Origin of the sequence: Kitasatospora sp. NPDC101447 (assembly GCF_044767225.1) — a bacterium.
Lineage (GTDB): Bacteria > Actinomycetota > Actinomycetes > Streptomycetales > Streptomycetaceae > Kitasatospora.
The window spans coordinates 68,804-177,930 of record NZ_JBIWNL010000015.1 but is presented as its reverse complement, the minus strand read 5'-3'; the positions used below and the strand labels follow the sequence as shown (position 1 = coordinate 177,930).

The 109,127-nt window shown below is 75.0% G+C and carries 117 protein-coding genes and 1 pseudogene (1 of these 118 cut by a window edge); 68 read left to right on the top strand and 50 right to left on the bottom strand.

The features are described 5' to 3' along the window. Positions 1-195, top strand: partial view of a hypothetical protein gene (locus ACIRST_RS22810; protein ID WP_402803934.1) — the 3' end only. The gene continues 516 nt to the left of window position 1, outside the view; only the last 195 of its 711 coding nucleotides appear in the window; the start codon falls outside the window, past its left edge; it ends in the stop codon at positions 193-195. Between the two features lie 115 nt (positions 196-310). Here ACIRST_RS22810 and ACIRST_RS22805 read toward each other — a convergent pair whose 3' ends face one another. Beyond that, a complete protein-coding gene (locus ACIRST_RS22805; RefSeq protein WP_402803932.1) occupies positions 311-757 on the bottom strand; it encodes an anthrone oxygenase family protein in 447 nt (148 codons plus the stop codon). A 90-nt stretch (positions 758-847) separates the two neighbouring features. Here ACIRST_RS22805 and ACIRST_RS22800 point away from each other — a divergent pair, with 90 nt between their 5' ends. The 3 genes from ACIRST_RS22800 (at position 848) to ACIRST_RS22790 (ending at position 4,301) form a co-directional block, all read left to right on the top strand. After that, a complete protein-coding gene (locus ACIRST_RS22800; protein WP_350519449.1) occupies positions 848-1,426 on the top strand; it encodes a TetR/AcrR family transcriptional regulator in 579 nt (192 codons plus the stop codon). 1,545 nt (positions 1,427-2,971) lie between these two features. Beyond that, positions 2,972-3,097 carry a hypothetical protein gene (locus ACIRST_RS22795; RefSeq protein WP_350519450.1) on the top strand — a complete coding sequence of 42 codons (126 nt, stop codon included), beginning with the start codon at positions 2,972-2,974 and terminating at the stop codon, positions 3,095-3,097. Positions 3,098-3,674: 577 nt separating this feature from the next. Then, positions 3,675-4,301, top strand: a complete 627-nt coding sequence (locus ACIRST_RS22790; protein WP_402803930.1) for a hypothetical protein — start codon at positions 3,675-3,677, stop codon at positions 4,299-4,301. 262 nt (positions 4,302-4,563) lie between these two features. Here ACIRST_RS22790 and ACIRST_RS22785 read toward each other — a convergent pair whose 3' ends face one another. Together ACIRST_RS22785 and ACIRST_RS22780 are read right to left on the bottom strand one after the other, a co-directional pair. Further along, positions 4,564-5,229: a flavin reductase family protein gene (locus ACIRST_RS22785; RefSeq protein ID WP_402803928.1), complete on the bottom strand. Its 666-nt coding sequence runs from the start codon at positions 5,227-5,229 to the stop codon at positions 4,564-4,566. A gap of 153 nt (positions 5,230-5,382) precedes the next feature. Further along, complete coding sequence (locus ACIRST_RS22780; RefSeq protein WP_350519602.1) at positions 5,383-6,003, bottom strand: carbonic anhydrase; 621 nt, start codon at positions 6,001-6,003, stop codon at positions 5,383-5,385. A 376-nt stretch (positions 6,004-6,379) separates the two neighbouring features. Between ACIRST_RS22780 and ACIRST_RS22775 the strand changes: the two genes are divergently transcribed. Then, complete coding sequence (locus tag ACIRST_RS22775) at positions 6,380-7,876, top strand: bifunctional phosphatase PAP2/diacylglycerol kinase family protein (RefSeq protein WP_402803927.1); 1,497 nt, start codon at positions 6,380-6,382, stop codon at positions 7,874-7,876. 125 nt (positions 7,877-8,001) lie between these two features. Next, positions 8,002-9,318, top strand: coding sequence for a deoxyribodipyrimidine photo-lyase (locus ACIRST_RS22770; RefSeq protein ID WP_350519454.1), 1,317 nt, complete (start codon positions 8,002-8,004; stop codon positions 9,316-9,318). 217 nt (positions 9,319-9,535) lie between these two features. Here the strand turns inward: ACIRST_RS22770 and ACIRST_RS22765 are convergent, their stop codons facing one another. Beyond that, positions 9,536-10,276 (bottom strand): SDR family NAD(P)-dependent oxidoreductase, encoded by a 741-nt coding sequence (locus ACIRST_RS22765; protein ID WP_402803969.1) that lies wholly within the window; start codon positions 10,274-10,276, stop codon positions 9,536-9,538. 137 nt (positions 10,277-10,413) lie between these two features. Next, the gene (locus ACIRST_RS22760) at positions 10,414-11,589 is read right to left on the bottom strand and encodes a PP2C family protein-serine/threonine phosphatase (protein ID WP_402803925.1); all 1,176 of its coding nucleotides are present in this window, start codon (positions 11,587-11,589) and stop codon (positions 10,414-10,416) included. Positions 11,590-11,897: 308 nt separating this feature from the next. Between ACIRST_RS22760 and ACIRST_RS22755 the strand changes: the two genes are divergently transcribed. Both ACIRST_RS22755 and ACIRST_RS22750 read left to right on the top strand, forming a co-directional pair. Further along, a complete protein-coding gene (locus ACIRST_RS22755; RefSeq protein WP_350519604.1) occupies positions 11,898-12,278 on the top strand; it encodes a helix-turn-helix transcriptional regulator in 381 nt (126 codons plus the stop codon). Between the two features lie 4 nt (positions 12,279-12,282). Next, the gene (locus ACIRST_RS22750; protein ID WP_402803923.1) at positions 12,283-12,699 is read left to right on the top strand and encodes a VOC family protein; all 417 of its coding nucleotides are present in this window, start codon (positions 12,283-12,285) and stop codon (positions 12,697-12,699) included. Positions 12,700-13,283: 584 nt separating this feature from the next. Here ACIRST_RS22750 and ACIRST_RS22745 read toward each other — a convergent pair. The 3 genes from ACIRST_RS22745 to ACIRST_RS22735 form a co-directional block, all read right to left on the bottom strand. Then, complete coding sequence (locus ACIRST_RS22745) at positions 13,284-13,520, bottom strand: hypothetical protein (RefSeq protein WP_402803922.1); 237 nt, start codon at positions 13,518-13,520, stop codon at positions 13,284-13,286. Continuing rightward, the gene (locus ACIRST_RS22740) at positions 13,520-14,293 is read right to left on the bottom strand and encodes a MerR family transcriptional regulator (protein WP_402803920.1); all 774 of its coding nucleotides are present in this window, start codon (positions 14,291-14,293) and stop codon (positions 13,520-13,522) included. The genes ACIRST_RS22745 and ACIRST_RS22740 overlap by 1 nt, the downstream gene beginning before the upstream one ends. Before the next feature lie 89 nt (positions 14,294-14,382). Next, positions 14,383-15,645 carry an FAD-dependent monooxygenase gene (locus ACIRST_RS22735; RefSeq protein WP_402803918.1) on the bottom strand — a complete coding sequence of 421 codons (1,263 nt, stop codon included), beginning with the start codon at positions 15,643-15,645 and terminating at the stop codon, positions 14,383-14,385. Between the two features lie 231 nt (positions 15,646-15,876). On the opposite strand from ACIRST_RS22735, the gene ACIRST_RS22730 reads away from it, so the two are divergent. Then, positions 15,877-16,269: a RidA family protein gene (locus ACIRST_RS22730; protein ID WP_350519460.1), complete on the top strand. Its 393-nt coding sequence runs from the start codon at positions 15,877-15,879 to the stop codon at positions 16,267-16,269. A 118-nt stretch (positions 16,270-16,387) separates the two neighbouring features. Here ACIRST_RS22730 and ACIRST_RS22725 read toward each other — a convergent pair whose 3' ends face one another. Next, complete coding sequence (locus ACIRST_RS22725; RefSeq protein WP_402803916.1) at positions 16,388-17,173, bottom strand: NAD(P)-dependent oxidoreductase; 786 nt, start codon at positions 17,171-17,173, stop codon at positions 16,388-16,390. 65 nt (positions 17,174-17,238) lie between these two features. On the opposite strand from ACIRST_RS22725, the gene ACIRST_RS22720 reads away from it, so the two are divergent. After that, on the top strand, positions 17,239-18,129 hold the full coding sequence (locus tag ACIRST_RS22720) for a LysR family transcriptional regulator (protein WP_402803914.1): 891 nt from the start codon (positions 17,239-17,241) through the stop codon (positions 18,127-18,129). 82 nt (positions 18,130-18,211) lie between these two features. On the opposite strand, the gene ACIRST_RS22715 is transcribed toward ACIRST_RS22720, so the two are convergent. Beyond that, a complete protein-coding gene (locus tag ACIRST_RS22715) occupies positions 18,212-18,385 on the bottom strand; it encodes a hypothetical protein (protein ID WP_402803912.1) in 174 nt (57 codons plus the stop codon). A gap of 80 nt (positions 18,386-18,465) precedes the next feature. Between ACIRST_RS22715 and ACIRST_RS22710 the strand changes: the two genes are divergently transcribed. After that, positions 18,466-19,692: a helix-turn-helix domain-containing protein gene (locus tag ACIRST_RS22710; RefSeq protein WP_402803910.1), complete on the top strand. Its 1,227-nt coding sequence runs from the start codon at positions 18,466-18,468 to the stop codon at positions 19,690-19,692. Here ACIRST_RS22710 and ACIRST_RS22705 read toward each other — a convergent pair. Further along, a complete protein-coding gene (locus ACIRST_RS22705; protein WP_402803908.1) occupies positions 19,647-21,185 on the bottom strand; it encodes an alpha/beta hydrolase in 1,539 nt (512 codons plus the stop codon). The genes ACIRST_RS22710 and ACIRST_RS22705 overlap by 46 nt on opposite strands. Positions 21,186-21,397: 212 nt before the next feature. Between ACIRST_RS22705 and ACIRST_RS22700 the strand changes: the two genes are divergently transcribed. Together ACIRST_RS22700 and ACIRST_RS22695 are read left to right on the top strand one after the other, a co-directional pair. Next, positions 21,398-22,324 (top strand): hypothetical protein, encoded by a 927-nt coding sequence (locus ACIRST_RS22700; RefSeq protein WP_402803906.1) that lies wholly within the window; start codon positions 21,398-21,400, stop codon positions 22,322-22,324. A 102-nt stretch (positions 22,325-22,426) separates the two neighbouring features. Continuing rightward, positions 22,427-22,744, top strand: coding sequence for an Imm51 family immunity protein (locus ACIRST_RS22695; protein WP_402803904.1), 318 nt, complete (start codon positions 22,427-22,429; stop codon positions 22,742-22,744). 69 nt (positions 22,745-22,813) lie between these two features. Here ACIRST_RS22695 and ACIRST_RS22690 read toward each other — a convergent pair whose 3' ends face one another. After that, the gene (locus ACIRST_RS22690) at positions 22,814-23,194 is read right to left on the bottom strand and encodes a VOC family protein (protein ID WP_396552521.1); all 381 of its coding nucleotides are present in this window, start codon (positions 23,192-23,194) and stop codon (positions 22,814-22,816) included. Positions 23,195-23,371: 177 nt separating this feature from the next. On the opposite strand from ACIRST_RS22690, the gene ACIRST_RS22685 reads away from it, so the two are divergent. The 3 genes from ACIRST_RS22685 to ACIRST_RS22675 all read left to right on the top strand — a co-directional run bounded on the left by ACIRST_RS22685 (position 23,372) and on the right by ACIRST_RS22675 (position 24,884). Next, the gene (locus tag ACIRST_RS22685) at positions 23,372-23,833 is read left to right on the top strand and encodes a MarR family transcriptional regulator (protein ID WP_350519467.1); all 462 of its coding nucleotides are present in this window, start codon (positions 23,372-23,374) and stop codon (positions 23,831-23,833) included. A gap of 139 nt (positions 23,834-23,972) precedes the next feature. Beyond that, positions 23,973-24,218, top strand: a complete 246-nt coding sequence (locus tag ACIRST_RS22680) for a hypothetical protein (protein ID WP_350519468.1) — start codon at positions 23,973-23,975, stop codon at positions 24,216-24,218. A gap of 147 nt (positions 24,219-24,365) precedes the next feature. Continuing rightward, positions 24,366-24,884 (top strand): cupin domain-containing protein, encoded by a 519-nt coding sequence (locus ACIRST_RS22675; protein ID WP_350519469.1) that lies wholly within the window; start codon positions 24,366-24,368, stop codon positions 24,882-24,884. A gap of 298 nt (positions 24,885-25,182) precedes the next feature. Here ACIRST_RS22675 and ACIRST_RS22670 read toward each other — a convergent pair whose 3' ends face one another. The 7 genes from ACIRST_RS22670 to ACIRST_RS22640 all read right to left on the bottom strand — a co-directional run bounded on the left by ACIRST_RS22670 (position 25,183) and on the right by ACIRST_RS22640 (position 28,412). Next, positions 25,183-25,932 carry a hypothetical protein gene (locus ACIRST_RS22670; RefSeq protein WP_402803901.1) on the bottom strand — a complete coding sequence of 250 codons (750 nt, stop codon included), beginning with the start codon at positions 25,930-25,932 and terminating at the stop codon, positions 25,183-25,185. Between the two features lie 84 nt (positions 25,933-26,016). Further along, on the bottom strand, positions 26,017-26,469 hold the full coding sequence (locus tag ACIRST_RS22665; protein WP_402803899.1) for a hypothetical protein: 453 nt from the start codon (positions 26,467-26,469) through the stop codon (positions 26,017-26,019). Positions 26,470-26,714: 245 nt separating this feature from the next. Further along, positions 26,715-26,909 (bottom strand): DUF397 domain-containing protein, encoded by a 195-nt coding sequence (locus ACIRST_RS22660; protein WP_402803897.1) that lies wholly within the window; start codon positions 26,907-26,909, stop codon positions 26,715-26,717. 18 nt (positions 26,910-26,927) lie between these two features. Beyond that, positions 26,928-27,119, bottom strand: a complete 192-nt coding sequence (locus tag ACIRST_RS22655) for a DUF397 domain-containing protein (protein WP_350519473.1) — start codon at positions 27,117-27,119, stop codon at positions 26,928-26,930. Positions 27,120-27,138: 19 nt separating this feature from the next. After that, complete coding sequence (locus tag ACIRST_RS22650; protein ID WP_350519474.1) at positions 27,139-27,327, bottom strand: DUF397 domain-containing protein; 189 nt, start codon at positions 27,325-27,327, stop codon at positions 27,139-27,141. Between the two features lie 19 nt (positions 27,328-27,346). Next, complete coding sequence (locus ACIRST_RS22645) at positions 27,347-27,484, bottom strand: DUF397 domain-containing protein (RefSeq protein WP_402803967.1); 138 nt, start codon at positions 27,482-27,484, stop codon at positions 27,347-27,349. Continuing rightward, the gene (locus ACIRST_RS22640; protein ID WP_350519475.1) at positions 27,441-28,412 is read right to left on the bottom strand and encodes a helix-turn-helix transcriptional regulator; all 972 of its coding nucleotides are present in this window, start codon (positions 28,410-28,412) and stop codon (positions 27,441-27,443) included. The genes ACIRST_RS22645 and ACIRST_RS22640 overlap by 44 nt, the downstream gene beginning before the upstream one ends. Before the next feature lie 137 nt (positions 28,413-28,549). Here ACIRST_RS22640 and ACIRST_RS22635 point away from each other — a divergent pair, with 137 nt between their 5' ends. From ACIRST_RS22635 to ACIRST_RS22595, 9 genes are all read left to right on the top strand, one after another. Continuing rightward, on the top strand, positions 28,550-29,008 hold the full coding sequence (locus tag ACIRST_RS22635; RefSeq protein ID WP_402803894.1) for an ATP-binding protein: 459 nt from the start codon (positions 28,550-28,552) through the stop codon (positions 29,006-29,008). A gap of 15 nt (positions 29,009-29,023) precedes the next feature. Further along, positions 29,024-29,593 carry a hypothetical protein gene (locus ACIRST_RS22630; protein WP_402803892.1) on the top strand — a complete coding sequence of 190 codons (570 nt, stop codon included), beginning with the start codon at positions 29,024-29,026 and terminating at the stop codon, positions 29,591-29,593. 84 nt (positions 29,594-29,677) lie between these two features. Beyond that, positions 29,678-30,805, top strand: a complete 1,128-nt coding sequence (locus tag ACIRST_RS22625) for a hypothetical protein (RefSeq protein ID WP_402803890.1) — start codon at positions 29,678-29,680, stop codon at positions 30,803-30,805. 492 nt (positions 30,806-31,297) lie between these two features. Continuing rightward, positions 31,298-31,543 carry a hypothetical protein gene (locus ACIRST_RS22620; protein ID WP_402803888.1) on the top strand — a complete coding sequence of 82 codons (246 nt, stop codon included), beginning with the start codon at positions 31,298-31,300 and terminating at the stop codon, positions 31,541-31,543. Positions 31,544-31,562: 19 nt separating this feature from the next. Further along, positions 31,563-32,348: a helix-turn-helix domain-containing protein gene (locus tag ACIRST_RS22615; RefSeq protein ID WP_402803886.1), complete on the top strand. Its 786-nt coding sequence runs from the start codon at positions 31,563-31,565 to the stop codon at positions 32,346-32,348. A 182-nt stretch (positions 32,349-32,530) separates the two neighbouring features. Then, on the top strand, positions 32,531-32,944 hold the full coding sequence (locus tag ACIRST_RS22610; RefSeq protein ID WP_350519481.1) for a hypothetical protein: 414 nt from the start codon (positions 32,531-32,533) through the stop codon (positions 32,942-32,944). 461 nt (positions 32,945-33,405) lie between these two features. Continuing rightward, positions 33,406-33,849, top strand: coding sequence for a hypothetical protein (locus ACIRST_RS22605; protein WP_402803884.1), 444 nt, complete (start codon positions 33,406-33,408; stop codon positions 33,847-33,849). A gap of 113 nt (positions 33,850-33,962) precedes the next feature. Beyond that, entirely contained in the window at positions 33,963-34,973 is a 1,011-nt protein-coding gene (locus tag ACIRST_RS22600; protein ID WP_402803882.1) for an aldo/keto reductase, read from the top strand. Between the two features lie 169 nt (positions 34,974-35,142). Next, a complete protein-coding gene (locus ACIRST_RS22595; RefSeq protein ID WP_350519484.1) occupies positions 35,143-35,946 on the top strand; it encodes a DUF4253 domain-containing protein in 804 nt (267 codons plus the stop codon). A gap of 55 nt (positions 35,947-36,001) precedes the next feature. Here ACIRST_RS22595 and ACIRST_RS22590 read toward each other — a convergent pair whose 3' ends face one another. Both ACIRST_RS22590 and ACIRST_RS22585 read right to left on the bottom strand, forming a co-directional pair. Next, positions 36,002-37,801: a beta-galactosidase family protein gene (locus ACIRST_RS22590; RefSeq protein WP_402803880.1), complete on the bottom strand. Its 1,800-nt coding sequence runs from the start codon at positions 37,799-37,801 to the stop codon at positions 36,002-36,004. A gap of 143 nt (positions 37,802-37,944) precedes the next feature. Then, positions 37,945-38,544 (bottom strand): hypothetical protein, encoded by a 600-nt coding sequence (locus ACIRST_RS22585; RefSeq protein WP_402803878.1) that lies wholly within the window; start codon positions 38,542-38,544, stop codon positions 37,945-37,947. Between the two features lie 188 nt (positions 38,545-38,732). On the opposite strand from ACIRST_RS22585, the gene ACIRST_RS22580 reads away from it, so the two are divergent. Further along, positions 38,733-39,059 carry a DUF1330 domain-containing protein gene (locus ACIRST_RS22580; protein WP_402803876.1) on the top strand — a complete coding sequence of 109 codons (327 nt, stop codon included), beginning with the start codon at positions 38,733-38,735 and terminating at the stop codon, positions 39,057-39,059. A 7-nt stretch (positions 39,060-39,066) separates the two neighbouring features. On the opposite strand, the gene ACIRST_RS22575 is transcribed toward ACIRST_RS22580, so the two are convergent. Next, positions 39,067-40,035 carry an NAD-dependent epimerase/dehydratase family protein gene (locus ACIRST_RS22575; RefSeq protein WP_402803873.1) on the bottom strand — a complete coding sequence of 323 codons (969 nt, stop codon included), beginning with the start codon at positions 40,033-40,035 and terminating at the stop codon, positions 39,067-39,069. Positions 40,036-40,110: 75 nt separating this feature from the next. Continuing rightward, entirely contained in the window at positions 40,111-40,305 is a 195-nt protein-coding gene (locus ACIRST_RS22570) for a hypothetical protein (RefSeq protein WP_402803965.1), read from the bottom strand. A gap of 164 nt (positions 40,306-40,469) precedes the next feature. Between ACIRST_RS22570 and ACIRST_RS22565 the strand changes: the two genes are divergently transcribed. Continuing rightward, on the top strand, positions 40,470-40,991 hold the full coding sequence (locus tag ACIRST_RS22565) for a peptidylprolyl isomerase (protein WP_350519489.1): 522 nt from the start codon (positions 40,470-40,472) through the stop codon (positions 40,989-40,991). A 46-nt stretch (positions 40,992-41,037) separates the two neighbouring features. Then, positions 41,038-41,448, top strand: a complete 411-nt coding sequence (locus ACIRST_RS22560) for a hypothetical protein (RefSeq protein WP_350519490.1) — start codon at positions 41,038-41,040, stop codon at positions 41,446-41,448. 33 nt (positions 41,449-41,481) lie between these two features. On the opposite strand, the gene ACIRST_RS22555 is transcribed toward ACIRST_RS22560, so the two are convergent. Then, positions 41,482-42,591 (bottom strand): RICIN domain-containing protein, encoded by a 1,110-nt coding sequence (locus tag ACIRST_RS22555; RefSeq protein WP_402803870.1) that lies wholly within the window; start codon positions 42,589-42,591, stop codon positions 41,482-41,484. A 74-nt stretch (positions 42,592-42,665) separates the two neighbouring features. Then, a complete protein-coding gene (locus ACIRST_RS22550; protein WP_402803868.1) occupies positions 42,666-43,838 on the bottom strand; it encodes an alpha/beta hydrolase in 1,173 nt (390 codons plus the stop codon). Positions 43,839-44,088: 250 nt separating this feature from the next. Here ACIRST_RS22550 and ACIRST_RS22545 point away from each other — a divergent pair, with 250 nt between their 5' ends. Then, positions 44,089-45,072, top strand: a complete 984-nt coding sequence (locus ACIRST_RS22545; RefSeq protein WP_350519493.1) for a helix-turn-helix transcriptional regulator — start codon at positions 44,089-44,091, stop codon at positions 45,070-45,072. Positions 45,073-45,133: 61 nt separating this feature from the next. Here ACIRST_RS22545 and ACIRST_RS22540 read toward each other — a convergent pair whose 3' ends face one another. Next, positions 45,134-45,853, bottom strand: a complete 720-nt coding sequence (locus ACIRST_RS22540) for a hypothetical protein (RefSeq protein ID WP_402803866.1) — start codon at positions 45,851-45,853, stop codon at positions 45,134-45,136. A 332-nt stretch (positions 45,854-46,185) separates the two neighbouring features. Here ACIRST_RS22540 and ACIRST_RS22535 point away from each other — a divergent pair, with 332 nt between their 5' ends. The 5 genes from ACIRST_RS22535 to ACIRST_RS22515 all read left to right on the top strand — a co-directional run bounded on the left by ACIRST_RS22535 (position 46,186) and on the right by ACIRST_RS22515 (position 50,827). Then, the gene (locus ACIRST_RS22535) at positions 46,186-47,070 is read left to right on the top strand and encodes a hypothetical protein (RefSeq protein ID WP_402803864.1); all 885 of its coding nucleotides are present in this window, start codon (positions 46,186-46,188) and stop codon (positions 47,068-47,070) included. Between the two features lie 74 nt (positions 47,071-47,144). Continuing rightward, complete coding sequence (locus tag ACIRST_RS22530) at positions 47,145-48,032, top strand: hypothetical protein (protein ID WP_402803862.1); 888 nt, start codon at positions 47,145-47,147, stop codon at positions 48,030-48,032. Continuing rightward, positions 48,029-48,949 carry a hypothetical protein gene (locus ACIRST_RS22525; protein WP_402803860.1) on the top strand — a complete coding sequence of 307 codons (921 nt, stop codon included), beginning with the start codon at positions 48,029-48,031 and terminating at the stop codon, positions 48,947-48,949. The genes ACIRST_RS22530 and ACIRST_RS22525 overlap by 4 nt, the downstream gene beginning before the upstream one ends. After that, the gene (locus ACIRST_RS22520; protein ID WP_402803858.1) at positions 48,946-49,986 is read left to right on the top strand and encodes a hypothetical protein; all 1,041 of its coding nucleotides are present in this window, start codon (positions 48,946-48,948) and stop codon (positions 49,984-49,986) included. The genes ACIRST_RS22525 and ACIRST_RS22520 overlap by 4 nt, the downstream gene beginning before the upstream one ends. Positions 49,987-50,218: 232 nt before the next feature. Further along, positions 50,219-50,827, top strand: a complete 609-nt coding sequence (locus ACIRST_RS22515) for a hypothetical protein (RefSeq protein ID WP_402803856.1) — start codon at positions 50,219-50,221, stop codon at positions 50,825-50,827. Positions 50,828-50,894: 67 nt separating this feature from the next. On the opposite strand, the gene ACIRST_RS22510 is transcribed toward ACIRST_RS22515, so the two are convergent. Beyond that, positions 50,895-51,905 (bottom strand): endonuclease/exonuclease/phosphatase family protein, encoded by a 1,011-nt coding sequence (locus ACIRST_RS22510; RefSeq protein ID WP_402803854.1) that lies wholly within the window; start codon positions 51,903-51,905, stop codon positions 50,895-50,897. Positions 51,906-51,916: 11 nt separating this feature from the next. Then, positions 51,917-52,537, bottom strand: coding sequence for a M15 family metallopeptidase (locus tag ACIRST_RS22505; protein WP_402803853.1), 621 nt, complete (start codon positions 52,535-52,537; stop codon positions 51,917-51,919). A gap of 158 nt (positions 52,538-52,695) precedes the next feature. On the opposite strand from ACIRST_RS22505, the gene ACIRST_RS22500 reads away from it, so the two are divergent. Next, a complete protein-coding gene (locus ACIRST_RS22500) occupies positions 52,696-53,370 on the top strand; it encodes a response regulator transcription factor (RefSeq protein ID WP_350519503.1) in 675 nt (224 codons plus the stop codon). Positions 53,371-53,435: 65 nt separating this feature from the next. Then, a complete protein-coding gene (locus ACIRST_RS22495; protein WP_402803851.1) occupies positions 53,436-54,560 on the top strand; it encodes a sensor histidine kinase in 1,125 nt (374 codons plus the stop codon). 14 nt (positions 54,561-54,574) lie between these two features. On the opposite strand, the gene ACIRST_RS22490 is transcribed toward ACIRST_RS22495, so the two are convergent. From ACIRST_RS22490 to ACIRST_RS22480, 3 genes are all read right to left on the bottom strand, one after another. After that, the gene (locus tag ACIRST_RS22490) at positions 54,575-54,997 is read right to left on the bottom strand and encodes a carboxymuconolactone decarboxylase family protein (RefSeq protein ID WP_350519505.1); all 423 of its coding nucleotides are present in this window, start codon (positions 54,995-54,997) and stop codon (positions 54,575-54,577) included. Between the two features lie 221 nt (positions 54,998-55,218). Continuing rightward, the gene (locus ACIRST_RS22485) at positions 55,219-56,322 is read right to left on the bottom strand and encodes an NADH:flavin oxidoreductase/NADH oxidase (protein ID WP_402803849.1); all 1,104 of its coding nucleotides are present in this window, start codon (positions 56,320-56,322) and stop codon (positions 55,219-55,221) included. Positions 56,323-56,478: 156 nt separating this feature from the next. Continuing rightward, complete coding sequence (locus ACIRST_RS22480; RefSeq protein ID WP_402803848.1) at positions 56,479-59,259, bottom strand: ATP-binding protein; 2,781 nt, start codon at positions 59,257-59,259, stop codon at positions 56,479-56,481. A gap of 212 nt (positions 59,260-59,471) precedes the next feature. On the opposite strand from ACIRST_RS22480, the gene ACIRST_RS22475 reads away from it, so the two are divergent. Then, positions 59,472-60,431 carry a hypothetical protein gene (locus ACIRST_RS22475; RefSeq protein WP_402803846.1) on the top strand — a complete coding sequence of 320 codons (960 nt, stop codon included), beginning with the start codon at positions 59,472-59,474 and terminating at the stop codon, positions 60,429-60,431. Between the two features lie 174 nt (positions 60,432-60,605). Then, positions 60,606-61,109: an allene oxide cyclase barrel-like domain-containing protein gene (locus tag ACIRST_RS22470; RefSeq protein ID WP_350519509.1), complete on the top strand. Its 504-nt coding sequence runs from the start codon at positions 60,606-60,608 to the stop codon at positions 61,107-61,109. 62 nt (positions 61,110-61,171) lie between these two features. On the opposite strand, the gene ACIRST_RS22465 is transcribed toward ACIRST_RS22470, so the two are convergent. The 3 genes from ACIRST_RS22465 to ACIRST_RS22455 form a co-directional block, all read right to left on the bottom strand. Then, complete coding sequence (locus ACIRST_RS22465; protein ID WP_402803844.1) at positions 61,172-62,578, bottom strand: MFS transporter; 1,407 nt, start codon at positions 62,576-62,578, stop codon at positions 61,172-61,174. Between the two features lie 374 nt (positions 62,579-62,952). Beyond that, the gene (locus tag ACIRST_RS22460) at positions 62,953-63,558 is read right to left on the bottom strand and encodes a TetR family transcriptional regulator C-terminal domain-containing protein (RefSeq protein WP_350519511.1); all 606 of its coding nucleotides are present in this window, start codon (positions 63,556-63,558) and stop codon (positions 62,953-62,955) included. Between the two features lie 96 nt (positions 63,559-63,654). Next, the gene (locus ACIRST_RS22455) at positions 63,655-64,617 is read right to left on the bottom strand and encodes a quinone oxidoreductase family protein (RefSeq protein ID WP_402803842.1); all 963 of its coding nucleotides are present in this window, start codon (positions 64,615-64,617) and stop codon (positions 63,655-63,657) included. A 303-nt stretch (positions 64,618-64,920) separates the two neighbouring features. On the opposite strand from ACIRST_RS22455, the gene ACIRST_RS22450 reads away from it, so the two are divergent. Beyond that, positions 64,921-65,334, top strand: a complete 414-nt coding sequence (locus ACIRST_RS22450; protein WP_402803841.1) for a hypothetical protein — start codon at positions 64,921-64,923, stop codon at positions 65,332-65,334. Positions 65,335-65,359: 25 nt separating this feature from the next. Here ACIRST_RS22450 and ACIRST_RS22445 read toward each other — a convergent pair whose 3' ends face one another. After that, positions 65,360-66,184: a MerR family transcriptional regulator gene (locus tag ACIRST_RS22445; RefSeq protein ID WP_402803839.1), complete on the bottom strand. Its 825-nt coding sequence runs from the start codon at positions 66,182-66,184 to the stop codon at positions 65,360-65,362. A gap of 109 nt (positions 66,185-66,293) precedes the next feature. Between ACIRST_RS22445 and ACIRST_RS22440 the strand changes: the two genes are divergently transcribed. Beyond that, positions 66,294-67,502, top strand: a complete 1,209-nt coding sequence (locus tag ACIRST_RS22440) for an erythromycin esterase family protein (RefSeq protein WP_402803837.1) — start codon at positions 66,294-66,296, stop codon at positions 67,500-67,502. A gap of 37 nt (positions 67,503-67,539) precedes the next feature. Here ACIRST_RS22440 and ACIRST_RS22435 read toward each other — a convergent pair whose 3' ends face one another. Next, complete coding sequence (locus tag ACIRST_RS22435; RefSeq protein ID WP_402803835.1) at positions 67,540-68,052, bottom strand: NUDIX domain-containing protein; 513 nt, start codon at positions 68,050-68,052, stop codon at positions 67,540-67,542. Between the two features lie 419 nt (positions 68,053-68,471). Here ACIRST_RS22435 and ACIRST_RS22430 point away from each other — a divergent pair, with 419 nt between their 5' ends. The 10 genes from ACIRST_RS22430 to ACIRST_RS22385 all read left to right on the top strand — a co-directional run bounded on the left by ACIRST_RS22430 (position 68,472) and on the right by ACIRST_RS22385 (position 73,238). Beyond that, complete coding sequence (locus ACIRST_RS22430) at positions 68,472-69,299, top strand: helix-turn-helix domain-containing protein (protein ID WP_402803833.1); 828 nt, start codon at positions 68,472-68,474, stop codon at positions 69,297-69,299. Beyond that, on the top strand, positions 69,296-69,511 hold the full coding sequence (locus ACIRST_RS22425) for a DUF397 domain-containing protein (protein WP_402803831.1): 216 nt from the start codon (positions 69,296-69,298) through the stop codon (positions 69,509-69,511). The genes ACIRST_RS22430 and ACIRST_RS22425 overlap by 4 nt, the downstream gene beginning before the upstream one ends. A 10-nt stretch (positions 69,512-69,521) precedes the next feature. Continuing rightward, positions 69,522-69,734 carry a DUF397 domain-containing protein gene (locus ACIRST_RS22420; RefSeq protein WP_402803829.1) on the top strand — a complete coding sequence of 71 codons (213 nt, stop codon included), beginning with the start codon at positions 69,522-69,524 and terminating at the stop codon, positions 69,732-69,734. Positions 69,735-69,744: 10 nt separating this feature from the next. After that, positions 69,745-69,957, top strand: coding sequence for a DUF397 domain-containing protein (locus ACIRST_RS22415; RefSeq protein ID WP_402803827.1), 213 nt, complete (start codon positions 69,745-69,747; stop codon positions 69,955-69,957). A gap of 10 nt (positions 69,958-69,967) precedes the next feature. Next, positions 69,968-70,180, top strand: a complete 213-nt coding sequence (locus tag ACIRST_RS22410) for a DUF397 domain-containing protein (protein ID WP_402803825.1) — start codon at positions 69,968-69,970, stop codon at positions 70,178-70,180. Positions 70,181-70,328: 148 nt separating this feature from the next. Next, positions 70,329-70,658 carry a WXG100 family type VII secretion target gene (locus ACIRST_RS22405; RefSeq protein ID WP_402803823.1) on the top strand — a complete coding sequence of 110 codons (330 nt, stop codon included), beginning with the start codon at positions 70,329-70,331 and terminating at the stop codon, positions 70,656-70,658. 30 nt (positions 70,659-70,688) lie between these two features. Further along, positions 70,689-72,206, top strand: a complete 1,518-nt coding sequence (locus tag ACIRST_RS22400; protein WP_402803822.1) for a hypothetical protein — start codon at positions 70,689-70,691, stop codon at positions 72,204-72,206. 25 nt (positions 72,207-72,231) lie between these two features. Further along, positions 72,232-72,471: a hypothetical protein gene (locus ACIRST_RS22395; RefSeq protein ID WP_402803820.1), complete on the top strand. Its 240-nt coding sequence runs from the start codon at positions 72,232-72,234 to the stop codon at positions 72,469-72,471. 125 nt (positions 72,472-72,596) lie between these two features. Next, on the top strand, positions 72,597-72,845 hold the full coding sequence (locus ACIRST_RS22390; RefSeq protein ID WP_402803818.1) for a hypothetical protein: 249 nt from the start codon (positions 72,597-72,599) through the stop codon (positions 72,843-72,845). Positions 72,846-72,941: 96 nt separating this feature from the next. Beyond that, complete coding sequence (locus ACIRST_RS22385; RefSeq protein ID WP_402803817.1) at positions 72,942-73,238, top strand: hypothetical protein; 297 nt, start codon at positions 72,942-72,944, stop codon at positions 73,236-73,238. A gap of 63 nt (positions 73,239-73,301) precedes the next feature. On the opposite strand, the gene ACIRST_RS22380 is transcribed toward ACIRST_RS22385, so the two are convergent. Further along, on the bottom strand, positions 73,302-74,024 hold the full coding sequence (locus ACIRST_RS22380) for a heparin lyase I family protein (RefSeq protein ID WP_402803815.1): 723 nt from the start codon (positions 74,022-74,024) through the stop codon (positions 73,302-73,304). Between the two features lie 193 nt (positions 74,025-74,217). Further along, positions 74,218-74,373: a hypothetical protein gene (locus tag ACIRST_RS22375; RefSeq protein WP_402803813.1), complete on the bottom strand. Its 156-nt coding sequence runs from the start codon at positions 74,371-74,373 to the stop codon at positions 74,218-74,220. A 28-nt stretch (positions 74,374-74,401) separates the two neighbouring features. On the opposite strand from ACIRST_RS22375, the gene ACIRST_RS22370 reads away from it, so the two are divergent. Together ACIRST_RS22370 and ACIRST_RS22365 are read left to right on the top strand one after the other, a co-directional pair. Beyond that, complete coding sequence (locus tag ACIRST_RS22370) at positions 74,402-75,613, top strand: RNA-guided endonuclease InsQ/TnpB family protein (protein ID WP_402803811.1); 1,212 nt, start codon at positions 74,402-74,404, stop codon at positions 75,611-75,613. 384 nt (positions 75,614-75,997) lie between these two features. Beyond that, positions 75,998-78,940 (top strand): BTAD domain-containing putative transcriptional regulator, encoded by a 2,943-nt coding sequence (locus tag ACIRST_RS22365; protein WP_402803809.1) that lies wholly within the window; start codon positions 75,998-76,000, stop codon positions 78,938-78,940. Between the two features lie 40 nt (positions 78,941-78,980). Here ACIRST_RS22365 and ACIRST_RS22360 read toward each other — a convergent pair whose 3' ends face one another. From ACIRST_RS22360 to ACIRST_RS22350, 3 genes are all read right to left on the bottom strand, one after another. Beyond that, entirely contained in the window at positions 78,981-79,538 is a 558-nt protein-coding gene (locus tag ACIRST_RS22360) for a TetR/AcrR family transcriptional regulator (protein WP_402803807.1), read from the bottom strand. 158 nt (positions 79,539-79,696) lie between these two features. Next, positions 79,697-81,091, bottom strand: a complete 1,395-nt coding sequence (locus tag ACIRST_RS22355) for an amidase (protein WP_402803803.1) — start codon at positions 81,089-81,091, stop codon at positions 79,697-79,699. Then, on the bottom strand, positions 81,091-81,300 hold the full coding sequence (locus tag ACIRST_RS22350) for a hypothetical protein (protein WP_350519530.1): 210 nt from the start codon (positions 81,298-81,300) through the stop codon (positions 81,091-81,093). Before ACIRST_RS22350 ends, ACIRST_RS22355 begins: the two co-directional genes overlap by 1 nt. 130 nt (positions 81,301-81,430) lie before the next feature. Between ACIRST_RS22350 and ACIRST_RS22345 the strand changes: the two genes are divergently transcribed. The 7 genes from ACIRST_RS22345 (at position 81,431) to ACIRST_RS22315 (ending at position 86,850) form a co-directional block, all read left to right on the top strand. Continuing rightward, complete coding sequence (locus ACIRST_RS22345; RefSeq protein ID WP_402803801.1) at positions 81,431-82,348, top strand: MBL fold metallo-hydrolase; 918 nt, start codon at positions 81,431-81,433, stop codon at positions 82,346-82,348. Between the two features lie 156 nt (positions 82,349-82,504). Then, positions 82,505-82,990 carry a hypothetical protein gene (locus tag ACIRST_RS22340; RefSeq protein ID WP_350519532.1) on the top strand — a complete coding sequence of 162 codons (486 nt, stop codon included), beginning with the start codon at positions 82,505-82,507 and terminating at the stop codon, positions 82,988-82,990. After that, the gene (locus ACIRST_RS22335) at positions 82,987-83,286 is read left to right on the top strand and encodes a hypothetical protein (protein WP_350519533.1); all 300 of its coding nucleotides are present in this window, start codon (positions 82,987-82,989) and stop codon (positions 83,284-83,286) included. The genes ACIRST_RS22340 and ACIRST_RS22335 overlap by 4 nt, the downstream gene beginning before the upstream one ends. Positions 83,287-83,469: 183 nt before the next feature. After that, positions 83,470-84,372, top strand: a complete 903-nt coding sequence (locus tag ACIRST_RS22330) for a SigB/SigF/SigG family RNA polymerase sigma factor (protein ID WP_402803797.1) — start codon at positions 83,470-83,472, stop codon at positions 84,370-84,372. A gap of 110 nt (positions 84,373-84,482) precedes the next feature. Next, positions 84,483-84,878: an STAS domain-containing protein gene (locus ACIRST_RS22325; protein ID WP_402803795.1), complete on the top strand. Its 396-nt coding sequence runs from the start codon at positions 84,483-84,485 to the stop codon at positions 84,876-84,878. Positions 84,879-85,026: 148 nt separating this feature from the next. Beyond that, positions 85,027-85,506 (top strand): ATP-binding protein, encoded by a 480-nt coding sequence (locus tag ACIRST_RS22320; RefSeq protein ID WP_350519536.1) that lies wholly within the window; start codon positions 85,027-85,029, stop codon positions 85,504-85,506. Between the two features lie 195 nt (positions 85,507-85,701). Continuing rightward, complete coding sequence (locus ACIRST_RS22315) at positions 85,702-86,850, top strand: mechanosensitive ion channel family protein (protein WP_402803792.1); 1,149 nt, start codon at positions 85,702-85,704, stop codon at positions 86,848-86,850. Positions 86,851-86,905: 55 nt separating this feature from the next. On the opposite strand, the gene ACIRST_RS22310 is transcribed toward ACIRST_RS22315, so the two are convergent. Together ACIRST_RS22310 and ACIRST_RS22305 are read right to left on the bottom strand one after the other, a co-directional pair. Continuing rightward, entirely contained in the window at positions 86,906-87,688 is a 783-nt protein-coding gene (locus tag ACIRST_RS22310; RefSeq protein WP_350519538.1) for a hypothetical protein, read from the bottom strand. Positions 87,689-87,791: 103 nt separating this feature from the next. Further along, positions 87,792-88,499 (bottom strand): TetR/AcrR family transcriptional regulator, encoded by a 708-nt coding sequence (locus ACIRST_RS22305; protein ID WP_402803790.1) that lies wholly within the window; start codon positions 88,497-88,499, stop codon positions 87,792-87,794. 132 nt (positions 88,500-88,631) lie between these two features. Between ACIRST_RS22305 and ACIRST_RS22300 the strand changes: the two genes are divergently transcribed. Beyond that, complete coding sequence (locus ACIRST_RS22300; protein ID WP_402803788.1) at positions 88,632-90,863, top strand: MMPL family transporter; 2,232 nt, start codon at positions 88,632-88,634, stop codon at positions 90,861-90,863. A gap of 92 nt (positions 90,864-90,955) precedes the next feature. After that, entirely contained in the window at positions 90,956-91,759 is an 804-nt protein-coding gene (locus ACIRST_RS22295; RefSeq protein WP_350519541.1) for a hypothetical protein, read from the top strand. 67 nt (positions 91,760-91,826) lie between these two features. On the opposite strand, the gene ACIRST_RS22290 is transcribed toward ACIRST_RS22295, so the two are convergent. Further along, the gene (locus ACIRST_RS22290) at positions 91,827-92,492 is read right to left on the bottom strand and encodes a hypothetical protein (RefSeq protein WP_350519542.1); all 666 of its coding nucleotides are present in this window, start codon (positions 92,490-92,492) and stop codon (positions 91,827-91,829) included. 109 nt (positions 92,493-92,601) lie between these two features. Between ACIRST_RS22290 and ACIRST_RS22285 the strand changes: the two genes are divergently transcribed. After that, a complete protein-coding gene (locus tag ACIRST_RS22285) occupies positions 92,602-93,957 on the top strand; it encodes a M14 family zinc carboxypeptidase (protein WP_402803786.1) in 1,356 nt (451 codons plus the stop codon). A gap of 11 nt (positions 93,958-93,968) precedes the next feature. On the opposite strand, the gene ACIRST_RS22280 is transcribed toward ACIRST_RS22285, so the two are convergent. Further along, positions 93,969-94,553 carry a TetR/AcrR family transcriptional regulator gene (locus ACIRST_RS22280; protein ID WP_402803785.1) on the bottom strand — a complete coding sequence of 195 codons (585 nt, stop codon included), beginning with the start codon at positions 94,551-94,553 and terminating at the stop codon, positions 93,969-93,971. 96 nt (positions 94,554-94,649) lie between these two features. Here ACIRST_RS22280 and ACIRST_RS22275 point away from each other — a divergent pair, with 96 nt between their 5' ends. Next, positions 94,650-95,543, top strand: coding sequence for a class I SAM-dependent methyltransferase (locus tag ACIRST_RS22275; protein ID WP_402803783.1), 894 nt, complete (start codon positions 94,650-94,652; stop codon positions 95,541-95,543). 74 nt (positions 95,544-95,617) lie between these two features. Here the strand turns inward: ACIRST_RS22275 and ACIRST_RS22270 are convergent, their stop codons facing one another. The 5 genes from ACIRST_RS22270 to ACIRST_RS22250 form a co-directional block, all read right to left on the bottom strand. After that, positions 95,618-97,849 (bottom strand): MMPL family transporter, encoded by a 2,232-nt coding sequence (locus ACIRST_RS22270; RefSeq protein ID WP_350519546.1) that lies wholly within the window; start codon positions 97,847-97,849, stop codon positions 95,618-95,620. A 170-nt stretch (positions 97,850-98,019) separates the two neighbouring features. Continuing rightward, on the bottom strand, positions 98,020-100,026 hold the full coding sequence (locus ACIRST_RS22265) for an NHL repeat-containing protein (RefSeq protein WP_402803781.1): 2,007 nt from the start codon (positions 100,024-100,026) through the stop codon (positions 98,020-98,022). Between the two features lie 161 nt (positions 100,027-100,187). After that, on the bottom strand, positions 100,188-100,610 hold the full coding sequence (locus ACIRST_RS22260; RefSeq protein ID WP_350519548.1) for a heme-binding protein: 423 nt from the start codon (positions 100,608-100,610) through the stop codon (positions 100,188-100,190). An 85-nt stretch (positions 100,611-100,695) separates the two neighbouring features. Continuing rightward, positions 100,696-101,892, bottom strand: a complete 1,197-nt coding sequence (locus tag ACIRST_RS22255; protein WP_350519549.1) for an MFS transporter — start codon at positions 101,890-101,892, stop codon at positions 100,696-100,698. Between the two features lie 241 nt (positions 101,893-102,133). Beyond that, positions 102,134-102,601, bottom strand: coding sequence for a MarR family winged helix-turn-helix transcriptional regulator (locus ACIRST_RS22250; protein WP_396552145.1), 468 nt, complete (start codon positions 102,599-102,601; stop codon positions 102,134-102,136). Between the two features lie 308 nt (positions 102,602-102,909). Between ACIRST_RS22250 and ACIRST_RS22245 the strand changes: the two genes are divergently transcribed. The 5 genes and pseudogenes from ACIRST_RS22245 to ACIRST_RS22225 all read left to right on the top strand — a co-directional run bounded on the left by ACIRST_RS22245 (position 102,910) and on the right by ACIRST_RS22225 (position 109,115). After that, the gene (locus ACIRST_RS22245) at positions 102,910-104,007 is read left to right on the top strand and encodes a chemotaxis protein (protein ID WP_396552146.1); all 1,098 of its coding nucleotides are present in this window, start codon (positions 102,910-102,912) and stop codon (positions 104,005-104,007) included. A gap of 410 nt (positions 104,008-104,417) precedes the next feature. Next, a complete protein-coding gene (locus tag ACIRST_RS22240) occupies positions 104,418-105,680 on the top strand; it encodes an NAD(P)/FAD-dependent oxidoreductase (protein WP_402803963.1) in 1,263 nt (420 codons plus the stop codon). Between the two features lie 198 nt (positions 105,681-105,878). After that, positions 105,879-106,457: pseudogene (gene sigK / locus ACIRST_RS22235) on the top strand (ECF RNA polymerase sigma factor SigK); the annotation flags it as partial. Positions 106,458-106,570: 113 nt separating this feature from the next. Then, positions 106,571-107,569, top strand: a complete 999-nt coding sequence (locus ACIRST_RS22230; RefSeq protein ID WP_402803779.1) for a MerR family transcriptional regulator — start codon at positions 106,571-106,573, stop codon at positions 107,567-107,569. Between the two features lie 52 nt (positions 107,570-107,621). Beyond that, complete coding sequence (locus ACIRST_RS22225) at positions 107,622-109,115, top strand: SDR family oxidoreductase (protein WP_402803778.1); 1,494 nt, start codon at positions 107,622-107,624, stop codon at positions 109,113-109,115. Positions 109,116-109,127 lie beyond the last annotated feature (12 nt).

Genomic DNA, 109,127 nt, shown 5'->3' with positions numbered 1-109,127 from the left:
GACGACAGCCTCCTGCTCCACATCACCTCGACCTTCCCCGGCGACGCGGCGCCGTGGGTCGACGAAACCGCTTTCATCCGGGTGGGCGACGTGATCCTGGTGGTTCAGGAGATCGTCGAGAGCGCGCCGACGTCGGGCACGAGGGACGTCTTCGCGGCCGCCGTGACCACCTACCGCGCCACCGCCGCCGGCTGACGCCCGTACGGCGGCACGGCACGCGTCGGGGCCCTCCAGGTGGAGGGCCCCGATGCGTCCCGGGAACCGACTCGGCACCGGCCGGGTGCCGGCTGCGCGGCCGTGGTCTGCGGAGTCAGGCGAGGGCGGCGGCGAGCAGGGCGAAGGCGGCGATGATGACGGCGACGCGGGCGTAGTGGTAGCGGTCCCAGCGGTTCATCTGCTCCTTCCAGTCCTCGGGCCGGTTCTCCGGGGTCCACGTCTTGCCCCGGTTGTTGATCGGGACGAGCAGCAGGATCGACATGATCACGCTGAGGATCAGCAGTGCGGCGGCGATGACGACGAGGCCGGCGCCGTGCTGGTGCCATCCGGCGACGGCCCAGACCGCGGCGAGGGCGAGCGAGCCGATGTACCAGAACGGCATCACGGCGCCGAGCATCCGGCCCCCGTGGGCGCGGCCGAGCTGGCCGCTGTCGTCGGGGAGTGCGTCGAGGATCCGGTTGATGACGAAGGCGACGGAGAACTCCACCCCCACCATCACTCCGACGACCACGGTGGTGACGACCTTGAGTGCGTCGAGCATGATGACCCCTCCGGGATCTAGCGCTGCTAGGTGACGAGTCAACGCTAGTCCTGCTGCCGCTCACTTGTCTAGCGGTGCTAGGATCGGGTCATGTCGGTACAGGAACGCAAGGAACGCGAACGGGCGGCCCGCGAGCGCCTCATCGTGGCGACGGCCCGCGAACTCGCCGAGAACCAGGGCTGGGACGCGGTCACCACCCGCCGGCTCGCCGAGCGCATCGAATACAGCCAGCCCGTCCTCTACAGCCACTTCCGCGGCAAGCGCGAGATCATCGGCGCCGTCGCCCTGGAGGGTGCCGCCGAGATGGCCGTGGCACTGCGGGCCGCGACCGCCGCCGCGGACGGCCCCCGCTCCCGGGTCACCGCCCTCGCCCGCACCTACCTCGACTTCGCCGAACGCAACCCGGCGGTCTACGACGCCATCTTCCGGCTCGACGGCGGCCTGGCCTTCGCGGTCGAGGACACCCCGGAGCCGCTGAAGGACGCCTTCGCCGCCCTGCTGGAAAGCCTCGGCGAGGTCGCCGGGGACGGAGTCCACCCGGCCCTGTTCACCGAGGTGTTCTGGGCCTCCCTGCACGGGCTGGCCACCCTGACCCGGGCGGGCCGCCTCCCCGCGGCGGAAGCCGACCGGAGAGTGGAACTGCTGGTGGACCGGCTCGCCGTGGTCTGACACACCACCCCGACGAAACCCCGACCTCCACCCGAACGCCGCCGAAGCCGGCCAGGTCGACTTCCTGCGCGCATTGGCTGTTTCTGTGGGCGGTCGGGGCCCGGAAGGTCGTCAGGTCGACTTTCCGCTGTCGTGGTGAGCGGCCGCGCCGGGTGGGGTGCTCGCACAGGAAGTCGGCCAGGTCGACTTCTGGTGCTGTGGCCCGGAATGGCTGCGTGCGTCGGGGTCCCGCTCCCCGGGGATCCGGCCCCCGCTCGGCTCGGCTGTGCTTCGTGGTGACCCGCACGGGAAGTCGGCGGGGTCGACTTTTGGTGCGTGTTGGCTGTTTCTGTGGGTGGCTGGGGTTCTGGGAGGTCGTCAGGTCGACTTTTCGGCGTCGTGAGCGGCCGCGCTGGGTGGGGTGCTCGCACAGGAAGTCGGCCGGGTCGACTTCCGGCGTTGCGGAGTCCGACCTCCACGCGGTCCGGGTAGGGCCTGCTGTGCCCCTGGGGCTGGGGCCTGCCGCTGCGCGCAGTCGCTATGAGGCGTGATCAGCATGATCCCCGGGTGTTCGCGGGGGATGCTCGCGCAGGAAGTCGGCCGGGTCGACTTTTGGTGCTGCGGCCGGGGTGGCTGCGTGCGTCGGGGTCCCGCTCCCCGGGGATCCGGCCCCCGCTCGGCTCGGCCGCGCTTCGCAGTGCCCCGCACAGGAAGTCGGCGGGGTCGACTTTTGGTGCATGTTGGCTGTTTCTGTGGGTGGCTGGGGTCTGGGAGGTCGTCAGGTCGACTTTCCGCTGTCGTGGTGAGCGGCCGCGCCGGGTGGGGTGCTCGCACAGGAAGTCGGTCGGGTCGACTTCTGGAGGGTCACTGCGTGTCAGGCCCTGCGGCCCCCGGGGCCTGACTTCCCGTCGGTCCGGGGGTGCTCCCGCTGCGCCCCTGGGGCTGGGTCCGTCAGCGGGAGCGGCTGCCCTCGCTCGCGCTCGGTGCGGCCTGCGGGTTTTGCAGCAGCCCGCGCAGGAAGTCGGCGGGGTCGACTTTTGGTGCCGTGGCTGGGGTGGCTGTGTGTGTACGGGCTTGCTGCTCCCGGGGGCAGCTGTCTGCGGGTGTTCGACGTGGCTGGCACGGGAAGTCGGGCGGGCCGACTTCTGGTGGCTGCCTGGGGGTGCTTGCGTGGGAAGTCGAGTGGGTCGACTTTCTGTGCAGGCGGTGGTGCTGGTTGATGCCCGGGTGGGGGAGCACCAGAAGTCGGCCTGGTCGACTTCTGTGGGGCGGTCCTCTGGGTGGGGTTTCGCGGGGGAGCGGAGTTGTGCAGGGGCTTTTGGGGTGGCTGGGGCTCGGGTGGGGAGCGCGAGAAGTCGGGCGGGTCGACTTCTGGGGTGGGCGGGGGACCGGGGGCGAGGGTGGGGCGGGCGGATTCGCTCGAGCCGGTATCTGACGAACTATCAGATGATCAAGGAATCGGGGTAGATTGCTGTCGGTCGCCCCCGTGGCGGTGCGCCTCCCCTCCCGCAATCCTGGCCCGGGTCGTCCGGCCCGGGCGACGTGCGGAGGTGAGAGGAGACCGGGATGGAAGGCGACGAGCCGGTCCGAACGCGGACGTCGGAGAAGGTCGGGCGGTGGCTGCGGCGCAATGCCGGGGTCATCGCGGCCTTGGCGGCGGCGGTCGGGACGGTGATCACGGCGGTGAAGTAGGGCCGGTGCCCTGCCGAGGCGCCGGGCGGGGCCCGAAGGGGCGCCGGGTTTCCGGTCCCGGGCCAGTCCCGTCCGAGGTGAAGGCCCCCGACCAGTCGCAGTGGTCGGGGGCCGTTCGCTCTCACGGTAGCGCACCGGGGCGCGTCGCGGAGGCGGGCCGGGCCGCCAAGTACCGTACGGGCCAAGGCGCGTGTGTCGCGCGGCCGCCCCCCGCGGGGTCGCGAGCGCCGCGTCGGCGGGTGGACCCGGGGGCCGGGACCGCCAGCGGCACGATCGGATGAAGGCGGCCCCGGCCCCGGGTACGGTTCCGTACGGGCGGGGCATCGACCGCGGTGCCCGTACGGCTGCGGTCGGGTGCCATTCGACAACTTCAACAGGACTTGAAGTCAAGCGGGGTCCTCGCGCAGCCCGTCCCCGGGCCGCCCGTCCCCGCCGTCCCCGGCCGCCCCCGCAGTCCGTCCCCGGCCCGCCCCCGCGCGGCGGCGCCACCCCGGCGCGGGGTAGCCTCGCTCACGGCGTGGGCCTGCGGACGGGCACGGACGAGGCGGGCACGAACGAGGCAGACAGGGGCGGTCGGATGGCGGAGCAGCAGCGCGGCTACTGGCGGGTGTCGGACGGTGTGGTGGTCGGCGCCACCCAGGCGCACATCGTGTGGACCAGAGCCGCCTACCCGGCCCTGGTGGAGGTGGCAAGCCGCTACCACGCGGTGATCACCTACGCGGAGCTGGCCGAGGCGGTCCAGGAGGCGTCCGGCGTGCGCACCCGGGTCAACCAGCGGCACTGGATCGGCAAGGTGCTGTCGCTGGTGATCCTGGAGGCGCACCGGCGCGGGGATCCGCCGCTGACCTCCCTGGTGGTGAATGCGGCGGACGGCAAGGTCGGCGCCGGCTACCAGGAGGTGCTGGCGGTCGCCGGGCAGCCGCCGCTGGCCGACGAGATGGACCGCGAGCAGCACGCGGCCGCCGCCCGTCTGGCCTGCTACCGGCACTTCGGCGCGGACCTGCCCGCCGACGGCGGCACCCCCGCCCTGGCCCCGCGCCTGCGGGCCTCGGTGCAGCGCAAGGCCACCTCCTCCTCCGCCGCCGCGACCAGCACCACCGCCGCCGCGGCCGCGCCGCGCCCGCCGGCGATCTGTCCGACCTGCTTCCTGGAGCTGCCGGCGACGCGGGTGTGCGACTCCTGCGGGGAGACCATCGCCCCGTGAGGCCGTGAGGCCGTGAGGCCGTGAGCGGTGCGCCCGGCAGCCGGGGCCGGGGCGATCGGGTGTCGGCTGCCTCGGCGGACGTCGTCCCGTGACCGGCCCCGGTGTCGGGAGTCGGCTCCGGGGCCCGAGGGCGTCGCGAGAACGGCGTGACGCTGCCGGAGCCCTGCCGGAGGGGCCGAGGGCGAACCGTTTCCCCTTGGAAGCTGCCCGGACGTCGGCGCGGTCCCGGTGCCCGGCGCGGCAGCACGGGCCCGGGCGGCCGTCACACGGCGGTGGCGGCCGGCGTCCGGCCGGGCAGTCGACCGGGCAGCCGGCCGGGCATCTGCCAGCCCTCGGCGAGGCGGGAGGGCGCCAGCCGCCGACCGTCGCCGAAGAACTCGCAGAACTTCATGATCAGCGGGTCCCAGCCGACCGGGTCGACGTAGTGACCGCTGCCCGGCACGATCAGCTGCTCCTCGACGTGGGCGCGCACCACCTTCACCTCGAAGGCGGTGCACCGCTCGTTGCCCGCCAGCGGCGTCGCCGCCTCCAGCCGGCACTCCAGCTGCACCGGGCACTCGGCGGCGCGCGGCGCCCGGACCAGCTCGCCCGCCAGCTCCGTCATCCCGGCCGCCTCGAACTTGCGCCGCTCGTGGCGGTAGCCCTGCTCCCGCCGCATCTCGGAGATGTTCGGGTTGGCCGTCAGCAGCGCGAGGGCGTCCACGGCGTCGACCTGCGCCGAGGAGGGCAGGTTGAGCACGCACTCGCCCTCGCGCCGCAGGTTGGCGGAGGTCTGGGAGGCGTTGCCCAGGCCCAGCATGCAGGACTGCCCCAGCCACCACGCCGAGGAGATCGGCGCGAGGTTGGCGCTGCCGTCCTCGTTGCGCGAGCCGATCAGCACCACCGGGGTGCCGAAGTACAGAACCTTGAGGTCGATGACCTTGTGCACGGGATTGCCGTCCTCGGGATGGGGAACCGTTGTCGATCACCGACTCTGCCCCCGCCCGTACGGGGGCGCTGGCGGTGATCGGACATCCAGTTCCCGCAGGTCACACCGGCCCTGCCGGTCACACAGGTCCCGAGGACGGCGCTCCGCGGTGCGTCAGGCGACCGGCCCGCGGGCGGCCACCTGACGGGCCTGGCCGTCGTGCAGCCGGTAGGACAGGCCCACCACGGCCACCGAGCCCTCGGCGACCTTGGAGGCGAGCAGCTGGGAACGCTCCACCAGCAGGTCCACGGTCTGGCGGATGTGCTCGTCCACGATCGCGTCCCGGTCCTCGATGCCCGCCGCCTTGGCGGACAGCACGCTCGGGGTCACCCGCTCCACCACGTCCCGCACGAAGCCGCCCGGCAGCTGTCCCTGCTCCAGGGAGTCCAGCGCCGCCGCCACCGCACCGCAGGAGTCGTGCCCCAGCACGACCACCAGCGGGCACTCCAGCACGCTCACGCCGTACTCGATGCTGCCCAGCGCCTCCGCGCCGGTGACGTGCCCGGCGGTGCGCACCACGAACAGGTCGCCCAGGCCCTGGTCGAAGATGATCTCGGCGGCCAGGCGGGAGTCCGAGCAGCCGAACAGCACCGCGAAGGGCCGCTGCGCCGGGGCGAGCGCGGCGCGGCGCCCGGCGTCCTGGTTGGGGTGCTCGGGACTGCCCGCGACGAACCGGGCATTGCCCTCCAGCAGCACCCGCAGGGCCTCGCCGGGGTCGGATATCGGGTCGGACATCGGGTCGGACATCGGTGTGGGGATCATGCCAGCACCCTAGATCGCCGCAGGTGGGCCCCGCAGCCGGGGGTGACGGGTCTCACTGGGGCACGGCGCCCGCCGCCCGGTGCTGCGACACGCCGTCACCCGCCCTGCTGCGCCGGCGCCCGTGCCGTCCTAGGCTCGCCGGACGGAGCAATGGGGGACGAAGCGACCCGGGCCGGAGCGGACAGGGGTGGGGCACATGTGGACGAAGCGCAACGGAGCGTCACAGGTCGGAGCGTTGCGGGTCGGAGCGTCACGGGTCCGAGCGTTACGGGCCGGAGCGTCACGGGTCGGAGCGGCCCGCCCGGCAGCGGATCGACCGGCGGCGGCCCGCCTGGCGGCGGCCCGGTCGGTGGCAGCCCGGCTGGACGCCCTCGACCGCGCCCTGTTCGACCGGATCGCCGCCGCGCCGCTGCCCGGCACCCGCTCCTGGCCGCGCCTCCTGAGCCGGGCCGCCGACCACGGGCTGCTGTGGACGGGCACCGCCGCGCTCCTCGGCGCGGTCGGCGGACGCACCGGGCGGCGTGCCGCGCTGCGCGGCCTCGGCGCGCTCGCCCTCGCCTCCGCCACCGCCAACACCGTCGCCAAGCACGCCACCCGGCGCCCCCGCCCACTGCTGGACTCCGTCCCGCACGCGCGCCGGCTGCTGCGCCAGCCCGTCACCACCTCCTTCCCGTCCGGTCACTCCGCCTCCGCGGCCGCCTTCGCCACCGGTGTGGCGATCGAGTCCCCGCTGCTGGGCGCGGCCGTCGCGCCGCTCGCCGCCGCGGTGGCGTTCTCCCGCGTCCACACCGGCGTGCACTACCCCGGCGACGTGCTGGCGGGCACGGCCCTGGGTGCGGCGGCGGCCGCCGCCACCCTGCACTGGTGGCCTCGCTCCTCCGCCGTGCCGGCACCGGCCGCCCCCGCCCGACGCCCGGCCCCCGCCCTGCCGCGGGGACGGGGACTGTCGGTCGTGGTCAACGCGGGCTCCGGCAACGGCTCCCCGATCGCCCCCGGGCCCGAGGACACGGCCGAGACGCTGCGCACCCTGCTGCCCGAGGCGGACGTGCGGGTGTGCGGGCCCGGGGACGACCTGACCGAACTGCTGACCGGGGCCGCCGACCGAGCCGCCCGGGCCGGCGGCGCGCTCGGGGTGTGCGGCGGCGACGGCAGCGTCAACCTGGCCGCCGCCCTCGCCGTCGAACGCGCCGTGCCGCTGGCGGTCTTCCCCGGCGGCACCCTCAACCACTTCGCCCTCGACCTCGGCACCGCCACCCACCAGGACACCGCCGAGGCCGTCGAGACCGGCAACGCCGTCGGCGTCGACCTCGCCCTGGCCACCGACGGCACCGGACAGCGAGTCTTCGTCAACACCTTCAGCCTCGGCATCTACCCCGAACTCGTCCACCAGCGCGAGAAGTTGGAGAAGCGCCTCGGCAAGTGGCCGGCCCTCGCCGTCGCCCTCGCCACCCTCCTGCCCACGGCCGAACCCGTCACCGTCCACGCCGACGGCCGCACCCACCGGCTGTGGCTGCTGTTCGCCGGCAACGGCGTCTACGAACCGGCCGGCGTCGCCCCCACCCGCCGCGCCGCCCTGGCCGACGGCCGGCTCGACGTCCGGGTCGTCGACGGCGCCGCGCCCCTCGCCCGCACCCGCCTGGTCGCCGCCCTCCTGACCGGCACCCTGCACCGCTCCCGGGTCTACCGCACCGCCCACCTGCGCGCCCTGCACCTGGACTCCCTCGGCGACGCCGACCGCATCGCCGTCGACGGCGAATCCGTCCCCGCCCGCGGAACCCTGCGACTGTCCAAGGCCCACGCCGCGCTCACCGTCTACCGGCCGCAGGGCCCCCAATCCGTTTCCTGAACCGCTCCGAACCACCGGGGAACCGTCCGCCCGACCGCCCCTGCCGCCCTGCCACCGCCTTGCCGCCCCCGCCCCCGCCTGCCGCCCCGCCGCCCGCCCTTCCAGACGCACCGTACGAGGCCCCGATGAGCACCGCCGTCGTCCTGTTCACCCAGGACCTGCGCCTGCACGACAACCCCGCCCTGCACGCCGCCCGCACCGGCGCCGACCGGGTCCTGCCGCTGTTCGTCCTCGACCCCGCCGTCGACAAGGCCGACTTCGCCCCGCCCAACCGGCGCGCCTTCCTCGCCGACTGCCTCGCCGACCTCGACCGGGCCCTGCGCGCGGCCGGCTCCCGCCTGGTCCTGCGCCACGGCGACCCCGCCGAACAGACCGCCCGCGTCGCCGCCGAATGCGACGCTACCGCTGTCCACACCGCCGCCGGCGTCTCCGCCTTCGCCACCCGCCGCGAAGCCGCCCTGCGCCGGGCCCTGGGGGAGCGGCTGCACCTCCACGACGGTCTCACCGTCGTCCCCGCCGGCACCCTCACCCCGGCCGGACGCGACCACTACGCCGTCTTCACCCCCTACCTGCGCGCCTGGCAGCAGGCCCCGCACCGCCCCGTCCTGCCCGCCCCGCGCACCCTCGCCACCCCCGACCAGCCGCACGGCGACCCGCTGCCCACCGCCCCCGCCGGCACCTCCCCGGGCCTGCCGCCCGGCGGCGAACGCGCCGCCCGGCGACGGCTGCGCGCCTGGAACCCGGCCGACTACGACCACCTGCACGACGACCTCGCCGCCGACGCCACCTCCCGCCTCTCGCCCTACCTGCACTTCGGCTGCCTGTCCGCCACCGAACTCGCCCGGCACGCCGCCGCACACGGCGGACCCGGCGCCGACGCCCTGGTCCGCCAACTCGCCTGGCGCGACTTCCACCACCAGGTCCTGGCCGCCCGCCCCGACGCCGCCCACACCGACTACCGCCCCCGCGACACCCGCTGGCACCACGACGAACAGGAACGGCAGGCCTGGCGCGACGGCCGCACCGGCTACCCGATCGTCGACGCCGGCATGCGCCAACTCGCCCACGAAGGCTGGATGCACAACCGCGCCCGCCTGATCACCGCCTCCTTCCTCACCAAGACCCTGCGCCACGACTGGCGCCCCGGCGCCGCCCACTTCCTCCACCTCCTCGTCGACGGCGACCTCGCCAACAACCAGCTCAACTGGCAGTGGATCGCCGGCACCGGCAACGACACCCGCCCCAACCGCGTCCTCAACCCCCTGCGCCAGGCCGAGCGCTACGACCCCGACGGCACCTACGTACGCCGCTGGCTGCCCGAACTCGCCCACCTCCCCGGCCGGGCCGTCCACCAGCCCTGGACCTGGGACGGGCCGCTCGACTACCCCGACCCCCTGGTGCCCCCGGACGCCCTGACGGCCCGCATGCGGGGGACGGGGTGACGGCTGGCCCGGCCGTGCCGTGCGGCGGCCCCGGAGACGGGGCGGTAGGCGGGGCGGGTGCCGGGCCCGGGCGGGGCAGGGGGCGGGGGCCGGGGGCGGGGGCCGGGGCTGGGCTCGGCACGGCAGCCGTACGGGCCGTGCGGCTGCCGTGCCCCGGGTGCCCGCCCGGCCCGGCCGACCGGGCCCTCCCCTGTGGGGTCCGGTCGGCCGGGCGGGTTCAGGCGGTGTAGCCGCCGTCGACGGCGAGGGCGGTGCCGGTGACGTAGCGCCCGCCGGGGCCGGCCAGGAAGGCGACGGCGGCGGCGACGTCCTCGGCCCGGCCGTAGTGGCCCAGGGCGGTGAGGGAGCGCTGGAAGTCGGCGCTGTCGCCGTCGGCCGGGTTCATGTCGGTGTCGATCGGGCCCGGGTCCACGACGGTCGCGGTGATGCCGCGCGGGCCGAGCTCGCGCGCCAGGGCCCTGGTCATCCCGGTCAGGGCGGTCTTGGCCGTGGCCTGCAGGACGAAGTTCGCGCCCGGCACCCGCCCGTTGAAGCACGAACCGATGCTGATGATCCGCCCGCCCTCGCCCATGTGCCGGGCGGCGGCCTGGGCGGCCAGGAACACCGAACGGACGTCCACCGCCAGCACCCGGTCCAGATCCTCGGCCGTGACCTCCTCCAACGGCCCGTAGGCGAGGAAGCCCGCGTTGTTCACCAGGATGTCCAGGCCGCCGAGCTGCGCCACCGTCTGCTCCACCGCCCGCGCCGCCGCGTCCGGCCGGGTCAGGTCCGCCCGGACGACCACGGCCCGCCCGCCGTCCGCCTCGATCCGCTCCGCGACGGCGCGGGCCTCCTGCTGCGCCCGCACGTACGTCAGCGCCACCGCCGCGCCCCGCTCCGCCAGCCGCCTGGCGATCGCCGCGCCGATCCCGCGGCTGCCGCCGGTCACCAGCGCCACCTTGCCGGTCAGCTCGCCCATGGTCTCCTCCTCCGTCGCCGGTGTGTTCGTCACACCGGGACGGTAGGAGCTGACACGGGTGTCAGATTCAAGCCACGTCGTTGCCGCTACGCCGCCGGGCCGCTCCACCGGCCGGCCGCGCCGCTACGCCGTGGCCGCTACGCCGCGGCCGCACCGCGCAGGGCCAGGACCGTGACGTCGTCACGGCTGCGCCCGCCGCTCCAGCGCCGGGCCCGCAGGTCGAGGGCCCCGGGCAGGGCCTCGGCCGGGGTGGCGGCGAGATCGGCCAGACCCTGCTCGACCGGGTAGAACGTGCCGGAGGCGTCCTGCGCCTCGGTGATGCCGTCGGTGAGCAGCACCAGCACCCCGTCGGCGGGCACCACGACCCGCCGGACCGTACGCGGCTGCGCCCCGCCGGTCAGCTCCGCGAGCGAGGCCAGGCCCAGCGGGATCCCGGTCGGCAGCGCGACGGGCTCCACCCGGCCGTCGGCGCGCAGCAGGTAGGGGGCGAGGTGGCCGCAGTTGACGGCCTGCAGCTCGGTGCCGGCTTCCTCACCCGTGTTGGTGCCCATGCCGCCGCCGTCCGGGGCGCCGTCCGGGGCCGCGCCGCCGTCCGGGGCCGTGCTCAGGACGGTCGCGGTGACGAAACGTTCCTGCTCCCCGCTCTGCACCACGTACGCGTTGTGCCGCTCCACCGCCGCCTCCAGGGCGTCGGCGACCGCGGTCAGCTCCGCCTCGCGGAAGGCCGCCTCCCGGAAGGCGCTCAGCACCGCGAAGCCCGTACCGATCGCGGGCAGGCCCTTGCCCTGCACGTCGCCCACCAGCACCCGGGTGCCGTGCGGGGTCTCGGCGATGTCGTACAGGTCGCCGCCCACCATGGCGTCCTCCTCCACCGGCCGGTACAGCCCGTCCAGGCGCACGTCCGCCGTGGTCACCGGCAGCGGACGCAGCAACTGGCGCTGCAGCGCCACCGCGCTCTGGCGCATCCGCGACAGCTCCCGCTCGCGCCGCACCCGCCGCGCGCACAGCCCGATCACGGCGGCCTCCGCGCCGACCACCGCCACCAGGGTGCCCACCCTCGCCTCCAGGTCCGGCGGCGGGAACAGCACCGTGCTCACCCCCACCACCGCGGCCACCCACACCGAGACGGCCACCGTCTGCGCCACCGTGCCCCGGCCCGCCAGGAACGCGGGCAGGAACACCAGCAGCAGCACCAGCCGGGCGCTGCTGCCGCTGGCCGCCTGCCCGAGCAGCACGACGGCGGTGGCGGCCAGCACGCCCAGCACCACCGCCCGGTTGCCGGGCGCGCGCGGGACGGTTCCGTCGCTCTCCACCCCGCCACCCTCTCCGTCGTCCGTCTCGCCCGGCCGTCCCCCCAGGGTGGGCGGCACGGCGGCGCGGGCGCCAACGGGCCGCGCCGGACGGGGGAAGCCGGCGGAACCCGCAGCCGGACCGGGGAAAGCCGGGGAAAGCCGGGGGAGTGTCGGGGAAAGCCGGGGGAGTGTCGGCGGCGGTGGGTACGGTGGCTGGTGTGTCCACCCCCGAACCCCGCGAGCCCGGTACGAGCCGCGCCCCCGCCGCCGGCCGCGCCACCCGCGTACCCCTGGCCGACCTCGTCCGGCTGCGCCAGGCCCGCGACCGGATGGACCGCGACTACGACCAGCCCCTCGACGTGCCCGCGCTCGCCCGCACCGCGCTGATGTCCTCCGGCCACTTCTCGCGCAGCTTCCGCACCGCCTACGGCGAGACCCCGTACAGCTACCTCATGACCCGCCGGATCGAACGGGCCAAGGCACTGCTGCGGCGCGGGGACCTCAGCGTCACCGAGGTGTGCATGGCGGTCGGCTGTACCTCGCTGGGCTCCTTCAGCACCCGCTTCACCGAACTCGTCGGCGAGAGCCCCAGCGCCTACCGCGCCCGCGACCACGGCGACGGCGCCGCGATCCCCGCCTGCGTCGCCAAGATCCGCACCCGCCCGGTCCGGCGTACGGGGACCAAGGACGGGCCCTCTCCCGTAGCGTGACGCCATGAGCATCGAACTCGCCCAGTGCTTCATCGCCGTCGACGACCACGACCGGGCCCTCGCCTTCTACCGCGACGTCCTCGGCTTCGAGGTCCGCAACGACGTCGGCTTCGAGGGCATGCGCTGGGTCACCGTCGGCTCGCCCGACCAGCCCGGCGTCGAGATCGTCCTGGAACCCCCGCTGGCCGACCCGCACGCCTCCGAGGACGACCGCCAGGCCGCCGCCGAACTCCTCGCCAAGGGCCTGCTGCGCGGCGTCATCTTCCGCACCGACGACTGCGACGCCACCTTCGAACGCATCCGCGCCGCCGGCGCCGAAGTCCTCCAGGAACCCATGGACCAGCCCTACGGCGTCCGCGACTGCGCCTTCCGCGACCCCTCGGGCAACATGCTCCGCTTCAACCAGCCGCACGCGAAGTAACCCGGTCGCCGTCGCGGCGAAGTCCTGCGGGGGCGTCACGTGGGGGACGTGGCCCGCGCCCCGGTGGGTGTGCCGCCGGGCGTCCGGCGCCGACGTCCAGGCGGGACCAGGCGGGGGCGTCGTCCTGTTCGTCGAGCCAGGTCTGCGCGTGGCGTACGAAGGTGTCCCGCAGCAGCCGTGTCCTCGTTCTCGCGCAGCAGCTCCAGGGCCTGCGCGGTGGCCCCGGTCACCGGCCGCAGCCGCGCGCCCGCGGCCGGGCCGTCGAGGGTGAGGTCGGCCGGCGGGGGTTCGTGGGGGACGGTCCCCCAGTTCCCGGCCACCTGGACGGGGCCGGGCTGCCGCGTGGTGGTCGTTCCCATGAGCCGTGCACCAGCACCAGCGGCTCGCCCGTACCGGTCTGCTCGTCGCACAGGGGCACCTCGCCGGCGTCGATCAGAGGCACGGCGGCCACCCCTTCCCGCAACAGGCTCCGGGCCGTCCCGCCGGCCTTCCAGAGGCGCCTGCTCCCCGCCCGGGGCGCGGGCGGGGAGCAGACGGGCCCGGTCCGGTCCACCCCCGTGGGGCCGGGCCGGGGCCGCCCGGGGTCACGGGGTGAGCAGGCAGGCCCGGACCACCAGTGCGGCGGTGATGGCGGGCAGGGCCGGCCAGGGCAGGAGGCCGGCCGTGGCGGCGAGGGTGGCCGGGGAGAGGACGGGCAGGGCGGCGGCCAGGTGGAGGCGCAGCTGCACGTGGTGGGGCAGCCGGTCCGGGCCGGCGGGGTCCGTGGGCGTGGGGTCGGCCGGGTCCGCGGGCGTGGGGTCGGCGGGCGGGGTGGCGGTCATCATGAGCTCCGGCGGGCCTGGTCGAGGTAGGTGCGCAGCGGCGCCCAGGCGTCCGCCGGGGCGTCGGGGACGCCGGACATCGCGGCGGGTTCCTCGCGCCAGGCGGTGCGGACGGCGGCCGCGAGGGTGGTGTCGCCGCCGCTGAAGAGGCGGGAGAGTTCGTCGAGGCGCCCGGCGATGCGGCGGACCCGGGGGTCGGTGGGGTCGACCCCGGCGGTGCGCAGGGCCTCGGCGCTGCGGTAGAGCTGGGGCCATTCGACCTCCAGCAGGTAGTGGGCGGCGGGGCCGAGGGCGGCGGCGTGGTCGGCGAGGGCGTGGACCTGGTCGTCGTCGAGGTGGCGGTGCAGGACCTCCTGGGCGGCGGGGCCGGTGGGTCCGGTGGCGCCGACGGCCTGGACCAGGCGCAGCAGGTCGGCGGTGTCGGGGGTGCGTTCGGCGGTGAGTTCGGTGTGCACGTGGGCGAGGCGTTCGCGCAGCGCCTGCAGGGCGGTGAGGGAGGCCTCGGTGGCGGCCAGGTGCTCGCCCACCAGCCGGACGGGGTCGATGCCGGCGTCCAGGCAGGTGGCGATGGTGTCCAGGCCCAGGCCCAGGCGGCGCAGGGCGAGGATCTGGTAGAGGCGGACGACGTCCGGCTCGGTGTAGGCGCGGTGGCCGGAGGAGGTGCGCAGGGAGGGGCTGAGCAGGCCGATGCCGTCCCAGTGGTGCAGGGTGCGTACGGTCAGGCCGCTGGCCTCGGCGAGGGGGCCGACCTTCCACGTCTGTTCGGTGGTCATGGCACGAGCATTCCTCCTGACGTCGCGTGAGGTGCAAGCCCCCCGTGCAAGCCCCCCGTGCAAGCCCCCCGTGCAAGCCCGGTGTCCCTTCAGGCCGCGGCGGTGCGGGCCGGCAGCGGGTAGTCGGGTAGGTCGATGGCGTCGGCCTTGGTGAACTGGGCGGCGAGCAGGTTGCGCAGCGGCCGGCGGCTCATCCAGCGCATGGAGGCGGCGCGCAGGCGGATCATCAGGGCGCTGTCGGGGGCGTAGCCGCTCAGGCCGCCGGGCGGCAGTTCCTGGGCCCGGGCGACGTAGGGGCGCATCAGTTCCTCGTAGCGGGCGAAGGCGGTGCGGAAGTCGCCGTCGGCGGCGGCGAGTTCGCCGGCGAGCAGGTAGGCGCCGACGAGGGCGAGGCTGGTGCCGAGGCCGGTGAGGGGGCTGGGGCTGTAGCCGGCGTCGCCGAGCAGGACGACGCGGCCGCGGCTGTAGTGGTCGAGGCGGATCTGGCCGAAGGAGTCGAAGGCGAAGTCCTCGGCGGTGCGCATCCCGGCGAGCAGCCGGTCCACCTCCCAGCCGGCGCCGGCGAAGCGGTCGGCGAGCAGGCGCTTGAGGGCGGCGCTGTCGCGGCGGTCGTACGTCAGCGGGGCGGAGCGGAAGCCGAGGGAGGCCTTGACCTCGCCGGGCAGCCGGCCCGGGCGGGCGCCGGCGACCAGGCCGCCGGGGGCGTTGTACATCAGGAACCAGCTGTCGAGGTCGCGGGCGAGCGCGGGGTCGTGGACGGTGAACCAGGCGTGGTAGCCGCCGAGCGGGTGGTAGTGGCTGCCGTCGCTGTTGCCGTTGCTGTTGCTGTTGCTGGGGCCGTCGGGGGCTTCGAAGGCGAGGCGGCGTACGGCGGAGTGCAGGCCGTCCGCGCCGACGACCAGGGCGAAGCGGCGGGCGGGGGCGTTCTCGAAGGTGACGGTGACGCCGTCGGCGTCCTCGGCGAGTGCGGTGACGGTGTCGTCCCACAGGTACTCGACGCCGTCGGTGGCCTCCCGGAGCACGTCGGCGAGGTCGCCGCGCAGGATCTCGACCTCGGAGACGATGCCCTCGCCCTCGAACAGCTCGACGGGGATCCGGGCGGTCCGGCGCCCTCGCCGGTCGACCAGGGCGACGCCGCGCTGGTCGACGCACAGCGCGCGGACGCGTTCCGTCAGGCCCATCCGCTCGACGACGGTGCGCGCGGCGCCGCGCAGGTCGACGGCCTGCCCGCCGGGGCGCGGGCCGGGGGCGCGCTCGACGACGGTGGGGTTGAAGCCGTGGCGGCGCAGCCAGTGGGCGAGGGCGGGCCCGGCGATGCCGCCGCCGGAGACGAGGATGTCGGTGTTGTCCATGGAGGGGCTTCCCGTCGGTGCGTGCGTACGGTGGTGTCCGATGCCGACGAATGTACGCCGTACGCATGGGCTCAACAAGCCCTGTACTGCGGGAACTTGGCTTTGGTGTACTAGTGCAGTAGGGCGCCTGGGGCCCGGTGCCGGCGGGCTGCGGCGCCCGGCTCCGGCATCCGCGCAGGCCGGAGGCCGTCAAGGACGGCCGCAGGTGCACTAGTGCGGCACGATGGCGGCATGGAGAACACTCGACAGATGGTCAGTTCCGGCTCCCCCCTCGAACCGCGGATCGGCTTCTCCCGGGCCGTGCGCAAGGGCCCGTACGTCGCGGTCGCGGGCACCGCCCCGCTCGGCGAGAACGGCACCACGGTGGGGCAGGGCGACGTCCACGCCCAGACCGCCCGCTGCCTGGACATCGCCGAAGCCGCCCTCAAGGAGGCCGGCGCCTCGCTCCGGGACGTCGTGCGCACCCGCATCATGCTCACCGACATCACGCGCTGGAAGGAGGCCGCCCGCGCCCACGGCGAACGCTTCGCGACGATCCGCCCGGCCTGCACCTTCGTGGAGGTCTCGCGCTTCCTCGACGAGCAGTGGCTGGTCGAGATCGAGGTCGACGCGGTCATCGGCTGAAGGCGGGGCGGGGCCCGGGGAGGCCAGGGCTCCCGGCCGGGGAGGGCGGGCCGGGCCTCCCGGCCGGTGGCGGGGTGCGGACCCGCCACCGGCCGTACGGCGCCCGGGACTTCGGGCCCTACCCCCGCCGCAGGGCGCCCACCACCGCCGACAGGTCCTCCTCGGCGATCGACGGGTCCGCCAGCAGCACCTCCCGGGCCGCCGCCAGGACCGGGCCGCCGCCCGCCAGGGCCAGGTCCTTCGCGGCCAGGCGCACCGGGAAGTCCGAGTCCGTGCTGTGCGCCCGGGCCACCACCCCCGCGAGCGGCCCGGCCGCCAGCACCTCCCGCGCCACCTCCGGCGGCACGCCCAACTCCCCGGCCACCGCCAGCACTTCGCCGACCACCGTGACCGAGGCCACGATCGCCCCGATCGCCACCACCTTCAGCGCCGCCCCCGCCCCCGGGCCGCCGCAGCGCCGCACCCGCCCCAGCTGCTCCAGGACGGGCTGCGCGCGGTCGAGGTCGGCGTCCTCGCCGCCCGCGAGGACGGTCAGGCCGCCGGTGGCCGCCGGGCCCACACTGCCGAGCACCGGGGCGTCTACCAGGGCGACGCCGTCCGGGAGTTGCTCGCGCAGGCCGGCGGTGGCGGCCGGGCCGATCGAGGACATGTCGATCCACAGCGTGCCCGGCGTCAGCTCCGGCGTGAAGCGCCTGGCCACCTCGGCGACCGCCGCCGGGTCGGAGAGCATGGTGACGACGACGTCCGCGCCCCGCACCGCCTCCGCCGGGGTGGCGGCCTCGGTGAGGCCTCCGGCGCGGCCGGGGGAGCGGTTCCAGACGGTCAACGGGTGGCCGGCGGCGGCGAGGCGACGGGCCATCGGCAGGCCCATGCGGCCCAGCCCCAGAAAGGCGATCTTCTCCATGGCCACCACGCTAGGCAGCCCCGAGTCAGGCGACAAGCGAATGTCCGGCATGGTAACCATGCGGAATGGACATGGCTTGGCTGGACGTCTTCCGCACCGTCGCACACCTCGGCTCCTTCACCGCCGCCGGAGAGCGGCTGGGCTTCACCCAGTCCGCGATCTCCCGCCAGATCGCCACCCTGGAAAGCGAGTTGGGCACCCCGCTGTTCGACCGCCTGGCCCGCGGCGTACGGCTGACCGAGCACGGCCGCGCCCTGCTGCCGCACGCCGAAGCCATGCTCGAACGCCTCGACACCACCCGGCGCGACCTCGCCGCACTCACCGAACTCACCGCCGGACAGCTGCGGGTGGGCGCCTTCGACAGCGCCAACGCGGCCCTCGTCCCCGGCGCGCTCGCCGCCTTCCGCACCGCGCACCCCCAGGTGGCGATCAGCCTCACCGAAGGCCTCTCCGCCCACCTGCTGGAACTACTCGGCGACGGCACGATCGACCTGGCCGTCGTCGCCTCCTACGACCAGGACGCCTACGACGCGGACCAGTTCGACGTGCGGCCGCTGCTGGAGGACCCGGTGCTGGTCGCCCTGCCACGCGGACACCGCCTGGCCGGCCGGCGCCGCCTGCGGCTGGCCGAACTCGCCGACGAACCCTGGATCGCCGCCCGCCGCCACGCCGAGACCACCCTCCTCGCCGCCTGCCTGCGCAGCGGCTTCCAGCCCCGGATCGAGTACGCGGTCGCCGCGTGGACGGCCAAACTCGGCCTGGTCGCCGCCGGCCTGGGCCCCACCCTGATCCCCTCGCTGGCCGCCCGCGCCGCCCGCCCCGACATCGCCCTCGTCCCGCTCCACCCCGACGACACCCCCGTCCGGCACGTCCACACGGTGACCCGCCGCGGGCAGCGGGTGGCGCCGGCGGTGGCGGCGTTCGCGGGGTTCCTGCGGGAGGGGGCGGGGGTGTAGGGGTGGGGGAGTAGCCGGGGAAGGGCCCGCACCCGTGCGCGAGGGGCCGTCCGCGGTCCGCCGTCCGCGCGGCCCCCTCGGGTCAGCGGCGCAGCGCGATGACGCCCGCCAGGGCGGTCAGCGCGGGGCCGAGGAGCAGGAGCAGGCGGCGGGGGCGGGACTGCAGGGTCAGGCGGAAGCCGCCCGCGCGGAACTCCAGGAACGGACGCGGGGGACGCTGCTGACGGCGCACGTGGATCTCCAGGGTTTGCGACAACTCGGTACGTCCCCCAGCACAATGGCCTGCGGGGTGGTTGCGTCAGGTCGCAACCTCGGATTGCAGCGGGAGAGCGCAAGGTGCCGACGGCGCAACACGAAGGAGAACGCGGGCCGGCACGGGAGCAGATGCCCGTACGACGGGGGCTGGCCCCGCTGGACGAGCGGCTGTCGGAGCCGGAGCGGCGCTGTGCGGAGCGGCTGCGGGAGTTGCGGGCGCGGATCGGCCTGACCTCGGAGGAACTGGCCGAGCGGCTGAGCGGGGACGGGATCCGCGTCGACCGGACCAGGCTGTCGAAGTTCTTCAACGGCCGGGAGGTGCCGCGCCGGGAGATCGCCGTGCGGCTCCACGCGCTGGCGGCCGAGGGCGAGGGCGCGGAGGTGTCCGCCGAGGAGGTCAGGGCGACGAGGGCGCTGATGTACGCGGCGGCGTGCGTGCGCAGCCCGCTGCAGGCCCGGGAGTTCGAACTCGCCACCGCCCGTGAGGAACTCGACCTCCACCGGGCCGAGGCCGTCGAGGAGTTGGCCTCGCTGCAGCGCGAACTCCACGACGAGCGCAAGCGCCGCCAGGACGCGGAGGACGCGCTGGAGGACATGGCCTTCCACAGCCGGGCGGAGGTCCGGGCACTGACCGAGGAGCGGGACGCGGCGCTGGAGCGCATCGCGCAGCTGGAGGACCAGATCAGGCAGGCGGGGGCCGTGCTCAGGCTGCGCGACCGGGACGCCGAGACCCTCGACCGGATCACCCGTGCCACGGACGCGGAACTGGCCCTGTGGGAGCACGGCGGCACGGGTGAGCTGTCCGGGATCTGTGCCGCGGTCGTGCACCTGCGCGATGCCGACGAGGACGATGCCGCAGACCGTCTCATCGATCAGATCGCACTGGGGCACCCCGTCCGGGACGTCATGCGCCTGGTGGACGAGTTCGCCGCCCGGCGTCGTTTCTACGACGGATCAAGGCTTGAAGGTGTGCTTGCTTCCAAACGGAAACCCATGGATCTCTTCCGATGCCTCTCGAACGAGGCCGAGCAGAGCGAAGCGCGATCGCGCTTGTTGGGGTTCGTGGCTGAACACGCGCCCGTCGAGCATCTCGTTCGGATCAACAAAGCATGTGTGGATCACGGAAGTCTGGAACTGGGATCCGCGCTGCGGAATGCCATTGCCGAGCGGCAGCGGGAGGTGCCGGAGAACGACGGCGACCTTTGGACCACGCATCTCAGGTTGATGCTGGAGATGGCGAGGGAGCTGAGCCCTGCTCCCGCTCAGCAGACGGCGTCCGCCGGCGGCAGTGCGCCCGTCGACAGGTAGGTGTCCACGGCCCGGGCGGCGCAGGGGCTGTAGCCGGTGAGGTAGACGGTGTGGACGCGGCCGGGGACGGTGAGCAGGCGGGAGGCGGGCATGCGGGCGTGGAGGGCGAGGGCGCCCTGGTAGGGGGCGTGGGTGTCGCCGGTGGCGTGCAACTGCAGGGCGGGGACGGCGGGGTGGACGTCGACGGGCGGCTCCGCCGGGGTGCGGCGCCAGGAGGCGCACGGGGTGGGGGAGTTGTAGACCGGGCCGAAGACGGGCTGGGTGGGGCGGGCGTGTTCGACGGCGTCGCGGTACCACTGCGGTGAGCGCGGCACGGCGACGTCGTCGCACAGGATGCCGATCGCGGCCGCGAGGTCGGCGCCGGCCTCCGGGTCGGGGGTGAGGACGGCGGACAGCAGTTCGTGCAGGAGCGGGCCCGCCTGCACCGGCTTGCCGTCGGCGGCGTCGAGGAGGCGGCGCAGCACGTCCGCGTAGTCGGCGTCGTCGCGGTCGTCGCCCTGGCAGACGGCGAGCAGGAAGGGCAGCATCCGGTCGTCGAGGAGGAAGCCGTCGATGGCGATCGGCGCCGCCTGCGCCCGGCGGACCAGGCCCTCGACGGTGGCCCGGACGGCCGCCGGCGTGGCGCCCAGGCCGTACGTGGCGTGGCGCGGGGCGGCCCAGGCGGCGAAGTCGTCCAGGGCGCGTTCGTTGGCGCCGCCCATGTCCTGGAACAGCCGGACGCCGTAGCGGGCCGGGTCTGGGGTGCTGTCGAGGACGAGGCGGTCGACGCGCCCGGGGTACAGCTGCGCGTACACGGCGCCCAGCAGTGCGCCGTAGGACTGGCCGAAGAAGGAGGTCCGCTGCTCGCCGAGGGCGGCGCGCAGCACGTCGACGTCGCGGGCGGTGTTGCGGGTGGTCAGGTGGGGCAGGAGGTCGGGGTACCGGGCCCAGCAGGCGTCGGCGTCGGCCTCGGCGAGGGTCCAGGCCTGCTCGAAGCCGGCCCGGTCGGTGCCCACCGAGCGCAGCCAACTGCCCCTGGTGAGGCCGCAGTCGAGGCCTCCGCTGGCGCCGACCCCGCGGGGGTCCATGCCGATGATGTCGTACGCGGCGGCCGTCGCGGGCGCCATCGCGGCCCGGACCGCCACGGGCATGTCCAGTCCGCGGTTGCCGGGGCCGCCCGGGTTGGTCTGCAGGATGCCGCGGCGCGCGGCCGGGTCGGCGGCCCTGATCCGGGAGACGGCGAGGGACAGTGTGCGGCCCCGCGGCTCGCGGTAGTCCAGCGGGACGGTCAGGCTCGCGCACTCGGCGCCGGCGGCGGCCAGTTGCCCGTCCTGGCAGGCGGCCCAGGCGAGCGGCTGGCGGCGGTAGCTCTCCAGCGGGTCGGCGGAGGCGGACGCGGGGGAGGACGCGGCCTCGGAGGAGGCGGACGCCGGCGCGGCGAGGCCGACGGCGACGGTCGCGGACAGGGCGAGTGCGGCGGCGAGGGTGGCGGCGAGAGCCGGTACGGGCTTCATGTCGCCCACACTAGGCGGCAGTTGGCGAACCTCAGGCTCGGCCCCGCCCGCCCGGCGGGCGGGGAGGAAGACCAGCCCGGCCGCGACGCCCACAGCCGCCATGACCGGCAGGCGGACCACCGGGCAGCGACGCCGGGCAGCCGCGCCAGGTTCGAGCCGTACGGCCGATTCGTTCAAGACCGCCGGGCCCTTCCCGGCCTACCGTCGTAGGCATGACCTGGGTGAACGACAGCATGCTCGAACGCGCCGGCCGGTACCTGTGGACCTCGGGACGCGTCCTGGAACAGCGGCGCTTCGCCTTCCACTTCGGCGCCGGCCCCGCCGCGGAGGGCCCCGCCGGGCTGCTCGCCGCCCTGGACGCCTACGCCACCGCCGACGGCGGCTACGCCTTCGGCCTCGAACCCGACGTCCGCGGCCCCGCCCCCCAGCCCATCGCGGTGCCCGCCGCCCTGCGGGTGCTGCAGGAGGCCGGCGCCCTGCACGGCGAACGGGCCCGGCGGATCTGCGACTGGCTGAGCGCCCACAGCAGCGCCGAGGGCGGCGTGCCCGCCGTCCTGCCCACCCTGCGCCCCTACCCGCACCCGTCGTTCCTGCCCGTCCCCGACGACCCCGCCGCCGACCTGCTGGCCACCGGACAGATCGCCGCCCCGCTGCTGCACGCCGGCATCGACCACCCCTGGGTGACGGCCGCCGCCGACTTCTGCCGCCGCGCCGTCGAACGGCTGGAGCAGACCCACCCGTACGAGGCCGGCGCCGCCGTCACCTTCCTCGCCGCCGCCCCGGACCGCGACTGGGCCCGCCGCCAGGCCCGCCGCCTGGGCGAGCTGGTCCGCGGGCAGCGCATCGTCCTGCTCGACCCCGACCACCCCGAACAGGCCCGCACCGCCCCCGGCTACGCCCCGGGCGAGCACCACCTGCCGCACGACTACGCGCCCACCCCGGACAGCCCGGCCCGGCCCTGGTTCACCGACGCCGAGCTGCATCGCGGCCTGGCACACCTGGCCGCCCAGCAGCAGGACGACGGCGGCTGGCCGATCCGCTGGGCCCGCTGGTCGCCCACCATCGAGACCCAGGCCCGCCCCGGCGTCACCCTCGCCGCCCTGCTCACCCTGCGCGCCTACGACCGCGCCGCCGGGTAGGGCCCGGGCCGAGCAGGGCCCCGGGGCCGGGAACGGTGAGCGATCGGGCGAGCGCTTCGGGAGGTCGGGCGGCTCGTGCACCGGGCGTGAGAGGATCGCGTCGTGACCACCCGCCTGCATGACATCGTCGGCGAGTACTCGTTGACGTTGGATGCCGGCGGCCTGGCTGTCGATGCCGCAGTAGCTGCCGCCGGGCACGAGCCGAACGGGTACTTCTGGGAAGGTCTCGTGCAGTTCGCCTGGCCTGACATTGCCGAGCGCCTGGAATTCGACAGCGAGGCCGGCATGTTCTGCGCGGTGGGTGGTCCGAGCGACCTCGCGCGGCTCAAGGCCGCCGTCGAATCCGTCATCGCCGACCCCGAAGCGGTGCGCGACCTCATCGCCCGTGCGGAGGTTTCGGGCTTCGAGTTCGACGACTGACGCCGTGACCCCGCCGGGTCGGGCGAGGTCACGGCGTCGGGCGGGTCCGTCGGGCGGGTCCGGCGGGCGTTACAGCGGGGCCAGGCGGGTCTTGAGCAGGCAGAACTCGTTGCCCTCCGGGTCCATCAGGACGTGCCAGTGCTCGTCCCCGGTCTGGCCGATGTCGGCCGGGCGGGCACCGAGCTTCAGCAGGCGCTCCAGCTCGGCGTCCTGATCGCGGTCGGTGGCGTTGACGTCGATGTGCAGCCGGGACTTGCCCGGCTCCGGCGCGTCCCGGCGGCTGAGGAAGAGCGTCGGCTGCGCACCGCCGAAGCCCTCGCGCGGCCCGATCTCCATCGAGCCGTCGTCCTCGCGGCCGAGCACGACGAAGTCCAGGACCTCGCACCAGAACCGCGCCAGCACCTCGGGTTCGCGGCAACCCAGCACGAGCTCACTGATCCGACACGCCATGTAGACAACCTGCTTTCGGTACGACATCGAGAACGGCTCGGCGACCGTACCGGACACGGCTGACCAGCGGCGACCCGATTTCCGGGCCCGCCCGCATTGACCTCAAGGAGGCTTGAAGTCCTACGGTCGATCGCATCCTGACGATCCATGACCGGACGCGTGGAAGGACCGCGGAACATGACGATCAAGACGTACGCACCGGAGGTCATCGCCACCCAGCCCATCGGGGCGTGGAGCGGCGAGGCCTACCGCCGGGTGGTCGGCGGCCTGCGCGAGCAGCTGGCCGTGGAGGGCCTCACCCAGCCGCACTGGTGGACGCTCAACCACGTCGCCGGCAGGCCCGGCGGCTGGCACCGGACCACCCTGATCGAACGGCTCACCCCCTACGACGACCAGGACACCGCCTTCGACGCCGTCCTCGACGACCTGATCGCCCGCGGCTGGCTGACCGAGGACGCCGACACCGCCCTCACCCTCACCGACGACGGCGAAGCCGCCCGCCTGCGCGCCCGCGAACGCAACCTGCGCATCCACGAACGCACCCACGAGGGCATCGCCCCCGAGGACTTCGTGACCACCATCAACGTGCTGCGCCGCATGGTGGCCAACCTGGGCGGCAACGGGAACCTCCCCGACTGAACCGCTCCCCGACGCTCCCCGACTCTCCCCGGCCGGCCGCTCTCCGGCGGAGATCGTTTGCTGACGGAGGGTCAAATGCTGGACGTGGCGGGCACCCTGAGGAGTGAGACCGTGCCCGACCGTCCAGGGGGAGACCACCATGGGGCTGATCCACGCATGGCGCATGCAGAAGCTCGTCGCGGACGCCAGGACCGCGTTCAACGAGGGCGACGCCACCTTCGTCGCCGTCCTGGACATCGACTTCCGCCACCCCGGCGCGACGATGAAGAAGATCCGCAAGGAGCTCGACGTGATGATCCGCAACGTGGAGGCGGTCGGCTGGCAGTGCGTCGGCGTCCAGCCGTTCCTCTCCTCCGTCGAGATCGGCTTCATCCGCAGGAACTGAGCCCCCCGCCCTGCTCAGCCCCGCCCCGCGTCGGTCGTCCGGCGCGGGGCGGTGCCGTGCGGCGGCGGAAGAGCGGCTGAATTGACCCATGAAAGTCGGCTTAAATTGCCACATGATCATGGGTCGATCAGGCCGTAGATTGATCACATGACGACGACGAAGAACACCAACGCCGCGACCGCCACCGCCGCCCCGATCCTGACCCGCTGCGCCCAGGCCGAGACCTGCGCCGACCCGAGCGCCACCATGACCCTGCTCGCCGAGACCGACCCGGGCCAGGGCGGCTTCACCGTCTACCGCTCCACCTTCTCCGCGGGCGCCGCCGGAGCCCCCTCGCACTTCCACACCCGGGCCTGGGAGCTGTTCTTCGTGATCAGCGGCTCCCTGGAGGTGCTGGTCGGCGAGGACGTCACCGTCCTCGGCGCGGGCGACTTCCTCGCCGTGCCCCCGAACACCCCGCACGCCTTCGCCGCCGCACAGGGCTCCGAGGCCGACGTGCTCTTCATGTTCACCCCCGGCATGGACCGCTTCGACTACCTGCGCCTGCTGGGCAGCGTCATGCGCGGCGAGACCCCGCCGGCGGCCATCGCCGCCTCCTCCGAGCGCTTCGACAACCACTACGTCGACAGCCCCGCCTGGCGCGCCGCCCTGGAGACCCGCGCCTGAGCGGCGGGCCCGGTGGCCGGCCTGCCTGGCCGACCTGCGCCGTCGGCCCGTCGAGCGGCGGCGGGCCGGGTGTGGAACGGTGGAAGACCGGGGGTCCCCGGTTGCGAGAGGAGTGGCCATGTCGTCGAAGCGCCGCCGCAAGAAGAAGGCCAGGGCCAGGCGCGGGGCCAACCACGGCCGTCGCCCCCAGTGCTGAGCCGCGACTGAGCGCGGCCGTCGGCGGGCTCCCCGCCGGCGGCCGCGATCGCGCTCGGAACCGCAGAAGTCCGCTCGGAGCCTCCCGCTCAGGGCCTCCAGCTCAGAGCCGCCCGCGCCCCGCGAAGCCGCCGCGCGGCACCACGTGGTACGTCGCGTGGTCGCGCCCGTCCGCGCCGAGGACCAGCTCCAGGATCACGCCCCGCCCGTCCGCGCGGGCCTCGCGCAGCAGCTGCGCCGGGTCGCCGTCCGGCGGGGTCCGGTCCAGGATGTGGCGCGGGTCGTCCACGACCGGGTACGGCCGCGCCGGGTCGTGGATGCCGACGCCGGGCCGCTCCCAGTGCAGCCGGGCCCCCGGGCTGAACAGCGCGGGGGAGTCCATCGCCCAGCCCTCCGCGGTCCTGCCGCCGTCGCGGTACCAGCGCAGCGCGTGCTCGACCGTCCCGCCCGCGCTCGTCCGCTGCCCGGCGGGGGACCACGCGGCCACGTTCGCCGCCCCGATCCTGGGCAGGGCGGCGGTGATGTCCTCCCGGATCACGAAGTAGGCGCGGGCGTACATCCGGCAGACCATCAGCGCGCGGCCGTCGGACGTGGTGCGGAACAGGCCGAAGGCGGACGGGGCGAGGGAGTAGTCCGAGACCAGGGTCAGCACGTGCTCGACCCCCTCCACCGCGCCCAGCGCGTCCACCACCCCCCGGATCCGCTCCCGTTCCGCGGCCCGGGCCGCCCGCGCCCGCGGCGAGGAGGCGAGGGCGCGCATCCGCCGCTCGGTGGGCCAGTGCCCGCGCGCGCCCTGCAGGGCGTCGAACAGCTTGATCAGCGGATAGAGGAGGAGCTGCAGGAAGCCTTCCACCGGCCGGGTGTCCTCTCGGGTCGCACGCAGTTTGCCCCCACACCCTGTCCGGTCGCAGCCGTGGCCCGCAATCCGCCCCGGTACTCAACTCCCCGCCGGGCCGGGCCCCCGACGCGAGCGGGCCGCCCGGAAGAAGGCGTTCGCGGCGGGCAGGAACATCAGCACGACGGCGGAGAGCACCGAACCCACGTGCAGGGCCCGGCTGGCACCGAAGACGAGGTCCAGCGGCCCGGCCTGCGCCAGCTCCCAGCTCAGGGAACGCCCCTGGGCCAGGGCCTGGATCGGCTGGAGCACCATCGACGCCGTACCCAGGACACCCAGGCCCAGCGCGAGCGCGACCCGGGCCCAGTTACGGCCCCGGCACATCTGCCGGGCAGCCAGCAGCGCGGCGGTGAACACCGGCAGACGGATCGCGAGGCCCGCCGCGATGCCGCCCCCGGAGCCGGAGGAGTCGGCGAGCATCCTGCCGACCGCCAGGACCGTCTCGAACGCGCCGGCGGCAACGGCCGTCACCCACAAGGCGAATGCGGTACGCACCGGAGCCGGCGGTAAGGCGGCGCCGAGCGGCGCGGCCTGGGTACGGGGGCGGGCGGGGTCCAGACGTGCGGAGGGGGAGTGGGGCATCGCGGGGCCTCGGTTCGGTGACGTGGGGTCAGGGACGGTCCGTTCGGACGCCCTTGATCCTCCTCGCACGACACCGCCGGGCCCCTCCGGCAGCCCGGCGGATTCCCCGGGGGGTTGTCCCTACCCTGCCTCTGCTGCGGCGCTGTTGTGGTTCCGGGTCACCCCTCGACCGGGAACTCGCCCTCCCGGACGGTGGCGATGAAGGAACCCCACGCGGCCACCGGGAAGGCGAGGACGGGGCCGTTGGGGTCCTTGGAGTCGCGGACGGGGACGAAGTCGGGGATGCCGGGGGCCACTTCGATGCAGTTGCCGCCGTTTCCGCCACTGTGGCTGCTCTTGCGCCAGATCGGCATGCTGGCTCCTCGGGGCGGTTAGGCTGGAAGGTCGCCCGTGCGGACGGCTGTGATGAAGGCTTCCCAGGCCGCAGTAGGGAAAACGAGGACGGGGCCGTCGGGGTCCTTGGAGTCACGCACGGGGATCGCGCCGGGCAGGAATCCGGGGGCCACCTCGATGCACTCGCCCCCGTTGTCCCCGCTGTAGCTGCTCTTGCGCCAGGTCGGCATGCCGGCTCCTCGGTGGGTCCTACGCGGGAAGGTCGCCCGTGCGGACGGCCGTGAGGAAGGCTTCCCAGGCTGCGGCCGTGAAAACGAGGGCCGGGCCGTCGGGGTCCTTGGAGTCGCGCACAGGAACGAGGTTGGGGAATCCGGGGGCCACTTCGATGCAGTCGCCGCCGTCTGGGCCGCTGTGGCTGCTCTTGTGCCAGGTCGGCATGGCTGGCTCCCCGGGGCTGTTAGGCCGGAAGGTCGCCCGTGCGGACGGCTGTGATGAAGGCTTCCCAAGCCGTGGCCGTGAAAACGAGGGCCGGGCCGTTGGGGTCCTTGGAGTCACGGACGGGGACGAGGTTGGGGAATCCGGGGGCTACCTCGATGCAGTCGCCGCCGTTGCCGCCGCTGTAGCTGCTCTTGCGCCAGGCAGTCGCGTTGAACTCGGTCCTCGTCATCTCTGAAACCCTCCAGCGCATCGGCGATCAGCGCGCGCGAGTCGGCTACCGGCAGTGCCTCCCCGAGAAGCAGATCATAGCTGCGACGATGACCTGCCACGATCACCGGATCATCGCTGGAATGCCCTCGGTCGAGACTCTCGGAGTAGACGCTGGTCCGCCCGTCCGGCATCTCCAGCAGCACCATGGACTTGTCGACGATGACTGGACGACGTGTGAACGGGACGACCTGGATGACGACGTTCGGAAGCTTCGAGATAGACAGCAGATGTTGCATCTGGCGCATCATCACCCCAGGGCCGCCGAAGACGGTCCTGATGGCGCTCTCGTCCAGAATCACCAGGAGTAGCGGTCCCTCCGGCTCCAGGAACCGCTTCTGCCTCGCCAGCCGAGCTACTGTCCGCTCCCGGATTACGTCACGTTTCCCGGCCGCATCACTGATGGCGAATACTGCTTCCGCGTATTCGCGACACTGTAGAAGCCCGTGCACCACAGCCAGCTGAAAGATCCTGGCAGCGGCAGCTTCGGACTCCATGTCGACGTGGCTCTGGAACCAATCCGGATGTTCGGCCTGTGCGTTCCAGTCGACCCGACCCCAGAGCCGGATCAGCGCCCCACCCGCGCCGAGCAGCTCATCAGCCTTCGCCACCAGCTCCGGTGGCATGCGTCGCTGGCCGCTCTCATAGCGGGTGATGATCGTTCGGCTGCAGTGCAGCAGCTTGCCCATCTCTTCCTGCGTGACCTCGGCCTGCTCCCGGTAGAACCGCAGCTCCTCGCCGAACAGTTGAGCCGAACTGGCTGTCAATTCCCGCTTGATTCGCCGGTGTGCCACAGCAGCCCCCTGACGTACCAACATGTGCCTGGTACCTGATTTCGGCCATCACCGTACCTCCGGGCGCCGATCATTGATACCGGAACGCGATCTTTTGCTTGCACAGCGTGACACCGCGCTCCTTTCGCACGCCCCCCTTCCGCCCCCCGAGGTACTTCGCCATGCCCGTGTCCCACCGCCCCCGCACGTTCGCCGCCCGGCTGGACTCCCGTACGGACTCCACCCCGTTCGCCCGCCACTTCCTGCGCGCCTACCTCGCCGCGCTGCCCCTCGGCGACTGCTACGCCGACACCGCCGAACTGCTGCTCGGCGAGCTGTTCGCCAACGCCGTCCGGCACTCCGACGCGCCCGCCGACCGGCTGGTCGAGGTCCGCTTCTCCCTGGTCGGGGACCGGCTGCGCATCGAGGTCCACGACGCCGGCTCGGGCCGCCCCTCCCTGCGCGCCGCCTCGCCGGACGACGAGTGCGGGCGGGGCCTGTTCCTCGTCAACGAGCTGGCCGAGCGCTGGGGTTGCTGTCCGCGCTCCGGCGGGATCGGCAAGTTCGTCTGGGTGCTGGTCGCGCCCGATCCCGATCCCGATGCCGCCCCCGCCCTCGCGCCCGCCGCCGTCGCGGTCTGAATCGGAGGCACCCCCATGCGACTCGCCCTCACCGCCCGGCACCTCCTCACCGCCGGCCGTACCCCCGCCGAGGCCTACGCGGCCCTCGCCCGCCGCACCGGCGAACCCGAGCGCTGCGCCCGCGCGGTCTGTGCCGCGCTCGACATCCCGGCCGTCGAAACGGCCCGCCGGCTCGACGAGTGCCGCGACGCCCTGTTCGCCCCGCCCCACCCCCGCCCGAACGCCGAGGCCGACACGGGTGAACTCCTCGAAGCCCTGGGCGTGTTCGACGTGCCCGTCGTCCTCGACTCCCGGGACCGGGCCGTCATCGACCTCTTCCTCGCCGCAATCGACGCCATGGGCGGCATCCGCAGCGGCCACCGGCACGGCCTGGCCCGCTGGTTCACCACCGGCAACCTGACCGCCGCCGCCTACCTCTCCCTGGCTGCTGCTCACCCGCTGCCCCGCACCGGCGACCCGGCCCGCTACTGGACCGTCCTGGTCTCCGCCGGCGAACTCCTCACCGCCGTTCCCCGCCCGGACACCCGCCTCAAGCTCGCCCTCGCCCACTGCCGCACCCGCGCGGCCCACACCACCCGCCCATGAGCCGAACCGGCCGTACGGGATTCCCAACGCGCCCCAGGTGGTAGGCACTTCCACGATCATCCGGATCGGAACGGGGGACGTGGCGTGCGGTGGGTCGAGTCGCTGGTGCTGGTGTCGGTCCCGCCGTTCGTGGCGGGGGTGCTCTACCGGCCCGTCATGGGGGTGTTGGACATCCTCGACCTGTGGAAGGGGTGGTGGATCCCGCCGCAGATCGCCGGCCGCATGCCGCGGGCCGTCATTCCGAGCGCGGCCGACATCGACGGCTACGGACGCGACCTGCACGCGTCGGTGGGCACGGCCCCGGTGACGCTGCAGGAGCACTGGCGCCGGGGGATCCGGCGGTCCTGGGGCATCGAGGCCTGGCTCCTGGTCTTCGCCCTCCTTCCCGCAGCGCTGGCCGCGACATTCGCGCTGACCGGACTCTTCCTCACCGTCCACCCGAGCAGTTCGGAGGATGCGGAGTTCCTCCGGAAGAACACGCTGCTGACCTTCTCCCTCTGTGCCGGCGTGGGCAGCGCGGCCGTGCTGTGGGTCTACCGTTCGATGTTCCTCTACCGGCGGCGGGTCGGCGAGAGCCTTCCGCTCACCTCGGCCGTCGACCTCGCGCGGCTCCTCAGGAAGTGCCAGGAGGCCGCCGACGGGACGATCCAGCTGCTGGAACTCGACCGGCACGTCACCCGCCACACCAACCGCCTGGCCTGGTTCGCCGAGTACGGCGTCGACCGCGAGCAGCGGCGCAAGGCCCTGCGCCCGCACATCGCCGGTGTGCAGCAGGCCCTGGAGCGGGAGATGTCGAACGCCCTGCGGGACGGGCCGGAGGCGGTGCCCCGACTGGCCCGGCTGGTCGCCACCCTGCTCGACCGCTCGGTGCAGGGCCGGTGGATGGGTCTGTTGGACGAGGCGGACCTGCCCGAGACGCCGGCCGACCTGGTCACCGCCCGGGAGAGCCGGCACGACCGCGCGGTCGTCCTGGCGGGCAGCGTCGCGGCGGTGCTCATCGTCGGCGCGGCGACGGCGGCCGACCTGCCCGCCTCGGTGGTCGCGCCGGCCGCGCTGACCGCCCTCATCGGCCCCGCCGTGATGTGGGGCAGCGAGAAGCTCGGCACCCCGCGCGAACACCACGGCGCCCTACGGGCCGCGCTCGCCCCGGCCGCGGACCCGGCCGGGAGCACCGGCGAGCCGCCCGCTCCGGATCCCGCCCCCGCCCCCTGACGGCCCGTTGCACGGGAAGTCGGCGGGGTCGACTTCCCCTGCAGCGGCCGCCGGGAATGCAGAGAGACCGCCTCGGGCCACCAGGGGCCGGGCGGTCTCTGCTGTCCGGGCGGGCCCATGCGCCAACACGGCCCGTTGCCGATGTTCCCGAGATGTTGGAGTGAACAGCGCCCCCCGGGTTCCGGACCCGCAGGTCCGGGTGACGCCGCTGCAAATCGTCACATCCGGCCAGGACGGCTTACAAGTGGACGCTGCACGAACGCACATCAATATCCGGTTTCAAATCGCTGAACTGCCACTTTCTGGTAGGGCGTTGCCGAGATTGCGGGCGGGGGCCGGGACCCCGGCGCATCAATCCGTGCGATGTTCACCGAACCGATTGGGAATCACCCGTACGCCTGACAGAGTGTTACGCCACCGGGCACCCCGAGCGACGCCAACCGCGCGAAGTGCCCGTCCGTTGGAGTGGACAGTGATATAGGAGGATCCTCGATGACGAGGAAACGGAACCGGCGTGCCCGCATCCACTGCGCGGCCGGCACCCCGAAACCCGCGCGCCGCCCCCGCCTGCCCCGGCCGTCCGCACTCGGCGAGCCGGCCGCGGTCGTCGTCGTGGTCGTGGTGACGGTCGTCCTGGCAGCCGCGCTGGTGGCGACCGGCATGTCCGCCGGAGCGGCGCTCGAACTGGCCACCGGAGGCTGGCTGCTGGCCGCCGGACGGCGACGGGAGCGGGCCTAGCGGAAAGCGCCCGCCTGCGATGGGACGCCCAGAGAAACCGATCGAGGCGACCGAACCGGCCCTGGGCCGGCTCGCCGCCTGGCTCCGCGAACAGCGCGAACGAGCCGACCTGACGTACCGTCAACTCGCCGATCGGACCAACTACCACGCCACCACCCTGCAGCGGGCCGCCGGCGGGCACTCCGTGCCGAGCTGGAAGGTCGTCGAAGCCGTCACCCGCGAATGCGGCGGCGACCTCAAGACCGCCCGGCGCAAGTGGGCCCAGGCCAACTACTGGGCCCACGTGCCCCGCCCCTCGGGGAGCCGGCGGCTGCGGGCACCGCGGCGGGTCGACCCCGAGCAGGTCGACTCCTTCGCCGACCTGCGCCAGGCCATGCACGAGATGCGGCGCAAGGCCGACTGGCCCTCCCTACGGGAACTGGACCGCCGGGCCCGCGGCAGGGGCAGACGCCTGCCCGCCAGCACGCTCGCCCTGGTCCTCAAGGGCGAGGCCCCGCTGCACAAACCCGTGTTCCTCGCCTACATGGAGGCCTGCGAGGTCAGGGAGGTCCGCCGCGTGCTGTGGGCGGCGGCCTGGGAGCGGACCAACAACGCCCGCACGCCCGTTCCGGTCAACTCCCGCATGCACCACAGCGAGTTCGCCCGGGCCATGCAGTCCTCCAGCGGCGGCACCTCGACGGAGATCCTGTTCCGGCTGTGGGTGACGCTGCGCAACAGCCTCGCCGCCGAACGGCCCGACGACCCCGGCCCCCGCGCCGCGGCGGGCCGCGAAGGCACCGACGACAGCCCGCCGGTGCCCGTGTGACCGGGCCCGGGGGGGGGGCCCCCCCCCCCCCCGCCCCGGGCGCCCCCGCCCCCCCCCCCCCCCCCCGCCCCCCCCCCCCCCCCCCCCCCCCCCCGGGCCCGCACCCAACCGCGCTCCGTGCGCGGGCCGTCCGCCGACCCGCACCCGCCCGCGCCGACCTCGGGATACCTCGGGACACCACCATGCCGACACCACCCCGCACAGCGGCCGCCCGCGGACCGACCCTGGGCCTGTGGGCGCTGCACGACCTCCACCTGCGCCACTACCTCGACTACACCGCCCTGATCCTGCCGGCCGCCGACGCACAACTGGTCGTGCGCGACGCCTTCGAGGAACTCGGCGGGCACTGGCTCGACGCCCTGGCCACCGCCAGCCCGGCCGCGTGCGCCTGGCAGGCGGTGCGCCGCCGGGTCCGCACCCTGGCCGGGCCACGACCCTTCGGGCCGGTCGCCCACCTCACCGCCGCGCAGCAGGACGTCCTGCTGCTGCACCTGGTCCTCGACCTGACCGCCGTACAGGTCGCCGCCCTCACCGGCACCGAACCCGCCGCCGTCCACGTCCAGCTCCGCGCCCTCGCCGCCCGGGCGACGGCGTGACCGGGGCCGGGTGCGCACGGGGGCGGTCGGCCGCGGGACCGTGCCGATCGGCTCGCCGCCCCGGTGGGGCACGTGGCGGCCTGCGGCGCGCCCGCGCTCGCGCCCGCGCCCGACGTCCGGCCCCGGAAACGCGGACGGGGCCCGGCACCCCGATGGGTGCCGGACCCCGTCCGACGATGGAGCGCCAGGCCCGGATCGCACGGACTCTCCCTACTGAAAGTAGGGCGTGCTCTGGTAGCACCGCTGACGCCTGGCGAGAGGTCATTCCCCCTCGCAACAGGAAGAACACTAGCAGCTCACGACAGGTGTACGAGCCGCGGGGCCGTGGCCGCAGGCCCGGCCGCCGAAGGGGCCGGAAGGCCGGAGCGCGCCCGGGTGAGCCGGGCGGCGGCCCCGGGCCGTAGACGTGGACGGGCGCCACCCGCCGGAGGAGGCGCCCGACCCGGCGTCAGGAGGCGGGCATGCTCAGGTACCACGGCGCGTGGCGGATCACCGTCATCGGGCGCAACGCCGACTTCGACCAGCGGGCGGTCGTACGCGGCCCGCACGGCTCCCGGGTGCTGGCCGGGCGCGTCGGCGCGGCACTGCAGGTCGACGGGGAGAGCTGGACGCTGTCCCTGGAACACCACTCGTGGGAGCGCGGCTGGCGGCCGAACCTGCGCACCACCCCCGGGCCGGTCACCGAACGCGACGGCGTCCGCAGCCAGCTGCTCATCAGCAACGACTGCCACTGGCCGGGCAAGCCGCTGGACTACGTCAACTTCGTGCTGCGCCTGGACCAGCCGCTCGGCCCGGCAGCCGGGTCGGCAGCCGGTTCGGCGTCCGGGTCGGTGCCCGGCCCCGTGCCCGGTCTGGGGCCCGGGCGCGTCTCCTCCCCGTGGCACCCCGTGCGGTGGGCGATCTGACGGCCGACCGGGCGTGGCCGCCGACGGATAACGACCCGACGTGATCGCCGGCGGATGATCGGGCACGACTAAAGTCCCAGGTGAGAACCCGTCGCGCCCGAGGAGACCACGCCATGCCGACCGACCCCACCGCCGGAGCCCCCGCCCGCCCGCAGGCCGCCCGTCCGCAGCCCGCGCGCCTGGGACTGGGCACCGCCGCCGTCGGCCGGCCCGGCTACATCACCCTCGGGCGCGACACGGACCTGCCCGCCGACCGCACCGTCGAGGCACTGCGCGAGCGCACCCACGCCCTGCTCGACGCCGCGTACGCCGCCGGGGTGCGCTACCTCGACACCGCCCGCTCCTACGGCCGCGCCGAGGAGTTCCTCGCCCAGTGGCTGGACGAACACCCCGAGGCGGCGGCCGAGGTGACGGTCGGCAGCAAGTGGGGCTACACCTACACGGCCGGCTGGCAGGCCAGCGGGGTGGCCGCGCACGAGGTCAAGGAGCACTCGACGGCGGTCTTCGACCGCCAGGTCCGCGAGACCCGCGCCCTGCTCGGCGACCGCCTCGACGTCTACCTCGTCCACTCCGTCGTCCCCGGCAGCCCCGCCCTCACCGACCCCGCCCTGCACGAACGGCTGGCCGCGCTCGCCGCCGACGGCGTGCGGGTGGGCCTGTCCACCAGCGGCCCCGCCCAGGGCGACACCATCCGCGAAGCCCTCGCCGTCACCGTGGACGGCCGCCCGCTGTTCACCGCCGTCCAGGCCACCTGGAACCTGCTGGAGACCTCCGCCGCCCCCGCCCTCGCCGAGGCCCACGCGGCCGGCTGGTTCGTCGTGGTCAAGGAAGGCATGGCCAACGGCCGCCTGGCCGGCCGCAACGCCACCGGCCCCGACACCGCCGCCCTGCGCACCCTCGCCGACCGCACCGCCACCGCCCCCGACGCCCTCGCCCTGGCCGCGGCCGCCGCCCAGCCCTGGGCCGACGTCGTCCTGTCCGGCGCCGCCACCCTCGACCAGCTCGCCTCCAACCTCACCGCCGCCGACGCCCGGCTGACCCCGCAGGACCTCGCGGCCCTCGACGGCATGGCCGAGCCGGCCGAGGCGTACTGGCGCACCCGCTCCGAACTGCCCTGGGCCTGATCAGCGGCCGGCGACGGCAACTGCCCGTAACGGCAGGGCGTTTCGGCCGACCGGCCTTCCCCCCTCCCCGGGCCGGGGGGCCGGTCGGCCGTGCGGGGGTCAGGCCTGCGGCGCGGTCGCCCGCCCGCACCCGCCCGGATTGTCGGTGCCCGCTCCTACGGTGGGCGCCATGACGCAGCACCCGGACCTCGCCGCCGCCCTCGCCGACCTGACCGTCCCCCTGCCGCCCGGCCGCCTCGTCGGCGCCGACGACGGCCGGGAGCCGCTGCTGTGGATCAGCGACGCCCCCGCGCCCGCCGGGCTGTGGGCGCAGCTGCACCGCGCGCACCCGCAGAGCGGGCTGTGGCCGCTGCTGCTCAGCCCGCTGGACCGCGGCGACGCCGACTACCGGCCCTGGCTGTCCGGCGAGCTGTACCCCACCGACGCCGCGATACCCGGGCTGTACGACCCGGCCGCGCTGCTGCGCAGCTGGTGGGAGACCGGCGAGGCGGGCGGCTACGAGGAGGACGGGGAACTGGCCGAGGCCCTGGCCCCCTACGGGTTCACCTGGCCCGGCACCGCGCCCGCGGCCGACGTGCCCGAGGGGGCGGCGGGCGGCGAAGCTCAAGAGCTTGCCGACGTGCTGCAGTCCGTCAAGGACGTCCGCCTGGGCCTGGTGCGGGCCGGCGGCGGCGCCGAGGCGCTGGCCGTGTGCGGCTGGGGCGGGCCGGTGAACCACGTGGACGACATCGCCCAGGTCGCCGCCGTACTCGCCGACTGGGAGCGCCGCTTCGGCGCCCGGGTCGTCGAAGTCGGCTTCGACACCCTGGAGCTGAGCGTCCCCGTGCCGCCCGCCACGCTCGCCGAGGCGCTCCCGCTGGCCGCCGAGCACACCTCGCTCTGCCCCGACCTGGTCTTCCAGGGCTCCGGCAGCCTCACCGAGTACGCCGAGCAGCTGGTGGGTGCCCACCAGTGGTCCTTCTGGTGGGACTGACCCGGCCCGCGCGGGCCGGGTCCGGTGGGCGCCGCTCCGGTGGGCGCCGCGGGCTTCAGTACTCGGCGCTGGGGGCCGCCGCGGTCGGCCCGAGGTCCGGGTGGTCGCGCAACTCCAGGGCCTCGCCGTGGTGTTCGAGCTCCAGCACGACCAGCTCGTTGCCGCCCGCCCGCCACAGCGGCGCCGGGGCGTAGAGGGTGCGCTGGGGGCCGGCGGCGCTGTAGCGGCCGAGCAGGAAGCCGTTGAGCCACAGCAGTCCGCGGCCCCAGCCGGGCAGGGCGACGAACGCGTCGGCGGGGGAGGGCAGTTCGGCGGTGAAGCGGTGGAACACCGGCTCGCCGTCCCGGGCCGGGGTGTCGGGCGTGCCCGGGGCGAAGCGCAGCGCGGACAGGTCCGTCAGTGGCAGCGGCCGGATCTGCCAGCCGAACAGTCGCTGGCCGCCGTGCGAGACGCCGCGCGTGATGCCCTTGCGGTCGTCCATGTTCGGGCCGTAGTTCACCCGGCCCAGCGCCTCGACCAGGATGTCCAGGGTGACCCCGTCCTCCCCGGTGGCCAGTTCCAGCGTCGTGCCGGGGGAGTTGCGGTCGAGGGTGCCCAGCGGGCGCCCGTCCGCGAAGACCTGCGCCCGGTCGGCCAACCCGTCGATGCGCAGCGGCAGTTCGGGGCGCGGGCCGGGCACCCGGGTGCGGTAGTGGATCAGGCCCAGGGACTGCCCGAGCAGCTCCATGGGCAGCGGCGCGGCCCGCTCCACCGGCTGGGACAGCGCGTCCAGCTCCGCCAGCAGCGCGGCCTGCCCCCATGACCGCTCCAGGCGCTGCGGCGCCACCCGGGGTGCGGGGGAGGGCAGTTCGCCCTCCGGCAGCCGGACGTAGCGGCCGATGACCTCGCGCAGGGCGTGGAACTTCTCGGTCAGCTCGCCGGCCTCGCCGATCGGCGCGTCGTAGTCGTAGCTGGTGACGGTCGGCTCGTAGCCGGCGTCCAGCGGGTGTGCGCCGGCGTGGTTGGCGCCGGACCACAGGCCGAAGTTGGTGCCGCCGTGCGCCATGTAGAGGCTGACGGAGGCGCCGGTGGCCAGCAGTTCGTCCAGCGAGGCCGCGGTCTCCTCGGCGTCGCGCACGTGGTGGGGCAGGCCCCACTGGTCGAACCAGCCGATCCAGAACTCCATGGCGGTCAGCGGCCCTTCGGGCTGGTGGCGGCGCAGCACCGCCAGGCGCTCGGGGGCGCGCGAGCCGAAGGTCACGGTGGCCAGGTGCCCGGGCAGGGCGCCGCCCTGCTGCATGGTGTCGTGGGCGCCGTCGGTGGTGAACAGCAGGCAGTCCACGCCGCGCCGCACCAACCCGTCGCGCAGGTGCCGCAGGTACGCGGTGTCGTCGCCGTAGCTGCCGTACTCGTTCTCCACCTGCACCGCCACCACCGGCCCGCCCCGGCTCGACAGCAGCGGCAGCACCTCGGGCACCAGCGCGTCGAACCAGCCGTCCACCTCGGCCAGGTACGCCGGGTCCGCGCAGCGCAGCCGCAGCCCGTCCACCGCCAGCAGCCGGGCCGGCAGTCCGCCGAACTCCCACTCCGCGCAGATGTACGGGCCGGGGCGCAGGATCACGTCCAGCCCCATGTCCCCGGCCAGCCGCACGAACCGCGTCACGTCCCGCCAGCCGGTGAAGTCCACGCGGCCGCCGGGCAGTTCGTGGAAGTTCCACGGCACGTAGGTGTCCACGGTGTTCACCCCCAGGGCCCGCACCCGCCGCAGCCGGTCCTCCCACAGGTCGGGGTGGATGCGGAAGTAGTGCACCGCCCCGGCCACCACCCGGTGCGCCACCCCGTCCCGCACGAACCCGTCCGCGTCGTACCCGAGCATGCGCACACCCCGTTTCCCAGAAGGAGACCCCGGCCCACCCGAGCCTAGCGAGGAACCCGCCTCCCCGGCCGACCATCCCCCGGCACGTCCGGCACGTCCGGCAGGGTGGGGCTCGGCGGGTGATCGAGTCGCAGCGGTGGGGTTCAGCGGGGTGTGGGGGGCGGGATGGTCGGGCCGAGGGGGATGGCCGGGCCGAGCGGGTGGCAGCCGTCCCAGGAGGCGGCCTGTCCGGGCGGGCAGGAGGTGGGCACGGGCGGCAGGGTGAGCACCGGTCTGGGCGGGATGGTCGAGCCGAACGGGGGTTTGGCGGCGGGGGCCGCCGGCTGCTTCCGGGTGGGCGATGGCGGGGCCGGGGCCTCGGGCGCCGGGGCGGCCGTGGTTCGGGGCCGGGCCGGCTGGGTGGCCGGGGCCTCGGGTGGGGCGGTGGCTTCGGCCACGGCCCCGGGGCCGTCCGTCGTCGGCGCGGCCGCGGGCGTCTCGGTGGGTGCCGGTGCCGCTGCCGGTGCCGCTGCCGGTGCCTCGGCCGACGGGGAAGCGGAGGGGGAAGCGGAGGGGGAGGGGACCGAGGTGGCCGCGGAGCCGGGAGCCGCCGGGGCCGGCGACCCGGTCAGCAGGAGCGTCCCGCCGATCCCGGCCGCGCCCAGTACGCACACCCCGGCCGCCAGGGCGAGGGTCCGCCGACGCCGGGTCGTCCTGTCGTTCTCGGCCCTGCCCTCGGGGCCGCCGTCGGCTGTCCTCTGCACTCTTCCTCATCCGTCCGCATGGTCACGCCTGTGAGCTGCGCGGATGCTACACGAGGCGTCAGGACCGGCAGGTACGTCACCCCCTACCGATACGTGACTGATTCGGCCCCCGCCCGCCGCGGCCTACTGTCGGGGACGTCAGACGCAGACGCGGCCCGGTGCCGCGACGAACCCCTCAGGAGCACACCATGACCGCCTACGCGATCGCCCAGGTCCACTCGGTCGAGTTCGGCCCCGACATCGTCGAGTACCTGGAGCGCATCGACGCCACCCTCGACCCGTTCGACGGCCGCTTCATCGTCCACGGCGGCACGTACGAGACGGTGGAGGGGCGTTGGGGGACGGGCGGGACGATCGTCATCGAGTTCCCCGACTTCGAGCGGGCCCGTGCCTGGTGGGACTCGCCCGCCTACCGGGCGATCCTGCCGCTGCGCACCCGGCACATGGCCGCCGACATCATCCTCGTCGAGGGCGTGCCGGCCGGCTACCGCGGGGCGGAGGCGCTCAAGCACTGACCTGCCGTCAGGATCCCAGCCGTTCGCGCCACCACGCGACCGTGGCCTCGACCTGCTCCTCCAGCGGCGTCGCCCGGACGGTGAAGTGCGCCTCGTAGTCGGCGGAGTCCACGACGAAAGGGCGGTCGAACTGGTAGCGGGTCTCGCGCAGTTCGCGCAGCAGGGGGGAGAACAGGCCGGCCGCGCCCAGCAGGACGGGGGACAGTCGGCGCACCGCGACGGGGGCGGTGCCGGCCTCGCCGGCCAGGTGTCCGACCATCGCGCGGATCGACGCGGCGGGGGCGGTGGGCACGTGCCAGGCCCGGCCCCAGGCCCGTTCCTCGCCCGCGACCTCGGCCAGCGTCCGTGCCACGTCCGGCAGGTAGGTCCAGCTGTGCGGGGCGTCCGGGTCGCCGAGGACGGCGACGGGGCGGCCCTTGAGCAGGCCCGGCATCGCGCGCGCCGCCAGGTGGCCGCCGTCGGTGACGCCGGGGCCGAAGAAGTCGGAGGCGCGGACCTCCACCGCCCGGATCCGCCCGGCCTCGTGCAGCGCCCGTGCCTGCTCCCAGGCGGCCGCCCGCACCCGGCCCTTGGGGCCGGTCGCGGCGAGCGGCAGGTCCTCGGTCAGGGGGCGGGTGGGGTCGGGCTGCGGCCCGTAGCCGTACAGGTTGCCGAGCATGACGAGGACCGCGCCGCTGTCCTCGGCCGCCGCGCACAGCGAGGCGGACAGGGCGGGCCAGCGCGCGGCCCACTGCGGCAGCGGCGGCGCGGCGCAGCCGTGGATGGCCACGGCGCCGTGCGCGGCCCGGGCGAGCGCGGCGGGGTCGCTCGCGTCGAGGGCGAGGTGCCGGACGCCCCCGTCGCCCGTGCTGCCGGGGGCGGCCTGGGCGGGGCGTCCGGAGCGGGTGACGACCCGGACCTCGTGGCCCTGTTCGGCCAGCAGGCGGGCGGTGGCGGCCCCGGCGGGCCCGTGTCCGACGACGAGATGGAAGCTCACCGGCCCCACCCTATCCGTGCCCCCGGCGGCAGGAGACGGCGCGTCAGGTGTCCGGGGTCGTCCCTCCGTCCCGCCTCAGTCGCCGCTGTCGCCGCTGTTCTTGTTCTTCCGGCCCCAGCTGCGCAGGAGGACGGGCAGCACCTCGCCGGCGCGGACCGTGATGGTCGCGACCACGCGCGTCCACGCCGGTCCGCCCCGGTCGGCCCACACCACGCACCCGCACCCGGCGACGACCAGCACCAGGATCCCGATCAGCACCGCACCGACCATCTCGGCCACCTGCCCTTCACTCCGTACGACCGTCGTACCCCTCCGATACGTCCCACGTGCGGATCCTTCCACCCGGTTCGGTCGCGAACCCCGAGGCTGTGCCAGGATGCCGTAGCCGATCCCCCCGATCGCCCCACGCGTCCACCGCACCCGAGGAGTCACCCGTGGCCACCGCCCGCTTCGCCACCCTGCACACGACGGCGGGCCCGATCCGCCTGGAGCTGTTCCCGTTCCACGCGCCGAAGACGGTCCGCAACTTCGCCGAGCTGGCCGAGGGCACCCGCGAGTACACCGACCCGCGCACCGGCGAGCCGGGCAGCGGCCCGTACTACGACGGCACGCTCTTCCACCGGGTGATCGCGGGCTTCATGATCCAGGGCGGCGACCCGACCGGCACGGGCACCGGCGGCCCGGGCTACGCCTTCGCCGACGAGTTCCACCCGGAGCTGTTCTTCACCAAGCCGTACCTGCTGGCCATGGCCAACTCCGGCCCGGGCACCAACGGTTCGCAGTTCTTCGTCACGGTGGGCACCCCCACCCACCTCAACCGCAAGCACACCATCTTCGGCCAGGTCGCCGACGCGGCGTCCAAGGCCGTGGTGGACGCGATCGCCGCCGCCCCCACCGAGGGCGAGCGCCCGGTGCAGGACGTGGTGGTCGAGTCCGTCGAGATCACCTGGTCCTGAGCCCGAGGACCCGAGGACCCGAGGACCCGAGAAGCCGAGGACCCCGATGAGCGTCGCACCGCAGAGCTTCCCGTCGCACCCGATCCGCGGGGTGCAGGCCCGCTACGTCCGCCAGACCGGCTGCCCCTGCGACGTGGCCGTCGTCACCGTGGACTTCGAGCCGTGGGAGGAGGGCGTGCGCCTGGAGGTGGCGCCGGACGCCACGGTGCGCGGCGACTCCGACCCGCACTACCTGGCGCTGTTCCACGCGGCGCTGGCCGAGGGGGTGCGCGAGGAACTGGCCGAGCGGGCGCCGGGACGGACCGTGGCGCTGGCGGTGGTGGTGCACTTCACCGTCGTGCACGAGATCGACTCGCGCGAGCACTCCTTCCGGGTGGCCGGACGCCTGGCCGCGCGTGAGGCCCTGGCCCGGGAGGGCGGCGGTCCCGGGGAGGACGCGGACGGCCGCCGCCCGTAGTGCGGGCGGCGGCCGACGGAGGACGGGTGCGGGTCAGCTGCAGCTGGTGAACGTCGGGCTGGTGTTGGCGACGTAGAGGGTCGGCCCGGCGTTGGGGTCGGAGGTCACCGGGATGGTGATGGTGTCGTCGGCGGTCCACGGGATGCCGTGGGCGTCGAAGGTCCAGGAGCCGGTCACCTTGCGGGCGACCTCGGCGAGCGTCACCCAGCCGTACTGCTGGGTCGGGACGGTGACGTTGACGGCGTTGTTGACGCTGCGCGAGCCGTTCCAGACGTTGGTGAAGGTGATGGCGGACGTGACGGCCGCGGTGAACACGCCCGGGGTGCCGCCGGAGATGGTGGAGCTCAGCGTGCTGCCGATGGTGCTCGACCAGCCGCTGGTGTCGTTCACGGCGAAGGTCTGCTGGACGGTGCCGCTGGTGTTGTTGAACCAGACCGCGGAGGAGCACACCCGGGGCAGTGGCGCGGCCGGGGCCTCGCTCTGGACGGCCCAGGAGCAGGTGGAGGCGTCCTTCTGGCACTGCTTGGCGGCGTGGTCGACGGCCAGGGCGCGGGCGGCCTGCGGGAAGCCGGTGGCCCACTGCTGGTTGACGGTGCCGTTGCAGGCGTACTGGTCGGTCCAGGCGTCGTCGTACTGGGCGCCGTTGAGCAGGTCCAGGCAGGTGCTGTCGCCAGCGTGGCGGATGAAGAACGCGTCGCCGCCGCCGGGCGCGGGCTGCAGGAACCAGCGCTGGCTGGCCTGCCCGCCGCAGGTCTGCTGGCGCAGGACCGGGACGAACCAGGAGGCCAGGTCGATGCACTTGCCGGTGTCGTTGTTGACGATGGTGAAGGTGTAGTCGGAGGTGTCGACGTTCAGCCGCCAGGACTGGTGGTAGCCGGGCGCGGAGTTGGTGACGACGTAGACGCCGTCGCCGGTGTTGCCGTTCTGGACGTCGAGCTGGCGGCCGTTGCCGAGCGACTTGATGGTCAGGCACTGCTGAGGCGTGGCACACGCGGCGGCCGGGGCCGCGGCGGGCGCGGGGGCCGGCGCGGCGGCGTGGGCGGGCGCGGCGGCCAGGCCCAGGGCGGCGCAGCAGGTCACCAGGAAGGCCGCGAGCAGGCGCAGCCAGGGCGCCGTACGGCCGGGGGTCGTGGTGGTGGGCAAGGAGGGTGTCCTTTCGTCGGGCATGGAGACGCGGATGGAGACGTGAGGGGAGAAGGGGAGGGACGGGCCGGGCCTCAGGGCGCGGCGGCGAAGGCCGCCTCCAGGCGCGGGACGTAGTCCACGAGGTCCTGCGCCCAGCAGCCCGCGGTGTGGCCGCCGTGGCAGTCGGCGCCCCAGCCGGTGCCGTCGCCGTAGTCGACGTAGTGGTACGGCAGCTTGAGGGCGTCCAGGCGGTCCTTGACGCGCTTGGCGGTGCCCTCGGCCCAGAACTCCATGTCGGCGGGGTTGCCGTTGCCGTTGCCGGTGTAGACGGCGATGCCGGTGTGGGCGAGCAGGGCCAGCCGGGAGGCCGGGTCGGCGGCGTTCCAGCGCCAGTCGGCGTTGAACACCGGGTACGGGGTGCCGAAGATCGCGTCGCTGGAGACGGTGGGCCCGTAGTCGAAGCCGCAGGGGTGGCCGTCGCTGGGGCCGCACAGCACGGTGCCGGCGTTGGTCAGCATGGCGACGACGGCGCCGCGCAGGATCATCTCGTCGGTGGACAGGTCGTTGGCGCCGGACATGGTGAGGACCTGACCGAACAGTTCGGGGCGGTCCTGGGCGTAGTGCAGGGCGCCGAAGCCGCCCATGGACAGGCCGCCGACGGCCCGGTGGGCGCGGTCGGTGCGGGTGCGCAGGTTGGCGTCGACGAAGGGGAGGACCTGGTTCAGGTGGAAGGTCTCCCAGTTCTGCGCGCCGGCGGCGGTGCCCTGGTCGAGCCAGTCGGTGTACCAGCCGCGCAGGCCGCCGTCCGGGATGACCGTGATCATCGACTGTGCGGCGGTCAGCGCGGGGTAGGCCAGCGCCGGGTCGTTCGGGCCGTCCGAGGCGCCGTGCAGGAAGTACAGCACGGGGTAGCGCCGCTCGGGGTGCTGCGCGTAGTCGGCGGGCAGCAGGATCCGGATGGCGTGCTGCCCGGAGACCTGGGGCGTGGTGACGGTGATGACGAAGTTCGTGGCGCTGCCGGTGGCGGTGCCGACCTGGGTCAGTCCGAAGCCGTCCGTCAGCGGCGGCGGCCCGGCGGGGTCCGCGGCCTGCGAGCGGGCGGCGGGATCGGCAGCACTCGGCACGGCGGAGGCCGGGTGCGCGGCCGGGTGGGCGGGGACGGCGGCGGCCGCGGGCGCGGCGAGCAGCAGCAGGCCGGCGGCCAGGGCGGCGACGGCCGTCCGGGCGCGGTGCCGCCGGGCGGGCAGGAGCCGGGCTGGGGTCATGGGTCGTCCTCGGCCTTCGACGGTCGGTGGTGGCGGGCTGTCCTGACGGGGCGTGCCGGAGGTCGTCCTGACGGTCCGCCTCACAGGGGATGTCTGAACATCGACAACTCTCGCCACGCGGGCCGCCTCCGCGCCAGATCCCCCGGCGGCGCACCTGGGCCACTGGCGCATGTGGGCCACCCGCCCGGGTAGGCTCCTCCGGCCACCCGGTACGGCCGGGCGGCAGGACACGACGACCGGGGGGTGGATCGTGCACGACGTCCTGGAACCGGACACCGAACGCGGCCGCGTCTACCGCTGCCTGGTCGGACGCCCGCGCGCCCGCGTCGCCGACCTGGCGCACGGCACCGGCCTGGACGAGGACACCGTCCTCGCCGTCCTGCGCGACCTCGCGGACGAAGGCGTCGCGGTCGCCTTCGACACCGCCGGCAGCGCCGACGACCGCGACCACGCCTGGGAGGCGCTGCCGCCCGGCCGGGTCGTCGAGACGGTGCTGCAGCGCGACGCGCTGCGCCAGGCCACCGCCCGCCGGGCCGGCGCCGAACTGGAACGCCTCTACCGCTTCGCCCGGCGCGACACCGGCAGCTACGGCGCGCTGGAGGTCGTCGAGGACCCCGCCGAGGTGCTCGCCGCCAGCCGCCGCCTGCAGCTGGTGGCCCGTCACCAGGTGCGGGTCATCGACGTGCCGCCGTACTCCGGCAACAGCGCCCACTACGCCGACCAGGAGGTGCTGCAGCGCCGCCGGATGGCCGCGGGCGTCGTCTACCGCGCCATCTACCAGGGCTGCGCGTTCGAGGACCCGGTGGCCGGGCCCAACATGGCGCGCATGGTGGAGGCGGGGGAGCAGGCCCGCACCCTGGACGAGCCGCCGCTCAAGCTCGCCATCGCCGACGACGACCTCGCCATCGTCACCCTGCCCGCCGACGACCGCCCCGGCGTGGTCTCCCTGCTGATCCGCCCCTCCGGCCTGCTGCACGCCATGGCCGGCGTCTTCGAGACCCTGTGGCGCCTGGCGGTGCCGGCCAGCGTGGCCGGCGTCGACCTGCGCATCGACGAACGCGACCGGCGCATCCTCACCCTGATGGCGAGCGGCGCCACCGACGACGCCATCGCCCGCCGCCTGGGCCTGGGCCGGCGCACCGTGGTGCGCCGGGTCTCCACCCTCCTCGCCCACCTGGGCGCCACCACCCGCTTCCAGGCCGGCGTCCAGGCGGCCCGCCGGGGGTGGCTGTGAGCCGGGGCTGCAGTTCAGGCGGTTCGGTCGGATGGTTCGGGTGGTTCGGCCGGCGCGGTGGTCAACTCCGCTGCCCGCCACGGCTCATGGGATCGAGGAGGGTCCCGTCCGCGATCGGGGCCGCGGCCCGCCGCTCGCCCCACAGGTCCGCGTCCCTCGCCCACGCGGCCAGGTGGACGGCGAAGGCGCGCGCGGCGGCCAGGCCGGCCAGGGCCAGGACGATCCAGAACGGGACCGACAGCAGGCTCGGCCGGCCGGTGACCATCCGCCCGTCGTCCTCCAGCCAGACCCGGGTCTCGTGGCCGTCCGGGAAGGGGGCGTCGACCGGGCGCTCCTCGCCGAACTCCCGCCCGTCCGCACTCCACCGGTAGGTGCAGCCGTACGTCCGGTCGCCCAGGCCGCCGCCCTCCACCGGCTTCTGACCGGTCACCCGGCAGTGCGTCACCACGGCCGACACGCTGCGCGGCTCGTGCAGCCGGGTGCGGACGGTGTCGACGGCCTGGGCCGTCGCGAACACCACGCCCCACAGCGCCAGCAGGAGCAGCACCGCGAACGCCCGGACCGGCCCGAGGCCCCGGCCCGCCGCCCGGTGCCGCAGCGGGACGGAGGCGGCCACCGCCACCGCCGACGCGACGGCGCACGCCCACGTCAGGGCGGCGCCCACCGGTTCGTCCTGCGACCAGGCCCACACCGCCGCCGCGCCCGCGACGGCCAGCACCGCCAGGGCCGCCGCGGCCAGCGCCGTCCACCCGCGCCCGCGCCCGCGTTCCCCGTCCGTCATCGCGGCGTCCTCCCCCCGTCGTGCGGTCCGCCCGAGGATGTTCCTACCGCCGGGGAACCCGGCCACACCCCCGGGCCGGCTTCCGTGCCGAGCGGTGACGCGGCCGCGACATCGTCACACGGCCGCGGCCCGTTGCGGTTGGATCACGACGTGTCCGGTTCGTCGGCCATTGGGGGAGAGTGCGGTGATTGATTGTGTTGGCAGCGCTGTCAGGTGACTCTCATAATTCCTGCTGACACGCGTGACGGACGGTCCGGAGAACCCACTGGGGGAGCGGTTCCCACGAGGGACCCCGCGCGTGGGAATCCGCATTCTTTCCCTGGGGGAGTCCCTTGTCCGAGCCCGAGAACGAGAGCGCCGCCGCCGAACCTCCGGCACCGGCCCAGCCGCCCGTGCCCGCTGAGGAGCCGGCCACTGCGCCCGCCGAGCCGCAGCCGTACGCGCCCGCCGAGGCGCAGCCGTCCGCGCGCCGGCTGCCGCGTGCCGTCGGGGTCGCGCTGGCCACCGCCGGCCTGCTCGCCGTCACCGCGGCCAGCGCCGCGGTGACCGTCGCCGTCGGCAAGCCCGACAGCCACCCGGCCGCCGCCCCCGCCGTCACCGCCGCCCCGACGGCGAGCGCGAGCGCCACCGCGAGCCCGTCGCCCACCGCCGAGCCCGTCCCGGTGCCGACCGCCGTCCCCTCGGTGCCGGCCCCGGTCAGCACCGTCAAGGGCACGGTCAGCGGCGGCAAGCACGCCGGCGACCTGCGCTACTTCCTGCTCCCGATCCCCGCCGGCGGCGAGTCGTACGGGCCTGCGGACGGGATGACCATGACCGACGAGGACGTCGCCGACATCTTCGGCAAGCAGGACGGCATCAAGGACATCCTCGCCTCCTACGGCTACAAGGAGGGCGCGACCCGGATGTACCGGACGGCCGACGGCAAGGTCGAGGTGACCGTCACCCTGCTGCACTTCGGTTCGAGCGCGATGGCGACCGACTTCGTCAAGGGCTACACGGTCAAGTCCCAGGACCCGATCGACATCGACGGCGTCCCCGACGCCCGCGGCTACCTGAAGAAGCCCAAGCAGCAGGCGTACACCGGCTCGATGACCGGCATCGCCAGCCAGGGCGACGTCCAGTACACGGTGGACGTCGACGTGAAGGGCACGCCGGACAAGGCGCTGCTGAGCGAGCTGATGAAGCGCCAGCGCGACTGGCTCGCCTCGGGCGGCTGAGCCCCGCGCGCCCACGCGCGCGCCGCCGCCCGACCTCCGACGCCACCCTCCCCTCCTCCTCTGGAGCCACTGCCGTGACCACCGAACCCGCGGAGCCGGTACCCGCCGCGCCCGCCGCGCCGCCCGTCCCGCCCGCGCCGCCCGCGCCCGTGCCCGCGCCCGCCGTCCCGCCCGCGCCCGCCGCCGACCCGTGGGCCGCCGCGCCGCCCGCCGCCGGGCCGTTCGCCGACGATCCGTCCATGGCCGGGCCGGGCGACCTGCTGGAGACCGGCCCCGCACGCGCACCCCGCACCCCGCGCCGCCCCCGCCCGGTGCTGCTGGCGACCTGCGCCCTGGTGCTCGGCACCCTGGCCGGCGGCGGCGTCGGCTACGCCGTGCAGGCCCAGCGCCCGCCCACGCCGCTGCCGCCGCTGCAGGTCGCGCGCCCGTCCTACCCGGCCGGGACGGTCGACCCGGCCGCCCTCGCCGCCGAGCAGCCCGCGCCGTTGGCCATCGACGGCGACCTGACCAAGCTGCTGATCACCGCCCCCGACGGCAGCGTCCCCTGGGGCGACTACCCGGACAAGCCCAGCTGGACCTCGATCGGCGAGATCGCCGAGCACAGCGGCAACGCGGCCTTCGCGTTCCGGGACCTCGCCTCGCGCGGCTTCCGGCGCGCGGCCGAGGTGGACTGGAAGAAGGACGACGTCCGCTACCGCGTCGCGCTGATCCAGTACACGGCGGACCACGCCGACGAGGCGAAGTCCGCCAGCTGGGTGCCGTTCGCCGACGGCGCCAACGGCGGCTACAAGGTGGAGACCGCACCCCGCCACTGGGCCGAGAGCACCGACCAGTACTACTACGGCGAGGCCGTCGCCAAGCGCGGCTCCTTGCAGATGACGATCGAGGTCTTCGGCACCCAGCAGGTGAGCGCCGACGTCCTCAAGGACCTCGCCAAGCGGCAGTGGGAGCGCCTCGCATGAACGACGACACCGTGACCGCGAACCCGGCCGAGCCCGAGCAGCCGCCCGCCGCCGAGCAGCCGCCCGCGGCCGGGCAGCCGCCCGCCGCTGCGCCGACCGCTGAGGCCCCGAGCCCCGCCGCCGCCCAGACCGCCGAAGCGCCGGCCGCCGAAGCGCCGGCCCCCGCCGCTGCGCCGAACCCCGCCGCCCGTCTGCTGCTGCGCGCCGGCGCCGCGACGGTCGCGGCCGCGCTGGTCGGCGTGGCCATCGGCGTCGGCATCATCAAGACCCAGTACGACGACCCGGCCCCGGCCACCGCCGCCGCGCCGTCCACCGCTCCCACCCCGAGCGCGACCGCCACCCCGTACGGCGCCAAGTCCAACGGCAGCCACTTCGGCTCGCTGCGCGACCTGCTGCTGCCCGTCCCGGCCGGCTACGAACCCGGGCCGGACGACGGCGTCTACGGCAACGACACCGAGCTGAACGGCGAGCAGCTGGCCGCCCAGCTGGACGCCGAGCTCCAGCAGGTCCCCAAGGAGAAGCGCGACAAGCTGCGCTCCTACTGGGAGGGCCTGCACGTCAAGGCCACCGGCGTGCGCTCCTACCTCGCCCACGGGGACGACCTGGTGATCGGCCTGAAGCTGCGCCAGTTCAACCAGCAGGAAGTGCAGCGGATCAACGAGTACACCGCGGTCTTCACCGGGGACACCGGCCTGTTCCGGATCGGCCCGTCGATCCCGGGCCACCCCGAGGCGCACTGCTACCTGATGCCGGCGCCGCCGTCCGCGCCGATCGACTACCTGGAGTGCTCGGCCGCCGAGGGCGACCTGCTGGTCGTCATGAACGCCGAGGGCGTGGCACCGCTGCCCAAGGACAAGATCGTCGCCCTCTTCACCCTGCAGCTCGACCGCCTCGCCCGCCCCGGAGCCGCCGTATGACCGACCACGCCACTCCGCCGCAGCCCGCCTCGGATCCGCTCCCGCCGTCCGGGACGCCCGCGCCGCCGGTCCCCTCCGCGCCGCCGATGCCCGCGTACGGCGCCGAAACCGCCATCGGGGCCGTCGAGTTCACCCAGCCCGCGCTGACCCCGGAAGCCGTCGCGGAAGAGCGTGCCCACCGGGCCCGCCGCCGCAAGGCCGCGGTGCGCTGGGGCTGCGCCGCCCTGGTGTTCGCCCTCGCCGGCACCGGCACCGCCCTGGCCGTCACCGCCCCCGAGCGCACCGACATCCCGGGCCTGGCCACCGCGGGCGACGGCCGCTACACCTTTCCGCCGCCGGCCCTGCCGCCGCTGCCCTCCGGTAAAGCGGCGCCGGACGGCAAGGGCAAGTCCCTCCACTACGCGGACCTGCGCTACCTGCTGCTGCCGGCTCCCAAGGAGGCCGGCGGCTCGGTGACCGCGCCGACCTTCCCGGCCCCGGCGGCGACCCCCACCGCCCCGGCATCCCCGTCGGCGTCGGCGTCGGCGTCGGCGTCCGAGCCCGCGACCCCCGCGACCCCCGCCGCCACGGCCACCCCGGCCGCCACGGCCGTCGCGGGCTGGGTGCCCTGCGACGCGATCCTCGCCGAGCAGCAGGACCCGGCCAAGCTGCGCGAACTGCTCCTGCAGAACGCCTGCCGCGCGGCCACCGTCCGGGAGTGGACGGCCTCCGACGGCACCCGCACCCAGATCCGGCTGCTGCGCTTCGGCTCCGTTAGCGAGTCCTGGGACACCTACACCTCGCTGCGTTCCAAGGGCCGTCCCAAGGCGGCCGCCGACACGAAGTCCACCGACCACCACGACTGGGCCGACGTCCCCGGCGTCGAGCTGACCGCCCTGGAGTCCACCGCGACCGCCGCCAAGGGCAACCCCACCGCCCGCGTCGCCTACCTCTCGGCCGCCGACATCCTGGCCGTCGTCACCATGACCAACCCCGGCGGCATCCCCAGCGCCCCGTTCCGCCAGGTCGTCACCCTCCAGTCCGACCTGCTGGCCTGACCCCGGCTCCGCCCCGGCGGGGGGGGGGGGGCCCCCCCCCCAACCCCCCCCCCCCACCCCGCCCCCCCCCCCCCCCCCCCCGCCGAACTTCCCTGCCCCCGTGCCGACTCGGGACCGATCCGGGACATTCCGAGGCCTTGTCGGCCACCCCGCCGGGGCGGAACCTGGGACGGCGGCCGCCACCGACGGCCGCCGGGACGGCCCTCACGGCCGGTTGCTACGGGGGGACGCGATGAACCGCATGCCGGGGGCTCTGGGCGCGGCGGTGCTGCTGGTGGCGGCGACCGCCTGCGGCCTGATCGGGAGCGGCGGGCCCGACCGCCACAAGGTGGCCCTGCCCGAACCCGCCCCGCCGTCGGCCCAGTGGATCGTGGACCGCCTGTCCCGGGAGGGCGTACGGCCCGAGCAGTGCCCGGCGCCGACCCTGTCGACCCTGGCCGTGCTCGACACCGACGGCCGGACCCGGGCCGAGGTCTTCTGGCTGATCGACAGCATCGACGCCTGCTGGGCGGCCGTCGACCTCGCGGACGACGCCGGAGGGACGGTCGGGTTCGGCTCCATCGAGGGCATGACCGTCGGGCAGCCCATGCCCTCCGGCCCGCCTCCGGGAACGGAGTGGTACGCCGTCACCGCCTTCCACGGCCGGGTGGCGGACATCAGGGCGACCGGCGCCACCGACCACGTCCTCGGCCCCGTCCACAGCCGCACGGTCGACCTCGGCGGCGGCAAACTCGTCACCTTCGTCTCCTACGGCATCCGGATCCCCGAGCAGGGCGAGATCCTCACCCTGTACCTGTGCCCCCCGACCGGCGACTGCCGCGACGTCAGCATGACCGGCTGACGGGAGGCGAGGAGGAGCCGCCGGGCCGGGGGAGCGTCGCCCGCAGACGGGGGTCTGCAGACGGGCCCTACGCCCCGAACCTCGCCGCCAGGGGCAGGTGGTCACTGGCGGTGGCGGGCAGGGTCCAGGTGGCGGCGGCCGGCAGGCCGCGGGTGAGGACGTGGTCGATGCGGGCCAGCGGGAAGGCCGCCGGCCAGGTGAAGCCGAGACCGGTACGGGCGGGGGCGAGGCGGCCGGTGAGCGGGGCGAGGGCGCGGTCGTCGGCGGCGGTGTTGAGATCGCCCAGCAGCAGGACCCGGCGCAGCGGCTCCCCGTCCAGCGCGCCGCCGAGCGCGGCGAGGTCGCGGTCGCGGTGCCCGGTGGCGAAGCCGGCGGCGGTCACCCGCACCGAGGCCAGATGGGCGACATAGACGGCCAACGGCCCGCCGGGGGCCTGGACTTCGGCCCGCAGGGAGCGGTTCCAGCCCGGGTCGATGACCAGCCGTCGCGCCTCCGTCACCGGGTAGCGGCTCCACAGCGCGACGGTGCCGCTGCGGGTGTGGTGGGGCAGCGCCGCGTCCAGCACGCCCCGGTAGGCGGGCAGGGCGGTGTCGGTGACCTCCTCCAGCGCGACCAGGTCCGGGTGGACGGCGAGCAGCGCACGGGCGGTGCCGGCCGGGTCCGGGTTGTGGGCGTTCACGTTGTGGGTGACCACGGTCAGGCCCGCCCCGCCGGCCGGCACCCCGCCCGCCGGCACCCCGCCCGCCGCCCCGCCGGACAGCAGCAGCGGCCCGAACAGCACCGCCCACACCGCCGCCGCCACCGCGCCCGCGCAGGCCGCCGCCGGTGCCCGGCGCAGCGCCGCGCACAGCAGCGCCGCGACCGCCACCAGGGCGCCCCAGGGCAGGGCGCTCTCCCACAGGCTCCCCAGGCCGACGCCCAGGTCCGGCAGCAGCCGGTGGCCGCCCAGGGCGAGCGCGGTGAGCAGCCCCAGCACGGCGGGCACCCGCCCGCGCCGCCACCGGGGCACCGACCGCCACCGCGCCGCCCGCTCCACGCCCTCGGGCGCACCGGCGGTCGCATCCGCACCGGCGGACACCACGCGCCCCCTCACCCGGCGGCGTCCGGCAGCTGCGCCGGGCACGTCCCACCCGGCGCGGTGAGCAGCTCGAAGTGCCACATCTCGTTGGCGTACACCTGGCACAGCCCGTACCGGGCGCCGTTGCGGATCAGCCAGTCGTCGGCAGCGGTCGGGCCGATGTCCACCGCCCTGCCCGTGACGTGCGCGGACTTCTCCGGCGTGTTGACGAACCGCCGGGCCTGCTCGACGCTCCCGTACCTGGCCACCGCCCGGTCCAGCAGCCGCTGCTGGTAGGCCGTGCTGCGCCAGCCGGACGTCACGGTCATCTCCACGCCCCGCTCCCGCGCGTCGCCGGCCGCCCGCCGCAGGGCCTCCAGCAGCGGCTTGTCGAGGTTGCGCACGGCCGGGGCCCCGTCGTCGAAGGGGCTCAGCGTCGTGCCGTCGGGGATCGCCCCGTCCGCCGCCGTCCCCGCCGGGGAGGGGGTCGCGCCGACGGTGGCCGCCAGGGTCCGCAGCGCGGCCCCGGTGCCCGGCGGGTCGGCGGCGCACGCGCCGGCCAGCACCAGCACCGCCGCCGCCCCGGCCCCCGCCGCCGTCCGCCGCCCGCCCCGGGCCCTCCGCCCGGGTGCCGTCCTGCGCACCGCGTCCATCCCTGCCTCCCGATGTCCCTCGTGGTCCTTCGTCCGTTGCCGGACCATTCGACGGGGCACGGTGTTGCGAGGACGTCTGCGCAGGCCGATACGTTTTCGATAGGCCCCATCGGGTCCAATAGGGGGACGAACGACACAGACAGGCGGGAGAACGGCACGTGCGGGTCCTGGTGGTGGAGGACGAGATCTACCTCGCCGAGGCGGTCCAGGCCGGACTGCGGCTGGAGGCGATCGCCTGCGACATCGTCACCGACGGCGACGCCGCGCTGGAACGCCTGGCCGTCCACGCCTACGACGTCGTCGTCCTCGACCGGGACATCCCCGGCACCCACGGCGACGACGTCTGCCGCAGCATCGTCGAACGCGGCCTGGGCTGCCGCGTCCTGATGCTCACCGCCGCCGCCCGCCTGAACGAGAAGGTCGCCGGCTTCGAACTCGGCGCCGACGACTACCTCACCAAGCCCTTCGACCTGCCCGAACTCGTCGTCCGGCTGCGCTCACTGGCCCGCCGCCCCGCCCAGGCCGCCCCGCCCGTCCTGGAGTACGCCGGGCTGCGCCTGGACCCCTTCCGCCGCGAGGTCTACCGCGACGGCCGCTACGTCGCCCTCTCCCGCAAGCAGTTCGCCGTCCTGGAGGTCCTGATGACGGCCCGCGGCGGCGTCATCAGCGCCGAGGACCTGCTGGAACGCGCCTGGGACGAGAACGCCGACCCCTTCACCAACGCCGTCCGCATCACCATCTCCGGCCTGCGCAAACGCCTCGGCGACCCCTGGGTGATCCAGACCGTGCCCGGCGTCGGCTACCGCCTCGGCGACGAGGACACCACCCGATGACCACCCGGCCCGGCCCCCGCCCCGGTCCCCGCCCCGGTCCCCGCCCCCGCCGTCTGACCGCCCGGATGCGCCTGACCCTCAGCTACGCCCTCTTCGCGGTCACCGCCGGCGCCCTCGCCCTCGCCGTGGTCTACGTCGGCATGCGCTACATCCCGAACTACCCCCTGACCTCCTCCAACCCGCGCTACCGCTCGGACGCCCCCTCCCGCCAGGAGATCCTCGACTCCCTGCTCACCGCCGGCGGCTACGCGCTCGCCCTGATGACCGCCGTCGGCCTGGCCGGCGGCTGGCTGATCGCCGGCCGGGTGCTGCGCCCGCTGCAGGACATCACCCGCGCCGCCCACGCCGCCGCCGGCGGCGCCCTGGAGCACCGCATCGCCCTCACCGGCCCGCGCGACGAGTTCACCGACCTCTCCGACGCCTTCGACGAGATGCTCGAACGCCTCCAGCGCTCCTTCGAGGCCCAGCAGCGCTTCGCCGCCAACGCCTCCCACGAACTGCGCACCCCGCTGGCGATCACCCGCACCATGCTCCAGGTCGCCGCCGCGGACCCGGCCGGCCAGGACTGGGGCAAGCTCGTCACCCGCCTCCAGGACACCAACCAGCGCGGCATCGAGATCAGCGAGGCCCTGCTCCAGCTCGCCGACCTCGGCCACACCCCGCCCGACCTCGCCCCCGTCGACCTCGCCGACACCACCCGCGAGGCCCTGGCCGCCGTCCACGACGAGGCCCGGGCCTCCGGCACCACCCTCACCGCCGACCTGCGCCCCGCCCCGACCACCGGCAACCCCGTCCTGCTGCGCCAGGCGGCCGTCAACCTGCTGCACAACGCGCTGCGCCACAACCTGCCGGCCGGCGGCCGCGTCACCGTCACCACCGGGCCCGACCCCGAGCAGAGCGGCCGGGTGCGCCTCGCCGTCGCCAACACCGGCCCCCACCTCACCCCGCAGGCCGTGGCCACCTTCACCGAACCGTTCCTGCGCGGACGCGGGCGCACCGCCGAGACCGACCCGGCCCGCCGCGGCCACGGGCTGGGCCTGGCGATCGTGGCCGCCGTCACCGAGGCCCACCACGGCGAGCTGCGCCTGACCCCCGACCCGGCCGGCGGCCTGCTGGTGACCCTCGCCCTGCCGCAGACCCCGCCTGCCGGGCCTGCCGGGCCTGCCGGGCCCGCCGGGTCCGGCGGCTGAGGGCCGCCGGCCCGTCAGGTGCCGGTGACCGGCAGCAGGCCGCGCTCGGCGAACACCTTCTTGGCGACGAAGGTGGCGTTCAGGGCCTTCGGGAAGCCGCAGTAGGCGGCAGAGTGCAGCAGCGCCTCGACGATCTGCTCCGGGGTGAGCCCGACGTTGAGCGAGGCGTTGACGTGGACCTCCAGCTGCGGCTCGCAGCCGCCGAGGGCGGTGAGCATGCCCAGGGTGACCAACTGGCGGTCGCGCGGCGCGAGCTGGGGGCGGCTGTAGATCTCGCCGAAGCCCCAGGCGACGACCTGGTGCCCGAGCTCGGGGTTGATGTCGTCCAGCGACTCCACGACCCGGCGCCCGACCTCGCCGTCGATGCGGTCGAGCACCTCCATCCCGTGCGCGAAGCGCTCCCGGCGGGTTCCTGCGTCGTTCGCGGCCGTGTCCATCGTGCTGCTCCTGTTCCGGCCGCCCCTGTCGGCGGCCACGTCCCTCGCTACCGGTCCGGTGCCCGCCGACTGCGGCGGGCCGGACCCACGGCAGAACCGTAGGACTTGGAGTGCACTCCAACTCAAGCCCGACACCTCCGCCCGACATCTCCGCCCGCCGGGAGGGCGGCCGCCGCAACGGCCCGGCGCAAGGGCCCGGCGGGCGGAGGTGTGCCGGGGCGTCAGGCGCGGTGGTACTGGACGGGGGAGGGGACCTCGCCGCCGAGCTCGGCGGCGGCGCGGCGGGCCCAGTACGGGTCGCGCAGCAGTTCGCGGCCGAGCAGGACGGCGTCGGCGCGGCCCTCGGCGACGACGGCCTGCGCCTGGGCGGGGTCGGTGATCAGGCCGACGGCGGCCACCGGCAGGCCCGCCTCGTTGCGCACGGCCTCGGCGAAGGGCACCTGGAAGCCGGGCGCGGCCTCGATCCGGGCGTCGGGGACGAGGCCGCCGGTGGAGACGTCCAGCAGGTCCACGCCGTGCGCCTGGAGCTCCTTGGCGAGGCGGACGGTGTCCTGCGAGGTCCAGCCCTCGCGCCCGTCCTGCGGGTTCTCGGTGAGCCAGTCGGTCGCGGAGACGCGGAAGAAGACCGGCAGCTCCTCGGGCCACACCGCGCGCACCGCGTCCACGACCTCCAGCGCGAAGCGGATGCGGCCCTCGAAGGAACCGCCGTAGCCGTCGGTGCGGCGGTTGGTGTGCGGGGAGAGGAACTGGTGGATCAGGTAGCCGTGGGCGCCGTGGATCTCGGCGACCTGGAAGCCGGCGTCCAGCGCGCGCCGGGCGGCGTCGGCGAACTGGCGCACGATCGCGCCGATCTGCTCCCCGGTCAGTTCCTGCGGCGCGCCGTGGCCGGGGGAGAAGGGCTCGGTGCCGGGGCCGACCGGCTGCCAGCCGTGCTCCTCGTCGGCGGCGAGGGCGCGCCCGCGCTCGACCCAGGTCCGCTCGGTGGACGCCTTGCGTCCGGCGTGGGCGAGCTGGATCGCGGCGACGGTGCCCTGGGACTTCAGGAAGGCGGTGATCCGGCGGAAGGCCGCGGCCTGCTCGTCGTTCCAGATCCCGAGGTCGTACGGGCTGATGCGGCCCTCGGGGCTGACGGCGGTGGCCTCCGTGATGATCAGCCCGGTGCCGCCGGCGGCGCGCGCCGCGAGGTGGGTGAAGTGCCAGTCGGTCGGCACGCCGGCCGCGTCCCCGTCCGGCAGGGCGCTGTACTGGCACATCGCCGGCATCCAGATCCGGTTGGGGACGGTCAGCTCCCGCAGGGTGTACGGGGTGAAGAGGGTGGTGCTCATGTCGGAGACTCCCGGTGGGGTCGGCGGCGCCGGGGACGGCGTGCATGCCCGCGCAACTGATTGCAGCTGCAACTTATGTCCTCAAGATAGTTGCACGCGCTGGTCATTTGCAAGGGGTCGCCCGGCCCGCCCGGCCCCACCCGCCTCCCTCCTGCCTCAGTCCGCGCCCAGCAGGGCCCGGGCCCGCTCCGCCAGGCCGTCGGCGTGGCACCGCACGGCCAGCTCCAGCCCCCGGACGAGCGCCGCCCGGCCGCCCGCGCCGCCGCCCCGCGCCTCCCCCAGGTCGACCAGGGCCAGCGCGTGCTCGTAACGGGCGGGCGAGCGCTCCAGCAGACCGACCGCCTCCGTCAGCAGCTCCACGGCCCGGGGCCGCTCGTGCACCGCGGCGCACAGCCGCAGCGCACTGCCGACGGCCGAGTCCGTGCCCGACACCCGGGCCCGGCGCACCCCCTCCCCGGCCAGGCCGCGGGCCCGCTCCGGCTCCTCGGCGGCCACCGCGCGCGCCAGGTGGCCCAGCCACGGCGCCCACACCGTGTTGCGCCACCCGCGCGCGTCCAGGGCCTCTCCGGCGGCGGCCAGCGTCGCCGCCGCACCCGCCGCGTCACCCCGGGCCAGCAGCAGCCGCCCGTACAGCGTCGGCGCGTCGGGCAGCGCCATGACCGTCGGGTACGGCGGGCCGAAGGCGTGCTCGCGCGCGAGCTCCAGCGCCTCCTCCAGCCGCCCGCGCGCGGCCAGGGTCTCGGTCAGCGCCCCGACCGCGTCCCAGTACAGCGGGGTGCCCGGACCGAACCGCCGGGCGATGCGCAGCGCCCGGCGCAGGTAGTCCTCCGCCGCGGCGAGCTCCCCGCAGCGGAAACGGAGCATGCCGGTCAGCAGGTAGGCGAAGCCGAGGTGGCCGCCGCTCCACCCGGCGACCTCGTAGGCGCGCACCGCCTCCCCGAACAGCTCCTCCGCCCGGTCGACCCGGTCGGCGTAGAGGTAGCTGATGCCCAGGATCCCGGGCAGCTCGAAACCCCAGGTGGTGTTGGTCCAGCCCAGGCTGCGCGGCAGCCGGCCGCCCGGCAGCGCGGACTCGCCCAGCGCGATCGCCTCCGCGCTGTCCACCCCGCGCAGCGTGAGGTCCCAGCAGCGCAGCACGGCCACCGCGTGGGCCAGGCCGTCGTGTTCGAACACGGCCCCGCCCGGCGCCGACCCGTCCCCGCCCGTACCGGCATCGACCTCGGCATCGGCGTCACCGTCGGCGCCGAGGTCGGTGAAGGCCAGGCCGACCGTCGCCAGCATCCGGTCGAACTCCGCGAGCCGCCGGGAGCGCCCCGGCCCGTCCGCGTCCTGCGACTGGAACGCGGCGAACATGAAGTGGGCGACCTCCAGGCGCAGCCGCCCCGGCCCCGGCGAGGTCCGCGCGGCCTCCTCGGCGCACAGCGCCGCCGCCTCGTCGACCCGGTTGCTGTGGGCCAGGGCCTGGGCCAGCCGGAACACCGCGTCCACCCGCAGCCCCGGCCCCGGCCCGTACGGGTCGGCCAGCGCCAGGCGCAGCTGGTTGACCGTCGTCGCCGGATCGGTCAGCAGCGCCGAACAGCCCAGCTCGTACAGCACCGTGGCCCGGTCCTCGTCGGCGGGCGGCTCGCTGATGGCGCGGCGCAGGCAGCGCTGCGCCGCCTCGGGCGCGCCGATGGCCAGGTGCTCGCGGGCCGCCCGGCGCAGCTTGTCGACGATCTCGCCGTCCCCCTCGGGCAGGATCTCCAGCAGGTGCCGGGACGCCGCGAGCAGGCCCAGGCCGGCGTTCTCCAGCTCGACGGCGGCGACCCCGTGCATCCCGGTCCGGGCGGCGGGCGGCATCGACTGGTAGACGGAGGTGGCGACCAGCGGGTGGACGAACTCCAGCCGGCCCGACTGGGGGCCGGTCAGCACCCGGTGGCGGCGCAGCTCGCGGACGGACTGGGCGGCGGTCTCCGGGCCCTGGGCGCAGATGGTGGCGGCGAGGTCGGGGCGGATGTCGGTGTCCAGCACGGACGCCGCCCAGGCGAAGCGCAGGGTGGTGGGGCCGAGCCGGTCCAGCCAGTGCCGCAGCGTCATCCCCCGTGCGGTGGCGGCGAGTTCGCGCAGCTGCCCGGTGCTCTCCTCGACCGGGTCGAGCCGCTGGTCGGCCACCTCGCGCAGCAGCGCCGCGGTCTCGTACGGGTTGCCGGCCGTGACCGCCCAGACGTGCCGGCAGAAGGCGTCCTCGGCCTGCGCGCCCAGGGCCGCACGGACCAGGTGCGCCACCGAGTCCGGCCGCAGCGGGCGCAGTTCGTGCCGGCGGTCGGCCCGGTCGGTGAGGCCGCGCTGCAGCGCCAGCGCGTCGTCGGGGAACTCGTCGCGGCAGGCGAGCACCAGCAGGGCCGGCAGCTCCCGGGCGCGCACCGCGAAGCCCGCCAGCCAGCCGAGCGACTCCGGGTCCGCCCAGTGCAGGTCGTCGACGAGCACGGCCACCGGGGAGCGCAGCTGGACCAGCCGGGTGAGGACGAAGTCCAGCCCGTCCCGCACCCCCTGCGGGTCGAGCTGCCCGCGCGGCGCCGCCAGCCCCGCCGCCGGGCCGACGACGTCCTCCCACGGCCCGAACACCCGGGCCCGCTCCTCGTCGGACAGCGCCGCCAGCACCGGACGCACCAGCTGGCGCACCACGTGGAACGGCTCGTGGCACTGCCTCTGCCCGCCCCGGCCGAACAGCACCGTGCAGCCCGCGCGCCGCGCCGCCCGCCGCACCTCGGTCAGCACCGCCGTCTTGCCCAGCCCGGCCGCGCCCGTGTACAGCAGCAGCTCCCCGACCTCGGTGCCGACGGGCCCGGTCAGCGCCTCGATCGCCCGCCCCGCCGAGCGGATCTCGGCCTCGCGCTCGTGCAGCACACCGCCCTCCGCGCCGGACCTGCCGTCGTCCCCGGGCTTCGCCTCGGTCACCGTCGCTCGCCTCCGATTCACCGTATCCGGACGGTTGTTGAGGGGTCGACGGTACTGCTGCGGGAGCGGCCGCGGTGCGTGCTTGACAAAGCCGCCCGGCGGCGGGGCCGAAAATCCGTCGGCCGCGGCCGCCCGGCCCGCGATACTCGTCAGCCGGTGCCGATGCCGGTGCCGGGCCGCAACGGGCCGGAGAGGACAGGGGGAGCGCGTACGTGGAGGTCTTCACCTGCGAGGGCTGCGGCACCGCGCTGACCACCCCGCTGTCCCGGGCCGCCTTCCCCCTCTACGCCGGCCACATCTACGGCAACGGCCACCCCATGCCCGTCCTGATGGACGCGGGCACCTACGCCGTCGACGAAATCCCCGACCGGCAGCACCGCCCGATCGTGATCGCCCCCGGCGACGCCGTCGGCACCCTCCTCGTCCCCGAGCGCAACGCCGGCTTCTGCTGCGGCCTCGACGGCCGGGACGGCCCCAACCTCGCCTGCGCCGGCTGCGGCCGGGAGGTGGCCACCCGGGTCGACGACTGCTCGCTGTGGCAGGCGACCTGGCTGGAGCCGACCGCGGTGCGCCCCGTCGCGGTGGGCCCCGCCCGGCCGGTCGCCGACTGGGCGCAGCTCGGCGAACAGCGGCGCGGCACCCCGCTGCTGGACCTGCAGGGGGAGTGGGACCCGCGCTGGGAGTCGGAGCTCTCCGTGACACTGGCCCACCTGGTCGCCGCCGCGGACGGCTCGCCCGTCACCGTCCCCGACGGGCCCCTCGCGGACGCCTTCCGCCGCTTCCTCGCCGCCCTCCCAGCGGGGCGGCCGCCCAAGCGGGCGGTCCTGGCCGGCCCGGGACTGCCCCTGCCCGAGCCCCTGCCGGACATCGCCGTCGTCCCGCAGCACCCGCAGACCGCAGAACCCTGGCCGACACCCCCCGGGGTGGTCGCGGCCCCGCTGGCCCTCGGATTCTGGCGCCACCTCGCCTTCCACCAGGAGCACCCCACCAGGCCCACCGCCGGCGGCCTGCCCCCGGGCGTCGAACGCGACGACCCCCTGCCGCTCCACCCCCGGCGCCCCGTCCTGCCGCTCGACCACACCTTCCTCCAGGCCCTGGAACGGATCCCCGGCATCCGCCCGGCCTGGCTGGCCTCCGTCCGCGACAACGCCCGCGCCCTGCTCCTGCCCTGACCGGCGGCCGGTCAGGGCAGGACCCGCAGCGGCTCACGGCCCCGTCACCCGGATGACGAGCAGAGAGCGCCGCGCCCATGCGTCCACCGCACTGTGGGACGGGCCCGGGCAGATCGGATGCCAGGTGACACCCGGTCACCGGCCGCTGCCCGCGAATCAGCCGGGAGAGGCAACATGTCCCGCTTCAAGGATCTCGGCCCGACTGCCGCCGGCACTCTGGCCGCCGTCCTGCTGTGCGGCCCGTCGGCCGTGGCCGCCGGGCCTCCCGCCGACCACGGCCCGTCCGGGCAGCAGAAGACCTTCACGCTGCTCGCTCAGGTGACCAGGGAAAGCCTGCTGCACCTGGGAACGGGCGACGCCCCCAGCCAGGGCGATCAGATCGTCTTCGCCGAGGACCTCCTGCGCGACGGTGAGAAGGTCGGACACGGCGGCGGTGCCTGCACCGTCACCTTCCTCGCGAGGCCCGGCGCCGGTGAGGCGCAGTGCCAGGTCACCACCGCGCTGCCCGGCGGGCAGCTGACCACGCAGGGGCTCCAGTCCTTCGCCGACCACGTGCTGGGCGAGTTCGACGTCGCGATCACCGGAGGAACCGGAGACTTCCGCTCCGCCGGCGGCTTCGTCCACGGCGTTCCGCGCAGCGCGACCGAGATCGAGCTGACCTTCCACCTCGACCGCTGAGTGCGGACGGCGCCGCCCGGGAGGATCCCGGGCGGCGCCGTCGACGCGTCAGGTGGCGGCCGTCAGCGCACCGGCTGGGGGACGCGCTGGGCCGGGACGCCCGGCGCCGCGCTCGTGGTGGTCCCGGCGGCCTCGGCGGACGCGGCTGCCGGCGAGGCGCCGAGTGCGGTGCCGCGGGTCTCCTCCGCCCACAGCACGCACACCAGCAGGCCGAGCGCGGTGGTGCCGGCGGCGATCAGCATGGTCGGGCCGGTGCCGAGCCCGGTCAGGGACAGCGGCAGCAGGTAGGTGCCGACGGCCGCGCCGATCCGGCTGACCGAGGTGGCCACGCCCACGGCGGTGGCCCGGATCTCGGTGGGGAACAGCTCATTGGGGTAGGTCCAGTCGAGCACATTGGGCCCGCCGCACAGGAACGCGTACGCGCACAGCGCGGTCAGGGCGATCGCGGCCGGGGCGGTGGGCCACACGCCGAGCAGGGCCAGCGGGACGGTCATCAGCGCGAAGGACCAGATGATGACGGGGCGCCGGCCGCGGCTGTCGATCAGGCGCAGCGCCGGGTAGCAGCCCAGCAGGAAGACCAGGCTGATCAGCCCGGTGCCCAGGGTGTCCATGACGGTGCCGCCCGGCATGCCGAAGGACGACAGGATCTGCGGGCCGAAGGTGAGCATCGCGAACAGCGGGCCGACCTGGAACAGGAAGAACAGGCCGCAGAACAGGGTGCGGCGCCGGTAGGGCTGGGTCATCAGCAGGCGCAGCCCGGCGGGCCGGCCGCGCTCGGCCGGATCGGGCATCAGCTCGCGGCCGTCGACCCGGACCCCGAGGTGCTTCTCGACCACGCGCACCGCATCGCCGACCCGCCCGTTGGCGGCCAGCCAGCGCGGCGACTCCGGCGAGCCGCGGCGGATCACCAGGAAGACCACGCACAGCACCGTGGAGCTCGCCAGCATCCACCGCCAGCTGCCCGGACCGGCCAGCTCCAGGAACAGGTAGCCCACCACGTAGGCGAGCACGGAGCCCGCGTACCAGGCGACGATCTGCTGGCCGAGCAGGCGGCCCCGGTGCTTGGCGGGCAGCCACTCGGCGAGCAGTGAGGTCGCGATCGGGTAGTCGGCGGCCACGGCCATGCCGAGCACGAAGCGCAGCACGGCGATCGCCCACACCTGGTCGACCCAGAACGAGAGCACCGAGCAGGCGACCATCACGAGCAGGTCGGCGGTGTACATCACCTCCCGGCCGATCTTGTCGGTCAGCACGCCGAAGAGCGCTCCGCCGACGAACATGCCGACCAGGGCGGCGGCGCCGATCAGGCTGACCTCGGCGGTGGACAGCCCGAGGTCGGGGCGCATCCCGATCAGGGCGACGCCGACGATGCTCAGGATGTAGCCGTCCAGCAGCGGCCCGCCGGAGCAGGCGAGCGCCAGCCTTCGGTGGAAGGCGGTATACGGGGCGTTGTCGATGGTCTGGGACATGGGCTTGGGGTCCTCCGGAGCGTACGGCGGCGGGCGGGGCCCGCTCCCGTGCGCCGGGTAGACGGCAGGGGAACGACGCCGCCCACGTCGGACGGCGCCATCGCCCGATCACACCGGGCGACCGTCCAGGGTTGCCCCGGTCGGCCAGGGTCACCACGAGGTCCAAGGTCAAAGGGATTGATGACCTTGGTCCCGAAGCGGACAGGACCTCCGACCGTGCCGATCCAAGGCATTCCCAGTCCTGCCGGGGCCGAGCGCCGCCCAGCCGCCACAGCGGCGCCGAACCGCACACACAGCGTGACCCTCGTCACCCCGAGGGCCTGAAGCGGCCTTCGTCTGTGGGGCTTCCCACAACGGCGGGGGTGCGGCCCCCCTCAGCCGGCCGCGCCCGGCCGGGCCGCCCGCAGCCGGTCGAGACCCACGTCCAGCGCGGCCTCCAAAGGCGCGATCGAACCCGTGGTCATCAGGATCAGCACCCCGCCCTGGACCCCGGCCAGCAACGCCGCGGCCTCCCGCTCGGCGTCCAGCGCCGGGTCCACCTCGCCGGCCCCCTGCAGATGCCGCACGCCCGCCGCGAGCTGCCCCTGCCACTGCGCCAGCAACTCGCCGGCCACCGCCCGGGCCGCGCCGGTGGCCGAACCCAGCTCGGACAGCGCCACGTGCAGCGGGCAGTCCACGCCCTGCGCGCGGTAACGGGCGACGACCTTCTCCCGCCACCGCCGCCACGCCGCCCAGGAGGTGAGCGCGCCCAGCTCGGGCTGCTGGTCGTCGAGGACCCGGGCCGCCTCGTGGCGGGCGACGGCCAGCAGCAGTTCGTCCTTGCCACCGGGGAAGTAGTGGAACAGCTGGCTCTTGCTGGTCGCGGTGCGGGCCATGACGTCCTCCAGCCGCAGCGCGAAAACGCCCTCCTCGCGGATCCGCCCGGCCGCGCCCTCCACGATGCGCTGCCTGGTCGCGGCACCCTTGCGGGTCAACGGCACGTGCCCTCCCGGTGCTGGTCGTCCTGCTCGTCCTGGTCATCCTGGTCGTCCTGGTTCTCGGGTCCTCGGGCCCGATCCTCGCGCAGCACGGGCCCCTCACGGGAGGAGCATCAGCTTGCCGGTGGTACGGCGGGACTCGATGTCCGCGTGCGCCCGGGCCGCCTCGGCCAGCGGGTAACGGCCGGAGACCCGCATGGTCAGCCGCCCGTCCAGGAGCAGGTCGAACAGCTCCCCGCTGCGCCGCACCAGGGCCTCGCGGGTGGCGACGTGGTGGTGCACCACCGGGTAGGTGAGCAGGATGCTGTTGGGCAGGTCCGTGGGCCGCAGCGTGGGCACGCCCATGAACGGGCCGTAGTACGCGTGCACCCCGTGCGGGCGCAGGGCCAGCTGCGAGGAGGCGAAGGTGTCGGCGCCGCCGCCGTCGTAGACGACGTCGGCCCCGCGGCCGCCGGTCAACTCCCGTACGGCCTCCTCGAATCCGGCGCCGGAGTGGACCAGCACCCGGTCGGCGCCGGCCTGCCGGGCGGCGGCGGCCTTCTCCTCGCGGGAGACCAGGCCGATCACGTTCCCGCCGCGGGCCTTGACCAGCTGGGTGAGCAGCAGGCCCACCCCGCCGGCCGCCGCGTGCACCACCGCCGTGTCGCCCGGGCCGATCCGGTAGGTCTCGGTGCTCAGGTGGTTGGCGGTCAGGCCCTGCATCAGCACACCGCCGGCGACTTCGTCCGGCACGCCGTCGGGCACCTTGACCAGGGAGACGGCCGGGACGGCGAGCAACTCGGCGTAGCTGCCCGGGTGGTAGAACCAGGCGACCCGCTCGCCGACGGCCAGGCCGTCCACCCCCGGACCGAGGGCGGTGACGTACCCCATGCCCTCGGCGCCCAGCACGGCGGGCGCCGCCCAGCCGCCGGTGCCCTGCGTACGGGCGCCGACGTCCATGTAGTTCACGCCGGCCGCCCCCAGACGCACCAGCGCCTCGCCGGGGCCCGGCACCGGGTCCGGCAGCTCGGTCCAGCGCATGACCTCGGGGCCGCCGTGCTCCTCGATCCTGATCGCGTGCATGGGGTGACCGCCTTCCTGTGCGGGCTCGTCCGGGAGGGAACGAACAGCACGGTAGGCAGCAGGAATTGGACCCTCAAGTCCAGAAAACCCGCAGGCGGAGGCGGAGGCGGCGCGGCAGGCGTCGCCCACGCCCGCTCGCGCCCGGCGGCGGGCGCATCGTTTCAGCCGTCGTCGAACCTTCGACGGATCGCACGGCATGCGGTCCCCCTATCCTGCTACGGCAGTTCGTGGGTCGGCGGCGGCGAGCTCGGACGGCCTCCGGCGGCGGCCGCGCCCGTACCCGTCCGGAGGAGAGGCGGCAGGATGACCACCGATCAGACAGTGGGGATCCCCGGCTGGGCGGAGGGCCGGGGAATGATCATCCGCGGGGGGACGGGCCGGAATGCCGACTCCCTGGTCCACTCCTACGCGCACGGCGGCCGGCGCGCGCTGCCGGTCGTCGTCTTCGCGCAGTCGACCGTACGGGACCAGACGGACGCGGCGGTCAGGAACCTGCTCGGGCGGGGGGACCGGCCCGAGTGGCTCGACCTCGTCGAGGAGGCGCCCGCCCCGGTCGTGGTCGAGGGCGCCGCCGTCGCCGCACGGCGCCGCCGGTCCGCCGACGGCCGCCTGTCGTGCGTGAGCTTCCCCTGGCGGGGGGCCTTCGTCGCCGTCGCCTCGTGGGAACACCCGCTCGACGCCGCGTTCTTCGCCTCGCTCGGCGCCGTCGCCCCCTAGGTCGCGGCGTCGCCGTCCCGGGCCGCTACCCGGCGGGAGCCAGCGGTACGGCGACGTCCGCCACGTGCTCGTCCGGGGCGGCGGTCGCCCAGTTGGGGTGGTACACCTCCCGGTCGGAGCCCGCGCGTTCGTGGCCGTGGTCGGCGAGCCAGGCGGCGACGGCGTCGTGGGCGGCGGCCATCGTGGCGAAGTCGCCCTGGCGCCGGGTCAGTTCGGTGTACGCCTCGCGGTGGGCGGGCTCGACGCGCAGCCCGAAGGGGCCCTCCGGTGCGAGGGCGGCCCCGGTGGGCGCGCAGACCTCGACCAGGGCGTCGGAGTCCTCGGACACCAGGCCGTGGTAGACGGCGAACAGCGGCCCGGACAGGCAGGCTCCGGCCTGCTCCAGCCGCGCGAACAGCAGCTGTGAGGCCTCCGCGAGGAAGCCGGGCAGCTCGGCGGCGCCCACGTGCCGCCGCACGAACAGCACCTGCTGCTCGGGCACGTCACGCTCGTTGATCTCGTACACGGTCGGGGTCCTTCCGGTCAGCACTGCTCGGGCGTAGCCCACCGCCTCCCGGCGGGCCGCGTGCACGTCCTCCTGCTCGCGCCAGTACGCGAGCAGCAGCTGTTCACCCTCGGAGCCGCCCGCGTCGAGCACGGCGGCGATCGGCGCCAGCGGCAGCCCGGCGGCACGCAGCAGCGCGATCCGCCGGGCCCGCTCGACCTGCCCGGGGCCGTAACGGCGCACCCCGCTGTACGGGTCGGTGACGGCGGGCCGCAACAGCCCCCGCTCGTCGTACAGCCGCAGGGCCTTGACGCTCAGCCTGGTGCGGGCGGCGAGCTCCCCGATGGTGATCAGTTCCTCTGGCACGCGGGCCACTGTGCCCCCTGCCCCTGGGGGAGGGGCAAGCCGGGGCCCGGGACCCGGAACCGGTTCGGGGCTTGACTTCAAGTCAGCTTGAGGAACCAGGCTGAGCGGCATGCCGAACGACACCGCACCCCTTCGCCGCTCCGCCCCTCCCCAGGCCGACCTGACGGACCGTCAGAGTTCCCCCGCCCTCCCGCTGGCCGACGCCGAGCTCGACGAGATCGCCGCACGACTGGCCGCCGGGGCGACGGTGGTCGGCATCGGGGAGTCCACGCGCTTCTCCCGGGAGACCTTCGGCGTACGGGACCAGCTGTTCCGCCGGCTGGTACGGGACCACGGCTTCCGCGCACTGGCCGTCCAGGACGGCGCCGGTGCCGCCGCGGCCCTCGACGCCTACGCGGGCGGCGGCGAGGGCACGGCCGCCTCCGCGCTGGCCGGCGCCTGGCGGCCGTGGCGCACCGAGGAGATGGCCGGCGCCCTGGAATGGATCCGGGCGTTCAACCGCGACCACGCGGGCGACCCGGTCCGGATCATCGGCGTGAAGCCGGCCCAGGCGGCGCCCGCCGACTACGACGCCGTCCTGGAGCACGTGCGCGCGGCGGCGCCGCAGCGGCTCGCGCAACTGGCGGCCCACCTGGACCCCATCCGCACCGCCCACGCCGTCGACGAACACGTGCAGCGCGCGCAGGGAGTCCACCCGGGGCGGCCGTTCGCCGAACACGCCCGCGACGCACTCGCGCTCGTCGCATCCCTCCCGGGCGGTGATCACGACGTGCTCGCGCGGATGCGGCTGATCCTGGAGTTCCACGAGCGCAGCGTCGCCGGCCGCGGCACCTACGCCGGCGAAGCCGAGGTGGGGGCCGACATCATCGCCGACTTCCAGCACGGCACCGGCCTGCGCACCGTCTACTGGGACGGCATCGCCCACACCTCCGCAGCCGAGACGGTACTGGGCCTGGCACCCGAGCGCGGCCCGCAGGCCACCGTCGGCAGCCTGCTGCGCAAGCACCACGGCGGGCAGTACGTCTCCGCGGCGATCGGCTTCCACCACGGCGACCTCGGCATCGCGCTCGTCCCCGACCCGGGCGCGGACCTGGTCGACGCGAAGCTCGGCGAGCCGGACCGGCCCGCCCGCTGGCTGGACCTGCGCCACGACGACGTCCGCAGCCGGTGGGACGGGCCGGCGAAAGCCCGTGTCATCAGCGGCGTCTACACCCCGGACCGCGACGCCGCCGAACACCTGGCCGTCGCCTCCCTGGCCGAAGCCTTCGACGTCCTCGTCCACCTCCGCGAGGTCACCCCGGTGCACTGGCTGTCGTGAGCCCGGCCGGGGGCCGGCCCGGGCCCCGGGCCCCCGGTCAGCCGACGGGGACCGGGACGCCCCGGATGAGGAGCGGAAGGCCGGCGCCGTGCTCCCAGGCGTCCCAGGCGTCCTCGACACGGCGGTACTGGTCATCGGCCATGACCCGGTGCAGCTTGGCCTGGGCGACCCAGTGCAGGGCGCGGACGCCCTGCGGAGGCTGGTACGGGCGGACGGCCCCGGCCTGCCGGGGCGTGACCACGCCGCCCGGGTAGACGAAGTCCAGGCCCTCGGGAAGATCATCGGTCGCGGGGGAGTAATCGACCGTGAGGATGGTGCGCAGCGGTAGGACGAGCCCGGTCTGCGTTTCGAGATGACGGCGGGCCGCGAGATGGGGCAGCTCGTCCTGCTCGGCGGAGCCGCCGGGCAGCGTCAGCCCGTCGTGGTGGACGGAGTCGACCAGGAGGACGAAGAAGTCGCCCGACCCTCCGGGATCCTCCCGCAGGACGAAGGCCTGGTGGCCCCATCGCCGTCCGGGGGGCTTGCTGACGAGGCGGGGCGACGTGCTCAACTCTGCTCCAGGTATGAGGAACTGCTGTCGGACGAGAGCGGCCACCCGTCGAACGGCCGACGCCGCGGCCTCCCGCAGGTGCCCGGCGCGAACTCCCGCGGATCCAGCGACCGGATCGCGGAGAGGGGGACCCGCCGCTGGGGTCCGCTCGCCCCCAGCGGCCGAAGCACCGCCCTGCCGAACACGGCCTCCACGAAGACGCCCTCACTCGGCTTCCCGTTCCCCGAGTCGCTGAAGTCCCGCACCACCTCGTGGAGTTGGAACAGGGGGTCGGGTCTCTGCGCGTCAGGCATAGGGTCTCCAGGAGTCGCGCTGCGCTTCCGGTAAATCACCGGCTGTAGCCATGTTGGCTCCTTGGACGCTACGATCACCAGGCTTCAACCTTCACGGTTCTGCCGAGTGACAAGGCAAGGGGAGTCATGGAGCCCGATGAAGACGATCAATCGCTCTCTCCTGCCGTGCGCTTCGGGAATGAACTCCGCAGGCAGAGGCGGGCGAGGGGCTGGTCTCAGGTCGAGCTCGGCAAGCGCATGGGCTACAGCCATGGTCTGATCTCTTACCTCGAAGGGGCTAAGAAGCCTGTAACCCGTAAATTTGCGGTTGCTGCTGACCGGGTCTTCGACACGGGTGGAGTCTTCGTCGAGCTGTGGCGCCGGATCTCGAATGCCAGCCTGCTGGAAGGATTCGAGGAGTACGTCGATGCTGAGATGCGGTGCCGAAAGATCCGCACCTTTGAGTTAAACGTGATCCCAGGCCTGTTCCAGACAGAGGCGTACGCAGCGGCCTTGGCAAGCGCGGCAGTCCTTCGCGGCAGCATCAGCCAATCCCAAGCCGTCGAGCGAGTCGACTTCCTGATGGGGCGCCAGCAGGTGCTTCATCGTGTTCCACCGCCGACGGTGCACGCTGTCATGGATGAGAGCTGTCTCCTGCGCCCAGTGGGGGGCCGTGATGTCATGCTCCACCAGCTCCGGCACCTTGAGAGCCTCGCCGAGCTTCCGACCCTCACGCTGCAGGTGGCGCCTTTCGCCCTTGGGGAGCATGTCCCGTTTACGATGCCGGTCGTCTTGCTGACCCTGCGAGACCGCTCGGTTGTCGGCTATGCCGAGTCCCAAGCGCGTGGCATCGTGGAGCGGGGGCGGAAGACGGTCGAAGCCTGGGACAGTGACTACGATCAACTCCAGGTGGAGTCACTGTCCAAAGTGGCCTCGCTCGACGTGATTCGCGCTGCTCGGAAGGACCTTGAATGATCGGCCCCACTCTCGACCTGGCCGGCGCCAGATGGCAGAAGTCCGGCTTCAGCAACAACGGGGGCAACTGCGTCGAGGTGGCACCCGGCTTCCTTGGCGTAATGCCTGTTCGTGACTCCAAGGACCCCGACGGTCCGGCCCTGATCTTCCCGGCCGAGGCCTGGGTGTCGTTCGTTGCTGCTGTCCGCAGCGGGGAGTTCGGCGAAGTCTGAGAGGAGCGTCATGATTCCCCGTCTAGACCTGTCCGACGCCGCATGGTTCAAGAGCAGCTACAGCCAGCAAGGCGGTGACTGCCTTGAGGTCGCGCAAGGCTCTGGTGACCTGATGCCGGTCCGCGACTCGAAGGATCCCCAGGGCCCGGCTCTGGTCTTTCCCGCCGAGGCGTGGGTGTCGTTCGTTGTCGCTGTCCGTGGTGGCGAGTTCGGTGAAGTCTGAGAGGAATGCCATGACCGACCGCGTGGATCTGTCCGGCGCCTTCTGGGTCAAGTCCTCGTACTCCAACAACGGGGGGTCTTGCGTCGAGGCGGCACCCGGCTTCGCCGGCGTGATGCCTGTTCGTGACTCCAAGGACCCGCAAGGCCCGGCTTTGGTCTTTCCCGCCGAGGCGTGGGTGTCGTTCGTTGTCGCTGTCCGTGGTGGCGAGTTCGGTGAAGTCTGAGAGGAGCGTCATGATTCCCCGTGTAGACCTGTCCGACGCCGCATGGTTCAAGAGCAGCTACAGCAACAACGGCGGTACTTGCGTCGAGGTGGCTCCTGACTTCCCCGGCCTGGTCCCGGTCCGTGACTCGAAGGATCCTCAGGGCCCGGCTCTCGTCTTCCCCTCGGCGGCTTGGGCGTCGTTCGTCGCTGCTGTCCGTGGTGGGGAGTTCGGCTCGGTCTGAACCTCACATGTCGCAGGCCCGGACCGCCTCCGCAAGCGGTCCGGGCCTGCGGGCGTGATCGATGTCACGCTCCAGAACTGAAACCCCGCCAGTTCGTTGGTCAGTCTGACCACGGGACTGGTCAGTCGACAGACAGCGCGGGGGCACCATGGCGGATGACGGGGCGAAGGCGGGTGGGCCGGAGTTCAAGGTCCGGCCGGGGGAGTTGACGGACGCCGCGCCGACCTTCGAGAACCAGAGCAAGGCGCTGAAGACGGCGCTCGACACGCTCAAGCGCAGTCTGGCCGACGCGGGCAGTCCGTGGGGTGGTGACAAGCAGGGCAACGAGTTCGCGACGGCGTACAACGGTCCGCACGACAAGGTGCTCTCGGCGCTGGACGTCCTGGTCCAGGGGCTCGGCAGCATCGGCGCGGGGCTGCGCGCGCATGCCGACAACCATGCCGGGGCCGACGGCCACGCCAAGAACCTGCTGTCGTGACCCGCCCCGTCCCTTGCCTCGGGCCGGCCCGTGGGTGAGTCCACGGTCGCGAAGGCCGTCCAGAAGGTCACCGGCATGTGGTGGCCGGATGCCGACCCGGACAAGCTGCGCAAGGTCGCCGACGCGTGGGAGGCGATGGCCACCGCCATCGACAACGTCACCGCGCCCACCAATCAGGCCGCGGCCGCCATCGTGGCCAACAACCACGGCCCCGCGATCGACGCCTTCGGCACGTTCTGGGGCCGGTACTACGGCGGCAAGGACAGTGCGGGCAAGGGCAAGGGCTGGTTGCCCGACACCGCGGAGGCGTGCCGCAGTCTGGCCAAGGCGCTGCGCGAGTTCGCCCACGAGGTCGACAAGGCGATCAAGAAGCTGGAGGAGGAGGCCGCGATCGTCGGCGGCACCCTGCTCGTGGGTGGCGCCCTGGCGTTCGTCACTTTCAGCATCTCGGCGGACATCGCCGTCGCCACCGCCGCGGGCATTGTCGCCACCGCCGCGTCGGTCGGTGTCGCGGTCTCCGAGGTCGTGGCCACGATCGCGGCGACGATCCTGGTCGGTGCCGTCTTCGGTGCGGTCGAGGCGATCGCCGTGGACGTCGCCGTCGCTCAGCCGATTCGGGTGGAGTTCTTCGGTGACGGCGGCTACAGCCTCACCGAGGCCGCCGACTCGGCCGAGACCGGCGGCATCATGGGTGCGGCCGGCGGCGGGCTCGGCGCCGGCGGCCGCGTCGTCGTCAACGCCGCCGAGCGCGCCGAGAGCGCGTCCGTCGTCCTCGCCGGCCTGGCCAAGGCCGCCAACGCCGCCGACACCCTCCCCGGGCGCATGATCACCGGCGCCGGCCTCAGTGTCGGCTACGACGCCGAGTTCAAGACCGGGCCCGTCATGCCCCTCGACGTCGTCGTCGGCGCTGCCGGCGGCGCGGCAGGACCGCGCGGACGTCCCGGCGAGAACGTTCCGCGCGGCCCGAGGCATGCCAAGCCAGTCGAGCTGCCGATGCCCGGGAAGCTGCCGCTTGAGTACGTTGAGGAGCACCCGAGCATCGCGAAGGTGAAGTCGGAGCTGGCGCGCGTGCCGGACGAGATCTTCGACAAGGTCTGGGACCATCTGAAAGAGGTGCCGGGCGGTGGGGTCAGTATCGGTCCCAGGCCTATCACGCAACTTCCGGGTGGCTACCATCTCTCCGGCGTCAACCCGGTAGGAGGCACTTCACCGGCGGATTACATAGCTGGTATGTACCTCCCCGGCCAGCGTAGACTTCTGGTCAATTCGATTGCCGAGACGCCCAGTAGTGCTGCTGTCCATGAGTTCGGGCACGCGGTCGATGATGCCTATGGCAAGTTAAGTCGTCAGCCGGAGTGGCAGCACGTGCAACAGCAGGTCATGGACCGGATCGGCAACAACCCGCATCTGACTCCGTACCTCCGCCAGCCGCACGAGTACTTCGCCGAGGCGTTCAATAACTGGACCGCCAAGACGCTGGACCAATTCACTTACGGCGACCGCGAGGCAGCACAGATTCTGAAGGAGTATTTTGAGCGAGCATTTTGAGCCCTATGAAGTCACGGACTACCCGATGCTTGACGCCAATGGCGTCACCATCTGGCTGAAGTTCGGTGGAATGACCGCGGCGGGGGACTTTTACGACGGGTGGCACAAGTTCGTGCCGGGGGATCCGCGCTACGACGAACTCCTCCCGCAAGCACGGCAGAATCCGCAGGTGGTCGCGGAGAGCACGGCCCCGATCTACCCCAAGACCATGGCCAGGCTCGACGAGATGCAGCGCAAGACGCGGGAGCGGAACGCGGAGCAGTAGCAGGACCCCCGTGGGACTGGTTCGTTCGCAGGTACTGCCGCGCAAGCCACGGGGCGGCGCAGATTCGGAGGACTACTTTGAGCGAGCATTCCGATTCCGAGACCTACCACGTCACCGGGCATCCGATGCTCGACGCCGATGGCGTCACCATCTGGCAGCGTTACGGCGGGAAGGCCCCGGAGGGGTTCTTCTACGACGGGTGGCACAAGTTCGTGCCGGGAGACGCCCGCTACGACGAGCTGCTCCCGGCGGCACGGCAGCTGCCGCTGGTTGTCGCAGAGAGCACGGCCCCGGTCTACCCCGAGACCTTGGCCATGCTGGACGAGATGCAGCGCAAGACGCGGGAGTGGCAAGCGGAGCACGAGCAGTCCTGACATTCCGCAGGCCCGGGCCGCTCCCACATGCGGTCCGGGCCCGCGGACGTCTCCGCCGCGCAAGCCGCGAGGCGGTGCCGATTCCGGAGGAGTACTTTGAGCGAGCACTCTGATTCAGAGACTTACCACGTCACCGGGAACCCGAGGCTCGACGCCGATGGCGTCACCATCTGGCAGCAGTACGGCGGAAAGGCCCCGGAGGGGTTCTTCTACGACGGGTGGCACAAGTTCGTGCCGGGGGATCCTCGTTACGACGAGCTGCTCCCGGTGGCACGGCAGTATCCGCTGGTCGTCGCGGAGAGCAAGGCCCCGGTGCGCCCCGAGAACTTGGCCAAGGTGAAGGCGATGCTGCGCTGGACGCGCGAGCGGGACGCGGAGCACGAGCAGGCCTGACATGCCGCAGGCCCGGGCCGCTCCCACATGCGGTCCGGACCTGCGGACGTTTCCGCGCCCCTCTTACGAGCCGGCGGTGGCGGCCTCCAGCGTGGTGGCCATCACCGGGCTGGTGAAGGTGTTCGTGGCGTCGCCCGTGGACTCGTGGTACGAGCCCCACTTGAGGTAGTTGCGGTTGCCGTCCCAGGTGGTGCCCTTGAAGGTGCCCGAGCCGGTGGTGAAGGTCTGCTTCTTGCCGTCGAACCAGAAGTCGATCGTTCCGTCGGTGCGGCCCAGGCGGATCTTCAGCGCGTAGGAGTGCCACTGGCCGTTGGCCGTCGGCGCGGTCCACAGGGTGTGCGCGACGTGGTCGGTGTCCCACTCCTGGAGCCGGATGCGGCCGTTGGTCGCGTCGATCTCGATCGGGTGGTTGGCCGTGTCGGTGCTGGGGTCGCACTTCAGCTGGAAGACGTAGCGGCTGTTGGCGTCCTTGATGTCCACTTTGGACGACCAGCCCAGGTAGAAGGTGTCGCCGTTCTTCAGGTCGGGGCTCAGCGTCTCGCAGCGTTCCTGCCCGGCGGCCTGGTAGGCCCGCCACACCTTGCCCTTGGCGGTGTCGTTCACGACCTTGAAGTTTCCCGAGGCGCACTGCACGGCGGCGAAGGAGGACGCCCCCTTGCTGGTGCTCGGGGTCCACAGGACCTGCCCCGCCGCGCTGCTGGGGGTCACCGAGGCCCAGGAGAGTGCGAGCACGGCGGCTGCCACGCTCCCGTAGGCGAGCTTGCGGCGGTCGGTCAGGTCGGACATGCCTCTCCCGGGGTGGTCGGACGGTCTGCGTGGGCGTATGCAGCGATTCGACCATCCGTCGGGCCCGCGAACCAGGCGGAATCACGGGCGGAAGTAACCCCGGGGCCACTTCCGCCCGTGTCCTCGCGGAAGAAACCGGAGGATGTCCCGGCCTTCAGATCGGGAAGGAATCCGGCTTCCCACGCGGCGGGTCCTAGGCAGCCGAATCATCGTCGAGGTGCTCCGGCGTTCCGGCGAGCAGATGGACGATCTGCGAGTTGAGGGACTGTCGCTCACGTCTGGCCTGGCCGGTCAGCCATGTATGGGTGTCGGCGGGTAGCCGTAGCGTGATGCGCGATCCATGGTCCACGCCTCAAGTCCATTGTTAATCTGACACCATGACGACACCGCAGAACTCGGAGGGTGCCGGGCATGCTCGGTACACCTACCGGCTTCGCGTGTCGTCCACTGCTCTCACCGCCCTCATGGGTGAGTGGGGCCGGTGTCGGTGGGTGTGGAACGAGTGCGTGGCAAAGTCCCGTCAGCGGCACATCGCCAACCGGGACCGGCCCGATGGCGAGCCGAAGGTGACTTGCGGTCCGGCCGAGCTGGACAGGATGCTGACCGAGGCCCGAGCCGTGATGCCATGGTTGCGCGACGGTGCGTCGGTGCCGCAGCAGCAGGTGATACGGGACTTCGCCAAATCCCGTGCGAAGGCCCAGAAGGACATCAAAGCGAAGCTGCCGGTCAGGCAGCGGGCGGGGATGCCCAAGCCGAAGAAGAAGGGTGAAGCGCCACCCTCTCTCAACTACACGCGGCGTGGCTTCAGGATCAAGGACGGACGCTTGCTCCTCGCCGGCGGCATTTCACTGACGGTGGTGTGGTCGCGGGAACTGCCCACCGATCCGTCCAGCGTGCGCGTGTACCAGGACGCCGTCGGCCACTGGTATGCCTCCTTCGTCGTCCCTGCAACCATCGCGGCGCTTCCGGACACCGGCCGTGTGATTGGCATCGACTGGGGCGTGAAGGAGATCGCGACCACCACCAGCGACGATCACGACCTTCCCCATATCGAATGCGGCAAGCGGGCACGGGCGAAGCTGGCCAGATATGACCGGATGATGTCCCGACGCAAGCCCAAGAAAGGCCAGCCTGGATCGAAGGGATACAAGCACGCCAAACGTCAGCGGGCCAAGCTGTGCAGGAAGGTTGCGCGACAGCGGCAGGATGCCGCCCGCAAGTGGGCCAAGTCCGTTGTCCGCGACCACGACCACATCGCGGTCGAGGACTTCCGCCCGAAGTTCCTCGCCAAGACCACCATGGCCAAGAAGGCCGCCGACGCCGCCATCGGCGCGACCAAACGAGCCCTGATCGAGACGGGTCGTAAGCACGGGCGGACCGTGCACCTGGTGCATCCCGCGCACACCACGATGGACTGCGCGCACTGCGGAGCGAGAGCCAAGCACGCACTGCCGCTGGGAACGCGCACCTATACCTGCACCGCGTGCGGAATCTCGTCCCCCAGGGACAAGAACTCCGCCCGCGTCATGCTCATCCGGGCTGGTCTGACCCCGGCTGGCGTCGAGTGCGTAGGACGTGGGCGTCCGTAGGGCGACCATGCGGCACGAGTCAGAAATCTCCCACCTTCAAGCGGGGGAGCAGTCAACGTGCAGCTTCCAGCGCACGCCGAGATCCATGATGAGGTATCGCTTTCTCTGTACTTCCGGGTAATGTTCCGCACCATTCTGGTGGCCGCCGGGTGTTCCGCCGAATCGCCGCGTCCCGTCCGTGCGTTCCAGGGGCCCGGCATCATGCCTGGTCAGAGCCTGCCCGGGCGTTCCAGCGTCCCGGACTGCCCGGGACCGCTGGCAGCCGGGACGGATCACCGCGCACGCTTCGGTCATCCGGCGGGCGGCGTCCCGCCGCCCGGGCGGCTCCCGTGATCGACATGCCGTCCGTCGTCATATGCTTGTCACATGAATGAGGGGCGGGTCTTGGATTTCCGACTGCTGGGCTCGGTGGCCGCGGTGGCCCCGGACGGTCGGGAGCTGCCGACCGGGTCCGCCAAGCGCCGCAGCCTGCTGGCCATGCTGCTGCTGAACCCCGGCGCGCCGGTCACCGTCGACCGCCTCACCGAGACCCTCTGGGACGAGGAACCGCCCCGGCACTCACGCACCGTCATCCACAACCACATCTCGGGCCTGCGCGCCCTGCTCGCCGCGCACGGCGCGCCCGACGGCGGCGTCGAACTGGTCACCGACGGCGGCGCCTACCAGCTGCGGGTGCCCGAACTCGCGGTGGACACCGCCCGCTTCGAACACCTCCTGCGCTCCGCCCGGTCGACCCCCGACACCGCCGACACGATCGCTGCGCTCCAGGAAGCACTCGCGCTGTGGCGCGGCCCCGCACTCGCCGGCACCGCACCCAGCGTCCCGCTGCAGTGCGCCGCGCACGCCCTGGAGGAACTGCGCCTCGCCGCCGTCGAGGAACTCGCCCGCGCCCACGGCCGGCTCGGCGACCACGGCGCGGCGGCCGGCGTGCTGTCCACCGAGGCCACCATGAACCCGCTGCGCGAGCCGCTGGTCACCGCGCTCGTCCTGGCGCTCGGCCGGGCCGGGCGGCGCTCGGAGGCGCTCGACTGGTTCCACCGCACCCGCCGGGCCCTGGCCGAGGAACTGGGCATCGACCCCGGCCCCGAACTCGTCGAGGCCTACGACTGCCTGCTGCGCACCGACGCCGCCGCCCTGCGGCCCGGCCGGGTCCCGCCGCCGCGGGTGCCCACCGTCGGCGGCCCGTCCTGCGCCGACACCCCGGCGCCCGGACGCGGCACCGCCGAACCCGCCCCGGAGCCCGTACGCGGCACCGCCGCACCCGCACCCACCCCCGCCCCGGCCGCCCCGGTCACCGCCGCCCCCGCCCCGGTCGCGCCGCCCGTCCCCGTCCCCGCCGCCGCCGGGCCCGCCCCCGCGCCCCGCCCGCCGCGCGCCACGCCCTGGCCCTTCCCCCGCCGCCCGCGCGGCTTCTCCGGCCGGGAGGACGAACTGGCCGCGCTCGACCGGGCCACCGCCGGCCCCGGCGCGATCGCCGTCGTCACCGGCGGCGCCGGCGTCGGCAAGACCACCCTCGCCCTGTACTGGGCCCACCGCCGCCAAGGCGACTTCCCCGACGGCCGGCTGTTCGTCGACCTGTGCGGCCACAGCCCGCTGCCCGAACGCTCCACCCCCGCCGTCCTGCGCGAACTGCTGCTCGGCCTCGGCCTGCCCGCCGAGCAGATGCCCGCGACCCCCGAGGCCCTGGCCGCCCGCTACCGCGAACTGACCGCCGAGCGCAGGATGCTCATCGTCCTGGACAACGCCCGCCGCTCCGACCAGGTCCGCCCGCTGCTGCCCGACGGCGACGGCTGCATCACCCTGGTCACCAGCCGCGACCGGCTCGGCGGCCTGGTCGCCTCCGACGCCGCCCGCCCCGTCCCGCTCGCCGAACTGTCACCGCCACAGGCCGTCACCCTGCTCGCCGCCACCCTCGGCGCCGACCTGGTCGCCGCCGAACCCGAGGCCGCCGCCCGCCTGGCCGGCCTGTGCGACGGCCTGCCGCTCGCCCTGCGCCTGGCCGCCGCCCGCGTCGCCACCGGCCCGGCCCGCGACCTGGCCGGCCTCGCCGACGAACTGGCCGACGAACAGGGCCGGCTGGGCATCCTCGACGTCGAGGACACCAGCGTCGCCGCCGCCCTCGCCCTCACCGTCCAGCACCTGCCCGGCTCCGCCCGCCGGATGTTCCACCGCCTCGGCACCCACACCGGCACCACCCTCGACAGCCGCACCGCCGCCGCCCTCGCCGACTGCAGCCCCGCCGAGGCCTCCGGCGCCCTCGGCCGGCTCGCCACCGCCCACCTCCTCGTCGAGATCGGCCGCGACGCCTACGCCCTCCACGACCTCGTCCGCCTCTACGCCCGCAGCCTGCCCGGCGACATCGACGACGAGGTGCTGCCGCGCCTGCTCGACCACCTGCTGAACACCCTGGTCGCCGCCTGCGACGCCGCCGAACCGGGCAGCGAACCCTGCTGCACCCTGCCGCCCGGCACCCGGCGCCCCGCCGACGTCCGCCCCTTCCCGGACCGTGCGAGCGCGCTCGCCTGGTACACCGCCGAGCGCGACACCCTGCGCGGCGCGGTCGAGGCGGCGGTCGCGGCCGGGCTGCACGACCGGGCCTGGCGCCTGGTCCTGCTGCAGTGGCCGCTGATCGTGTGGCAGGTCCGGGACGGCTGGGTGCCGCTGCTCGAACACGGCCTGGCAGCCGCCGAGGCCGACGACGACCCGGCCGCCCAGTCCCGCGCCCGCGCCCTGCTCGGCTGGGTCCTGCTGGAGGAGGGCCGCCACGAGCAGGCCCTCGTCCACCTGGAACGCGCCCCCGACCTCGCCGCCCGGGCCGGCGACGGCACCGCCCAGGCCGTCGCCCTGATGAACCTGGCCGTCGCCCTCGGCCGCTACGGTCCCAACGCGCGGGTCCGCGGCCTGCTGGTGCGCGCCCTCTCGCTGTCCGAGCGGGCCGGGCGCGCGGACCTGGTCGCCCTCGCCCGCCAGCACCTCGCCCAGGAGTGCCTGAGCGCCGGCGCCCCCGAGGACGCCGCCCACCACGCCGCCCGCGGCCTGGCCGTCGCCGAACCGCCCTTCCCCGCCGCCCGCCGCGTCCTGCTGCAGACCCTCTACGGCCGCGCCCTCGCCGCCACCGGCCACCCGGAGGAAGCCGCCCTCCACCTCGAAGCCGCCGTCCGCGCCGCCCGCGCCCACCAGTACGGCGAGGGCGAGGCGGGCGCCCTGGCGGCCCTGCGGGCCCTCCCGGCCACGGCCGCCCCCGGGGCAGCGGCAGCGGCCACGCCGGCGCGGGCCACGGCCACGGCGACGGCGACGGCCGGGGTGTACGGCCGGGGGCCCTGCTGACCCCGGCCGGGCGCGGTGCGCGTCCCCGGCCGACAGCGGGTCAGGCGCCGAGGAGGCCGCTGACCAGCCGGCCGGCGTACGCGGCGTCGAGCCCCGCCGGGCGGAAGAGGATCCGGTACATCAACGGGGCGACGACGCGGTCCACCGCCTCCTCGACCCCGGGCGGCTGCTCCCCGCGTTCGCGGGCGCGGGCGAACACGGTGTCGAGCTGGTCGGCGGCGTAGGCCGAGCACCGGCCGGCGTTGCCGCCGTCCGGGTCGCCGAGCAGGGCGTCGCGCACGTAGGCGCGGCCCGCGGGGGAGGCCATCTCGTCGAGGAACTGCTCAGCCCAGGCCGTCAGGTCGCGCCGCAGGTCGCCGTGGTCCGCCGGCGCGGTGTCGGGCCGCAGGCGCTCCACCGCGACGTCCGACAGCAGCTCCTGCAGGTCGCCCCAGCGGCGGTAGACCGTCGAGGGGGTGACCCCGGCCCGCTGGGCGACCATCGGCACCGTCAGCCCGTCCCGGCCCGCCTCCGCCAGCAGCTCGCGCACGGCGGTGTGCACCGCCGCCTGGACCCGGGCGCTGCGCCCGCCGGGGCGCACCATCTGCCTGCCACTCATGGGGCCATCTTAAAGCGCAGCCGTTGCGTTTAGCCCGGCCCGGCGCAACCCCCGGCCGCCCGGCCCGGCTCCCGCGACCCGGCCCGGCTCCCGCGACCCGGCCCGGTTCCCGCGGCCCAGCCCGACCCGGCTCTCGCCGCCCGGGCCGCCCGGGCCCGTCAGTCGGCCGCCGGGGCGAGGGTGCGGACCGGGTGGGTGCGCTCGTGGGCCTGGGCGACCCGCAGCAGGGTGTGTTCGCCCAGGGGGCGGGCGAGCAGCTGCATGCCGATCGGCAGGCCGGCCGGGTCGTGGCCGACGGGCAGGGACAGGGCGGGTGCGCCGGTGATGTTGGCGGGGGCGGACAGCCGGACGTAGGCGTCGGGGACGCTCTCGGTGGTGCCGTCGGGCCATTCGACGCTCTCCTGGCCGGCCGGCACGGCGGTCATCGGGACGGCCGGGGCGGCGATCACGTCGACCTGCTCCCACAGCCGCGCCCACTCCTGCCGCATCAGGGTCCGGGCGCGCTGGGCGCGCAGGTGGTCCGTGGCGCTCATCAGCGCCCCGGCCTCCAGCAGGACGCGGACGTCCTCCCCGTAGCGTTCGGGCGCCGAGCGCAGGGCGGCCTCGTGGTAGGCGGTCGCCTCGGGGACCATCAGGCCCCAGTGGGTGGCCCGGATGTAGCGGGTGAGCGGGATGTCGACCGGGACGAGCGTGGCGCCGAGCTCCGCCAGGTGTCCGACGGCCCGGCGGACGGCGCTCTCCACCGGCTCGGTGACGCGGTCGAAGTAGTAGGTGCGCGGCACGCCGACGCGAAGGCCGGTCAGGTCGTCGTCCGGGTGGGGCCGGTGCTCGGGGGCGGGGACGTCGAGCGAGGCGGGGTCGCGCGGGTCGTGGCCGGCCAGGGCGGCCAGCACGAGGGCGGCGTCCTCGGCGGTGCGGGTGAGCGGTCCGACGTGGTCCAGCGACCAGGACAGCGGGGTGACGCCGTGGCGGGGGATCAGCCCGTAGGTGGGCTTGAGGCCGACGACGCCGTTGAGCGCGGCGGGCACCCGGATCGACCCGCCGGTGTCGGTGCCCAGGGTGAAGGGCGCCGCGCCCGCGGCCACGGCGGCCGCCGAGCCGCCGCTGGAGCCGCCGGCGATCCGCTCGCGGTCCCAGGCGTTGCGGGTCCGCGGGGTGACCAGGCCGTACGCGAACTCGTGGGTGTGGGTCTTGCCGACGAGGACGGCGCCGGCCGCCGCGAGCCGGGCGGTCACGGTGGCGTCGGCCTCCGCGCGGTGGCCCTCGCGGACCAGGGAGCCGGCCCCGGTGGCCAGGCCCGCGACGTCGATCAGGTCCTTCAGGGCGACCGGGACGCCGTGCAGCGGCCCGCGCGGCCCGCTGCGGGCGATCTCCCGTTCCGCCTCGCGCGCCCCCTCGCGCGCCCGCTCGGCGGTGACCTCGGTGTAGGCGCCGAGGCCGGGCTCGACGTGCTCGATGCGGTCGAGGACCGACTCCACCAGGTCGACGGGGGACAGGCGCCGGGCGCCGATCTCCCGCGCGGCGGCGGCCAGTGACAGCTCGTTCGGCTGCATCACGCCACCTCCGTGCCGTGGTCGGGCACCGCGCGGTAGGCGGCGGCCGGCGGGGTGTCCGCGAGGTCCAGCTCCCGCAGGACGGCGACCACCGAGCGGATGTGCTCGGCGGTGGCCGCGACCGCGGCGTGCCGGTCGGCGGGCAGCGGGACGCCGGCGCGGGCGGCCTGGCGGGCCGCCTCCGGCGGGGTGAGGTCGTCGGTGGGCATGGGTCCTCCCCTTCCAAAAGCTAACGGTTTGCTTTAGGTGACTGTAGGTTCTACCGTCTTCCTAACGCAAACGCGTTGCGTTTGGATCGGTCCGGCCCCCGGGCCGCCGCCCGCACCGAAGGAGCAGCCCATGTCCGCCCCCGCCGCCACCCCCGCTCCCGCATCCGCATCCGCCCCGACCTGGACCGTCGGCGACATCACCGTCCACCGCATCGACGAGATCGCCCTGCCCCGCGAGACCGGCCCCTGGCTCCTGCCCGACGCCACCCCCGAGCTGGTGGCCGGTCAGGACTGGCTGCACCCCCACTTCGCCGACCCGGACGGCACGCTGCGCCTGGCCAGCCACACCTTCGCGTTCACCGTCGGCGGCCTGCGCGTCCTCGTCGACACCGGCATCGGCAACGGCAAGCAGCGCGCCAACCCCGCCTGGCACGACCTGGACACCGACTACGAGCAGCGCCTGGCCGCCGCCGGCTTCCCCGCCGACGCCGTCGACCTGGTGATCCTCACCCACCTGCACGCCGACCACGTCGGCTGGAACACCCGCAGCGTGGACGGCCGCTGGGTCCCCACCTTCCCCGGCGCCCGCTACCTCACCTCCCGCACCGAGCGGGAGTTCTGGGCCGGATACCCGATGGAGGACGCACGCCGGCAGATGTTCGAGGACTCCGTCCTCCCGGTCGAGCAGGCCGGCCTGCTCGACCTCCTCGACGTCCCCGCCGAGGGCCTCGCCGTCGCCCCCGGCCTGCGCCTGCTGCCCACCCCCGGCCACACCCCGGGCCACGTCGCCGTCGAACTGACCAGCCGCGGCCGCACCGCGCTGATCACCGGCGACTGCGTCCACCACCCCGTCCAGCTCGCCCACCCCGCCGTCGGCGCCTGCGTCGACATCGACCCCGAGCGCTCCCGGGCCACCCGCCACGACCTGCTCGCCTCGCTCGCCGACACCGGGACCCTCCTGCTGGGCACCCACTTCGCCCCGCCCACCGCCGGGCGCGTCCGCACCCACGGCGACGCCTACCGCCTGGAGCCCGTCCCCGCGGCCTGAGCCGTGAGCCGCACGGTCGCCGGACCGGTCCCGCGCGGCCGGTAGAACGCCCCGCGGCAAGGGAAGTGACGTCGCATCAGTGACGGCGGGGCGCCACCGTGCCCGAACGGTTCGTCCCCGCCGCCCCGCCCGCCCCGCCCGACCGAGGGAGCCGCGATGACCGTGCCGCCGCCGCCGGACCGACCGAGCGAACTGCTGGAGCTCTACAAGCTCGCCGTGGAGATGGCCGACCGCGTCTCGGCCCGCCGGGGCACCGCGAACACCTTCTTCCTGTCCGTGCAGACCGCCCTGGTCACCCTGATCGGATTCGGCATACCCCGGCTCTCCGAGTCCCCGTGGTGGGTGCCGACGGCCGTGGCGCTGGCCGGCATCACCCTCTCCGTCGCCTGGTGGATGCAACTGCGCAGCTACCGGGACCTCAACGCCGCCAAGTTCAAGGTCATCAACGCCCTGGAGGACGAACTCGCCGCGCGGATCTACACCGACGAGTGGGACACCCTCAGGAACGCCTCCCGCCGCGGCCGTTGGCACAAGCACTACACCGAACTCGGCACCACCGAGCGGGCCGTGCCGGTCGTCTTCGCGGCGGCCCACCTGATCCTCCTCACCGGCACCCTGGTCAGCGGCACACTGTCCCCATGAGCCACCTCGACCCGATCGCCGACCTGATCCGCGACTGCCTGCCCACGGAGGCGAGACCTCCCGCGGGCTCCGACGACCTGTTCCGCATCTACGCCGTCCTGCTCCAGGCCAAGGGCGAAGCGGTCACCGACGAGGACGTCCACAACGCCTGGACCGCCTGGACCCAGGCCACCGACGACACCCACCGGGCCCTGGTGCCCTTCGACGAACTCGACGCCCCCACCCGTGCCCTCGACACCCCGTACACGCTGGCCATCCGCACCGCCGCCCGCAAACTCCACCACCCCACGGCCTGACGGCGTCCGGGAGCGCGGCACGGTACGTACCAGTAGGTACAGTACGGGGGGCGGGCGGTTCGCCGACCACCCGCCCGCCTCGCGGACGGGTTTCACGAAACCTCCACCCCGGGAGGCCGCATCGATCGGCGGGCACCGGGTATCCGGGGCGTTCGACCGTGCCGACACGAGGAAGGGAATCCGATGGTCACGCCCACTGGTGAACTGCCCGTTTCCGCCGATCCGTCGACGGGCGCCCCGTCGTCCCGTCCGGCCGTGCCCGACGCGGGGCCACAGGGCCTGCTGCCGCCGCAACTCGCCGCGGTCGACGACCCGCGGCAGATCGCCCCGGCCGACGCGCGGGAGCTCACCCGGGTGCTGCTGCGCCGCCTCGCCGCCCTGGACGAGGGGACGCGCGAGTACTCCTACGTCCGCGCCACCCTGGTGGAGATGAACCTGTCCCTGGTGCGGTTCGCGATCCGCCGCTTCCACACGCACCGCGAGCCCCAGGAGGACCTGCTGCAGGTCGGCGCGGTCGGCCTGATCAAGGCCATCGACCGCTTCGACCCCGGCCTGGGCGTCGAGTTCACCACCTTCGCCGTGCCGACCGTCCTCGGCGAGATCCGCCGCCACTTCCGCGACACCACCTGGGCCGTCCACGTCCCGCGCCGCCTCCAGGAACTGCGCATCACCCTGGCCCGGGCCCAGGAGGACCTGGCGCAGGAGCTGGACCGCGCACCCACCGTGGCCGAACTCGCCGACCGCCTGGGACTCTCCCCGGAGGAGGTGATCGAGGGCATGACCGCCGCCAACGCGCACACCGCGGGCTCCCTGGACACCGGCACGGACGACGACGACCGCCCCGGCCCGCTGGGCGAGCGCCTCGGCGAGGACGACCGGGACCTCGCCCTCGTCGAGGACCTGGTGGCGCTCAAACCGCTGGTCGCCGCGCTGCCCGAGCGCGAACGCCGCATCCTGTCGATGCGCTTCTGCGAGGACCTGACGCAGTCCCAGATCGGCGAACGCCTCGGGCTGTCCCAGATGCACGTCTCCCGGCTGCTGAGCCGCACCCTGCGACGCCTGCGCGAGGGTCTGGAGGACTCCTGACCGTGCGCCGCGGGGAAACCGCCCGGAGCGGGGCCGGTTCACGCCCCCCTGCTTGGCCGACGGGCGCGACCTCCCTAAGGTCGGAGGGCACGGACATGGAGGGGACGACGATGATGCCATCCGACGACGACCGGCGGGACACCGTCCTGGCGGCCGCCGAGCCCCGGACGGAGCCCGCGGTGCGGACCCGCCCCGGCGCCGGCGGCGCGCTGGTGTGCGCACTGGAGGGCGACCTCGACATCGAGACGCTCGCGCCGGCCGCCGACGCGCTCACCACCCTGGTCGCACAACGCCCCCGGGCGCTGGTGATCGACCTCGCGCAGGTGGGCTTCTGCGACTCCTCCGGCCTGAACCTGCTGCTCAAGACCCGCCTCGCGGCGGCGGAGGAGGGGGTGGCCCTGCACCTGGCCGCGGTGTCCCCCACCGTCATGCGGGTGCTCGAACTGACCGGCGCCCAGGCGGTGTTCTCCCTGCACCCGTCGGTCGAAGCGGCCCTGGCGGCCTGAGCCCGGCAGGCCCCGGTCCCCCCTGCGGCCGGTCCCGCGCGGGCCGCGCCGTTCGGACCCGACCCGGGCCCGGGCCGGTGCATAATCCCGAAAGCGCCGGGAAACCGACCAAGCGACAACCGCCGTCGATCCGAAGGGGTGCCCTCACATGACGATGAGCCGGGGAACCCTGGACGGTGATCCCCACCGGACCGGGCCCGCGCTGCCCCCCGGCGGCCAGCGCCGGCGGCTGACCCTGGCCGGGCTCCCCAAACCGGTCGCCCACGCCAGGACGTTCACCCTGGACGCCCTCGGCGACTGGTACGGCCCCGCCGCCGAGCCGGACGCCCGCGACGGCGTCGCCGCGGACGTCGTCCTGCTGGTGGCCGAACTCGTGGCCAACGCCATGCTGCACGGCGACGGCCCGCTGGAACTGGTCCTGGACGCCGCCGCGGACCGGCTGCGGGTCGAGGTCAGCGACCGCAGCCCGGCCATGCCCGCCCCGCGCCTGCCGCACCAGCCGGCCCTGCCCGGCGGCCACGGCCTGGTCATCGTGCAGCGCATCGCCGACCGCTGGGGCGCCGAACCGCACAGTCAGGGCAAGGCGATCTGGGCCGAGTTCGACGCCGCCCGCCTGACCGGCGCCTGACCGGGGGCCCGCCACCACCACCCGTACGGCGACGGGCCCGGCGAGGGGGGGTTCCCCGCCGGGCCCGTCGCCGTACGCGGTGGCGCCGACGGCCGTACGCGCGCGCCGACCGGACCGGGCCGACCGGACAGGAATGGCCGCGCGCCGTCGGGAAAAGCGAGCGGGCGACCCCACGGCGGAAGGGAAGAACGGACGATGTGGTGGAGTCTGGTACGCCTGGTCCTCGCGGGCGCCGCGGCGCTCCTCGTCGCGTACGGCCTGGACCGGATCGCGCAGTTCGCGGTGCGGCGGCTGGCCGCCCGCGGGAGCACCACCGGAGTGCCGCGGCTGGTGCGCCGGTGCCGGATGCCGATCCTGGCGCTGACGGCGTGCCTGCTCCTGCTCGGCGCCCTCCCGTGGGTCGCCGCGCCGCCCGCCGCCCGCGAAGGGCTGCGCCACCTGGCGGTGATCCTGGCCATCGCCGCAGGCGGCTGGCTGTGCGCCCGGGTGGTGGCGCTGCTCGCGGACGGCGCCCTCCGGCTCGCGGTGCACCGGCGCGACCCGGTGTGGGCCGGCCGCGCCCGCACCCAGGCCGACCTGCTCGGCCGGATCGGCCAGGCGATCGTGGCGCTGGTGACGCTGGGCGCGGTCCTGATGACCTTCCCGGCGGTGCGCGGCATCGGCACGAGCCTGCTCGCCTCGGCCGGCCTGGTCGGCGTGGTGGCCGGTGTGGCGGCCCAGAGCACGCTGGCCAACGTCTTCGCCGGGGTGCAGATGGCCTTCGGCGACCTGGCCCGGATCGGGGACGTGGTCGTGGTGGCGGGCGAGTGGGGCACGGTGGAGGAGATCACCCTGACGGCGGTGGTGATCGAGACCTGGGACCAGCGGCGGCTGGTGATGCCGATGTCGTACTTCGTGGGCCGCCCCTTCGAGAACTGGTCCCGCCGCTCCAGCCGGATCACCGGCACCGCGCTGCTCCACCTCGACCACCACGCCCCGGTCGCCCTGCTGCGGGAGGAGTTCGACGCGTTCCTGGCGAAGAACGAGCTGTGGGACGGCGAGGGCAGCGCCCTGCAGGTGGTCGACACCACCCCCACCACCATCGTGGTCAGGGTGCTCGCCACGGCGGCGAACGGCGCCGACGCCTTCGAGCTGCGCTGCGAGCTGCGCGAGCACCTGGTCGGCTTCCTGCGCGACCACCACCCGTACGCCCTGCCGCGCCTGCCCGTGGCGCAGGCACCGGGCCGGTACCCGCAGGTCCCGGACCCCCGGGCCGCCGACGAGGCGCCCCGCCCGCCCCAGGACCGGCCCCGCCCTCCGCAGGGCCCGCCCCGCCCGCCGCAGGGCCCGCCGTCCGGGCCGTGACCGCCGGCGCCCCCGGCGGTTCCCTCGACGGCTCGGTTCCCTCGGTGCGCCGCCCTCAGCGGCCCTGGACCGCGCGGGCGTCGCCGGTCAGCGCGTAGCGGCGGCAGGCCAGCAGCTCCTCGCAGGTGCTGCCGATCTCCTTGCCGAGCAGGTGCAGCACGCCCTCGGCGTCGCGGTCCGGGACGTAGCCCGGCGCGACCCGCAGGGCGAGCAGGCCCAGTTCCCGGAAGCCGCCCAGCAGCCGCTGCTGCGCGCCCAGGCCGCGGGCGACGACGGTGCGCCAGGCCTCGACGTCGTGGCCGTCGGGGCTCTGGACGGCCTGGAGGTCGACGGGCGGGACGTCCGGGCGGTCGCGCAGTTCGGTGACGGCGTCGGCGACGGCGGCGCCGACCAGGGCGGGCTCCGCCGGTGCGTCGCCGGCCTCGGCGCGCACCCGGGCCAGCCGCTCGGCGATCAGGTCGGAGAGCTCGGCCAGCCGGCCGCGCAGGTCGACGACCGCCTGGACGGACAGCACCGGCCAGGAGTCCCAGGTGTGTGCGAGCGAGGGCCCGGCCTCGCGTTCCACGGTCGCCTCGATCGCCTCGGCCACCGCCGCGAGGTCCAGCAGCCGGTAGGCCGTCGGCCGGGACAGGCCGAGTTCGGCCATCGCGTAGGCGCCCCAGGAGGGGAAGCCGAGCGCCGTCCAGACCCGGCCGCCGTACGCGGCGTGCACCCGGCCGGTCAGCACCAGGGCGGCGGTGCGCGCATCCGCCACCGCCGCCCGCAGCTCCTCGGTCAGCCGCCGTGCCTCGGCCGCGCCGACCGCGCGGTCCGGTCCGCTGCCTCGTCGTGTGCCCATGTGTCTTCTTGTGCCCGCTCCCGCAAGGGGCGAACCGGGACGCAGTGGGACGAATCGCCCGCCCGGCCCCGCCGGTCGCCGCCCGCGGCCGGCGGGGCCGCGGTCATCCGGCCGCGCCCGCGCTCTCGTCCGTGCTCCCGTCCGGGCTCTCGTCCGGGCCGGCCCCTGCCGCTGCCCCTTCCCCGGTGTCGGCCCCTGCCCCGGCGTCGGCGCCGGCGAGGAGGGTGTGCACGGTCGCGGCCATGGTGTGCCGTGCCTGTCCGACGTCCAGGCCGCAGCCGCGCCAGTGGTGCCAGGTGCTCCATGTGGTCGCCGCGTCCAGGCCGTTGAGCAGGTCCGTGCGGGCGGGTTCGGGCAGCGGGTCGAGTTCCGCGGCGAAGACCTGGGTGAGCCGCAGGCGCGCGAAGTCCAGCATCTGCCGGACGGCCTCCTGGACCCTCGGGGAGGGGTTCTCCAGGCGCATGATGGCGAGCCTGGCCGGGGTGACGCCCTCCAGGATGCGCGCGCGCTGTTCGGTGAGCGCCGCCACCCGCACCTCGCGCGGCCCTTCGGTGGGCAACGGCCTGATCTGGGCCGCGAGTTGTTCCAGGCGCCGGTTGACGGCCACTTCGGCCAGCTCGGCCATGTCCGCGAAGTGGTGGAAGACCAGCCGGCGCGAGACGCCCGCCCGCTCGGCCACCTTGTCGGCGGGGAAGTGCGCCTGGTTCTCGTCGAGCAGCGACAGCACCGCGTCGGCGATCTTCTCGCGGGTCTGCCGTCCGCGTTCCGTGCGCCCGTCGGGGACGGGCGCGGCGGCCTCGGTCCGTTTCACGTGGGCCCCTCGACCTCTCGTTGACATTCTTGCACCGCGAGTGCAAGTGTACGCGTTGCACGCCGAGTGCAATAAGTTTGGCGGGGGCCCCTCACGTGCCGCCCGCCGCACGAGAAGGGCCGTCCGCCGCCGATGTTCACCACTGTGGGGCGCTGGTGCGCCCGCAGGCCCAAGCGCGTCCTCGCGGCCTGGCTGCTGCTCGCCGCCGCCGCCCTCACCGCCCTCGCCACCTTCGGGCGCGTCACCAGCGAGGCCGTCTCCATCCCCGGCAGCGACAGCCAGGCCGCGAAGGACATCACCGACCGCGCGTTCCCCGCCCCGGCCTCCGGCAAGCAGCCCGTCCTGCTGCACACCCCCGACGGCGCCGACCCGCTCACCGCCCCCGCCGCCACCGCCGCCGTCCGCAGCGCGGCCGCGGCCATCGCGTCCGTGCCGCACGTCGTCGCCGTCACCACGCCCTACGACCCGGCCGGCGCCGGCGCCGTCAGCGCCGACGGCCACACCGCCTACCTCTCGATCGAACTCGACGTCTCCGGACGGGACGTGACGCCCGCGACGACCGACGCCGTGCTCGCCGCGGCCGCCCCGGCCACCGCCGCCGGCATCGAGGTCACCCCGGGCGGCTACCTGGCCGCCGCCGTCGACAAGGGCAGCACCGGGCGCAGCGAGGCCATCGGCCTCGGCACCGCCCTGGTGATCCTCGCCCTCACCCTCGGCAGCCTCGTCGCCGCCGCCCTGCCGCTGCTCGCCGGCGTGGTCGGCCTCGCCATCGCCCTGCCCGTCCTCGGCCTGGCCGGCCACCTGATGGACGTGCCCGAGGCCGGCGAGACCATCGCCGCCATGATCGGCCTGGGCGTCGGCATCGACTACACCCTCTTCGGCCTCACCCGCTTCCGGGAACTGCGCGCCGCCGGGGTCGGCGTCGAGGACGCCGCCGTGCGCACCACCGCCGGCTCCGGCAAGTCCGTCGCCTTCGCCGGCAGCGCCGTCGTCGCCGCGCTCGCCGGACTGGCCCTGGGCGGCCTGCCGCTGCTGTACGCCCTGGCGCTCGCCCCCGCGATCGCCGTGCTGACGGCGCTGGGCGTGAACCTCACCCTCCTGCCCGCGACCCTCGTCCTGCTCGGCGCCCGCCTGACCCCCCGGCCCGCCGCCCCCGCCTCCGCCGGGCGCCCGCGCGGCTGGGGGAGGATCGCCGCCCTGGTCGCGGCCAGGCCCTGGCCCCTGCTACTGGCCGGCCTGGCCCTGCTCGGCACCCTCGCCGCCCCGGCCGCCGGCCTCCACCTCGGCCAGCTCGACGCGGGCAGCAAGGCCGCGGGGAGCATGAGCCGCACCGCCTACGACCGGATGGCCGCGGCCTTCGGCCCGGGCGCCAACGGCACGCTCCAGGTCGTCGACGTGCTGCCCGCCCCGGCCGCCGGGGGAGCCGCCGACCCGCGCGCCGCGGCCGTGACCGCCGCGCTGCGCACGGCCGAGGGCGTCGCCGCCGTCAGCCCGCCCGCGCTCGCCGCCGACGGCCGCACCGTCCGCTGGCAGGTCACCCCGACCACCGCCCCCTCCGACCCCGCCACCGCCGCGCTCGTGCGCCGGCTGCGCGCGGACGTGCTGCCCGCCGCCACCGCCGGCAGCGGCCAGGTGGCGCACGTCGGCGGCGCGCCCGCCGCCCAGGCGGACCTCAACGCGCGGATCGCGCAGCGCATGCCGCTGGTCGTCGGCTTCGTCCTGACCGTCGCGGGCCTGCTCCTGCTGCTGGCCTTCCGCGCGCCGGTCGTCGCGGTGAAGGCCGCGGTGATGAACCTGGTCTCCGTCGCCGCCGCCTACGGCGTGCTCACCGCGGTCTTCCAGCACGGCCACGGCGCCCGGCTGATCGGCCTGGATGGCGCCGTGCCGATCCCCGGCTACGTGCCCCTGCTGATGTTCGCCGTGCTGTTCGGCCTGTCGATGGACTACGAGGTCTTCCTGCTCAGCGCCGTGCGGGAGGGCTACCTGCGGGAGCGGAACAACCGCCGCGCCGTGGTGGCCGGCCTCACCGCCACCGGACGGATCATCAGCTCGGCCGCCCTGATCATGGTTGCGGTCTTCCTCAGCTACCTGCTCTCCGACGACCCGGTCGTCAAGATGTTCGGCATCGGCCTGGCGACCGCCGTCGCCCTGGACGCCACCGTGGTGCGCGGCCTGCTGGTCCCTTCCACCATGGTCCTGCTCGGCGACGGGAACTGGTGGCTGCCCCGGTTCCTCGACCGCCTGCTGCCGCACATCGACATCGAGGGCGACGGCCACCGGGAGCACCCCGCCGCTGCGCCGGAGGCCGCCGCCGCGTCGGAGGCCCCGCCGACCGCCCCGCCGGCTGCGGCCGACGCCCGGTGAGCGCCCCGCGGCCTTCCCGTACCCGGACCCGCGTCCGAACCCGTACCCGTACCCGTACCCGTACCCGATCCACCCGCCAGGAGCAGTTCCCGATGCACCCGCACCCGCGCCGCCCGTCCGCGCGCACCGCCCTCCCGCTGACCGCCCTCTCGCTGACCGCCCTCGCCCTGGGCGCCGGAGCCGTCGTCGTCGCGGCGCCCGCCGCCCACGCCGCCCCCGACTGCGGGCGGGCGCCGGTCCAGTACTCCGTCGACGGCGGCGCCCACTGGACGGCCGGCGCGACCATGCCCGCCGAGTCCGCCGTCGTCCAGGTCCGGTTGGCCGGCGTGCCGGCCGCCGGCTGCGACTACCACGTCTCCCTGGGCTCCTACGAGACCCAGGGGCCGACCTGGGCCACCTCCGGCCGGCAGGCCTTCCTCGGCTGGGCGACCGTCACGCTCACCCGCGAGCACTACCGCGACACCCTCGACGTCACCGGCCACCTGCCGCACTGCTACGGCGAGTTGGCCCTCTACACGGTCGGCGAGAAGTACGACGGCAGCGACAGCGACCACCCGCTGCCGCACTACCCGGACGAGCCGTTCTCCGGCCTGGCCGTCGCCACCTGGAACGGCGGCACGGCCTGCACGCCCGAGCCCACCGCCGGCCCGGCGACCCCGACGGCCCCCGCCCCCACCACTGCCGCCCCGACGACTGCCGCCCCGACGACTGCGGCCCCCGCCCCCGTACCGTCCCCGACCGGGCCGGCCACGCCGTCCCGGACCCCGACCCCGACGGCCGCTCCGACGCTGGCCGCCACCGGTCCGGACGACGGCCTGCTGACCGCCGCCGCGGTGGCCGCCGCGCTCCTGCTCGCGGCCGGAGGCGCGGCCGCCTACGCCGCCCGTCGCCGCTGACGCAGCCGCTGACGGCCCGGCAGCGGCTGCGCCGGGGGCCGCCGTACGGCGGCCCCCGCCCGCCGGCTCAGCGGGTGTCGAGCGCGGCGTCGACGGGCTGCCCCGCGGCGGCCTGCTCGACCCGCCGGGCGAGCATCGTCGCCAGCGCCTGGAGCCGGGCCGTGTCCGTCGAGTCCTGCACCATGACGCCCGAGAAGGTGGTGCCCACCCGCATCAGGACGACGTTCCGCGGCCTGCCGCCGGACGCGGCGGTGTAGGCGACGCTCTCGTTGCCGACGGCCGGCACCGAGAGCTTGGTGGCGCCCTTGTCGGCCTTCTTCTCGAACTCGCCCGCGGTGGTCGCCAGGTACGCGCTCGCCTCGGTGGCCGAGCCGAAGGTGATGACCTTGAAGGCGGCCTTGGCGCTGCCGGACTCGAACTCCACGGTGCCGTCGATCTCGCAGCCCCGGCACTCCTCGTCGGTGCCGTCCGCGGTGGAGACGTCGGGCCGGTGGCCCTTCCAGCCGGGCAGCGCCGCGGAGTCCGGCAGGGCGCGCTTGACCGTGTCCTTGTCGGCGAGCACGGTCTTGAAGTCCGCCCACTTCTGCGCACCGGGGGCCAGCTGGTCCGAGAGCGCACCGGAACCGCAGGCGGTCAGCGCACCCCCCAGCACGACCGATGCGATGCCGATGCCCAACCCCCGTGCGGTGGCGCCGATGTGCGCGGCCATGCCGAACTCCCCGTTCCCAGTCATCAAGATCATCGGATGATATGTCAGATCAAGGGGGGTGCCACAAACTCCCGCTCCGCCCCCGTCCGTCGTACTCTCCGAGCCCGGGGGAGACGACCACAGGGGGAACCGCATGCTCACCGACACGACGACCGGCGCGGGCAGGGCCGTACTGATCCACGACCGCTGCCCCACACTCGCCGAACTCACCGACACCGCCCGACAGTTGACCGACCGCCGGCCCGACCTGTGCCGGCTGCGCACCGTCGGCGCCTCCCGCGCCGGCCGCCCGCTCACCCTGCTGTCCGTCGGCCGCGCCGAGCGCCCCGGCCGCCCCGAGCGCAACGTCCTGGTCGTCGCCGGCGCCCACGCCGACGAGTTCGCCGGCCGCGCGAGCATCGTCGAACTCGCCCACCGGGTCCTCGCCCGCCCCGCCCTGCGCACCGCCGCGACCTGGAACTTCCTGCTCTGCCTCGACCCCGACGGCGCCCACCTCGCCCGCGGCGCCCTCACCGCCCGCACCCTGCCCGAGTACTTCGCCGGCTACTACCGCCCCGCCGCCGAGGAACAGCCCGAATGGGCCCCGGCGATCGGCGCACGCCTCCCGGAGAGCCGCACCCTGCTCGACCTGATCGACGAACTGCGCCCCACCCTCCAGTTCACCCTGCACAGCATGGACGTCGGCGGCACCTTCCTCCAGGCCACCTGCGACCCGGCCGTCCTCGCCGCCCCGTTCGCCACCTCCGCCGCCGCCCTCGGCATCCCGGTCGAGACCGGCACCTACGACACCTTCTGGCTGCGCGAGTCCGGCCCCGGCGTCTACCTGATGGAGCCCCACCACATCGACCGCCAGGAGAGCAGCACCGGCATGCTCACCCCCCACCCCGCCCGCCGCCCCGACGACACCGGCGGCGTCCGGGCCTCCACCTGGTTCGCCCCGCAGCGCCACGGCGGCCAGACCGTCATCGTCGAGGTGCCCGCCTGGACCAGCGACCGCCTCGGCGACACCCGCCCGGCCGACGACGCCCCCGAGCGCCTGACCGCCAGCGCCGACCGGCTGCGCACCCGCACCGCCCTGCTCGCCGACCTGCTCACCGCCGCCCTGCCCCACCTGCCCGACCAGGACACCGCCCTGCTCCGGGCCGCCCGCACCCCGCTGGCCGCCTCCCGGCAGCTGGCCGACGAATGGGACCCCCGGGCCCTGGGCCGGCGCCTGCTGCGCCCGGGGCTCATGACCCGCGCGAAACTCGCCGGCATCGACCTGTGGGCGCACCGCATCCCGGTGCGCGCCGCCGCCCTGCTGCGCCGCGCCGTCGAGCCCGCCGGAGCCCGCGCCGCCTGCGACACCGCCCGCCTCGACGCCCTCCTGCAGGACTGGTGCGCCCGCTACCAGCGGCGCTTCCGCCCGGCCTGGCTGCCGGTGGCCCGCCAGGCCGAGCACCAGGCCAACATCGTCCAGGCCGCCGTGGAGCTGCGCCACCCGGCCTGACCGCCGCGGGCTCAGGGCACGGGCACCAGCGCGGCGACCAGACGGCGGACCAGCGCCGGGCCGTCCGCCGGCCGGTCCCCGTGCATCAGCAGGTGGTGGACCGTGCCGGTGAGGGCGAGCGCGAGCATCGCGCAGTCCGCGCCGGCCGCAACCCGCCCCAGGCGCTGCTCGGCCTCCAGGTAGCGGGCGAGCGCGCCCTCGATCGCGTCCGGCCCGGGCGCGCCGGCCTCCCAGGCCGTCCGCACCCGCTGCGTGACGCCCTGCCGGGACAGCGCCACCGCCGCGACCGCCGGCCCGGCGGCGCCGAGCAGGACGAGCGCCGCGCCGACCGCGTTCTCCCGCACGTCCCCGCTGCCCGCCCGCCCGGGCAGCGGGGCGACCTCGGCGGCGACCCGCTCGAAGCGGTCCAGGACGAGCTGGGCCACGAAGTCGTCCAGGTCGGCGAAGTGGTTGTACAGCAGGCCCTTCGCGCAGCCCGCCTCCTCGGTGACGGCCCGGTTGGTCAGCCCGGCCGGCCCCTCCCGGGCGAGCACCCGCTCGGCCGCCGAGAACAGCCGCTCCCGCACGTCGGGGATCGCTACGCCGCGTGGTGACATCCAGGTCCTCCGGAAGGGGGCTTGCACAGTATGGGCGAGTGCCCATACCTTGCTATGGGCACTCGCCCATACTAGTGGTCCGACAGGAGCGAACCCATGCGCACACCCGTCAACACCGCACAGTCCCAAGCCTGGAACGGCGACGAAGGCCGCTACTGGAGCGAGCACCACGACCGCTGGAACGCGGTCAACGAAGGCTTCGACCGGCCCCTGCTCGCCGCCGCCGCGATCGCCCCCGCCGACCGCGTCCTCGACATCGGCTGCGGCGCCGGCCAGACCACCCGCCTCGCCGCCGAGGCCGCCGCCCACGGCTCGGTCCTCGGCCTCGACCTCTCGGCCCCGATGCTGGCCCGGGCCCGCGCCCTGGCCGCCGACCGGGACCCGCGACGCCCCGCCGGCCGGATCGCCTTCGAACAGGGCGACGCCCAGGTCCACCCGCTGCCCGCCGCCGCCTTCGACGTCGCGATCAGCCGCTTCGGGATCATGTTCTTCGACAACCCCGCCGCCGCCTTCGCCAACATCGCCCGCGCCCTGCGCCCCGGCGGCCGCCTCGCCTTCGTCTGCGTCGCCGACCCCGCCCGCACCCAATGGGTCCGGGTCCTCGACGAGGTCCGCGCCGCACTCCCGCTCCCGCCGCGGACCGCCGCCCCGCACAGCGGCCCCGGCATGTTCTCCCTCGCCGACCCCGCCGTGATCCACCGCGTCCTCACCGCCGCCGCCCTCACCGACGTCCGCACCGAACCCGTCGAAGCCCACGGACACTTCGGCCGCGACGCCGCCGACGCCGCCGACCACCTCCTCGGCTCCGGCCCTGCCCGTGACCTGGCCGAACAGCTCGACCGGGCCGACCCGGCCGCCACCGGAACGGGCGCCCGCAGCGGCACCGACCGCATCCGCGCCGCCCTCGCCACCGCCCTCGCCCCCCACGAACGGCCCGACGGCCTGCGGCTGCGCACCGCCGCCTGGCTCGTCACCGCCACCCGCCCCTGAGGCCCCCGGCCCGTAGGGCCCGTCCTCAAGCCCTCGCCTGCGGGGCGACGCCGGGGGTTCGAAGACGGGCCCTGTCAGGCCTGCTCGCCCTCGCCCTCGGTGTCGATGTGCGGCAGGATCCGGTCCAGCCAGCGCGGCGTCCACCAGGCCGCCGCGCCCAGCAGGGTCATCACCGCCGGGACGAGCAGCAGCCGCACGATCGTCGCGTCCACCAGCACGCTCACCGACAGGCCCAGCCCCATCATCTTGATCACGATGTTGTCGCTGACGATGAACGCGGCGAAGACGCTGACCATGATCAGCGCCGCGCAGGTGATCACCCGGGCGGTGATCTCCAGGGCGTGGGCGACGGAGTCCTGGGCGCGCCCGGTGCGCAGCCAGGCCTCGTGCACCCGGGAGAGCAGGAAGATCTCGTAGTCCATGCTCAGCCCGAAGACGATCGCGAACATCATCATCGGCACGTAGCTCTCGATCGGGACCTTCCCCGCCACCCCGAGCGCCGGCCCGCCCCAGCCCCACTGGAAGACCGCCACCACCACGCCGTACGAGGCCGCGATCGACAGCAGGTTGAGCACCGCGGCCTTGAGGGCGACCAGCGGGCCGCGGAAGACCGCCAGGATGACCAGGAAGGCCAGGGCGACGACGACCACGATGATCAGCGCCAGCCGGCTCGCGACGATGTCCAGGAAGTCGACCTGGGCCGCGGTGTTGCCGGTGACGTAGGTCTTCGCGCCGGTGCCGGCCACCGCGTCGGGCAGCACGGTGTCCGACAGCCGGTTGACCAGGTCGGTGGTGGCGCGGTCCTGCGGCGCGGTCGCCGGGATGACGGTGTCGAACAGCACCGCGCCGTCCGGGCTGGTCTGCAGCGGGGTGCTGCTGGCGGCGCCGGGCACGCCGGTGAGGGCCTGCTGCACCGAGGACAGCACGGCCGGCCGGGCCTCGGCGGGCACGGCGCTCTGGTCGACGACCACGGTCAGCGGGCCGTTCGAGCCGGGGCCGAAGGCGGCGGACATCAGGTCGTAGGCGCGCCGGTCGGTGAAGTCGGTGGAGTCGGCGCCGTCGTCGATGTGGCCGAGCTGGATGGAGAACAGCGGGATCGACAGCACCGCCAGCACCACCACCCCGGCCGTCAGGAAGCGCCAGGGGTGCGCCTCCACCCGCCGGGCGTAGCGGTGCCAGGTCCCGCCCTCCGCGCCCTCGGCGCCGCCGGCCTCGGCGATCGGGCGGCGCACGCAGAAGCGGTCCATCCGGGGCCCGATCAGCCCCATCAGCGCCGGCAGCAGGGTGAGCGCGCCGAGCACCGCCGACACCACGGTGACGGCCGCCGCGGCGCCGAGCTTGGCGATGAAGGAGATGCCCGACACCGACAGCCCGGACAGCGCGATGATCACCGTGCAGCCGGAGACCAGCACCGCGCGTCCGCTGGTGGCCACCGCCTGCCCGGCGGAGGCCACCGGGTCCACGCCGTCCATCAGGTTCTGCCGGTGACGGGTCAGCAGGAACAGCGCGTAGTCGATGCCCACCCCGATGCCGATCATCGTCGCCAGGGTGGGCGCGACCGTCGCGAAGGTGGACAGCGCCGCGATCAGGCCCAGCACCCCCAGGCCGACCACCGCCGCGAACAGCGCCGTGACCAGCGGCAGCCCGGCCGCGATGAGGCTGCCGAACCCCACCAGCAGCACCACGATCGCCACCGCGAAGCCGATCGCCTCACTGGCGCGGTCGTCCGGCGCCGGCCGGGCCAGCTCGCCCAGCGGCCCGCCGTACTCCACCTGCACCCCGGCCTGGCGCAGCGGCGCCACCGCCGCGTCCACCCCGTCCAGGTAGTCGGTGCCCAGCAGGGCGGGCGTGGTGTCGAAGCGGACGGTGATGTAGCCGGTCTGCCCGTCGGCGGACAGCGGCCCGTTCGGCGGCGCCGGCTGGCCCGGGGGCGGCAGCGGGCTCTGCGCCGAGATGACGTGCGGCAGCTGCTGGAGCGAGGAGACGGCCTGGGAGATCTGCGGCTGGAAGCCGGTCAGCGGCGCGGCGTCGTGCAGCACCACCTGGGAGCTGGTGCCCGCGGCGGCCGGCTCGTGCGCCTGGAGGACGTCGCGGCCCTGCTGGGCCTGGGTGCCGGGCAGGGAGAAGTCGTCGGAGTAGGAGCCGCCGATGGTCTTGTTGGCGGCCTGGATGCCGGCCAGGGCGACGATCCACAGCACGATGACGATCAGTGAGTGGCGTGCGCACCACTCGCCCAGGCGGCGCAGTGCCGCGCGCTTGGTCGGGCTCGCGGCGGCCTGGGGGGCCTGGCGGGCGGACGGCGGCATGGACGGCTCCCGGGTCGGCTGCGCGCTGGTGCGCCGGATCGGCGCAGTGTTCCCGGTGGGCCGTCCGGGTCACCGGTACCGGCGGGTAGTCGCCCCGACGGCCCCGGCCGTCGGTGGGGCGGACGGCCGGGGCGGGGGTGGTCGGGGCGGGGGTGGTCGGGGCGGTGCGGTCAGGGCCGGGCGGGCCCGCCGAGCAGGGGGGTGCGGACGGGGGCGGCGGCGCCGATCAGGACGACGAGTTCGTGGCCGCCGGGGTTGGTCTGCACGGGCACGGTGCGCCAGTTGTTGGCCAGCCAGACGTTGCCGGAGGGGTCGATCTGCAGGCCGGTGTTGCGCTCCAGGCCGTCGCTCGGGTAGCCGGTGTCGGGCGGGGAGATCGGCTGGCCGGTGCGGTGGCCGGGCGGGCAGGCGGCGAGGTCGGTGCCGCACAGCCGGGCGACGCGGTGGCCGCCGAAGTTGGCGACCCAGACGGTGTCGTCCCCGTCGACGGCGACGCCCCAGGGCAGGAACAGGCCGCCGTTGGTGAAGGGTTCGGGGGCCGGGGTGCCGTCGGGCCCGATCAGGGTGACGGAGGCGCCGGGGCGCGGGCCGGTGTCGCCGCCGGTGGCGGCGGTGGCGAGGTCGTCGGCGGTGGTGTCCGCGCAGGGCACCGGCAGGATGCCGCTGTTGCTGACCCAGGTGTAGCCCTTGCTGTCGGTGGCGACGGCGAGCGGGCGGCGCAGGCCGCCGCCGGTGACGGTCCGCTCCACGGTGCCGTCGGGGGCCAGGACCTGGACGCTGTCGTTGCCGTTGCCGCTGACCCACAGCCGTCCGGCGGGGTCGACGGCGGCGCCGAAGGGCTTGCTGAGGGCGGGGGTGGGCAGCTCCCGGGCGCGGGTGGCGTCGCCGTCGGGGATCCGGGTCACGCTGTCGCCGCCGCAGTTGGCGACCCAGACGGTGCCGGCGCGGTCGGCGGCCATGCCCTGGGGCTGGGCGATGCCGCCGGCGCGCCAGCCCCGGCGGGGGGAGAGCGCGGTGCCGTCGGGGGCGAACTGCGAGACGCTGCGTTCGAGTTCGGTCGGGTCGACGGTGCAGCCGTGGCCCTGGAAGCCGAAGTTGCCGATCCAGGCGCTGCCCCGGGCGTCGACGGTGATGCCGAAGCCCGCGCCGTACAGGCCGCCGCTGCGGTAGGGCGCGCCGGGGGCGTCGTGGCCGGTGGGGGTGAACTTGAGCACGGTGCGGCCGCCGCAGACCGGGACGGTGGGGTCGGCGTCGTACGCGTAGTTGTTGGTGACCCAGGCGTTGCCGTCGGCGTCGAAGGCGAGGTTGCCGGGGCCGTCGAGTTCGTGGCCGTTGCCGTCGTAGCGCAGGGCGACGGTCCAGGCGTCGGGGGCGGCGGGCAGGGCGGGCCGGTAGGTGGGGGTGGTGGCGGCGAGGGCGAAGAGGTCGGCGGCGTTGTGGCCGGGGTCGTGGGCGATGTCGACGGCGGCGCGCAGGGTGTCGTGCGGCCGGTCGTGGCCGGGGCGGCGGGCGAGGTCGAACAGCTGGTCGCAGGCGCCGCCGGTGACGCAGGCGGCGAGCAGGTCGGCCAGGGTGTTGAACTCGGCCATGGTGGAGGTGAGGGCGCCGTTGGGCGGGGTGGCGAGCGGGGCGGCGATGTCGCCGGTGGCGGTGTCGGCCAGGTTGTGGGCGACGGCGGCGGCGTTCTGCAGGCCGGGGTGGGGGCCGGAGACGCCGGCCGGGCCGGTGAAGCGGGCCAGGGCGTAGGCCACGGCGACGGTGGTGCGCTCGTTGACGACGAGTTCGGGCGGGGCGTCGGCCCCGCTGAGCACGGCGGCGAGGGTCACGGGCCCGTCCGGCGGCGTCCCGTGCGGCGCGGTGCGGTCCCGGGGGCGGCCGAGGTCGGCGAGCACGTAGAGCACGGCGCGCGGGTCGTGCGGGCGGCGGTAGTCGAGGGTGAAGCGCCCGTCCTGGGCGCTGCGGGTGCGGGCCAGCACCCGCGGCGCGGCGCCCTCGCCGTCCCCGGCCTGGTAGAGCGTCACCTCGGCGCCGCCGAGCGGGGTGTCGCCGCTGCGGACCACCCCGCACTGGTCGGCGGGCTCCCACCCGGCGGGGGCGGGGGCCGCCGCGTGGGAGGGGCCGGCGGCGAGTTGGGCCAGGAGGGCGGCGGTCAGCAGGACGCCGTGGCGTCGGCGCATGGGGGCTCCGTTCGGTCGCAGGGGCGCGGCGGCCCCCCCCCACCGGGGGGCGGGGGCCGCCGTCGTCCTCCTGCCTGCCACATCCGGGGGCCGCCCGCGTGCGACCGGCCGGGGGCGCGGCGGAAATTGCCCGGTACGGGCGAGGCGCCGGCGCCGGGGCGTCAGCCGAGCCGGGTCAGGGCGGCGGCGGCGAAGACGTGGTCCTGCTCGGGGGCGCCGCCGCCGACGCCGATGGCGCCGATCAGGCGGCCGTCGCGGCGCACGGGGATGCCGCCGGCGATGAACAGCAGGGGGCGGTCCAGCGCGGTGGACAGCGAGTGGAACGGGCCGTCGGGCTTGACCAGGTCGACCAGGTCGGCGGTCGGGGCGTCCAGCTGGAGGGCGGTGTAGGCCTTGCGGGTGCTGGTCTCGCCGGCGATCAGCACGGCGCGGTCGTCGCGGCGGAAGGCGAGCAGGTGCCCGCCCGCGTCCAGGACGGTGATGCCGACCGCGACCCCGGCCGCGTCGGCGGCGGCGCGGGCGGCGGCGACGAGGGTCTCGGCGTCGGTGACGGTCAGCGGGGCGACGGCGGTGGTGGTGCTCATGACGGTGCGTTCTCCGGGTGAAGCGGAAGGGGGAGAGGGGAGGGGAGGGGAGGGGGAGGGGGAGGGGAGGGGAGGGGAGGGGCGGTCAGTGGTGGACGGGAACGGGGGCCGCGGCGGTGGCGGGGCCCTGCGGCGCGGGGGCGCGGCGCTCCAGGGCGGCGGACCAGAAGGCGAGGACGAGCGCGGCGGCGGCGAGGGCGGCGCCGACCCAGTTCGGGGCGGTGTAGCCGAGGCCGGCGGAGATGACGATCCCGCCGAGCCAGGCGGCCAGCGCGTTGCCGAGGTTGAACGCCCCGATGTTGACGGCCGAGGCCAGGGTGGGCGCGCCGTGGGCCTGGTCCAGGACCCGCTTCTGCAGCGGGGGGACGGTGGCGAAGCCGAGGGCGCCGACGAGCAGGACGGTGACGGCGGCGAGGACCTTGCTGTGCGCGGTGAGGGTGAACAGCGCCAGCACGACCGCCAGGCCGCCGAGGCTGGTGTAGAGCATCGGCATCAGCCTGCGGTCGGCGAACCTGCCGCCGAGCAGGTTGCCGAGGAACATGCCGACGCCGAGCAGCACCAGCAGCCAGGTGACCGCGCCCTCGGAGTAGCCGGCGACTCCGGTCATCATCGGCGCGATGTAGGTGATCGCGGCGAAGACGCCGCCGAAGCCGAGCACGGTCATCGCCATCGCGAGCAGCACCTGCGGGTTGCGGAAGGCGGTCAGCTCGCGGCGCAGGTGGGCGCCCTCGGGGCGGGGCATGGCGGGCACCAGCCTGGCGATGCCGAGCAGGCCGAGCACGCCGAGCACGGCGACGATGCCGAAGGTGGCGCGCCAGCCGACGGCCTGGCCGACGAAGGTGCCCGCCGGCACGCCGACGATGTTGGCGACGGTCAGCCCGGTGAACATGGTGGCGATGGCGCCGGCCTTCTTCTGGGGGGCGACCAGGTCGGCGGCGACGACGGAGCCGATGCCGAAGAAGGCGCCGTGGGCCAGCGAGGTGACGATGCGCCCCGCCAGCATCAGCGGGAAGGTCGGCGCGACCGCGGAGAGCAGGTTGCCGACGACGAACAGGCCCATCAGCAGCATCAGCATCGTCTTGCGGTTGATCCTGGTGCCGAGCACCGTCATCAGCGGTGCGCCGATGACGACGCCGAGGGCGTAGCCGGTGACCAGCAGGCCCGCGCCGGGGATGGAGACACCGTAGTCGTCGGCGATCAGGGGCAGCAGGCCCATGATCACGAACTCGGTGGTCCCGATCCCGAACGCGCCGATGGCGAGGGCGAGGAGAGCGAGAGGCATGGCCGTCCCTTCTGAGATTGCTTGAACGGGCGCCTAGCGTGCTTTCACAATAGTTGCAGACGCGCGATAAGTGCAAGCGAAGGTAACGGGCATGCGCCATGGAGTCGGCGGGGGTGTTCAGTAGGGCGCGGGCGGGGTGTCGGGCGGGGAACGCGACCGGGCCCGACACCTCCGTGCCGCCGTGCGGCGGGAGGGGTCGGGCCCGGTGGGGGAGCGGGGGCGGCCGGCGGGCCGCCCGGGGTCAGCGGCGGGGCGAGGCGGCGTCCACGGCCTCGACCGCCCTGACCAGCGAGGCCAGCTCGGGGTTCCTGGCGGCCTCGTCGAGCGCCTCCCGCAGGGCGGCGTCATTGGTCGGCCGGGCCTCCTCCAGGAGCTTCAGGCCGTCCTCGCTCACGTTGGTGTAGATCCCGCGGCGGTCGGTCGGGCACAGGTAGCGCGCCAGCAGGCCGCGGTCCTCCAGCCGGGTGACCAGGCGGGTCGTGGCGCTCTGGCTGAGCACCACGGCGTCGGCGACCTGCTTCATCTGCAGGTGCCCGCCCTCGCCGTCGTGCTGACGGCTGAGCACGTCGAGCAGCGAGTACTCCCGCACGCTCAGGTCGTGCCCGGACTGCAGGGCGCGCTCGATGTGCGACTCGATCCTGCCGTGCAGGAGGGACAGGGCGCCCCAGCCGCTGGCGAGGGCGGTGAGCGCGGGGTCCGTGGCGGTCATGGGGCCCGGCCTCCTTCCCGAGGGGGTAGCGGTACCAGGATAAGCCATGGCGAAAAATATCGGCTAGAGCAGATATAGCGCTTGTGCAAGTAGATGGGGTCCGGTCGGCGGCTCCGTCCGGCCGCTCCGCCCGGCGCCCCCGGGCCGGCCGCCGCCCGCCGGTGCGCCCGCCGGTGCACCTGCCGGTGCGCGCGCCGGGAAAGCCGCAGATCGGTACATTGATGGACATTCAGGAGCAGCGCCAGGCTTCGCGCGGCCACGCGCGGAAGCACGCACAGAAGGCCGAACCGCCTTCGGAAAGGGTCTCCATGCACCCCGCCCTCAGCCCCGCCGTCCTCGCCGAGCTGCGCCGGCCCCGTCCCTACCCGGCGGTGTCGATCCTGATGCCTACCCACCGCCGGGAACCGGACAACACGCAGGACCCGGTCCGGCTGCGCAACCTGCTGGCCGAGGCGAAGGAGAAGGTCCAGGCGGACCCCGAGGTCTCCCGCGCCGAGCGGATCGACGTGCTGGAGCAGCTCGACCGGGCCATGGCCGAGGTCGACCTGGTGCACGCCGAGGACGGCCTGGCGATCCTCGCCGCACCCGGCGAGCACCAGGTCTGGTCACTCGGGCGCAGTGCCCCCGCGCGGGTGGTCCTGTCCGACACCTTCCTCACCCGCAACCTGGTCGCCGCGCACACCGCCGAGCGCCCCCACTGGGTGGTCGCGATCGCCGCCGACCGGGTGGCGCTGTGGGGCGGCACCCGGGAGCGGGTCACCGAGGAGACCGGCGACGGCTTCCCGCTGGTGCGCGTCTTCGACAACCCCGACCCGGAGCGGCAGGAGCAGATCGGCGACACGCCCAGCACCTTCCGCGACGAGGAGACCAAGACCTTCCTGCGGCAGGCCGACACCGGGATCGGCAAGGTGCTCGCCGCGGACCCGCGCCCGCTGTACGTGGTCGGCGAGGCCGCCGCGCTCGCCCTGCTGGACGCCGTCGGCCCGATCGCCCAGCAGGCCACCGCGCAGATCCCGCACGGCGGCCTCGCCCAGGCCGACGCCGAGACCGTGCGCCGGGTCGTCGACCCCGCCGTGCGCGCCCGGGCCGAGCAGGAGGTCGCCGACGCCCTGGCCCAGCTCGACAAGGCCCGCGGCGGCAAGGGGTTCGCCGCCGGCCTGGACGAGGTCTGGCAGGCCGCCGGCCAGGGCCGGGTCGAACGGCTGGTCGTGGAGGAGAACTACCGCACCACCGTCCGCGACGACGGCGACCACCTCGTCCCCGCCGAGGCCGACCAGACCGGCGCCCGCGAGGACATCGTCGACGAGGTCATCGAGCGCGCCCTCGACACCGGCGCCACGGTCAGCTTCGTCCCCGACGACACCCTCGCCGACAGCGGCCGGATCGCCGCCGCCCTGCGCTACTGAACCCACCACCCGGACCACCCGAACCGTCCCCGTCGCCCGGACCACCCGACCGATCCCGACCCGCCCCGACCGCGGCCGCACGCCGGAACCCCTCCGACGGGCGGCCGCGGCGCGTCCGCACGGCCGACGCACCGTCACCCCTCCCACCGCGCCCGCCAGATCCGCCGCCAATCCGCGGTCCCGCCCGCTCCGAACACCGGATGCGGCCCCCACGGGCGCCGCCGAGCCGGCCGTACGCGCCGCATCTGCCGCACACGCCGCACGCACGTACGACCCGCACCGCACGCACCGCACCGCACGCCGCACCGCACCGGGCCGACCGGGAGGGAACCCCGTTGACCACACCCACGACCGCACCACCCGCCGCCCGGCGCGCCCCGCGCGCCCCGCGCACCCCCGGAGGCCGCCGCATCGCCGTCATCGGCGCGGGCGTGGCCGGCCTCACCGCGGCCTGGGAACTACGGCGCGCCGGCGCCGAGGTCGAACTCTTCGAAGCCGACACCCGCCTCGGCGGCCACGCCCACACCCAGCGCGTCACCGCCCCCGACGGCCGCGAACTCGCCCTGGACACCGGCTTCCTGGTCCACGACGCGCCCACCTCCCCGCACCTGGCCCGACTGCTGCGTGACCTCGGCGTCCCCACCCGGGACGCCGACCCGAGCATCTCCGTGCACTGCGAGGGCTGCGGCCTCGAATACGCCGGCGCCGACGGCCCGGCCGCCCTCCTCGCCCTCCCCGACCCCCCGCTGCGCCACCGCTACCTGCGCCTGCTCGCCGACATCCCGCGCTTCCGGCGCCGTGCCCGCCGCCTGCTCGCCGACCCCGGCGCCGGGGACCCGACCCTGCGCGACTTCCTCCTGGACGAGTGCTTCTCCGGCTACTTCCTCCACCACTACCTGATCCCCCTCACCGCCGCGGCCCCGCCCGGCGCCCCCGAGCCGTCCGGCGACCACCCCGCCCGCCACCTGTTCGCCTTCCTGGACCACCACGGCCTGCTCTCGGACGACGGCCCGCCGCCCCGGCGCACCGTCACCGGCGGCTCCGCCGCCTACGTGCGGCGGATCGCCGAACGCCTCACCGCCGTCCACCGCCACACCCCCGTACGGGCCGTCCACCGCCACCTCGACGGCGTCACCCTCACCACCGGCGACGGCCGCCGCGCCGAGGCCGACGCCGTCGTCGTCGCCACCCACGCCGACCAGGCCCTGCGCCTGCTCGCCGACCCCACCCGCGCCGAACGCGAGGTCCTCGCGGCCTTCCACCACACCCGCACCCCCACCGTCCTGCACCACGACGCCTCCGTGCTGCCCCACGCCCGGTGGGCCCGCGGCTCCTGGAACTACCGCATGCCGCACTGCACCGCCCCGGCCGGCGCCGCGCGGATCAGCCACCACCTCAACCGGCTGCTGCGCCTGGACGCGGGCGAGGACTACCTGCTCACCCGCAACGAGCCGCCCCACGACCCCGTCCCCGAGCACCTGGTGATCTCCCGCACCGTCCACGAGCACCCCGTCCACACCGCCGAGAGCGTCGCCGCCCAGCGCCTGCTGCCCCGGCTCACCACCGGCCGCACCGCCTTCGCCGGGGCCCACCACGGCTGGGGCTCCCACGAGGACGGCTGCCGCTCCGGCCTCGCCGCCGCCCGCGCCCTGCTCGGAGCGGCCGCCCCCTGACTCCCGCCCGGCCCGGGGCGCGGGCGTGCCCCGGCGCTCCCCGGGCCACCGCCGTCGGTGGCGGAAACGCTGCGAAAGCGATGCGAATACCGGCCCGGGCCGCTGCTGCGGGACGGTCGGAAGGTGCAGGCGACGATCGAGCGGCCGCCCGGCGAGCCCGCCCCCGAGACGCCCGCCCCCGAAACACCCGGCGCCGGGGTGCCGACCCCCGAGGCACCCGGCGCCGGGCCACCGGACGACCGGCGGGCCGGGCTGCGCGGGCTGATGGCCCGCACCGCCCGCGGCGACGAGCGGGCGTTCGAGGACCTCCACGGCGCCACCGCCGCGGCCGTCCTCGCCCTGGTGCTGCGGGTGCTGCGCGACCCCGCCCAGGCCGAGGAGGTGGCCCAGGAGGTGTTCTGGCAGGTGTGGCGGGAGGCGCCGCGCTACCGCCCCGAGCGCGGCGAGGTGCTGCCCTGGCTGCTCACCCTGGCCCACCGGCGCGCCGTCGACCGCGTCCGCTCCGTCCGGGCCGCCGCCGCCCGCGACCGCGCCGCCGCCGTGCGCGCCTACACCCCCGACTTCGACGTGGTCGCCGACCACGTCGAGGGCAGCCTGGAGCGCGACCGCGTGCGGCGCGCGCTGGCCGAGCTGAGCGACGTCCAGCGCGAGTGCCTGCTCCTGGTCTACTTCGGCGGCTGCACCCAGGCCCAGGCCGCCGCCCGGATCGGGGTACCGCTCGGCACCGTCAAGACCCGCATCCGCGACGCCCTGCGGCACCTGCGCGGCCACCTCGGCGAAGCCCCCGGGACGCCCGAAGCCCCCGGGGTGCCCGGCGCGCCCGAGGCCCCGTCCCGCCGGTACGCGCGTCCACCCGGCGCCGCGCCGCGCCCCGCCGTAGGCTCACGGCCGTGACCGCCCCCGCCGCCGAGGCCGCCGCCGCACTGACCACCGGGGCCCTCGCCCGCCGCCTCGGCGTCTCGCCCACCACCATCCGTTCCTGGGAGAGCCGTTACGGCATCGGCCCCGCCCGCCGCGCCCCCGGACGCCACCGCCGGTGGGAGCCGCAGGACGTGGCCGTGCTGGAGGAGATGTGCCGCCTCACCGCCCGCGGCACCGCCCCCGCCGAAGCCGCCCGCCTCGCCCTGGCCGCCCGCACCGCACCGGCCGCACCGCTCACCCCGGCCGCCCGCACCGCCCCCGCCCGGGCCCGGGGCCTGCCGCCCCGCCCGTCCCCGACCGTGCCCGCCCCCGGCGGCACCACCCTGCCGGTGGGCGCCGTCCACCCCGAGTGCCGGGGCCTGGCCCGCGCCGCCGTCCGCCTCGACGCCCCCGAGATGGCCCGCATCCTGCGCCGCAGCATCGACGACCTCGGCACGGTCACCGCCTGGACCGAGGTCATGACCCCCGCCCTGCGGGCCGCCGGACGCAAGTGGGCCGTCGAGGGCGAACGCTGCGTCGACGTGGAACACCTGCTGTCCTGGCACGTCTCCGCGGCCCTGCGCCGGGCGGCCGAACGGGAGGAGCAGCCGCCGGGCCCGGCCGCGCTGCTCGCCGGCATGCCCACCGAACTGCACGCCCTGCCCCTGGAGGCGCTCGCCGCAGGACTGGCCGAACGCGGCCTGCCGTTCCTCATGTTCGGCGCCGCCCTGCCCCCCGAGGCACTCATGGAGGCCGTGCACCGCACCGGCCCGCCCGCCGTCCTGCTCTGGTCCCAGGTCGCCCGCACCGCCGACCGGGCACTGGCCCACCGCGTCGCCCGCACCACCTGGGGCCCCCACGGCGCGCGCACCGGGCCCGTCGTGCTGGCCGCCGGCCCCGGCTGGGCCGGCCCCCGCCGCCCCCCGGGCACCCTGCGGCCCCGGGACCTCGCCGGCGCCCTCGACCAACTGGAACGACTGCTGCGCTGACGACGCGAAACCGTGGGGGGAGGCACAAGAGGAACGAGGAGAGGAGCGGACGGTGGACGAGCCCACCCCGACCGGGCGGCGCTGCCTGGTCACCGGAGCCACCGGCTACATCGGCGGACGCCTGGTGCCCGAACTCCTGGCCGCCGGATACCGGGTGCGCTGCCTGGCCCGCGACCCCGGGCGCCTGCGCGACCAGCCCTGGCGCGCCGAGGTGGAGGCCGCCGCCGGCGACGTCACCCGGCCCGAGACCCTCCCCGGCGCCCTCGACGGCGTCGACGTCGCCTACTACCTGGTCCACTCGCTCGGCACCGGCACCGACTTCGAGGCCACCGACCGGCACGCCGCCCGCGCCTTCGCCCGGGCCGCCGCCGCGGCCGGCGTCACCCGGATCGTCTACCTCAGCGGCCTGCTGCCCGCCGGCGTCCCCGAGGCCGCGCTCTCCCCGCACCTGCGCTCGCGCGCCGAGGTCGGCCGCCTGCTGCGCTCCGCCGGCGTCCCCACCGCCGAACTGCGGGCCGCGGTGATCATCGGCTCCGGCTCCGCCTCCTTCGAGATGCTCCGCTACCTCACCGAACGCCTGCCCGTCATGGTCACCCCCCGCTGGGTCGACACCCGCATCCAGCCCGTCGCCGTCCGCGACGTGCTGGCCTACCTGGTCGCCGCCGCGGCCCTGCCGCCCGAGGTCGACCGGCCCTTCGACATCGGCGGACCGGACGTGCTGACGTACCGCCTGATGATGCACCGCTACGCCCGGGCGGCCGGCCTGCCCCGACGGGTGATCGTGCCCGTGCCCGTCCTGACCCCGGCGCTGTCCAGCCACTGGGTCGGCCTGGTCACCCCCGTGCCCGGCCCGCTCGCCCGCCCGCTGGTGGAGTCGCTGCGCCACGAGGTGGTCTGCCACGAGCACGACATCGCCCGCTGGATCCCCGACCCGCCCGCCGGCCTCACCGGCTTCGACCGCGCCGTCGACCTCGCCCTGCGCCGCATCCGCGACGCGCAGGTCACCACCCGCTGGTCCTCCGCCTCCCTGCCCGGCGCCCCCAGCGACCCGCTGCCCACCGACCCCGACTGGGCCGGCGGCAGCCTCTACCAGGACCTGCGCGAACGACGCGTGGCCGCCGACCCCGCCGCCGTGTGGCGGGTGGTCGAGGGCATCGGCGGCGACAACGGCTGGTACTCCCTGCCGGCGGCCTGGGCCCTGCGCGGCACCCTCGACCGCCTGGCCGGCGGCGTCGGCCTGCGCCGCGGCCGCCGCGACCGCCACCACCTGCGGGTCGGCGACGCCCTCGACTTCTGGCGGGTGGAGGAGATCGAGCCCGGCCGCCTGCTGCGCCTGCGCGCCGAGATGCGCCTGCCCGGCCTGGCCTGGCTCGAACTGCGGGTCGCCCCCGGCCGGGACGGCGGCGCGCTCTACCGCCAGCGCGCCCTGTTCCACCCGCACGGCCTGGCCGGCCACGCCTACTGGTGGTCGATGGCGCCCTTCCACGGCCTGGTCTTCGGCGCGATGGCCCGCAACATCACCGACCGCGCCCGCCGCCCCGCCTGACCCGGGCCGCCC

Excerpts from the sequence above, each read along its gene's own strand:
- ACIRST_RS22805 (WP_402803932.1), bottom strand. The coding sequence starts at position 757 with ATGCTCGACGCACTCAAGGTCGTCACCACCGTGGTCGTCGGAGTGATG.
- ACIRST_RS22800 (WP_350519449.1), top strand. The coding sequence starts at position 848 with ATGTCGGTACAGGAACGCAAGGAACGCGAACGGGCGGCCCGCGAGCGC.
- ACIRST_RS22795 (WP_350519450.1), top strand. The coding sequence starts at position 2,972 with ATGGAAGGCGACGAGCCGGTCCGAACGCGGACGTCGGAGAAGGTCGGG.
- ACIRST_RS22790 (WP_402803930.1), top strand. The coding sequence starts at position 3,675 with ATGGCGGAGCAGCAGCGCGGCTACTGGCGGGTGTCGGACGGTGTGGTG.
- ACIRST_RS22780 (WP_350519602.1), bottom strand. The coding sequence starts at position 6,003 with ATGTCCGACCCGATATCCGACCCCGGCGAGGCCCTGCGGGTGCTGCTG.
- ACIRST_RS22770 (WP_350519454.1), top strand. The coding sequence starts at position 8,002 with ATGAGCACCGCCGTCGTCCTGTTCACCCAGGACCTGCGCCTGCACGAC.
- ACIRST_RS22765 (WP_402803969.1), bottom strand. The coding sequence starts at position 10,276 with ATGGGCGAGCTGACCGGCAAGGTGGCGCTGGTGACCGGCGGCAGCCGC.
- ACIRST_RS22755 (WP_350519604.1), top strand. The coding sequence starts at position 11,898 with ATGGACCGCGACTACGACCAGCCCCTCGACGTGCCCGCGCTCGCCCGC.
- ACIRST_RS22750 (WP_402803923.1), top strand. The coding sequence starts at position 12,283 with ATGAGCATCGAACTCGCCCAGTGCTTCATCGCCGTCGACGACCACGAC.
- ACIRST_RS22745 (WP_402803922.1), bottom strand. The coding sequence starts at position 13,520 with ATGACCGCCACCCCGCCCGCCGACCCCACGCCCGCGGACCCGGCCGAC.
- ACIRST_RS22740 (WP_402803920.1), bottom strand. The coding sequence starts at position 14,293 with ATGACCACCGAACAGACGTGGAAGGTCGGCCCCCTCGCCGAGGCCAGC.
- ACIRST_RS22735 (WP_402803918.1), bottom strand. The coding sequence starts at position 15,645 with ATGGACAACACCGACATCCTCGTCTCCGGCGGCGGCATCGCCGGGCCC.
- ACIRST_RS22730 (WP_350519460.1), top strand. The coding sequence starts at position 15,877 with ATGGAGAACACTCGACAGATGGTCAGTTCCGGCTCCCCCCTCGAACCG.
- ACIRST_RS22725 (WP_402803916.1), bottom strand. The coding sequence starts at position 17,173 with ATGGAGAAGATCGCCTTTCTGGGGCTGGGCCGCATGGGCCTGCCGATG.
- ACIRST_RS22720 (WP_402803914.1), top strand. The coding sequence starts at position 17,239 with ATGGACATGGCTTGGCTGGACGTCTTCCGCACCGTCGCACACCTCGGC.
- ACIRST_RS22705 (WP_402803908.1), bottom strand. The coding sequence starts at position 21,185 with ATGAAGCCCGTACCGGCTCTCGCCGCCACCCTCGCCGCCGCACTCGCC.
- ACIRST_RS22700 (WP_402803906.1), top strand. The coding sequence starts at position 21,398 with ATGACCTGGGTGAACGACAGCATGCTCGAACGCGCCGGCCGGTACCTG.
- ACIRST_RS22690 (WP_396552521.1), bottom strand. The coding sequence starts at position 23,194 with ATGGCGTGTCGGATCAGTGAGCTCGTGCTGGGTTGCCGCGAACCCGAG.
- ACIRST_RS22685 (WP_350519467.1), top strand. The coding sequence starts at position 23,372 with ATGACGATCAAGACGTACGCACCGGAGGTCATCGCCACCCAGCCCATC.
- ACIRST_RS22680 (WP_350519468.1), top strand. The coding sequence starts at position 23,973 with ATGGGGCTGATCCACGCATGGCGCATGCAGAAGCTCGTCGCGGACGCC.
- ACIRST_RS22675 (WP_350519469.1), top strand. The coding sequence starts at position 24,366 with ATGACGACGACGAAGAACACCAACGCCGCGACCGCCACCGCCGCCCCG.
- ACIRST_RS22660 (WP_402803897.1), bottom strand. The coding sequence starts at position 26,909 with ATGCCGATCTGGCGCAAGAGCAGCCACAGTGGCGGAAACGGCGGCAAC.
- ACIRST_RS22655 (WP_350519473.1), bottom strand. The coding sequence starts at position 27,119 with ATGCCGACCTGGCGCAAGAGCAGCTACAGCGGGGACAACGGGGGCGAG.
- ACIRST_RS22650 (WP_350519474.1), bottom strand. The coding sequence starts at position 27,327 with ATGCCGACCTGGCACAAGAGCAGCCACAGCGGCCCAGACGGCGGCGAC.
- ACIRST_RS22640 (WP_350519475.1), bottom strand. The coding sequence starts at position 28,412 with ATGTTGGTACGTCAGGGGGCTGCTGTGGCACACCGGCGAATCAAGCGG.
- ACIRST_RS22635 (WP_402803894.1), top strand. The coding sequence starts at position 28,550 with ATGCCCGTGTCCCACCGCCCCCGCACGTTCGCCGCCCGGCTGGACTCC.
- ACIRST_RS22630 (WP_402803892.1), top strand. The coding sequence starts at position 29,024 with ATGCGACTCGCCCTCACCGCCCGGCACCTCCTCACCGCCGGCCGTACC.
- ACIRST_RS22620 (WP_402803888.1), top strand. The coding sequence starts at position 31,298 with ATGACGAGGAAACGGAACCGGCGTGCCCGCATCCACTGCGCGGCCGGC.
- ACIRST_RS22615 (WP_402803886.1), top strand. The coding sequence starts at position 31,563 with ATGGGACGCCCAGAGAAACCGATCGAGGCGACCGAACCGGCCCTGGGC.
- ACIRST_RS22610 (WP_350519481.1), top strand. The coding sequence starts at position 32,531 with ATGCCGACACCACCCCGCACAGCGGCCGCCCGCGGACCGACCCTGGGC.
- ACIRST_RS22605 (WP_402803884.1), top strand. The coding sequence starts at position 33,406 with ATGCTCAGGTACCACGGCGCGTGGCGGATCACCGTCATCGGGCGCAAC.
- ACIRST_RS22600 (WP_402803882.1), top strand. The coding sequence starts at position 33,963 with ATGCCGACCGACCCCACCGCCGGAGCCCCCGCCCGCCCGCAGGCCGCC.
- ACIRST_RS22595 (WP_350519484.1), top strand. The coding sequence starts at position 35,143 with ATGACGCAGCACCCGGACCTCGCCGCCGCCCTCGCCGACCTGACCGTC.
- ACIRST_RS22590 (WP_402803880.1), bottom strand. The coding sequence starts at position 37,801 with ATGCTCGGGTACGACGCGGACGGGTTCGTGCGGGACGGGGTGGCGCAC.
- ACIRST_RS22580 (WP_402803876.1), top strand. The coding sequence starts at position 38,733 with ATGACCGCCTACGCGATCGCCCAGGTCCACTCGGTCGAGTTCGGCCCC.
- ACIRST_RS22570 (WP_402803965.1), bottom strand. The coding sequence starts at position 40,305 with ATGGTCGGTGCGGTGCTGATCGGGATCCTGGTGCTGGTCGTCGCCGGG.
- ACIRST_RS22560 (WP_350519490.1), top strand. The coding sequence starts at position 41,038 with ATGAGCGTCGCACCGCAGAGCTTCCCGTCGCACCCGATCCGCGGGGTG.
- ACIRST_RS22550 (WP_402803868.1), bottom strand. The coding sequence starts at position 43,838 with ATGACCCCAGCCCGGCTCCTGCCCGCCCGGCGGCACCGCGCCCGGACG.
- ACIRST_RS22540 (WP_402803866.1), bottom strand. The coding sequence starts at position 45,853 with ATGACGGACGGGGAACGCGGGCGCGGGCGCGGGTGGACGGCGCTGGCC.
- ACIRST_RS22525 (WP_402803860.1), top strand. The coding sequence starts at position 48,029 with ATGAACGACGACACCGTGACCGCGAACCCGGCCGAGCCCGAGCAGCCG.
- ACIRST_RS22520 (WP_402803858.1), top strand. The coding sequence starts at position 48,946 with ATGACCGACCACGCCACTCCGCCGCAGCCCGCCTCGGATCCGCTCCCG.
- ACIRST_RS22515 (WP_402803856.1), top strand. The coding sequence starts at position 50,219 with ATGAACCGCATGCCGGGGGCTCTGGGCGCGGCGGTGCTGCTGGTGGCG.
- ACIRST_RS22505 (WP_402803853.1), bottom strand. The coding sequence starts at position 52,537 with ATGGACGCGGTGCGCAGGACGGCACCCGGGCGGAGGGCCCGGGGCGGG.
- ACIRST_RS22495 (WP_402803851.1), top strand. The coding sequence starts at position 53,436 with ATGCGCCTGACCCTCAGCTACGCCCTCTTCGCGGTCACCGCCGGCGCC.
- ACIRST_RS22490 (WP_350519505.1), bottom strand. The coding sequence starts at position 54,997 with ATGGACACGGCCGCGAACGACGCAGGAACCCGCCGGGAGCGCTTCGCG.
- ACIRST_RS22485 (WP_402803849.1), bottom strand. The coding sequence starts at position 56,322 with ATGAGCACCACCCTCTTCACCCCGTACACCCTGCGGGAGCTGACCGTC.
- ACIRST_RS22470 (WP_350519509.1), top strand. The coding sequence starts at position 60,606 with ATGTCCCGCTTCAAGGATCTCGGCCCGACTGCCGCCGGCACTCTGGCC.
- ACIRST_RS22465 (WP_402803844.1), bottom strand. The coding sequence starts at position 62,578 with ATGTCCCAGACCATCGACAACGCCCCGTATACCGCCTTCCACCGAAGG.
- ACIRST_RS22455 (WP_402803842.1), bottom strand. The coding sequence starts at position 64,617 with ATGCACGCGATCAGGATCGAGGAGCACGGCGGCCCCGAGGTCATGCGC.
- ACIRST_RS22450 (WP_402803841.1), top strand. The coding sequence starts at position 64,921 with ATGACCACCGATCAGACAGTGGGGATCCCCGGCTGGGCGGAGGGCCGG.
- ACIRST_RS22440 (WP_402803837.1), top strand. The coding sequence starts at position 66,294 with ATGCCGAACGACACCGCACCCCTTCGCCGCTCCGCCCCTCCCCAGGCC.
- ACIRST_RS22430 (WP_402803833.1), top strand. The coding sequence starts at position 68,472 with ATGGAGCCCGATGAAGACGATCAATCGCTCTCTCCTGCCGTGCGCTTC.
- ACIRST_RS22425 (WP_402803831.1), top strand. The coding sequence starts at position 69,296 with ATGATCGGCCCCACTCTCGACCTGGCCGGCGCCAGATGGCAGAAGTCC.
- ACIRST_RS22420 (WP_402803829.1), top strand. The coding sequence starts at position 69,522 with ATGATTCCCCGTCTAGACCTGTCCGACGCCGCATGGTTCAAGAGCAGC.
- ACIRST_RS22415 (WP_402803827.1), top strand. The coding sequence starts at position 69,745 with ATGACCGACCGCGTGGATCTGTCCGGCGCCTTCTGGGTCAAGTCCTCG.
- ACIRST_RS22410 (WP_402803825.1), top strand. The coding sequence starts at position 69,968 with ATGATTCCCCGTGTAGACCTGTCCGACGCCGCATGGTTCAAGAGCAGC.
- ACIRST_RS22405 (WP_402803823.1), top strand. The coding sequence starts at position 70,329 with ATGGCGGATGACGGGGCGAAGGCGGGTGGGCCGGAGTTCAAGGTCCGG.
- ACIRST_RS22395 (WP_402803820.1), top strand. The coding sequence starts at position 72,232 with ATGCTTGACGCCAATGGCGTCACCATCTGGCTGAAGTTCGGTGGAATG.
- ACIRST_RS22390 (WP_402803818.1), top strand. The coding sequence starts at position 72,597 with ATGCTCGACGCCGATGGCGTCACCATCTGGCAGCGTTACGGCGGGAAG.
- ACIRST_RS22380 (WP_402803815.1), bottom strand. The coding sequence starts at position 74,024 with ATGTCCGACCTGACCGACCGCCGCAAGCTCGCCTACGGGAGCGTGGCA.
- ACIRST_RS22370 (WP_402803811.1), top strand. The coding sequence starts at position 74,402 with ATGACGACACCGCAGAACTCGGAGGGTGCCGGGCATGCTCGGTACACC.
- ACIRST_RS22360 (WP_402803807.1), bottom strand. The coding sequence starts at position 79,538 with ATGAGTGGCAGGCAGATGGTGCGCCCCGGCGGGCGCAGCGCCCGGGTC.
- ACIRST_RS22355 (WP_402803803.1), bottom strand. The coding sequence starts at position 81,091 with ATGCAGCCGAACGAGCTGTCACTGGCCGCCGCCGCGCGGGAGATCGGC.
- ACIRST_RS22350 (WP_350519530.1), bottom strand. The coding sequence starts at position 81,300 with ATGCCCACCGACGACCTCACCCCGCCGGAGGCGGCCCGCCAGGCCGCC.
- ACIRST_RS22345 (WP_402803801.1), top strand. The coding sequence starts at position 81,431 with ATGTCCGCCCCCGCCGCCACCCCCGCTCCCGCATCCGCATCCGCCCCG.
- ACIRST_RS22340 (WP_350519532.1), top strand. The coding sequence starts at position 82,505 with ATGACCGTGCCGCCGCCGCCGGACCGACCGAGCGAACTGCTGGAGCTC.
- ACIRST_RS22335 (WP_350519533.1), top strand. The coding sequence starts at position 82,987 with ATGAGCCACCTCGACCCGATCGCCGACCTGATCCGCGACTGCCTGCCC.
- ACIRST_RS22330 (WP_402803797.1), top strand. The coding sequence starts at position 83,470 with ATGGTCACGCCCACTGGTGAACTGCCCGTTTCCGCCGATCCGTCGACG.
- ACIRST_RS22325 (WP_402803795.1), top strand. The coding sequence starts at position 84,483 with ATGATGCCATCCGACGACGACCGGCGGGACACCGTCCTGGCGGCCGCC.
- ACIRST_RS22320 (WP_350519536.1), top strand. The coding sequence starts at position 85,027 with ATGACGATGAGCCGGGGAACCCTGGACGGTGATCCCCACCGGACCGGG.
- ACIRST_RS22315 (WP_402803792.1), top strand. The coding sequence starts at position 85,702 with ATGTGGTGGAGTCTGGTACGCCTGGTCCTCGCGGGCGCCGCGGCGCTC.
- ACIRST_RS22310 (WP_350519538.1), bottom strand. The coding sequence starts at position 87,688 with ATGGGCACACGACGAGGCAGCGGACCGGACCGCGCGGTCGGCGCGGCC.
- ACIRST_RS22300 (WP_402803788.1), top strand. The coding sequence starts at position 88,632 with ATGTTCACCACTGTGGGGCGCTGGTGCGCCCGCAGGCCCAAGCGCGTC.
- ACIRST_RS22295 (WP_350519541.1), top strand. The coding sequence starts at position 90,956 with ATGCACCCGCACCCGCGCCGCCCGTCCGCGCGCACCGCCCTCCCGCTG.
- ACIRST_RS22290 (WP_350519542.1), bottom strand. The coding sequence starts at position 92,492 with ATGACTGGGAACGGGGAGTTCGGCATGGCCGCGCACATCGGCGCCACC.
- ACIRST_RS22285 (WP_402803786.1), top strand. The coding sequence starts at position 92,602 with ATGCTCACCGACACGACGACCGGCGCGGGCAGGGCCGTACTGATCCAC.
- ACIRST_RS22280 (WP_402803785.1), bottom strand. The coding sequence starts at position 94,553 with ATGTCACCACGCGGCGTAGCGATCCCCGACGTGCGGGAGCGGCTGTTC.
- ACIRST_RS22275 (WP_402803783.1), top strand. The coding sequence starts at position 94,650 with ATGCGCACACCCGTCAACACCGCACAGTCCCAAGCCTGGAACGGCGAC.
- ACIRST_RS22270 (WP_350519546.1), bottom strand. The coding sequence starts at position 97,849 with ATGCCGCCGTCCGCCCGCCAGGCCCCCCAGGCCGCCGCGAGCCCGACC.
- ACIRST_RS22265 (WP_402803781.1), bottom strand. The coding sequence starts at position 100,026 with ATGCGCCGACGCCACGGCGTCCTGCTGACCGCCGCCCTCCTGGCCCAA.
- ACIRST_RS22260 (WP_350519548.1), bottom strand. The coding sequence starts at position 100,610 with ATGAGCACCACCACCGCCGTCGCCCCGCTGACCGTCACCGACGCCGAG.
- ACIRST_RS22255 (WP_350519549.1), bottom strand. The coding sequence starts at position 101,892 with ATGCCTCTCGCTCTCCTCGCCCTCGCCATCGGCGCGTTCGGGATCGGG.
- ACIRST_RS22250 (WP_396552145.1), bottom strand. The coding sequence starts at position 102,601 with ATGACCGCCACGGACCCCGCGCTCACCGCCCTCGCCAGCGGCTGGGGC.
- ACIRST_RS22245 (WP_396552146.1), top strand. The coding sequence starts at position 102,910 with ATGCACCCCGCCCTCAGCCCCGCCGTCCTCGCCGAGCTGCGCCGGCCC.